This window comes from Serratia sp. AS12 (assembly GCF_000214195.1).
Taxonomy (GTDB): domain Bacteria; phylum Pseudomonadota; class Gammaproteobacteria; order Enterobacterales; family Enterobacteriaceae; genus Serratia; species Serratia plymuthica.
Genome location: NC_015566.1, coordinates 2747996 through 2863338, shown reverse-complemented (window position 1 = coordinate 2863338; position 115343 = coordinate 2747996). Strand labels below are relative to the sequence as shown.

Below are 115343 nucleotides of genomic sequence, written 5' to 3'. Positions count from 1 at the left end.
GCCGTTACGATCTGACGGCCAAATGGCTGAAGCGGCTGTTTGCGCATTTTGCCGAACACGGCGGCGATGCGATGGAAGTGGCCCAGTGCCAGCAAGCACCGCATGAGCGTTCGCTATTGGCGAAGTATGCGCAAGAGTATCAATTACTGGCGTCGCAGGGGTCTGATTTTCATCAACCCTGCGCGTGGATCGAACTGGGCCGTAAACTGTGGTTACCCGGCGGTGTTGAGCCGGTGTGGCGCGACTGGCCGCAACCGCAACAGGCAGCAGTATATTGATTTAACGGGGGCGGATGCGCCCGCGTGCATCATTTTAGGAGCAAGTCATGAGTCAGCTTTTTTATATTCATCCAGATAATCCTCAACCGCGTTTGGTCAACCAGGCGGTGGACGTGCTGCGCAAGGGCGGAGTGATTGTCTACCCGACAGATTCCGGTTATGCGCTGGGCTGCAAGCTGGAAGAAAAATCGGCGATGGAACGTATTTGCCGTATTCGCCAGTTGGACGGTAACCACAACTTTACGCTGATGTGCCGCGATTTGTCCGAACTTTCGACTTACGCCTATGTCGACAATACCGCATTCCGTTTGATCAAAAACAACACGCCGGGCAACTACACCTTCATCCTGAAAGCGACCAAAGAAGTGCCACGCCGCCTGATGAATGACAAACGCAAAACCATCGGCCTGCGTGTACCCTCGAACCCGATTGCATTGGCGCTGTTGGAAGTGCTGAACGAGCCGATGATGTCGACCACGCTGATGTTACCAGGCAACGATTTCGCCGAGTCCGACCCGGAAGAGATCAGCGATCATCTGGGCAAGCAGGTGGATCTGGTGATCCACGGCGGTTTCCTGGGGCAGCAGCCGACCACGGTGATTGATCTGACTGAGTCGGCGCCGGAAGTGGTGCGCGAAGGTGCGGGCGACATAACGCCTTTCCGTTGATTTTATCGCTGCGGCGGTTGCTCATTTTCTGAAAAGTGGCTGAAACGACGTTATTTATCGTGAAAGCCGCTATTCTACACAATCAAAAACTGAAAATAGGCAGGATGCATCGCGATGATTAAACGGGGTTCTCTTTTAGCGGTCTTATTGTTTTCCTCTGTGGCCAATGCCGGTTTTTATTCCGGTAACGCCTTGCTGTCTGAAACGGGCGGCTATGTGAAAAACAAAAATGGGGCCGCTACCGTTGCCGAAGCGCTCGATGGCGGAATGTTCATGGGCTATGTGGCCGGCGTCTTTGACACCTATTCGATGCAGGGCAACCGCAATATTTGCCCGGATGCCGGCATGAGCGTAGGCATGGCTTCCGATGCGGTAATGCATTATTTAAATGAACATCCTGAACAACTGCATTACTCTGCACCTTCGGTGATTATGTTGGCGCTAACCGCTGCTTATCCTTGTGAAAGGCACTAAATCTGTTCGTTTGGTGCGTATATTTTCATTTGGTGCGCTCCCCGTTTTTTAGCACGTTCTTCAATAGATTAAATCGCCAAACGCTGTCAGTTTACTTCCTGTGCACAAGCCCTCTTAACCGCTTTGAGGACATGACGCTTCAGGAGGTAAAATGACAGCGTTTCACTTTGGTACCCACTCCCTCGATTATCATGATTCCGGTTCCGGCCCATTGACGCTGGTCTTGCTGCCCGGCTGGTGTGAGCCAAAAACGGTATTTGAACCCTTCAGCGCGCTGGCGAATGAGCGATACCGGGTGATTAGCCTCGACTGGCGTGGGCACGGCCTGTCTTCCTGTGATGACGCGCTTTCGCTTGGCGCCGAAGACTTGCTGGCGGACATCCCTCATCTGCTGGCTGCTCTGCAGGTGGAAAGCTTTGTGACGCTTTCGGTGGCACACGCCAGTTGGATTGCCGTCGCCTTGGCAGAGCTCATGCCGCAGCAGATCAAAGGCCTGGTATTTCTCGATTGGATCATGACGCAACCCACGCCGGCATTTTTCCAGTCGGTGCAGCAAATGCAACGGCCAGAGCAATGGTTGGCGGCGCGCGATGCCCTGTTTACCTTCTGGCAAGGCGGGGTTGACCATCAGCCGGTGAAGCATCATCTGACCGTTGAAATGGCCCGTGAGGACTTCCGTCTCTGGCAGGCCGCCGGTGTGGCGATAGAACACGCTTATCGGCAATATCAATCGCCGCTTGACCGGTTGAGCGAACTTGGCTCGCCGCTTCCGTGCCGGCATATTTACTCGCTGGATCGCGATGAAAATTACCTGAAGCAACAGCAGGCTTTTACTGCCGACCATCCGTTCTTCTCGGTCTTGCGGCTGGAACATGCCCGAACGCACCTGGGGATCCTTGAGCGGCCTGATGAAGTGTATCGGGCGGTGGTTAACTTTCTTGGTGATTAACCTTTTGCCTTGCTTAACCTGATGCGACCCTGAGCCCGCGGTTAATAGATTTCGATAATTGGTCTGGTAATAAAGTGGGTTCCAACACTATAGAAAGCCTGTATAATGCGCGGTTCGATCCAAGTAAACGTATTGTTACTGCTGTGGTGCCTGTCGCCGCAGTGGTCATCCCCCCGACGCCTGTGAAGGCGACACTAGAGGTTGCTCAATGAGCGAAAAGTTACAAAAAGTTTTAGCGCGCGCCGGCCATGGTTCGCGTCGTGAAATCGAAACCATAATTGAAGCCGGCCGCGTCAGCGTTGACGGTAAAATTGCCAAACTGGGCGACCGCGTTGAAGTGACTGCGGCGATGAAAATTCGCCTGGATGGTCATGTGCTTTCAATTAAAGAATCCGAAGAAACGGTTTGCCGCGTGCTGGCTTATTACAAGCCAGAAGGTGAACTCTGTACCCGTAGCGATCCTGAAGGTCGTCCGACGGTGTTCGATCGCCTGCCTAAGCTGCGTGGTTCTCGCTGGGTAGCTGTGGGGCGTCTGGACGTCAATACCTCAGGCTTGCTGCTGTTCACCACCGACGGTGAGCTGGCAAACCGCCTGATGCACCCTAGCCGTGAAGTCGAGCGCGAATACGCGGTACGTGTATTTGGCCAGATTGACGATGAAAAAGTGAAGCAACTGAGCAAGGGCGTTCAGTTGGAAGATGGCCCAGCCGCCTTCCGCACCATCACTTTCCAGGGTGGCGAAGGCATTAACCAATGGTACAACGTGACCCTGACCGAAGGGCGTAACCGCGAGGTGCGTCGTCTTTGGGAAGCGGTTGGCGTGCAGGTCAGCCGTCTGATCCGCGTGCGTTACGGCGATATCGATCTGCCTAAAGGCCTGCCGCGTGGCGGTTGGACCGAGCTGGAACTGCCGGCGATTAACTACCTGCGCGAATTGGTTGAGCTGAAGCCCGAAACCGTCAGCAAGATGCCGGTGGAGCGTGAGCGTCGTCGCGTGAAAGCGAATCAGATCCGTCGTGCGGTCAAACGCCACACCCAGGTGGCCGGCAGCGGCCGCCGCAGTACGCCAGGCAGCAAGTCCGGCAAACCGAGCAAGCGCAGCTAATCATTACGCCGCAACCCTCTCTGGGCTGCGGCGTTTTCTTTTCGTTACCAGTCAATTCCCTGTTGGGCCATGATACCTGCGTCAAACGCATGTTTTACCGGTCGCATTTCCGTCACAGTATCCGCCAGCTCCAGCAGATCGCGATGGCAGCCACGTCCGGTGATAATGACCGTCTGGTGCGCAGGGCGCAGTCGCAACGCTTCCAGCAGTTCATCCAGCTCAAGATAGCCGTAACTGACCATATAGGTCAGCTCATCCAACAGCACCAGATCCAGGCTGCTGTCGGCGAGCATGCGTTTGCCGTGCTGCCATACCGCCTGACAGGCTGCGGTATCGCCGGCTTTATTCTGGGTTTCCCAGGTGAAGCCGGTTGCCATTACCTGGAATTCTACCCCGTGCTGCTGCAGCAGGTTTTTTTCCCCGTTCGGCCATTCGCCTTTGATGAACTGAATAACGGCGGCTTTCATCCCGTGGCCGACGGCGCGCGTTACTGTGCCGAACGCCGCGGTAGTTTTACCTTTACCGTTACCGGTGAATACCAGCACTAGACCGCGGACTTGCTGGGCGGCGGCGATACGAGCGTCGACCTGTTCTTTCAGGCGCTGCTGACGTTGTTGATGGCGGTCTTCGGCCATGATAAAGCCTCCTTTATTCAGCGGCGCCGGGTTTACGATTGGGTTGAGCATCGAAGCTCATGCCGGTTTTTCGGCGGCTGTCATCGCCCATTAAATAGAGGTAAAGCGGCATAATATCCGCCGGCGTTTTCAGCTTGTTTTTATCTTCGTTCGGGAAGGCCGATGCGCGCATTTGAGTGCGCGTTCCGCCAGGATTGATACAATTTACCCGAAGATGGCGGCTTTTGTATTCTTCGGCCAACACCTGCATCATACCCTCCGTGGCAAATTTGGACACCGCGTAGGCGCCCCAGTTGGCCCGGCCCGTACGACCCACGCTGGAACTGGTAAATACCAGCGATCCCGAGTTGGATTTCAGCAGCAGTGGCAGCAGCGCCTGGGTGAGCATAAAGGTTGCATTGACGTTGACCTGCATGACTTCATGCCACATCTCCATCGACAAGTCAGCCATCGGAGCGATATCCCCCAATAGCCCGGCATTGTGCAGCACGCCGTCGAGGCGTGGGAGCTGGGTTGCCAGATCATCCGCAACCTGTTTGCACTGTTCCTGCGTGGCGTGCAGCAAATCCAGCGTAACGGTGAAACTTGGTGCGCCGCCCAGCCGGGCGATCTCGGTTTGTACCGCCCGTAGCTTGCTTTCGGTACGCCCCAGCAGCACCAGTTGCGCGCCAAATTTGGCATAGGTAAGTGCAGCTTCGCGTCCGATGCCGTCACCGGCGCCGGTCACCAGGATGATTCTTTGTTCCAGCAGGTCATGTTTAGGTTGGTAATGCACAATAATTCCTCGCGCCGTGGTGGCTGTCTCCCGCTTGCATCGGGGAGGGGGGTGGATTAAGAGACCCAGGCGGGAGCAAAGGCTCGACCGCATGCAGGGCCCCGCAGCGAATTTGGCTCATCATATTGATGAATAATCCGTGTTATATGCCTCAAATGGATCGTATTTTCAATGATTAGGCAGCAGAATCGGCATTCTTTTGTAACAAAAATGGAACAGCACCGGCTTGGTTAAGTCAAAATGCGCCCACATAGTAAAGAGGCATCACATGGAATTTTTATTTAGCCGCGACAGCCACCGCGTCGGTTGGCTAGAATGAATGCGATCATACTAACAACCTGTAAATAAAGGCGGAATCTGTGGAGTTTATATCTATTTACGGCCTGTTTCTGGCCAAGGTCGCGACGGTAGTGATTGCCATCGCTGCGCTGGCGTTGCTGGCGGTCAGCATTGGGCAACGTAAAACCCGTCAGAAAGGTGAGCTTCAACTGACTGACCTCGGGGAGCAATATCGCGAGATGCAACGTGACATGCGTCTGGCGCGTATGGGTGAAGCGGAACAAAAAGCCTGGAGTAAACAGTTTAAAAAACAGACCAAAGCCGACGAAAAACTGAAGAAACAACGTGCTAAAGCCGGTGCCGTTGAAGCAACCAAACCTTGCCTGTATGTCCTGGATTTCAAAGGTAGCATGGATGCCCATGAAGTGACTTCGCTGCGCGAAGAAATCTCGGCGGTGTTGGCAGTAGCAACGCCACAGGACGAGGTACTGCTGCGGCTGGAAAGCCCGGGCGGGGTAGTGCATGGCTATGGTCTGGCGTCGTCACAGTTGGCGCGTCTGCGTACCGGCGGCATCCGTCTGACGGTAGCGGTGGACAAGGTGGCGGCCAGCGGCGGTTACATGATGGCCTGCGTGGCGGATCGCATCGTCGCGGCACCCTTCGCCATCATCGGCTCTATCGGCGTCGTGGCGCAAATTCCCAACTTCCATCGCCTGCTGAAAAAGAACGATATTGATGTCGAATTGCATACGGCTGGCCAGTTCAAACGGACGCTGACGCTGTTTGGGGAAAACACCGAGCAGGGGCGTGAGAAGTTCCGCGAAGATCTGAATGAAACCCATGAACTGTTCAAAGAATTTGTACACCAGCAACGGCCTTCGCTGGATATCGACAGCGTGGCGACCGGCGAGCACTGGTTCGGCTCTCAGGCGAAAGATAAAGGGCTGATTGATGCGATTGGCACCAGTGACGATCTTTTGATCGCCGAAATGGAAAATCACGAAGTGGTCGGGGTGCGCTATGCGCGTCGTAAACGTCTGATGGATCGTTTTACCGGCAGCGCGGCGGAAAGCGTCGACCGTTTGCTGCTGCGCTGGTGGCAGCGCGGTGAAAAACCGTTGCTTTAAGCGCTTTGATTAAACGTAACGGGGGCTAAAAACCCCCGTTTTTTTCTTAATCGGCCAAATGATATTTTTCGGAAAACACGTGGGCCAAATGTTTAAACATATTAAATACAGCAGTGGTTTTTACCGTAGGTAATCCATCCTGATCCAAAAAGAATTCGCCACGGAAAACTAAAACGCTGCCTTTTTGTTCAACACCGTTAGCCACCATGCCCTGCAGATAATCTCCATGTTGTCGGATAATATTATTTGCTTCTTGCAACAGGGCCTCACGGCCAATGGGGGTAGTATTAGTGCTCATTATTACACTCCAATCATAAATTCTGCGCGTATTCTAACGCCGGTTCGCATTTATCCGCAAACAGACTAAGGTTTATTTGCCGTCTGGATGGCTAGCAGTATCTGTCGATTGGCGAAATTTCTGTTTCCGTGCTAATTAGGTTGCGTGACGCTTTTTATCAGGTACAGTGTGGGATTTTGCGGCGTCGGGTGGAAGGTTTTGTTTACGCCATGAATGAGTCTCACACGGCCATACTTCTGGGGCATGGGTGAATAGCTGGCGGGATCAACAACTTGCGTTCAGGTTGAGCAGTTAAGCAACCAATAGAAAAAAACATGTTGATCTCTTGCCAGACTGCCGCAATATAAAAAAGAGATATGAATCGCTGCGGCACGGCGAGATAAAAGACTTCTTTTTAGAAGAAACAAATTTAGGTAAAGGTAAATATGGGTAAAGCTCTCGTAATAGTTGAGTCCCCGGCAAAAGCCAAAACTATTAATAAATACTTAGGTAATGACTACGTGGTGAAGTCCAGCGTCGGTCATATCCGTGATTTGCCGACCAGTGGCTCAGCCAGCAAAAAGAGCGCTGACTCAACCGAAGACAAAGCCAAGAAGAAAGTTAAAAAAGATGAGAAAACGGCGCTGGTAAATCGAATGGGCGTCGATCCTTACCATGGCTGGAAAGCGGATTATGAAATTCTGCCAGGTAAAGAAAAAGTTGTCGCAGAGTTAAAATCGTTAGCGGAAAACGCCGACCACATTTATCTCGCAACGGACCTTGACCGCGAAGGGGAAGCCATTGCCTGGCACCTGCGGGAAGTGATCGGCGGCGACGAGAAACGCTTTAGCCGCGTGGTGTTCAACGAAATCACCAAGAACGCGATCCAACAGGCCTTTAAACAGCCGGGTGAGTTGAATATCGATCGTGTTAACGCACAACAGGCGCGTCGCTTTATGGACCGCGTGGTGGGTTACATGGTATCGCCGCTGCTGTGGAAAAAAATTGCCCGCGGCCTGTCCGCTGGGCGCGTGCAATCTGTTGCGGTACGGTTGGTGGTGGAGCGCGAACGCGACATCAAAGCCTTCGTACCGGAAGAGTACTGGGAGCTGCACGCCGATCTGCTGGCGAAGAATGATACTGCGCTGCAGATGGAAGTGACGCATGCCCACGACAAACCGTTCAAACCGGTTAACCGTGAGCAGACCCACGCCGCCCTCAAATTGCTGGAGAAAGCCCGTTATACGGTGCTGGATCGCGAAGACAAACCTACCAGCAGCAAGCCGGGCGCGCCTTTCATTACCTCGACGCTGCAACAGGCGGCCAGCACCCGTCTGAGTTTTGGCGTGAAGAAAACCATGATGATGGCTCAGCGGCTGTATGAAGCCGGTCACATCACCTACATGCGTACTGACTCCACCAACCTGAGCCAGGATGCGCTCAACATGGTGCGTGGCTATATCGGCGACAATTTCGGCGACAAGTACCTGCCGAAAGCGCCAAACCAGTACAGCAGCAAAGAAAACTCGCAGGAAGCGCACGAAGCTATCCGCCCGTCGGACGTGAACGTGCTGGCCGAGCAGTTGAAAGATATGGAAGCGGATGCGCAAAAGCTGTATCAGCTGATCTGGCGCCAGTTCGTGGCCTGTCAGATGACGCCTGCGCAGTACGATTCCACTACGCTGTCTGTGAAGGCCGGTGATTATCAGCTGCGTGCCAAAGGCCGTACGCTGCGTTTCGATGGTTGGACCAAAGTGATGCCTGCCCTGCGCAAGGGTGATGAAGACCGCACCTTGCCGTATGTTGAAGTCGGCAGCGATCTGGAACTGCAAAAGCTGATCCCGAGCCAGCACTTCACCAAGCCGCCTGCGCGTTACAGCGAAGCCTCGTTGGTGAAAGAGCTGGAAAAACGCGGTATTGGCCGTCCATCGACCTATGCGTCGATCATCTCGACCATTCAGGACCGTGGCTATGTGCGGGTCGAAAGCCGCCGTTTCTACGCCGAGAAAATGGGTGAGATCGTTACTGATCGTCTGGAAGAAAACTTCCGTGAGCTGATGAACTATGACTTTACAGCGCGCATGGAAGACGGCCTCGACCAGGTAGCCAATAACCACGCCGAGTGGAAAGCGGTGCTGGATGAGTTTTTTGCCGAGTTCAGTGAACAGTTGGAAACGGCGGAGAAAGATCCTGAAGACGGCGGTATGCGCCCGAATCAGATGGTCATGACCAGCATCGATTGCCCAACCTGCGGCCGTAAAATGGGCATCCGTACCGCCAGTACCGGCGTCTTCCTCGGTTGTTCCGGTTATGCGCTGCCGCCGAAGGAACGCTGCAAAACCACCATTAACCTGGTGCCGGAAACGGAAGTGCTGAACATCCTCGAAGGGGACGATGCAGAAACCAACGCGTTGCGTGCTCGGCATCGTTGCCAGAAATGCGGCACGGCGATGGACAGCTACCTGATCGATAACCAGCGCAAGCTGCACGTCTGCGGTAACAACCCGGCGTGTGACGGCTATGAAATCGAAGAGGGCGAATTCCGCCTGAAAGGGTATGACGGCCCGGTAGTTGAGTGCGACAAATGTGGTTCCGAAATGCACCTGAAAATGGGGCGCTTCGGTAAGTACATGGGTTGCACCAACGAGACGTGCAAAAACACCCGTAAAATCCTGCGTAACGGCGATGTTGCGCCGCCGAAGGAAGATCCGGTTCCGTTACCGGAACTGCCATGCGAAAAGTCAGACGCTTACTTTGTTCTGCGCGACGGTGCTGCCGGCGTGTTCCTGGCGGCCAACACCTTCCCTAAATCGCGCGAAACTCGTGCGCCGCTGGTAGAAGAACTGGCCCGTTTCAAGGATCGTCTGCCGGAAAAACTGCGTTACCTGGCGGATGCGCCGGTAGCGGATGGCGAAGGCAACAAAACGATGGTGCGCTTCAGCCGTAAAACCAAACAGCAGTATGTCTCTTCAGAGAAAGACGGTAAGGCCACAGGTTGGTCCGCTTTCTACGTGGACGGCAAATGGGTTGAAGGCAAAAAGTAAATTTGCAGCCTGAATGCAATAATAAAAACCAGCCCTTGTGGCTGGTTTTTTGTTGTCTGAACGGTAGCGGGTCTATTTTTTGCCGTTTTTCCTGCACTGGTCCGGGGTTTCGCGTTGATAGCAATGCAAAATAATCGTTATCATGGTGTGACGTGGATCTATACTTGAAGCTGCTACGTGATATAGTGGTTATATAAAAAGTTTTTTTATGATTAAAGCTTATTAATAACGGCGTTTTCTTCAGCATCTGGGTGAGACACTGTGTTAAGGCTTGTTAGTTTTTCAGCATACCGGGGCGACACCGATATACCTGGCTGCGGGTAAGCCGCAGTGTTTAACCTAGGATGGTATAAGATATGAAATTGCAGCAGCTTCGTTACATTGTGGAAGTGGTTAACCACAACCTGAATGTCTCATCGACGGCAGAAGGGCTTTACACTTCACAACCCGGTATCAGCAAGCAAGTGCGAATGCTGGAAGATGAGTTGGGTATCCAGATTTTCGCTCGCAGCGGAAAACACCTTACCCAGGTTACCCCCGCAGGCCAGGAAATCATCCGCATCGCGCGTGAAGTTCTGTCCAAAGTGGATGCGATCAAAGCCGTCGCCGGCGAGCACACCTATCCGGATAAAGGTTCGCTGTACGTCGCGACTACTCATACCCAGGCGCGTTACGCGCTGCCTAACGTCATCAAAGGCTTTATCGAGCGTTATCCGCGCGTTTCGTTGCACATGCACCAGGGATCGCCGACCCAAATTGCGGAAGCGGTATCCAAAGGCAATGCAGACTTTGCCATTGCCACCGAAGCGCTGCATCTTTACGACGACTTAATCATGCTGCCTTGTTACCACTGGAACCGCGCGGTGGTAGTGAAGCCCGATCACCCATTGGCCGGCAAAAGCCATATCACCATTGAAGAATTGGCGGCGTACCCGATCGTCACCTATACCTTCGGCTTTACCGGTCGCTCCGAGTTGGACACGGCGTTCAACCGTGCCGGCCTGACGCCACGCATCGTATTTACCGCAACGGATGCCGATGTGATCAAAACCTACGTGCGCCTGGGATTAGGGGTCGGGGTTATTGCCAGCATGGCGGTGGACCCGGTGCAGGATCCGGATCTGGTGACCGTGGATGCGCGTGATATCTTCACCTACAGCACCACCAAAATCGGCTTCCGTCGCAGCACCTTCCTGCGTAGCTACATGTACGATTTTATCCAGCGCTTTGCACCGCACCTGACACGCGACGTGGTCGACAACGCGGTAGCACTGCGATCCAACGAAGAGATCGAAGCGATGTTCAAAGACATCAAGCTGCCGATTAAGTAAGTCGTTAGACTGGGAATGGATCCCAAGATGAGTTTGACGCGGAAGGAGGGGATTACCCCTCCTTTTCCCTATATGAAGAATGGCCTTTTTCCCCGTAGTTGAAAGCATTTCCCCACACTTTATCACCCTTAGGGTTCAGTTGCGGTGACTCACCTTGCGTTGCACGGAGAGCAGAGAGCGTTTTCCGCCGTTGATTACTTCTGCCTATCGTTCTGATCAAAACGTGTTGTTATCAAAACGTTAATTTCTCTATGTGGTATCTTTAAACAAGACCTCAGTGATTACCCTGTTTTAGTCATAATAAGAAATGGAGGAGCTATGTCGTCCGATCTTAGAGAAACAAGTCTGGATAAGCTGGTTGCGCTGAATAGCGAGTATTACTATTACAGTCTGCCGCTGGCGGCGAAACAGTTGGGTGATATCGACCGGCTGCCAAAATCAATGAAAGTGCTGTTGGAAAACCTGCTGCGTCATGTGGATGGCGACACCGTGCAGGTTGATGACCTGAAGGCCATCGTCGATTGGTTGCAAACTGGCCATGCCGATCGTGAAATTGCCTACCGCCCGGCGCGCGTATTGATGCAGGACTTTACCGGCGTGCCTGCGGTGGTGGATCTGGCCGCCATGCGCGAAGCGGTGCAGCGGTTGGGTGGCAATGTTGACCAGGTTAACCCTCTGTCGCCGGTTGATCTGGTGATTGACCACTCGGTCACCGTGGATGAGTTCGGTGACGACGATGCGTTTGAAGAAAACGTGCGTATCGAAATGGAGCGCAATCACGAGCGCTACACTTTCCTGCGTTGGGGGCAGAAAGCCTTCAACCGCTTCCGCGTGGTGCCGCCAGGCACCGGCATCTGTCACCAGGTTAACCTGGAATATCTTGGCCAGACGGTGTGGCACACTGACGAAAGCGGCAGGCACGTCGCCTACCCGGACACCCTGGTCGGCACCGATTCTCATACCACCATGATTAACGGCCTGGGCATTCTCGGTTGGGGCGTTGGCGGCATTGAGGCTGAAGCCGCGATGCTCGGCCAGCCTGTCTCCATGCTGATCCCAGACGTGGTGGGTTTCAAGCTGACGGGCAAACTCAGCGAAGGCATCACCGCCACTGACCTGGTGTTGACGGTGACCCAAATGCTGCGCAAGCACGGTGTGGTCGGCAAATTCGTTGAATTCTACGGTGATGGGCTGGCCAGCTTGCCGTTGGCCGATCGGGCGACCATCGCCAATATGTCGCCGGAGTTTGGCGCCACCTGCGGTTTCTTCCCGGTGGATGACGTCACACTTGGCTACATGAAACTGAGCGGCCGTAGCGATGAACAAATTGCGCTGGTGGAAGCCTACGCCAAAGCGCAGGGCATGTGGCGCCATCCGGGCGACGAACCGGTATTTACCAGCACCTTGGCGTTGGATATGTCGACGGTGGTGGCCAGCCTCGCCGGGCCGAAACGCCCGCAGGATCGGGTGGCTCTGCCGGATGTGCCTAGGGCGTTTAATGCCGCAACCGAGTTGGACATCGGCAGCCAGAAGAGCAAGTCGGAATTCAAATCCTTTACCCTCAGTGGCCGAGAGTACGAACTGCACAATGGTGCGGTCGTGATCGCGGCGATCACCTCATGTACCAACACTTCCAACCCCAGCGTGATGATGGCCGCCGGCCTGTTGGCGAAGAATGCGGTGAACAAAGGGCTGCGGACCAAGCCTTGGGTGAAGACTTCTCTGGCGCCAGGCTCCAAGGTCGTCACCGACTATTTCGACAGCGCCAAACTAACGCCATACCTTGAAGAGCTGGGTTTTAATCTGGTGGGCTATGGGTGTACCACCTGTATCGGCAACTCGGGGCCATTGCCTGAGCCCATCGAGCAGGCGATCAAAGAGGGCGATCTTACCGTGGGGGCTGTGCTGTCGGGTAACCGCAACTTTGAAGGGCGCATCCACCCGCTGGTGAAAACCAACTGGCTGGCCTCGCCGCCGCTGGTGGTGGCCTATGCACTGGCGGGCAGCATGAAGATTGATCTGACCAAAGAGCCGTTAGGTGAGGGGCGTGACGGCAAGCCGGTTTATCTGAAGGATATCTGGCCGAGTAGCCAGGACATTGCTCTGGCGGTGGAGCAGGTTCGTACCGAAATGTTCCACAAGGAATATGGCGCGGTGTTTGACGGTGACGCCAATTGGCAGGCGATTCAGGTAACCGGATCGGCCACTTATCAATGGCAGGCGGATTCCACCTATATTCGCCACCCGCCGTTCTTCAGCACCATGCAGGTGAAACCGGATCCGGTGCAGGATATCAAGAATGCGCGCATTCTTGCCATTTTGGCGGATTCTGTGACCACCGACCACATCTCCCCTGCGGGGAATATCAAGCGTGACAGCCCCGCTGGGCGCTACCTGAGCGATCGCGGCGTCGCTGCTCAGGATTTCAACTCATACGGTTCGCGACGCGGCAACCACGAAGTGATGATGCGCGGCACCTTTGCCAATATCCGCATCCGCAACGAAATGGTGCCGGGGGTTGAAGGGGGATTCACCCGCCATATTCCTTCGCAAAATCAGCTGTCGATCTACGATGCCGCTATGCAGTATCAGCAGGAGCAGGTGCCACTGGCGGTCATTGCCGGGAAAGAGTATGGCTCTGGCTCCAGCCGTGACTGGGCGGCGAAGGGGCCGCGTCTACTGGGCGTGAGGGTGGTGATTGCTGAGTCCTTCGAGCGTATCCATCGTTCGAACCTGATCGGTATGGGCATTCTGCCGCTGGAGTTCCCGGCAGGCGTCAACCGTCAAACGCTGGGACTGAGCGGGGATGAGCAGATCAGCGTGAGCGGCTTGCAAACGCTGAAGCCGGGGCAGACGGTGCCGGTGCATATCACTTACGCGGACGGTCGTCAGGACGTGGTCAATACCCGGTGCCGTATCGATACCGGCAATGAGCTGACCTACTACGAGAACGACGGCATTCTGCACTATGTGATCAGGAAAATGCTGTAAGAGTAGAGTAAGTAAGAAAGGGCGCCTTTGATGGCGCCCTGATTTTTTGCAGGGAAATTACTTCTGATCCAGCAAATGGCCCATTTTGGCGGCTTTGGTCGCCAGGTAGCGTTCATTTTTTGGATTGCGGCCGACGATCAACGGCACGCGCTCGGTGATATTGATCCCCGCCTCTGTCAGGATCTCAACCTTTTTCGGGTTGTTGGTTAACAAACGCACCGCGTCCACGCCCAGCAATTTGAACATGTCTGCACACAGGGTGAAATCACGTTCATCAGCGGCAAAGCCAAGTTGATGGTTGGCCTCTACGGTATCGGCGCCTTTATCCTGCAGGGCATAAGCGCGGATTTTGTTCAGCAAACCGATATTGCGACCTTCCTGACGGTGATAGAGCAGAATGCCACGGCCTTCCTCTGCGATATGCTCCAGCGCCGCTTCCAACTGGAAACCGCAGTCGCAGCGCAGGCTGAATAACGCATCGCCGGTCAGACATTCAGAATGTACGCGTGAGAGTACCGGCGTCGCACCGGCAATATCACCGAAGACCAGAGCCAGATGATCGTGCCCGGTAGCCAATTCTTCGAATCCTACCATCAGGAAATCGCCCCAAGGTGTTGGCAGTTTTGCCTCTGCCACCCGTTTAAGCTGCATGTTGCTCTCCACAAACACATCCGATTCAATCATTGTTGCGCATCCTACGTCCGACGCAGTGACCTGACCAGTATTAAAACGTGCAACGACGATCTCTATTTCGTTAATTATCGGTTATTTTGCCATAACTTCTTGCCCTGAGGTGCTCAGCAAACCAGCATCCGGCGTTTTCAGCCCATTATTATTGCGACAGGTTTGTTATCTGTTTAATTTTTCGAGTGTTATCGATATTGCAAGATTGTTACACTGGCCCTTGGCTTAAACAAAGGATACGTGGAATGTTTGAGATAGCAAAACGCACGGCAGCGGGGGCGATAGTGCTGTTGCTGATGCCGCTGGCCGTGTGGTTATCCGGCTGGCAATGGCAGCCGGGCGGCAACGAACCCTTGCTGAAAGGCCTTTATTGGGTGACCGAAACCGTGACCTCGCCGTGGGGAATCATCACTAGCATTATTCTTTCTGCCTGGTTCCTTTGGTGTTTGCGCTTTCGCCTCAAGGCTGCCATTGGTCTGGTCATTTTGCTCTCTGCCGCGGTATTGATCGGCCAGGGCGTTAAATCGCTGATCAAGGATCGGGTACAGGAACCGCGGCCCTTTGTCGTCTGGTTGGAGCAAAATCACGGCGTGGACGGAAAATACTTTTACTCGTTGCATCGCAAAGAACGCAGCGCGCTGGTGGCGGAACAGTTGCAGGATCAGCCGCTGGTACCCGTCTGGCTGCGTAAGCACTGGCAGTTTGAAACCGGCTTCGCCTTTCCTTCTGGGCATACTCTGTTCGCCGCCACTTGGGCATTGCTGGGAGTGGGGCTGTTGTGGCCGCGTCGTCATTACAAAACCGTCGCATTGCTGATGCTGTGGGCGACCGGCGTGATGGGCAGCCGTTTGCTGCTGGGCATGCACTGGCCGCGCGACCTGGCGATGGCGACATTGATCAGCTGGTTGCTGGTGACGATTGCCTGCTGGCTGGCGCAGCGCTGGTTTGGCCCGCTGACGCTGCCTCCTCAGGAGCAACAGGAAGTGGTGGAAAGAACCTCCGGAAGAAAACTTTAGGTGACATGGTCACTTATCACGGCGCCGGGCAGGCGCCGTATTAATCGCTTACATTCGCCAATCATTGCAATTGCGATGATTGCCCCCATATCTTTATAAATTCATTATTTTGAGAAGCTTTCTCATTAATTTCCCTGGGAGCGCCATTTACTGTCGAATATGCCGGCAGATATCTGGTTTTATCGTGCCGCAGGGTTTCCCTGGCACGATGGGAAATGCTAACTTAATGGGAGGGACGCCACGTATTGGCATATACCTTTCGTCTTTCGAGTCGCCGCCAGGCGGCAACTTGAAATACATCGGGTATAATTCATCCGATTAACTCGGCATCGCGGGAAAGAATGTGAAATATTTGCTGATTTTTTTGTTGGTTCTGGTGGTTTTCGTGATTTCTGTCACGTTGGGCGCGCATAACGATCAGGTTGTGAGTTTTAATTACCTGGTTGCTCAGGGCGATTATCGTATATCGACCCTGTTGGCTGCGTTGTTTGGCGCCGGCTTTGTTCTCGGCTGGGTCATTTGCGGCCTGTTTTATCTGCGTACCCGCATTGCGCTGGGGCGAGCCGAACGCAAAGTCAAGAGGCTGGAACTGCAGCTTGAACAACCTGCTGAGCCGGCAGCTCAGTCCGTTGTCAGCAAGGAATAATCTTCTATGTTAGAGCTGTTGTTTCTGTTGCTGCCCGTGGCTGCCGCGTACGGTTGGTACATGGGGCGCAGAAGTGCTCAACAGGATAAACAACAGGAAGCCAACCGTCTGTCGCGTGAGTACGTGGCTGGGGTTAACTTCCTGCTTTCCAATCAGCAGGATAAAGCGGTCGATCTGTTCCTCGATATGTTGAAAGAGGACAGTACTACCGTTGAGGCCCACCTTACGCTGGGTAACCTGTTCCGCTCGCGCGGCGAGGTCGACCGCGCAATACGCATCCATCAGGCGCTGATGGAAAGCGCTTCCCTCACTTTCGAACAACGCCTGCTGGCGGTGCAACAGCTGGGCCGCGACTATATGGCCGCCGGCATGTACGATCGCGCGGAAGACATGTTCGGCCAGTTGGTCGGCGAAGAGGATTTCCGTATCTCGGCGCTGCAGCAATTACTGGTGATCCACCAGGCAACCAGCGACTGGCTGAAAGCGATCGACGTGGCGGAAAAACTGGTCAAGCTGGGTAAAGACAAACAACGTATCGAGATCGCGCATTTCTACTGTGAGCTGGCGCTCCAGGCAATGGGCAGTGACGATCTCGATAAGGCGATGAGCCTGCTGAAACGTGCGGCCTCGGCGGATAAACAGTGCGCCCGTGTGTCGATTATGGTCGGCCGCATCTACATGGCGCAGGCTGAATACGCCAAAGCGGTCGAGTCTCTGCAGCGGGTGCTGAATCAGGATAAAGAGCTGGTAAGCGAAACGCTGCCTATGCTGCATGAATGTTATCAGCATTTGGAAAACCAGCAGGATTGGGCGGAGTTCCTCAAACGTTGCGTTGAGGAAAATACGGGCGCTACCGCCGAACTGATGCTGGCGGAGATCGTCGAACAGCATGAAGGGCGCGACGTAGTTCAGGTGTATATCAACCGCCAGTTACAGCGTCATCCGACCATGCGCGTGTTTTACCGTCTGATGGATTACCACCTGGCGGACGCCGAAGATGGGCGTGCAAAAGAGAGTCTGCTGCTGCTGCGGGACATGGTGGGTGAGCAAATCCGCACCAAACCGCGCTATCGCTGTCATAAATGCGGTTTTACCGCGCATTCACTTTATTGGCATTGCCCGTCATGTCGGGCCTGGGCATCGGTTAAGCCAATTCGAGGGCTGGATGGGCAATAAAAAACGGGGCAATAATCGCCCCGTTTTTCGTAGTATAGGGAATTACTTTTTCTTGCTTGCTTTCACGCCGCCTTTCAGCAACTGACGCAGCTTTTTCAATTCTTTTTGGTTCAGAGGCTGTTCGATTTCTTCTTCAATCCCCTGATTATCGATTTCGCCGTGGTGCAACTCATCCGATTTTTTAGCGGTTTTTTCCGCTTTAACCGGCGCTTCGAAGCTGCTTTCAAGGCGTTGACACACCTCAGCACTCAGAGAGAGTTGGTTATCAGCGGCAATAGCACGAATTTTCTCTTTGAGTTCCAGAGGGATTTTGATGGTTAGTGTAGATATCTCGCTCATTTTGAAGCCTTTCTGCGGGAAGATACCTTCAAGCTAAGCCAGTAATGAGCAAGAGTCTAGGGTGTAATAAAAATTTAATATTTATGTAACATTGAGCGCGGGAATAATGAACGTAATGGCGGGGAAATAGGCAGAGCCCGGCGTACCGGGCCCTATAGCGAAGAGACTTACTTGTAGATGACGGCAGTACCGCTCAGCAGGTTGTTACCGCCGGCGGAAATAATGCGGTAGCTGCTGGCGCCCTGGGCTTCTGCTTTCGCCGCCAGTTTGGCTTCCAGACCGCTCAGGGTCGTCGCGTGGCCTGCGGAGACTACACCGGCAGGGGCCAGGTCGTTAGCCTGCTGCAAATTAACCGGCTCAGCGGCGAAGGTCGCGAAAGAGGTCAGGGCGATGGCGGCAGCAGTTGCAAAATATTTGATGGTTTTCATGGGTGACTCCAGTCAGTTTTTTTAGGTTGGAAGCAGCTCGCTTCCGATGAGTTGAATAATAAAGCATCCCTGCGGATTTAAAATCTGATAATGCTGAGTATCTTATTCAAAATATCTGATTGATAATTTACGCATCTTTACGGCGCTTTACGCTGTCTGCGCTATTGGTTTTGAAGCTTTATTGACGCTTGATGACGAACGATGGATTAACATTACTTAACGGCAGGGTGCGCTGCGGCTGGGATTTCTGCCGGCCGGCATGTAGAATGCGGCGGTCAGTTTGGTGGGTTGTTACCTGGTTATGTCCATTTTAAAGAAGGTAGAAGAAATGAAGTCTGAAAATAACATCAATAACAATGACTTAAAATCATCTCCAATCATCGTTGCGTTGGATTACGCAGATATTGGCGCCGCATTGGCGTTTGTCGATCGCATTAATCCACAGGACTGCCGGTTAAAAGTGGGCAAAGAAATGTTCACCCTGTTTGGGCCGCAGCTGGTGCGCGATTTGCACGATCGTGGCTTCGACGTATTCCTGGATTTAAAATTCCACGATATCCCCAATACCACGGCCCATGCGGTAGCGGCCGCGGCCGAACTGGGCGTATGGATGGTTAACGTCCACGCCAGCGGCGGTGCACGCATGATGACCGCTGCTAAAGAGGCGTTGCTGCCTTATGGCGCAGAGGCGCCGTTGTTGATCGCCGTTACCGTTCTTACCAGTATGGAGGCGGAGGATCTGCAGGCTATCGGCATCAATATTTCCCCGGCTGAGCAGGCTGAGCGGTTGGCGCGTTTGACCCGTGATTGCGGGCTGGACGGCGTTGTCTGTTCGGCGCATGAAGCTGAACGGCTGAAAACGGCCTGCGGGCGTCAGTTCCAACTGGTCACGCCAGGCATTCGTCCAGAAGGCAGTGCAGCCGGCGATCAGCGCCGCATTATGACGCCGGTGCAGGCACAGGCCGCCGGGGTAGATTATATGGTGATTGGGCGTCCGATCACCCAATCCGCCGATCCTGCCGCTACGCTGAGCGCTATTCGCGCTTCCCTGGCCTGAGGGGCTCGAGATGAATGACGACAATAGCCGGCTGGTTTATTCCACCGACAGCGGACGTATCAAGCAAGAAGAGGCCAAACCGCAGCGAACCAAGGGTGATGGCATCGTGCGCATTCAGCGCCAGACCAGCGGACGCAAGGGGAAAGGCGTTTGCCTGATCACCGGAATTGACTTGGACGATGCGGCGCTGGAAAAGCTGGCGGCAGAGCTGAAGAAGAAATGTGGCTGCGGCGGATCGGTCAAAGACGCGGTGATCGAGATCCAGGGCGATAAGCGCGATCTGCTTAAGCAGTTGCTGGAAGCCAAAGGAATGAAGGTCAAGCTGGCGGGCGGTTAACGGCTGCAGGCGGAGTGCCATGCCGCGGTGTAATAGCTGCGGCATGGCTTAGGTCGTGCTGTCGGACCGGAGCCCGTCGATGGCGAAAACGCCATGGATTGAAGGTAAAACAGACCTGAAATAATCTTTATTATGCTTAATGCGTCAAAGCGAAAACGCTTTTGCCAGCCTGTCGGCAGAGGTAGATGAAGTGGCCGGGCAGGTTATTTGCCTACCTGATGACCAATGATACCCCCAACGGCGGCCCCACCAAGCGTACCCAATGCGCTGCCATCGGTCAGCACTGCACCGCCTACGGCCCCTGCGCCGGCACCAATTGCGGTGTTACGGTCGCGTTTGGACATGTTGGAACACGCGCTGAGTGAAAACGCCAGAGTCAGTGCCAGAGCGGCGGTGGCGAAACGTTTATTGATAATCATCATAATGACTTCTCCTTAGCATTGGCTATATGGAAGTGCCCTTTAAGTATAGGCGTGAACCATAAATTCGGCCTGCTATCGGCTCCCATACAGTATCGATATAAAAAATGGCATTATTTGTTAAAGGCAGAACAATAAAAAGTTGAAAGCGGTCTCTCTGCCCAAATTCACTATAAGCTTCCGTTGGCCAATAAACAGGTAAATAGTCCGAAATTCCAGATGCCTCTCCTTCGTTGATATGAGCAATTCGCCGCTAACCCCACAGAACTCCGCATCCAGCAGAAGCCTACGCGGTCTTTAGCGATTTATGCCATACCGCCCCGTCGCCGGCCTACCGACAATATTCGCAGACAGGCTTAACCGGGAAAGACAAATGCTCAACGATCTCAAACAGCAGGTATTGGACGCTAATCTGGCATTGCCACACCATCATCTGGTGACCTTCACCTGGGGCAACGTCAGTGCCGTCGATCGCCAGGCAGGGCTGATGGTGATCAAACCTTCGGGGGTGGAGTATGCGGTGATGACCCGTGACGACATGGTTGTGGTGGAGCTCGAAAGCGGCAAGGTGGTGGAGGGCAATAAAAAACCCTCTTCAGACAGTGATACCCACCGGGCATTGTATCTTGAGTTCGACGCGCTCGGCGGCATCGTGCACACCCATTCGCGACATGCCACCATCTGGGCGCAGGCCGGCCAGGATATTCCCGCCTGGGGCACGACTCATGCCGATTACTTCTACGGTGACATTCCTTGTACGCGAACAATGCGGGATGAGGAAATCGCCGGGCGTTATGAATGGGAGACCGGCAGGGTGATTGTCGAAACCTTCCGCGAAAGGCGATTGGATCCGGCCAGCATGCCGGCGGTACTGGTACATTCGCACGGTCCATTTACCTGGGGGAAAGACGCGGAGAACGCGGTGTACAATGCCGTCGTGCTGGAGGAAATTGCCTATATGGGGATTTTTTCACGCCAGTTGACGCCTGGGCTGGCGAACATGCAGCAAACGCTGCTGGATAAACACTACTTGCGCAAGCACGGCAAAAACGCCTATTACGGGCAGTGATCATCAGGCGGGCAACCTATGCCCGCCGTTCCATGGGGCGTTTAATCGCTGACCCTGTCCAACCGAACTCCCTGGCGTTTCAACTGATGTTGATACTCCAATTCCAGGCGCGAATCGGTGATCACCCGATCAACCTTTCCATGCAGTGCCAAAGGATTGGGTTGGATCTGACCAAATTTAGACGAGTCTGTCAGCACGATATTTTCCACGCCCTTCGCCAGCACGGCGTTGACCACGTCGGCGCGCATCATATCGCGGCCGGTAAAGCCGGTTTCCGCATGGTAGCCGTCAATGCCGATGAACGCCTTGCTGAAATGCACTTGCTGAATGCACATGCGCGTCAATGGCCCTACCACGGTCTCACTCTTTTTCTGATACATGCCACCCAGCACTATCACCTCGCAATCGCTCTCTTTCAGCAGGTTGGCGATATAGTGGCTGACAGTGATCAGCGTGATGGTTTTGCGCTCGGCAATATAGCGTGCCAACAGGGCATTGGTGCTGCCACTTTCTATAAAGATGGTTTCGCCGTCGTTAACCTGTGCAGCGGCAAATCGCGCCAGCTTCTGCTTGAGAGAAAAATTGGACATCATGCGGGCATCGACGTCGTCGCTTTCCAGCGCCAGCGCAGAACCGTGCACCCGTTTCAGATAGCTGCGCTTCTCCAGCAGGTTCAAATCCTGACGGATAGTGACCTCTGAAACACCGGTGGTGCGCGACAGATCGCTGACGCTGATCCTTTGGCGTTCGTTCACCAACTGCAGAATTGTTTGTTGTCTTGAATTCATATCGACCTGATGTGCGGCTACCAATGTGTGGCCGCTAATATTTATTGTTTAAATAGTATGTTCTGTTCGCGCAATAATACCACCCTACGCGTCAGAAGATGATGCGGTAAAGAAAGCGGAATATCCAGCGATGTGAGCAGACTACGCTGCAAATGCTCGGATCGGCAGGGATTGAATAGCGCTGCCGAGTGAGGAGCGCAAGTCATCAGCCATTCAATTACTGGGTTTTCATATTAAAGGGGTTTTGAATGAAAATTGATTTGATTGTGATCAAAAATCATAAGTTCTTTTGTCCTACTATGATGAGAGTTTGAGTTCGTCCACAGAAGATGCAGGAGTTCGTCATGGAGCTTTATCTCGATACCGCTGATGTGAATGCTGTAAAACGTCTGGCACGCATTCTGCCGCTGCACGGCGTCACTACCAATCCGAGCATTGTCGCCAAAGAGGGGAAACCCATTTGGGAGGTGCTGCCGGCGCTGCGTGATGCACTGGGCGGGACCGGCAAGCTGTTTGCCCAAGTGATGGCCAACGATGCCGAGCGCATGGTGGCGGAGGCGGCGCTGCTTCATCAGCGAGTGCCTGGGTTGGTGGTCAAGATCCCGGCGACCGCAGAAGGGTTGGCGGCGATTAAAAAACTGAAATCGATGTCTATCCCAACGCTGGGCACTGCAGTCTACGGTGCCGGCCAGGGGCTGTTGGCGGCGCTGGCCGGCGCGGAATACGTAGCCCCCTACGTTAACCGGCTGGACGCGCAGGGCGGTGACGGCATCGAAATGGTGCATGAACTGCAGCAATTGCTGACGTTGCATGCACCGGGCACCCGGGTGCTGGCCGCCAGTTTCAAGACCCCGCGGCAGGCACTGGCGTGCCTGCTGGCGGGTTGCCAGTCCATTACCTTGCCTGTCGATGTAGCCGAACAGTTCCTTGCCGCTCCGGCGGTACAGGCGGCGGTCGAAAAGTTCGAGCAGGATTGGCAGGGGGCATTCGGTACCAACCTGCTTAACTAGTTTCTTCACGCAAGACGACTGGCGACTCATTTGCCGTAGGTTGGCTGGCGTTCAGCGCCCGGCGGATCACAAAGAACGCAGAAACCAGCATGGTTACCGCCACCAGCATAAAGAACGCACACAAAGCCGCGTTAATCTGGTTGCTGAAGACAATGGTTTCCATATCTTTCAGCGATTTGGCCGGGGCAATCAGTGTGCCTTGTTCAATGCCGGTGGAGAATTTCTTCGCCTGCGCCAGGAAGCCGATGCTGGGTTTCTCGTGGAAGATTTTTTGCCAGCCGGCGGTCATCGAGGTAATGAACAACCAGACGGTTGGCAGAATGGTCACCCAGGCGTAGCGCTGTTTTTTCATTTTAAACAGCACCACGGTACCGAGGATCAACGCCATTGAGGCCAGCATCTGGTTGCCGATGCCGAACAGCGGCCATAGGGTGTTGATACCGCCGAGCGGATCGACCACACCTTGATAAACAAAGAACCCCCAACCGGCGACGGCCACCGTCGTCCCTGCCAGATTACCGAACCATGAGCGGGTGTTGGCCAGCCGAGGGATCGCCACGCCAACCAGATCCTGCACCATAAAGCGGCAGGCGCGGGTGCCGGCATCGACGGCGGTCAGAATGAAGAGCGCCTCAAACAGAATGGCGAAGTGATACCAGAACGCCATCATCGCACGGCTGTTAAACACTTCGGTGATGATGTGCGCCATCCCCACAGCAAAGGTCGGTGCGCCGCCAGCGCGCGACAGGATCGAATGCTCACCCACGTCTTTGGCAATCATCGTCAGGGTTTCCGGCGTGATGATAAAGCCCCAGCTGTTGATGACCTGAGAAGCATTTTCCACCGTGGTGCCAATCAGCGCCGCCGGAGAGTTCATGGCGAAGTAAACACCGGGGTCGATCACCGAGGCGCAAATCAGTGCCATGATGGCCACGAAGGACTCCATCAGCATGGCACCATAACCGATAAAACGGATGTGGCTTTCACGTTCCACCAGTTTCGGCGTAGTGCCGCTGGATACCAGCGCATGGAAGCCGGAAATCGAGCCACAGGCGATGGTGATAAACAGGAACGGGAACAGTGAACCGGCGAATACCGGGCCGCTGCCGTCGATAAACCGTGATACCGCAGGCATTTTCATTTCTGGCATGGCAAAGACGATGCCTATCGCCAGCCCGATAATGACGCCAATCTTCATAAAGGTGGAAAGATAGTCACGGGGCGCCAACAACAGCCATACCGGCAGCACCGAAGCGACGAAACCGTAAATCACCAGCACCCAGGTCAGCGTGGTGCCATGCAGCGTAAAGAAGGGGCCCCAGTAAGGGTGTTGCGCGACATTGCCGCCGTAAATGATCGCCAGCAGCATCAGCACGAAGCCGACCACCGAGATTTCGGCGATTTTCCCCGGCCGGATAAAACGCATGTACACGCCCATAAACAGCGCGATAGGAATGGTAGCGGCGATGGTGAACAGCCCCCAGGGGCTGTCGGCCAGCGCTTTTACCACCACCAGAGCCAGCGCAGACAGAATGATGATCATCACGCCCAGAGCACCAAGCATGGTGATCACCCCAGCGAAGGCGCCGAGTTCCTGTTTGGCCATTTCACCCAGCGAGCGGCCGTCGCGGCGGGTAGAAATGAACAGGATCAGGAAGTCCTGCACCGCACCGGCCAGCATTACGCCGACAAGGATCCAGATGGTGCCCGGTAAAAAGCCCATCTGCGCGGCCAGAATCGGCCCCACCAGTGGCCCGGCGCCGGCGATGGCGGCAAAGTGGTGACCAAACAGCACCCACTTGTTGGTCGGGACATAGTCCAGGCCATCGTTACGACGTTCCGCCGGCGTCATACGGCGGTCGTCAAGCTCAAACACTTTCTTGGCGATGAACAGGCTATAGAAACGGTAAGCGATGCTGTAACAGGCGACGGCAGCCACCACCAGCCAGAACGCGTTAACATGCTCTCCGCGGCTGAGCGCCAGCATGGCGAAGGCAAATGCACCGACTAACGCCACCACCAGCCAGATGATCCCGGACTTGACGTTTTTCATGATCAACAACTCCTTGGTGTACAGAGATAAAGAAAGAGGTGTTCTTATAGAGAATGAATACAGATTAAAAATAGGAGTTTTATGCGCGAAAAGTAGCAGGTCGGATGAGAAATGTGATGCTGGTTGAGTAATAGCGTAAAAACAATGTGATGTCGCTGTTGCGGGGACCTGTAAGGGACGTAAAACGGCGATACCGACGCCTCACATCATTCGGGCCCTTTCACCGATGTAGCCTTGTCAACCGACGAAAAAAAACACCGGAGGTTTCCCTGCCGGTGTTTACATGACGTTGGGCTACTCTCGCAAGATTATGCCGCCGGTCGGGCGATCACGCTGCGGGTTTCCATACGCACTTCGGCGATATTGACCTGCAGAGTATCGCTCTGGCGATAGACGACTTCGCCTTTCACTTGCACCGTGCCAGTATCCTGGCTGCAGACCATTTCATCACGCACCGAGTGAATAAACGGCGCGGGGATAAAGGCGACAGCACCATTGTCCAGCAGGCGTACGCGCAGGCCGCCGCGGGTCACGTCGATGATTTCCGCATTGAAGCGCTCATCGGTGCCGGCTTTGTCTTTCAGGTAGCGTGCATACAGCCAGTCACCGACGTCACGCTCCGCCATGCGGTTAAGACGACGGCGTTCCGCCAATTGGACCGTCACGTCGTCCTGCGGTTTTTCGGCAGGCTGTACGGCGATGATGGCTTTCAGCAGACGGTGGTTGACCATATCGCCGTATTTACGGATCGGTGAGGTCCAGGTGGCGTAGGCTTCCAGCCCCAGGCCGAAATGCGGGCCTGGCGTGGTACTGATCTCGGCATAGGTCTGGGAACGGCGGATACGGCTGTCGAGGAACTGGGTAGGTTGCGAGTCCAGATGACGGCGCAGTTCGCAGAACCCGTCCAGCGTCAGCAGTTTCTCGGCATCGGCCTCCACACCGTTGGCTTGCAGCACGGTAACCGCCTGTTCAACCAGCGCCGGATCGAAACCGGTATGCACGTTGTAAATTCCGAAGCCCAGGCGATCGCGCAGTACGATGGCGGCGCACACGTTGGAGGCAATCATGCACTCTTCAACGATACGGTTGGCAGTGCGGCGTTGTTCGGTGATGATGTCCAGCACTTCGCCTTTTTCGCCCAGAACAAAGCGGTAATCAGGGCGGTCCTTGAACACCAGAGCATGCTGGTGGCGCCAGGCGTTACGAGCATCACAGACGCGTTTCAACAGGGTGATTTGCTGTGCAATCTCGTTGCTTGGCGGCTGCCAGCCGGCAATGCCTTCCAGCCAGTCGGACACTTCGTCATAAACCAGTTTGGCTTTTGACTCGATCTCGGCGGCGAAGAAACGAATGTCGTCAGCCAACGCGCCATCGGCACCGATGGTGACGCGGCAAGCCAGTACCGGACGGCGTTCGTTCGGGCGCAGCGAGCACAGGTTATCAGACAGATCGCGCGGCAACATCGGAATGTTGAAGCCCGGCAGGTAGTTAGTGAAGGCGCGCTTGCGGGCGATATCATCCAACGGGCTGCCTTGTTCTACGTAAGCGGTAGGATCGGCAATGGCGATAGTCAGTTGCAGTGAGCCGTCGTCGTTGTCCTGAACGAACAACGCATCGTCCATATCCTCGGTGCTGGCGCTGTCAATGGTGACAAAATTCAGCGCGGTCAGATCTTCACGCGGCAGCGCGGCGTCCGGTTCGCTGATGGCCACCATCTCCGGTGCTTCTTTTTCCAGATTATGGCGAGCCAGCGTGACCCACCAAGGAGCCAGATGATCTTCGCCGTCGGTGATGAAGTGGGTCAGATCGGCGTTGAAGCCGCGATCGCCTTTCAACGGGTGGCGGCGCATTTCCGCTACCGCCCAGTCACCGGCCTGGAAGTTGTGGGTCAGTTCACGCACCGGGCGGCACTGAATCGCGTCTTTCAGCAACGGATGGTCGGGCACGATGGACAGGCGGTCATCACGCTTCTGCACGCGGCCGACAAAGCGCGACAGGAATGGCTCGACCAGGGTTTCCGGCTCGGCGATTTCGCGTTCTTTCTCGGTGTGCAGGGTGGCGATCACGCGATCCCCATGCATGACTTTCTTCATGTACGGCGGTGGGATGAAATAGCTCTTTTGACCGTCGACCTCAAGAAAGCCAAAGCCTTTCTCAGTTCCTTTTACTACGCCTTCAACGCGCGGGGTCTGAGAGTGAAGTTGCTGTTTAAGCTGCGCCAGCAGCGGGTTATCTTGAAACATATCGTCCAGTGAATGGGTTGTGAGTGGCAAGATTTGCGGCAGACAGTTTTACGCGAATCACCCGCTGCGGGCAAGCCTAACGTCACGGTTTTCCTGCGTTAGCACGCGATTTTACTGAATATCCGACGATCAAAAGGCGGGAAAGAAAACCGCCGCGCGCAAGGTGGCCGCAGAGCGTCATGCGCCCGGCGTAAACCGGGCGCATCAGGTCAGGCGATACGCCGTGTCGGTTGCGCCGCGCAGCGGCGGATCGTCACCGGAATGGATTTGGAAGTCGGCGTGCCGGTACCGTCGCCAAAGCTGGCCAGGGGCACCAGCGGGTTGGTTTCCGGATAATAGGCCGCCAGGTTGCCGCGCGGAATATCGTAGCTCACCAGTTTGAAACCGCTCACCTTGCGAATGACGCCGTCATTCCACAGGGTTTCGATCTCCACCAACTCACCGTCCTGCATCTCCAACGCCGCCAGATCTTCCGGGTGGATGAACAGCACTTCACGCTGGCCATACACGCCGCGATAGCGGTCGTCCAACCCATAGATGGTGGTGTTGTACTGATCGTGGGAACGCAGGGTTTGCAACGTAAAGGGCGCTTTTTTGCCGCCGAAATCCGGGAGCAGACTCTTTGGCAGCGGGGCTGCGCTGAATTCCGCTTTACCGCTAGGCGTGGCGAAACGCAATTCGGCGGCGGCATTACCCAAATAGAAACCGCCGGGTTGATCGCAGCGACGGTTGAAATCCTCGAAACCGGGAACGGTGGCGGCGATATGGTCGCGGATCAGCGAATAGTCATCCGCCAGCGCCAGCCAGTCCAACGGCTCGTTGCCCAGCACCGCATCGGCGATGCCACAGACAATGGCGGTTTCCGACCGTTGGGTATCCGCCAGCGGTTTACCGACGCCTTCGGAGGCGTGAACCATGCTGAATGAATCTTCTACCGTGATGTACTGCGGGCCACTGGCCTGCAGATCCTGCTCGGTACGCCCCAGCGTTGGCAGAATCAGCGCGTCTTTACCGGTGACCAGATGACTGCGGTTGAGCTTGGTGCTGATATGCACTGTCAGATCGCAGCAGCGCAGGGCACGGGCGGTGCGTTCGGTATCCGGTGCGGCCGCCGCCAGGTTGCCGCCCAGCGCCAGCAGCACCTTCACTTCACCGCGCAGCATCGCTTCGATAGCCTCTACCGTGTTATGGCCCGGCTCGCGTCGTGGGGAGAAGTCGAAATGTTTTTCCAGACTGTCGAGCAGCGCCTTGGGTGATTTCTCGTCAATGCCCATGGTGCGGTTGCCCTGTACGTTGCTGTGGCCGCGAACCGGGCACAGGCCGGAGCCCGGTTTACCCAACTGACCGAACAGCAGTTGCAGATTGGTTATCTCGCGCACCGTCGGCACCGAATGCTTATGCTGTGTGATGCCCATCGCCCAGGTGCAAATCACCCGTTCGGCGCCCTGATAAATTGCCGCCGCCTGCCGCAACTGCGCTTCGCTGAGGCCAGACTGTTGAATGATGTGATCCCAGGAGGTGGCCTCCACCTGCGCCAGGTAGCTTTCCACGCCGACGCTGTGCTGCTCAATGAACGCCAAATCGAACAGGCCTGATTCACCGGCAGCCAAACGCTGGCGATGGTTTTCCAGCAGAGCTTTCACCATGCCGCGTACTGCCGCCATATCCCCGCCGAGGTTGGGCTGAAAATAAGCAGAACTTATCGGCGAAGATGCCGGCGTCAACATCTGAATAGGGTTTTGCGGATCGGCGAAGCGCTCCAGACCGCGTTCGCGCAGGGTATTAAAACTGACGATGCGCGCCCCACGAGCGGCAGCGTTTTTCAGGCTGTGCAGCATGCGTGGATGGTTGGTGCCGGGATTTTGGCCGAACACAAAGATGGCGTCGGCTTTTTCAAAATCATCCATGCGAATAGTGCCTTTGCCTACGCCGATACTTTGTTTCAACCCGACGCCGCTGGCCTCATGACACATGTTCGAGCAGTCGGGGAAATTGCTGGTGCCGAGCATGCGGCCGAACAGCTGATACAGATAAGAGGCTTCGTTGCTGGCGCGGCCGGAGGTATAAAGTTCGATCTGGTTTGGATTATCCATCTGTTGGATGTGCCGGGCGATCAGCGCCAACGCGTCCGGCCAACCGATCGGCTGGTAATGGTCAGTTTCGGCGTTATAGCGCATCGGATGGGTAATGCGCCCCTGATACTCGAGGAAATAGTCGCTTTGCTGTTGCAGGGTACTGACGCTGTGGGTGGCGAAAAACGCCGGTTCAACCGCACTGCGCGTGGCTTCCCAACTGACCGCCTTGGCGCCGTTTTCGCAAAAGCTGAAGGTGCTGTGATTGTCGTCGCCCCAGGCGCAGCCCGGACAGTCGAAGCCGCGCACCTTATTCACGCGCATCAGATTGCGCAGATTTTTCAGCGTCTGTTTGCTGTCGAGCACGTAGCGCGTGGTGGCTTCGAGTGAACCCCAGCCGCCTGCCGCGCCGGTATACGGCTTTATTGACGGTTTGAATTTCATGATTGTCTTCGCATGTGTTGTAGCTAAAAAGTAAACGATTCTTTAATCGTTATAGGTATTTATGTCGCAAGTTTAGGTGGGTAGGGCATGAGCGTCTAATAGAATTAGGTAATCGCGGCATAGAGCGGATTTATCGCGCGTTGTCTTGCTCCTCGGCTGGACATACAAATAGTTTCACTATGTTATCCCCTGAAAAAGACTAATGATTCCGCTGAGCATTCCTTTAGTGCAGTCTATCTCGCGGATTATATTAGAATTTTATTTAAGGATGGGTGAGTGAAGCGTTCAGTATTGTCTGTGATAACCGGAATTTGGCTGCCGTTGGCGGTACAGGCGGCGGATGCGCCACTCAGTTTCCCTCTCAATACACCGCCGGCGATAGACGCGGCTTCTTACGTATTGATGGATTACACCACCGGTCAGGTACTGGCGGAGAACAATGCGGACGAGCGGCGCAATCCGGCCAGCCTGACCAAACTGATGACCGGATTGGTGATTGATCATGCGCTCGATCAGCACAAAATTGGCCTGGATGACGTGGTGACCGTGGGCAAAGACGCCTGGGCGCAGGGCAATCCGGTGTTCAAGGGTTCCTCGCTGATGTTCCTGAAACCCGGTGACAGGGTCACGGTGCGCGATCTCAGTCGCGGCATTATTATTGACTCCGGCAACGATGCCTGCGTGGCGATGGCGGACTACGTGGCGGGCAGCCAGGCCGCGTTCGTCAAACTGATGAATGAAAAAAGCACTCAGCTTGGCCTGCAAAATACCCATTTTGAAACCGTCCACGGGCTGGACGCGCCAGGCCAGTTCACTACGGCCGGCGATCTGGCGGTGATTTCGCGTGCCATCATCATGAGCGAACCGGCGGAATATCATATGTACAGCGAGAAATCGCTGTCCTGGAACGGGATTACCCAACAGAACCGCAATGGGCTGCTGTGGGATAAAAACCTGCGGGTTGATGGCCTGAAAACGGGCCATACCGAATCGGCCGGTTTTAACATTATTGCCTCCGCAACCGAAGGCGACCGGCGTTTGATTGCTGTCGTGATGGGCGGTAAAAGCGCAAAAGGGCGAGAAGATCAGGCCCGTAAACTGCTGACCTGGGGTCTGCGAGATTTTGCCACCGTGCATCTGTTTAGTGCCGGGCAAACGCTGGGGCAGGAAAAAGTGTGGTATGGCGATCGCCACCTTGTGCCGGTGGGCAGTGAGCAGGATCAATACCTCAGCCTGCCAAAGCGCGAGGCGGACAAGTTGAAAGCTCAGTATGTGATAACCCCGTCGCGCCTTGACGCCCCGTTGGCACAGGGGCAGCCGATTGGGGAGATCCGCATCAGCGATAACGGCAAACTGTTGAAAACCCTGCCGCTGGTGGTGCTGCAGCCGGTAAACAACGGCGGTATGTTCTCGCGCCTGATGGACTATGCGAAGCTGAAACTCTGATCCATCGGGCACAGCGCCCAAAAGCCCCCGCAGTGATATACTAAGGGCAGTCATTATTTCCCGAGCCGCCTTATGGATATTAAACAACTGATTTACTTGTGTAATCTGGAACGAGAGCGCCACTTTGGCCGGGCGGCGGAAGCCAGCTTCGTTAGCCAGCCTACGTTATCCATGCGGTTGAAAAACCTGGAAAAAGAATTGGGCGTTTCGTTGATCAACCGCGGTAATAACTTTGGAGGTTTTACTGCGGAAGGCGAGCGTGTGTTGGCGTGGGCGCGCGAGATTGTATCGGTTTATCAGGGGTTGAAACTGGAGGTGGAATCGCTCAAGCACGGCTTTAACGGCACCCTGCGTATCGGTGCTGTGCCGCAGTGCAGCATTTCACTGGCGCAAATGCTGAAAGCGGTCAGCGAGCGTTTCCCACAGTTGGACTATCGGGTCGCGGTGTTGAGCGCCGATCAGTTGCTGGAGGCCTTGACGGCGCATACCGTGGATATCGGCATCGGCTTCTTTGAGTTGGCGACGCTGAACGAGCTGCATTTTCAGTCGCAGCCTTTGGCTGACGCCGGCGTCGAATTGGTTTTCCATCCGCAGCATTTCCCGCATGTGGTGGGGGATAAACCTTTGACCTTGGCGGAGGTCACTGCGCTGCCGCTGTGCCTGGCTGAACCCACACGTTACTTCCGTCGTTACCTCGATCAAAACTTTCGTGAAGCCGGGTTGACGCTGCATGCGCGCATGGAAACCACGTCTATTTTCCAACTGCTGGAAGGCATTTTTGTTGGTCTGGGCTGCGGCCTGTTTCCGCAAGGTAATCTGCTGCCGGCCATGACGCCGGACCTGCAGCGGCGGCCAGTCGCCATTCCCGCCATGTCGCGGCATGCGGCAGTGGTGATTGCTGAGCCGGGACGGGCGTCACCGTTGGCCCAGCATTTTTTTGACGCCGCGAGCCAGTGGCTGCTGCAGTAATTATGCCGGTTGGTTCTCGCCGATCGTCTGCGTGTCGCCGAGGGTCTGACGTAAACGGTTTTCCCAGGCGTAAAGGGCACCGGTGAGGATTACGTCCAGGGCCTGAGCCTGATTCAGCCCGCTGTTAAACAGCGGCTGTACGCTGCGCGGGGTGAACTTTTCCGGTGTGCGGGTCAGATCTGCGGCAACGCGGATCACCGCCTGGGCCACGGGGTTATCGCTGCTTTCCAGCCCGTGGTTGATGTCGGTGAAGATGGCACCTGCCAATGCGGCGTCCTGAATATCCTGGGCTACGGTCGATGTGCAGTAGCGGCTGCCGTTAATGCGCGAAACGGCCAGCGTCGCCAGCGCTTTCAACCGCGCCGACAACCCGTAACCGTCCGCGTTGATGCTGTTAAAGACGCCGTTGCGTTCGCGCAGCGCGGGGGCATCGTGGGCCAGCAGCAGATAATAAGGTTCGCTGCGAGCGTCCGGGTGGCTTTGGTCGAGCACATCGAGCTGTTCAGCGCGAGCGTCTTCCAGGGTTATCGGCGGTAATCGCGATTGCCACGCCAGTTCCTCTTCGGTGAATTCCACCCCTTCGGCATCCTCTATGTTCGGGAAACCGGGCACCACGCCCGTTGGCCGCCCGGCCAGCGCAGCCACGCCGGCGACGACGCGCGCCTGGTAACTGACAAAACCGATAATCTGCGAGAAGGTCACGATATCCGCCGGGCTTAATCCGACATCGCTGAGCTGTTGCAGCGCTTTGCTGCAAATCAGGGTCGGTTGGCTGGCGAGCTGCCGGGCGTATTGCGTGATTTGGGCGAGGCGGATGTTGCTTTCACGTGAGGCGTCAGGGCTGTGCAGCGGGGCGAGGCGAGCAGCGTAATGGCTACAAAGGGATTGAACGCCAGTCACCTGAGCTACGGTCAGCGCGGTACTAAGGCGATCGTAAGGTGACAATGTCACCATTCTTGTCAGTGCCACATGATCCGGGAACAGCACGTGATAGCTGGCGTGCGAGGCATTAAACACCCCGGCGCGCGCGGTCAGTGCGGTGTTCAACGCTTCGTCGGCAAATGCGCCCAGCCCCAGCAAGAATCTGTCGCGGACAGTGGCCGCCTGCGGCTCAAGCGGTTGGTCTCCGCGAACGCTGCTTTGGGTTTCGTGATACCACTGGGCATTATGTTGTCGACGTAGTAGTTCCATAGGGCGGTAATCCTTAATCATGAGCAACGGCCACCGGTGCGACAGGCAGCGGCGGCAAGACAAAAGAGGTGCATACCCTGGGGCGGGCATGGAATGGCAGGATCAGCGGCGGTCATCGCAACACAGTGCGTGACCATAAACAGAGAAACCTGCGGCTAAAGCGAGCAGAAACTGCGCGAGTCGGCGATTGCGGGGGCTGTTCATCAGTGCGATATCCTGTCGTTTAATAAGCTCAACGTAGGGGATATCCTCACCGATTCGATAGGCGAGATAAAATAATGTTAAGTGCTAATCAATAACTGAATGGAATAAAATATAATGATATATAACAAAATTGTAATTTGTATTTGAGGTTATTGGATAAGCGCGGCGGGCTGTTCGTCAATAAAAAACCCGCTCGAAAGCGGGTTTCAGACTGCTGACAAAGCCTGTTATTAGGGAGAGCGTGCCGAAGGGGTCGTAGCGGCTTGCCCGCCGACCAATTTGCCTGGAGCAAATTGGAACGACTCCATGTCGGCCCGTAGGGTGGGACACACGGATGTGTCCCATAATGGCCCCTCGGTGCGCTAGGCCCGGGTATCTCGGGTTTAAAGACAACTTTGTCATCAAACTCAAACCCGCTCGAAAGCGGGTTTTCTGCAAGCGTCAGAATCGGCCGCCGTCGCGCCGCCACGCGTCTGCGGTGAGTGCTTCACCGAAATGGCTGGCGATCAGGCGCTTGGTCAGATCGTGCAATGGCGCGGCCAGCACTTCGGCGGTACTGCCACGCTCAACGATTTCCCCTTCGTGCATCACCATAACCTGATCGCTGATGTGCTTCATCATGCCCAGATGCTGAGTCACATAGATGTACGAGATGCCGTGTTTCTCCTGCAGTTCCAGCATCAGGTTGATGATCTGCGAACGCATCGACATATCCAGCGAAGCCAACGCCTCATCGGCGACGATGACCTTGGGCTGCAGGATCAGTGCACGGGCCAGCGCTACACGTTGTTTCTGGCCGGAGGCCAGCATATGCGGATAGTAATAGGCGTGGTCCGGCAGCATCCCCACCTGGCGCAGCGTCTGATAGATGCGCTGTTCACGTTCTGGGCCTTCCAGATCGGTATTCAACCGCAGCGGGGCGTCAAGCAGTTGGCCGATGCGCTGGCGCGGGTTAAGCGACGTACTCGGATCTTGAAATATCATGCGGATACGCTGGCTGCGATAGCGATAATCGCCGTAGCCGAGCCGGTGATCGTCGATCAGCAGTTCACCGGATGATGGCTCAATCATGCCGGACAGCATTTTGGCCAGCGTCGATTTACCGGAGCCGTTTTCACCGATGATCGCCAGCGTTTGCCGTTCACGCAGGGTAAAGCTGACCGATTTCACCGCCTCAACGTGCTGGCGACGGAACAGCCCGGTGCGGTAACGGTAGGTTTTGGTCAGGTTGCGCACTTCCAACAGCGTTTCCATGTTATTGCTCCTCCATGTTCAACGGGAAGTGGCAGGCGAATAAGTGGTTTTTCACCGGGCGCAGGCGCGGCGTCTCGATGCACTTTTTCTGCGCATAAGGGCAGCGAGGCCCCAGCCGGCAACCGATCGGCAGATGTTCCAGCGATGGAATGGCGCCCGGCAGCGTATTGAGCCGGCTTTTATGCGGCAATGAGCGGCCAAAATCCGGCATTGAGCGGATCAGCGCCTGAGTGTACGGATGGTGAGGGGCAGCCAGCAGATCTTCACACTGCGCGCTTTCCACCGTTTGGCCACAGTACAGCACGTTCACTCGATCGGCCCATTTGCTCATCATCTGCAAATCATGGCTGATCAACAAAATGGTGGTGTTGTTGTTTTGATTAAGCCGGGCCAACAGGCGGAAAATTTGCGCCTGGGTGGTGGGCTCCATGGCATTGGTCGGTTCATCGGCAATCAGCAGACGCGGCTGGTTGGCCAGGGCGATGGCGATCATCACTTTCTGGCATTCGCCTTCGGTCAGTTCGTAGGGGAAGCTGCCCATGATGTCGACATGGTCTTTGATGCCAACGCGGTGCAGCAGCTCAATGGCGCGACGTTTGCGCCAGTTGAAACGCTGCCACCAGCGGCCTTTATAGGTCCAGCCGGGGATCGCCTGCGCCAGTTGGCGGCCGATGCTCTCCGAGGGATCCAGACACGACTGCGGTTCCTGGAAAATCATCGAGACGTTATGTCCGACCAGCTTGCGTCGCTCGCGCGGCGTCAATTGCAGCAGATCGATATCATCAAAGCGGAAACGGTCGGCGGTGACGCGCCAGTTGTCTTTGGTTACGCCGCAAATCGCTTTGGCGATCAGGCTTTTGCCTGAGCCGGATTCACCCACCAGACCCCGGACTTCACCTTCGGTCAGCGTCATGCTGACGCGATCGACCGCCTTGACCGGCCCGTCGGCGGTCATAAATTCAATCGTCAGGTTGCGGATATCAAGTAACGGCATTATTCCACTCCTGCGTTGATTGCGCGGCGCATGCCATCGCCCAACAGGTTAACCAGCAACACGCTGATCAGGATTGCCGCACCGGGCAGCATTACCGTCCAGGGCGCGACGTACACCAGCTCCAGCGAATCGCCGAGCATGGCGCCCCATTCCGGCGAAGGTAATTGCGCGCCGAGGTCGAGGAAACCAAGTGCGGCGATGTCCAGGATCGCCATCGACAGCGCACGGGTAAATTCGGTCACCAGCACCGCCGCAATGTTCGGCATCACCGCATACCACAATATTTGCGGCGTCGAAGCACCGTCGAGGCGCACCGCCACCACATACTCTTTTTCCAGCTCGTCGTGCACTGCGCTGTAAATGGTGCGTACCATGCGTGGCAACAAAGCCAGCCAGACTGCCAGCATCGCGTGCTCGAGTTTCGGTCCAAGGAACGCCACCACCACAATCGCCAGCAGCAGCGAGGGAATGGAGAGCAGGGTGTCGAGAATATGGTTCAATACCGCCGAACGCAGACCGTGGGTAACACCGGCAAACACGCCGAGGATCACCCCGAAAAAGGCGGCGGCAACGGTAACCAACAACGCTGAACCATAAGTGGCGGCGGTACCGGTCAACAGACGGCTCAGGATATCGCGGCCGAGATCGTCAGTGCCGAGAAAGAAGGAGACGTTGCCGTAACGCGACCAGGAGGGCGGCAGCAACTGATAGCCCAGGAACTGTTGATCGAGCGCATAAGGTGCCAGCAGGCTGCCGAATACGCACAGCAACAGCAGCGCGATCACGCCGTAGAAGCCGATCATCGCCAGGGCATCGCCGTAAAAAATCCGCCAGGTGTAAAGCAGCGGGCTGGGCATTTTCTTTTCGCGGTATACGTTATCTAAGGGCATACCATTCCTTATGTTTCAGTGGGTTGGTTGCTGCGCCCAAAATATCGGCCAGGACGTTAATGGCGATCACCAAGGTGCCGACCACCATCACGCCGGCGGAGATCGCCGCATAATCCTGCTGGCGGATGGCGTTAATCATCCAGCGACCGAGGCCCGGCCAATTGAAGACCACTTCGGTGATCATCGCCAGCGTCAGCATGGTGGAGAACTGCAACCCCAGCTTGGGAACGATAGGTGGCAGCGCGTTATGCAGCACATGACGACGGATAATGGTAAAGCGAGACAAACCCCGAGTAGCGGCGGCTTTGATGTAGTTTTGGTTGAGCACGTCGTCGGTGCTGATACGCATCAGGCGCACCACTTCGGTGGTGGGAGCCACCGCCAGCGCGGTAATCGGCAATATCATATGGCGCAACGCGCTACCGATCATCTCGGAACGGTACGGTGAATCCGACAGCCAGGCATCAATCAGCGCAAAACCGGTGACGGGCCTGACCTGATACAGCAGATCGAAACGGCCGGAAACCGGCAGCCAGCCAAGGTGCAGCGAGAAAAACAGCATTAACAGCAGCGCCAACCAGAAAACCGGCATCGAGAATCCGATCAGGGCAAAGGTGCTGATAGCGGTGTCTTGCCATTTTCCGCGCATCACGCCGGCGATAATCCCCAGCGGAATGCCGATAAACAACGCCAGAGTGAAAGCAAGGAGGCACAGTTCCATGGTGGCGGGGAACACTTCGCGCAGTTGCTCGCTGATCGCCTGGCCGTTAATGCTGGAAACGCCAAAGTCCCAGTGCAGCAGGCTGACGAAGTAAAAGTGATAGGCATCCAGCAGGGCGGCGCCGTACAGCGGCGCGCGCGGCGTGAAATAGCTCAGACTAAAGCTGACCAGAGTCAGGAGGAACAGCGTGATCAGCAGCAACAAGATGCGGCGCAAGGTAAAGATAATCACTTTTTCGGCCCCTCCGCGGATTCACGGTACACCCCGGCAAATGACGCGTTGCCGAATGGGCTCAATACCAGTCCTTTGATGTCGTAGCGGTAAGCCTGCAGGCGCAATGAGGAGGCCAGCGGCAACACCGGCAGTTGCTGCTCAAGAATTTTTTGCGCCTTCTGGTAGTTTTCGATGCGCTGCGCCAACTGCTGTGACAGCAGGGCATTTTGCAGCACCTCGTCAAACCCCGGGTCACACCAGTGAGCATAGTTGGTTTGCGAGCGGATTGCCGCGCAACTCAATAGCGGCCGGAAGAAACTGTCCGGGTCGTTACTGTCGGTGGCCCAGCCGGTGAGCGTCAGATCGTGGTTCATCTCCATCAGTCGCGCTTCCTGGAAGCGGCCTTCGACTGGCACGATAGTGACGTTAATGCCAACCTGGCCCAAATCGGCCTGGATCAGTTCGGCGGTCTTCAGCGGGCTGGGGTTATAAGATTGCGAGGCGGTGGGTACCCACAGCTTCAGATTCAACGATTCAATACCCGCTTGCTTGAGCATTTCGCGCGATTTGGCGGGATCAAATTCGGTAACGTGCGCTTCATTGTCATAGGCCCACGATGCGCGCGGCAGAATGGAGGCGGCGGTCTCCGCCGTGCCGTAGTAAATCGACTGCATCAGGCGCTGATTGTTGATTGCCAGCGAAATGGCCTGACGCACTTTTAAATTGTTCAGTGGCGGTTTGCGGGTATTGAAAGCCAGATAGGCGATGTTCATGCCCGGCCGCAGCGTGAGGCGCAGGCGTGGATCGTCGCGCAGAATCGAGAGCTGGCTGGCGGCGGGATAGGCGAGCACGTCGCACTCGCCGGTCAACAACTTCGACAGCCGGCCGGTGCCGCCGGCCCCCAGATCGATCACCACCTGTGGCATGCGCGGTTGGCCTTTCCAGTAAACGTCATTGCGCGCCAGACGAATATATTGTCCCGAACGATATTCATTTAACAGGAAGGGCCCGGTGCCGACCGGCTCGCGATCGATCATTTCCTGATGGCCTTCACGCGTCAGGCCTTGCGCATATTCTGCCGACATCACCGGGGCGTAATGGGTCGCGATATGCCATAAAAACGAGGCGTCCGGCGCCTGCAGGCGGATCTCGACGGTGTAATCGTCGATCTTCTTCACGCTTTGCACAGAGTCGCCAAACTGCAGACTGTCGAAGTACGGATACTCGCCGCCGTTGACGTCATGATACGGATGCTTTTGGTTAAACATGCGCTCAAAGCTGAATACCACGTCATCGGCGTTCAATTTGCGGGTCGGCGTAAACCAGGCGGTGGTCTGGAACGGCACGTCCTTGCGCAGGTTGAAGCGGTAGGTTGCGCCGTTATCCAGCACTTCCCAACTTTGCGCCAGTTCGGGGATCAGCCGGTAGGTATAAGGGTCGACATCCAGCAGGCGATCGTACAGCTGTGCGGCCAGGGTATCGACCGTCAGCCCGCTGCTGGCCATCTGCGGATTAAAGGTGTTCAGTATGCCGCTGACGCAATAGACAAAGCCGCTTTGGCGGATATCCGGCAACGGCGGCGCCGCGGTAGGCGCGGGCGGTGTTGAGGCCAGGGCGGAACTCGCCAGGCAGCTCAATGACAGTATCCAAAGGGGTAAACCACGCATAGAGGCTTCATGGGTTAATAAGCAATAGCGTTAGTGTATCGCACTCTGGCGAACTGCCCAATCCATTGAGCAAAATGGCAGAGTTTTCTGCGACTTGATTGAACAGTTTGCCGCCACAGGCAAAAAATCTTCAAAATGATATGTTATAACATAACAAATTCATGTTGCCGTCCTCAGGCACGATATCAATAACCACAAGGGGACGTATGAACAAGATTGCACTTCCACCCCGCCAGCCGTTGCCGGATGCCCAGGCCTGGCGGGGTGAGATGAGTGAAGTCGGGCTCGATTGGGTCGGGATGCAAGAGATAGCGCTGCCGCTGGAGCTTGCGGGAAAACCGCTGATGGCGAAGGTTAATGCCGGGATCAATCTGCGTGCCGGTCGGCAGGGCGTGCGGGGAATACACATGTCGCGGCTGTATCTTGCGCTGGATGAATTGGCGCAGGGCGAACTGACGCCGCAGCGCATCGGGCGAACGCTGGATGCCTTTTTGGCTTCGCAGCCTGAACACAGCGACCATGCCAACCTGAGCATCCGCGGCGAGTTGCTGGTGTCACGTCCGGCGCTACTCTCGCCGCACCGCGGCTGGAAAGCCTATCCGCTGTGCATTGATGCCACGTTGACCCAGACTCTGACGCTATCGCTGACGGTCGGCGTGCCCTATTCCTCCACCTGTCCCAGCTCGGCGGCGCTCAGCCGTCAACTGGCGCAACAGCAGTTTCAGTTTGATTTTGAACAGGAGTCGGACAGGGTCGATCGGCAGCAGGTGATCGATTGGCTGGGTGAGCAGGGAATGCCCGCGACCCCACACAGCCAACGGAGTTGGGCCTGGGTGACGCTGACGCTCAGTGGCAGTGAATCGGCGTTACCGGTGATCAGTTTAATCGATCGCATTGAGCATGCGCTGGGCACGCCGTCGCAAACGTTGGTAAAACGCCGGGACGAACAGGCATTTGCCCTGGCTAACGGTCAGAACCTGATGTTTTGCGAAGACGCCGCGCGTCGTCTGTACCGGATGCTGCGCAGTCAATGCGGCCTGAGGGGATTCTCGTTGCGGGTGGAGCATCAGGAAAGCCTGCATGCCCACAATGCAGTGGCCGAACTGAGCTGGCGGGAGGAAAGCGATGCTGCGTAAAAACCCCAGTGGTCACCTGCCGCAGGTATCGCCAAAGGCCTATATCGATCCTACCGCCATTATCTGTGGCCGAGTGGTTATCGAAGATTTTGTCTACGTCGGCCCCTACGCGGTGATCCGCGCCGATGAACTGAATGCGGTCGGCGACATGGAACCGATCGTTATCGGTTCTCACTCGAATATTCAAGACGGCGTGGTGATCCACTCGAAAAGCGGCGCGGCAGTCACCATCGGCAGTTACAGCTCCATCGCTCATCGTGCGATTGTTCACGGCCCGTGCCGCATCGAGGATCGGGTGTTTATCGGTTTCAACAGCGTGCTGTTCAACTGCCATATCCGTTCCGGCTGTGTGGTGCGGTACAACGCGGTGGTGGATGGCGTCACGCTGCCGGAGAACCTGTATATCCCATCGACCGAGCGCGTCGGCGCCGACAGCGATCTGTCATCGTATCGTCAGGTCGATCGCCGCGCACTGCAATTTTCTGAAGAGGTGGCCGCCACTAACGTTGAACTGGTTCGCGGTTACCAGGCATTACGCAATGAGTTTTAAGTGAGGAACCTGATGAATCCGTTACCCGTTACCGTACTTTCCGGTTTTCTCGGCGCCGGTAAAACCACGGTGCTGAACCATATTCTGAATAACCGCCAGGGCATGCGCGTGGCGATTATTGTCAACGACATGAGCGAAGTGAACATTGATGCCGCGCTGATCGAAAACCAGGTCCAGCTCGATCGCCGGCAGGAAAAACTGGTGGAAATGAGCAACGGCTGCATCTGCTGCACGCTGCGTGAAGATCTGTTGATTTCGGTACGTGAACTGGCGCAGGCCGGTCGCTTCGATTATCTGCTGATTGAATCCAGTGGGATCTCAGAGCCGCTGCCGGTGGCGGAAACTTTCACCTTTGAAGACGAACAGGGTGAAAGCCTGTCGCAGTTCGCCCGGTTGGATACGCTGGTCACGGTGGTGGATGGCGTGAATTTTATGCAGCAATACCAGCAGGCTCAGACCTTGCAGGAGGCTGGGCAAAGCCTGGGCGAGGACGATCTGCGCAGCGTGGCGGACCTGCTTATCGAGCAAATCGAATTTTGCGATGTGATGCTGGTGAGTAAAACCGACTTGCTGACGCCAGAACAGCAGGGGGAAGTGATGGCGCTGCTCGCGAGCCTTAACCCGGATGCCAATATTATCCCCATCTCCCCCGGTAAATTGCCGTTGGAGGCGGTATTGAACACCGGCAGTTTCAGCTTCGAAAAGGCCCAACAGGCACCGGGCTGGCTGAAGGAGTTGCGGGGCGAGCATGTTTCGGAGACGGAAAACTATGGCATCAGCAGCTTTGTTTATCAGGCGCGGCGGCCGTTTGCGCCGGATAAGTTTTATCGGATGATCAACGGCGACTGGGGAGGCGGCAAGCTGTTGCGTTCAAAGGGGTTCTTCTGGCTGGCTACGCGCCCGAGACAAGCGGGGCAGTGGAGTCAGGCCGGTGGCATCGCTCATTATGGGCTGGCGGGCACCTTCTGGCGCGCGCTGGCGCAGGAGAACTGGCCACAAGATGAAGAAACCCGGGCGCAGATCCAGGCGAAATGGGTGGAGCCGTTTGGCGATATGCGTCAGGAGCTGGTGTTTATCGGCCAGAATTTGCGACAGGCGGAAATCACCCGTTTGCTGGATGCCTGCCTGTTGAGCGATGACCAAATGGCGGCGGGGGTGGACTATTGGCTGGATATGGCCGATCCCTTCCCTGAATGGTAAGTGCACAATATTTGTGTGGTAATGAGAGGAATTCTCAACAAATTGCTTTACATATGATACTGATAACCATTATCATCTTTTGGCGGTTCACGGAAGGCCACTTTTAGTGGTTTTGCCGTGAAAGGCACGACATTGCTCACATTGCTTCCAGTGTTTTTTAAGCCAGCTTGGGTGCTGGCTTTTTTTTGCCCATTAATCTTCTTCCGCATCCCCATTTTGCAGGAGTGCATGTTTTTTCAGCATCCCCCGCAACTGATGATAGGTCAGCCCCAGCAGGCCTGCGGCCTTGCGTTGGTTAAATTTCCCTTGTTGCAGCGCCGCTTCGATCAACGACTTTTCCTGTTCCAACTGCCAGGTTTTTAAATCCAGCGGTAGCGTCGGTCGGTTATTGCGCGTTTCGCGCTCCGGCAGTGGGAGGGGGTTTTCCCGTTGGGCAAAGGGATTGATAACGATTTCATCGAGCGCGTTGGCACTGGTGCCGTGCCGGTATACGGAACGTTCCACCACGTTTTTCAATTCCCGCACGTTGCCCGGCCAGCTATAGGCGATCAGCGTATCCCTGGCGCGTTCGGTGAAGCCGGGGAACAACTGCAGCGACAGCTCGCGGCACATCTGAATCGCAAAGTGTTCTGCCAGCAACATGATGTCTTGCTGCCGCTGGCGCAGCGGCGGCAGTTGAACGACGTCGAACGCCAGCCGGTCCAACAGGTCGGCGCGGAATTTCCCCGCTGCCGCCAGCGCAGGCAAGTCATCGTTGGTGGCGCACACCAACCGCACATCAACCTGCAGCGGTTGGCTGCCGCCTACGCGCTCCAGGTGGCCGTATTCAATCACCCGCAGCAGTTTTTCCTGCACCAGCATGGGGGCGGTGGCCAGTTCGTCGAGAAACAGCGTGCCGCCGTCGGCGCGCTCAAAGCGACCCAGGTGGCGTTTCTGCGCGCCGGTAAAAGCACCCGCTTCATGGCCGAACAGCTCGGAATCCAGTAAGTTTTCATTCAAAGCCGCGCAGTTAAGCGAGATAAAGGGCCCTTGCCATCGGTTGGAGAGGTAGTGCAGACGGTGGGCGATAAGCTCCTTACCGGTGCCGCGTTCACCGATCACCAGCACCGGCTTGTTCAACTTTGCCAGTTGTGAGACTTGCTCCAATACTTCGACAAAGGCGTTCGCTTCGCCCAACAGGTTTTCTAACTGTTCGCTCATGATGAAATTCGCCAATGTTTGGTGAAAATAATCACTCTACAGCATGCTGGCGGAGAGTCAAAAATAAATAATCGTTATTATTCAAAGGAATAAAAGTTGGCACGAGTTTTGATTAAGTCTTTGGGCAAGCTGTATTATTTAACGCGGCGCTTCAGACGCCATCAGAATCAAGAGGAAGTGAATTATGGGTATTTTTTCTCGTTTTGCCGACATCGTGAACGCCAACATCAATACGTTGCTGGATAAGGCGGAAGATCCGCAAAAACTGGTGCGCCTGATGATCCAGGAGATGGAAGATACACTGGTTGAAGTGCGTTCCACCTCGGCGCGTGCGCTGGCGGAGAAAAAGCAACTGCTGCGCCGCATTGAGCAGGGTGAAAATCAGCTCAACGATTGGCAGGACAAGGCAGAACTTGCGCTGCGCAAAGATAAAGAAGACCTGGCCCGTGCGGCGCTGATCGAAAAACAGAAGGTGGCTGACCTGATCTCTACGCTGACCCACGAAGTGTCTACCGTGGAAGAGACATTGGCCCGGATGAAAAGTGAAATCGGCGAGCTGGAAAACAAGCTGACCGAAACCCGTGCGCGCCAGCAGGCGCTAACGCTGCGCCATCAGGCAGCATCCTCTTCCCGTGACGTGCGCCGCCAGCTCGACAGCGGCAAACTGGATGAAGCGATGGCGCGTTTCGAACAGTTCGAGCGCCGTATCGATCATATGGAAGCCGAAGCGGAAAGCGTCATCATCGGTAAAAAGAAGTCTCTGGACCAGGAATTTGCCGAACTGAAAGCCGACGATGCCATCAGCGAACAACTGGCGGCGCTGAAGGCCAAAATGAACCGCACTGAGTAAGGCGACAGCGGCCACGGCGAGGTGGCCGCCTATTAAAGACGCAATAAGAAGGAAAAGAAATGAGTGCTCTACTACTTGCCATTCCGTTGACAATCTTTGTGTTGTTTGTCGCACCGATTTGGCTTTGGCTGCATTACAGCAATCGGCAACAAAACGGCATTCAACTGAGCCATCAGGAAATGCAGCGTCTGGCGCAGTTGGCCGACGATGCCAAGCGCATGCGTGAACGCATTCAGGCGCTGGAAGAAATCCTTGATGCAGAACACCCGAACTGGAGACAGTCTTGATGAGCAATACTCTGGGCAGTAAAAAGCTTTATCGCGTACCTGAGGAAGGCATGGTGAAGGGCGTCTGCGCCGGGCTGGCCCATTATTTCGATGTGCCGGTGCGCCTGATCCGCGTAATAGTGGTGCTGTCGATGATTTTCGGCCTGTTCTTCTTCACGCTGGTGGCCTATTTCGCGCTGGTTTTCGTGCTGGATGAAGCGCCGGCCAGCCGTTTCGAAGGAGAGAACTACAAGACGCCGCGCCAGTTGCTCGATCAACTGGAGTATGAGTTGGGTAGCGGCGAACAGCAACTGCGTCAGGTTGAGCGTTATGTCACGTCGGATACCTTCGGCGTACAGAGCCGTTTCCGCAAGCTGTAACCCTGCCTCGCGTGCAATGGCCTGCGCGTGGCGCAGGTCAGGCATTGCGCCTGCCATCATCCTGTTTCAAGCAACCGTGCCGGAGGGCATTGATAAATGAATAAAACCTATGCCGCAAACGCCGTTAAATCCGCTGGAATCAAACAAGGAGCAGGTACAGTGTTGAAGACATTGTCTAAAGTGATCATCATGGCGTTACTGAATTACGGCCCTGCCGGCGCGGCTGGCTGGCTGCTGCGGACCGTTGGCCGCAAACCGATTCGCTTTGTGCTGGCGCTGGTGCTGGAACCCCTGTTTCGCAAAGGCTTGAACAAGGTATTTGGTCGTTACGTAGCGGGTGCAAAAATGCCACCCAGATAGGGTGGCATAAACTTTAATTGATGGCGGTCACTTTCGTCCCCGGTGTTGCCAGATAGATCCAGTCTGCGCCGTCACTGATAATGGCCTGAGCCGAGGGAGAGGCTGCAGTATTGGTACAGAAAATAACGGTGCCTTTGCAGGAGATCGCAACAGGAAGCTGAGAAAACGTCATTGACGATAAATTGGTACCAAAGCGACTGATGCGACTATTGGGCCGCCAGCCGGCAGCGGTTTTCACCCAACTGTAAATCGCGCCTTCCTGGTCCCCGGTTACCGCTGTATTGAACCATTCGGAGCCGATAGGGCGTGGGTTGTTCCCATATTCCTGTGGGGAAATATTGGTTCTAGCCACGGTGTATTTTGTTTTTCCTGGTTGAAAGGAGCAGCCATAGAGAAGATCCACATTTGCGGTTCCTTCAATATCCATATCAATTACCGATCCTAAGCCATTTTTTGACGTATACGTAAAGTTTCCGCTGCAACGGCCACCGAAGAAACGAAGGTTACTTGTATTGCAATTCACAGTTGTATATTGACAATCCACGAAATCGATTCGTGTATTAGAGCCATCATTGTTTACGGCCACGACTCCAGAAAATTGAGTGGCAGATATTGTACTAGGGTAAGAAGGATAACTCCACCGGAGACTTGCAAATCTGCAGTTAGTTATCATGGCTTTGACACTGGTTGAAAAATTAATGTCTTGCAACCAGCAACTGTTCAGGAATACGTTAAAAAACTTTCCTGAAGTGTTGTGGGTTATGTCTCCTGCACGGTTTACATTAGTAACGTAAACCACACCATACCCTGTGGCATAAACAAGGCTTTTTACTTCCGATGCTTGGATTTCGTTAAGGAATACCTCACCTGAGTTGTTCATATATAAGAAAATACTAGCATTGGGATTATTGCCAAGGAGCATCGCTAGCGGGCCGTCTCTATGCTCCATGTGAAGGTTTTTCACCCAAATCCCAAGGCCACCTCGAACATATAACGTTGGACTGATGAGATTTGCTTCCCATTGACAGTTTTCGAAGCGAAGCATATTACATTCGTCATCTGCCATGGTTGAGATGATATGTACAGGTGCAAGCATCATTTTAGATGTATTCGTAATGTCTTGATATGAGTTATAGCTTCCGTTGCTTCGCCCGCAGCCTTGAATTTCTAAAAAATTAAAATAGCTATCCTGTACCTTATCTAGATACAACCCGGCACCTTTGCAGTAAAGTATACTAATGTTTTTTAACTGTATGTAACCGGCGTATTTTATGCTCAGTCCGCTGATTATTTTACCGTTCCCTATTATTTGTAGGTTGCTCAGGTTAAAACCACCACTGCTCATGTTACTACTACCAATGCCAATATTAATAACGGCGGTAGGATCTAATGGGTTAGATATGTCATTGCCTACATAATTAAAAACGGCCTGCGAAGTGTAAGAGTTTTCACCATATAAACTTATTGCTGAATTTGCCGGAAACATGATTGGCTTACCAATATTCCAATATCCGGCTGGTATCTGTACGGCTTTATTCCCTCGTATTAGTGCGATATTTTGTATTCTGTCAGAATTATCTTGTAGATCTGGATCGCATCCACCATCATACAAACTTAAGTTTGTAATGTTTTTTCTTAGCCAAATTGCAGTGGAATTATTTATCGAGACTGTGGTATAGCCCCCATCATCAATGGCTGAAATGGGTGTTAGATGTCCGGTAAAAAAACCACCTCCTTGCTCGCGGTTTTGATAATACTCTTTAAGATAAACTTCTTGGCCTTCAATCACGGGTATTGTATTTTTTAGGTCAGCCATTGATTTAATGTAAACAATGTCTGATATGTAATTTGTAGGCATGACTACCTCCGCTAACATTAAATTATATGTATGAAAAAATGATTGTTTCATTGAGTGGGTGGTAAGTCGAGATGTGTTGCTAACATTAATGATAGCGCATGTGAGGTATTTCACAGACTTAAATCGTTATGCCATTCATCACAGTGGGTATCTGGTTTTTATAAGAAACGCGTAATGAGTAAAAATTAATTTGTTGCTAATTTTATTATGAATTAATTTACATATTTAACCTAGTATTGATAGAGTAGAAAGACGCATCGTGGCTAGGTTGCTGGTATGTAATGCGAAATCGGAGGAATACCTCCGAGGAGCCAAGGAGAACAATGAAACGACTGCAAAATGAGTTAACCTCGCTGGTCAACCGCGGGATGGATCGCCATTTGCGTCTGGCGGTGACCGGCCTTAGCCGCAGCGGCAAAACCGCCTTTATCACTGCCTTTGTCAACCAACTGCTGCACGTTCACAGCGGTGCGCGCATGCCGTTGTTTTCGCCAGTGCGCGAAGAGCGACTGTTGGGCGTGAAACGCATTCCGCAGCGCGATCTTGGCATTCAACGTTTTACCTATGATGAAGGGCTGGCGCAGCTTTATGGCACCCCGCCAAGTTGGCCGACCCCGACGCGCGGCGTCAGCGAAATTCGCCTGGCGCTGCGCTACCGTTCCAACGACTCGTTGCTGCGGCATTTTAAAGATACCTCGACGCTGTATCTGGAAATCGTCGATTATCCCGGTGAATGGTTGCTGGACTTGCCCATGTTGGAACAGGACTATCTGGCCTGGTCGCGCCAGATGGCCGCTCTGTTGCAGGGCGATCGCGCCGAGTGGGCCAAACCTTGGCTAGAACTGTGCAAAGGTTGCGATCCGCTCGCGCCGGCTGACGAGAACAAGTTGGCGGCCATTGCGCAGGCCTACACCGACTATCTGTTGCGTTGCAAAAGCGAAGGCTTGCACTTTATCCAGCCGGGCCGCTTCGTGCTACCGGGGGATTTGGCCGGCGCGCCGGCGCTGCAGTTCTTTCCGTGGCCCAATGTCGACAGCCTCGGCGAATCGAAGCTGGCGCAGGCTGACAAGCACACCAACATCGGCATGCTGCGAGCGCGTTTCAATTACTACTGCCAATCCATCGTCAAAAACTTCTATAAAGAACATTTCGTCCGTTTCGATCGGCAGATTGTGCTGGTTGACTGTCTGCAACCGCTCAACAGCGGTCCACAGGCGTTCAACGACATGCGTCTGGCGCTGACCCAACTGATGCAAAGTTTCCACTACGGCAAGCGCACGCTGTTCCGTCGCTTGTTCTCGCCGACCATCGACAAGCTGATGTTTGCCGCCACCAAGGCGGATCACATTACCGCCGACCAGCACGCCAATCTGGTGTCGTTGTTGCAGCAGTTGGTGCAGGAAGCGTGGCAGAACGCGGCGTTTGAGGGCATCAGCATGGATTGCGTGGGATTGGCCTCCGTACAGGCGACCGAAAGCGGCATCGTCGACCATCAGGGGCAGCGGATCCCGGCCTTGAAGGGCAACCGCCTCGCCGATGGCGCTCCACTGACGGTGTTCCCCGGCGAAGTGCCGGCGCGTTTGCCTGGGCCGGCTTTCTGGCAAAACCAGGGTTTCCACTTTGATGAGTTTCGTCCGCGGGCCATGAGCGTGGACAGCCCGTTGCCGCACATCCGTCTGGACGCGGTGATGGAGTTTTTACTGGGAGATAAATTGCGATGAGCGAACCGATAAAGCCGCGTATCGATTTTGAAGAGCCGTTGCAGCCGCCGCAAGAACCGATATTGCGCGCCAACGTCGCCTTTGATGAACAGCAGGCGGAGCGTTTTTTCCCGGCCGCGCCTGAGTTGGAACAAGAAGAGGAGGAAGGGCGCGCCGAAGGCATTATCAATGCCGCCTTGAAACCCAAACGCAGCCTGTGGCGCAAAATGGTTACTGCCGGGTTGGCGTTGTTCGGCGTCAGCGTGGTGGCGCAGGGCGTGCAGTGGGTGCATACCGCTTGGGTGCAGCAGGATTGGATTGCCATGGGCGGCGGCGTGGCTGGCGGCTTGATCGTGTTTGCCGGGGTAGGGTCGGTCGTGACCGAATGGCGCCGGTTGTATCGTCTGCGCCAGCGTGCGCAAGAGCGCGACGTCGCGCGGGAACTGTTGCACAGCCACGGGTTGGGCAAGGGGCGCGAATTCTGCGAGAAGTTGGCACGACAGGCCGGCCTCGATCAGGGGCACCCGGCGTTACAGCGCTGGCAGGCTTCGCTGCATGAAACTCAAAATGACCGCGAAGTGGTGGCGCTCTACGCCAAGCTGGTACAGCCCGTTCTGGATAATCAAGCGCGTCGTGAAATCAGCCGTTCGGCGGCAGAATCCACATTAATGATCGCCGTCAGCCCGCTGGCGCTGGTGGATATGGCATTTATCGCCTGGCGTAACATTCGGTTGATCAACCGCATTGCGGCGTTGTACGGCATTGAATTGGGTTATTTCAGCCGTCTGCGGCTGTTCCGTTTGGTGCTGCTGAATATCGCCTTTGCCGGTGCGTCCGAACTGGTACGTGAAGTGGGAATGGATTGGATGTCACAGGATTTGGCTGCACGGCTGTCCGCTCGCGCAGCCCAAGGCATTGGCGCCGGTTTGCTGACCGCCAGGCTGGGCATCAAGGCGATGGAGCTGTGCCGCCCGCTTCCGTGGCTGGAAGGTGAGAAGCCCAAGCTCGGGGATTTCCGCAGCCAGTTGCTCGGTCAACTGAAAGACGCCATGAAAAAAAACGACAATAAAGCCAAGTAACTCACCAACTGCGCCCGCCCTGGGCGCAGTTGTTTGTTTCTGCATCAATAGCCACCGCACAGCTCAATACGTAACCCCTGGTTGACGAAAGACGATCGCCCTGTGATCACATTATATTTATCTAAAAAATTATTGCCGGTTATGATAACTCTCTGCAAATGAACTAAAATGACGCCGATGGTGTTATTTACTTGCGTTTAAAATCATCAACAACGGCGATAAATCAGAGTTCTGTCAACTTTTGCTGACAGATTGCTTCTACCGCCCGGGGTGAGAGAGTATCATCATCGACAGTCATCCCCGCACCTGCAGAGATAAGGCCAATACTGATGCGTTTGGAAGTATTTTGCGAAGACCGACTCGGTCTGACTCGAGAATTACTCGATCTTTTGGTATCGCGCAGCATCGATTTACGGGGTATCGAAATCGATCCCATCGGCCGCATTTACCTCAATTTTTCCCAGCTGGATTTTGACACCTTCCGCGCGCTGATGGCGGAAATCCGTCGCATTGCAGGCGTGACTGACGTGCGCACCGTTAACTTCATGCCGTCCGAGCGCGAACACCGTGCGTTGCGGGCGCTGCTGGAGTCGATGCCGGAGCCGGTATTTTCGATTGATATGCGGGGCAAGGTCGAGTTGGCCAACCCGGCGGCACAGGTGTTGTTCAGCTTCAGCGAAGATAAAATCCGCAATCAAACGGCTACGGCTCTGATTGGTGGCTATAACTTCAGCCGTTGGCTGGAGAGCGAACAAACGGCGCCGCACTCAGAACGGGTCGTGATCCGCAGCCAGGATTTCCTGATGGATATCACGCCTATCTACCTGGAAGACGAAAACCAGCAGAACGCCACCGTTGGCGCGGTGGTCATGCTCAAGTCGACTGCACGCATGGGGCGCCAGCTACAGAACCTGTCGGTGAACGACGATACCGAATTCGATCATATCGTGGCCGTCAGCCCGAAAATGCGCCAGGTGCTGGAGCAGGCACGTAAACTGGCGATGCTGGATGCGCCGTTGCTGCTGGTCGGCGACACCGGCACCGGCAAAGACATTCTGGCTCGCGCCTGCCACCTGCGCAGCCCGCGCGGCAAACAGCCGTTCCTGGCGCTGAATTGCGCCGCACTGCCGGATGACGTGGTGGAAAGTGAGCTGTTCGGCCATGCGCCTGGCGCTTACCCCAATGCGCTGGAAGGCAAGAAAGGCTTCTTCGAACAGGCGCACGGCGGCTCGGTACTGCTGGATGAGATCGGGGAAATGTCGCCGCGCATGCAAACCAAACTGCTGCGTTTCATTAACGACGGCACTTTCCGTCGCGTAGGGGAAGAACACGAAGTACACGTGGATGTTCGGGTCATCTGCGCCACCCAGAAAAACTTGACGGAGCTGGTGCAACGCGGTGAATTCCGCGAGGATCTCTATTATCGGCTTAACGTGCTGACCATTACTATTCCGCCGCTGCGCGAACGTCCGCAGGACATCATGCCGTTGACCGAGCTGTTTGTGGCGCGCTTTGCCGACGAACAGGGTGTGGCGCGGCCGAAGTTGGCGAACGATCTGGGGAGTTTCCTCAGCAAGTACGGCTGGCCGGGCAATGTGCGGCAACTGAAAAATGCCATCTACCGCGCGCTGACGCAAACGGAAGGCTTTGAGCTGCGTCCGCAGGATATCGTACTGCCGGAATTTGAGGTCGAGATGTCTCTGGGTGACGAAGTGCTGGACGGCTCGCTGGACGATATCAGCAAGCGCTTCGAGCGTTCGGTGTTGACGCGGTTATACCGCACTTACCCGAGCACGCGAAAACTGGCGAAACGCCTGGGGGTTTCGCATACCGCGATTGCCAACAAGCTGCGCGAGTATGGCCTCAGCAGCCGCAAGGCGGCGGGGGAAAGCGAAGAATAAAAAACGGGCGCCGCGGCGCCCGTTTCGTTTATCAGAGCCCGCGAAAGCCGGCTCGGGTGACATCACTTCAGTGCAGCCAGCGCAGCATCGTAATCCGGCTCGTTGGTGATCTCATTCACCAACTCGCTGTACAGCACATTGTCCTGGCCATCCAGCACCACGACTGCACGCGCAGTCAGACCCGCCAACGGGCCTTCAGCGATTTCGACGCCGTAAGCCTGTTTGAATTCAGCGCCACGCAGGGTGGACAGCGTCACTACGTTGCTCAGGCCTTCCGCGCCGCAGAAGCGTGACTGGGCGAACGGCAGATCGGAGGAGATGCACAGCACCACGGTATTATCCAGACCGCTGGCCAGTTGGTTGAATTTACGTACCGAGGCAGCGCAAACGCCGGTATCAATACTTGGGAAAATGTTCAGGACTTTGCGTTTACCCGCGAAGCTGCTTAGCGCTACGTCTGACAGGTCTTTGGCAACCAACGAGAACGCTTTGGCTTGTTCGCCTGACTGTGGCAGATGGCCTGCAACGCTGACCGGGTTGCCTTGGAAATGTACTGTCTGAGTCATTGGCTTGGTTCCTTTTACAGGTGTTTATACAAAGGGGATGAACCTAATAAAATAGCCGCAATGGCTGGGTTTACCATTAGGTTCACGCCCTGGCGTCAGTTTAAGTCAACAATTGTGGGTTGGATATATAAAGTTTGCTAAATAGTTGTATATATTAGGTTGTGTCCAAAAAACATCCGCCCGTTAGCCCGTTTTTATACGTTATTTTCGCTCAGGAGCCGTTATGAGAAGCATGCGTTTTTACCCAGAAGCCTGGCCGTTGCATACCGCCTTTGTCATTGCCCGCGGCAGCCGCACCGAAGCGAAAGTGGTGGTGGTCGAGATTGAACTGCAGGGTGTGCGCGGCATCGGCGAATGCACGCCGTATGCGCGCTATGACGAAAGCGAAGCCTCGGTGCTGGCGCAATTGGCGGAGGTGGCACCGGCTATCGAACGGGGAGTGACGCGTGAGCAGTTGCAGCAGTTGATGCCCGCAGGCGCGGCGCGTAATGCGGTGGATTCGGCGCTATGGGATCTGGAGTGCCGCCTCAGCGGCCAGAGCCGCTGGCAGCGCAGCGGTGTCACGGAGCCGGAACGCATCCTGATGGCGCAAACCGTCAGCATCGGCTCGCCGGAGGCAATGGCGTTCGCCGCGCGTGAACTCGACCAGCAGGGCGCACGGCTGTTGAAAATCAAGCTGGATAATCACCTGATCAGCGAACGGCTGGTGGCCATCCGCGCAGCGGTGCCGGATGCGACGCTGATCGTCGATGCCAACGAATCCTGGCAGGCGGAAGGCCTGGCTGCGCGTTGCCAACTGTTGGCGGATCTGGGTGTGGCCATGTTGGAGCAGCCGCTGCCGGCCGCCGATGACGGCGCGCTGGAGAACTTTATCCACCCGTTGCCGATTTGTGCCGATGAGAGTTGCCACACCAGCCGCGATTTGCCAGCGCTTATCGGCCGCTATCAGATGGTCAATATCAAGTTGGATAAAACAGGCGGCCTGACGGAGGCGCTGGTTTTGGCTAAGCAGGCGCGGGAGCAGGGGTTCGCCATTATGCTCGGCTGCATGTTGTGTACTTCACGGGCGATCAACGCGGCGTTACCACTGGCTCCAGGGGCGCGCTTTGTGGATCTGGATGGCCCGACCTGGCTGGCGAAGGACGTCGACGCGGGGCTGGATTTTGACTATGGGGCGATCAATCTCGCCCCAAGGCAGAATTAATCCTGGTAGGTCAACAGCTCTACCATTGCATCAAGATAGCTCTCGCTGGCGGCATCGGCGGAGATCGGCGGGAATTCGGCGGTAATGCAGGGCAACGACAAATCGGCGCACCAACTGCCGAACGAACCTGGCGTCTCGTAGCCCACGCTGGTGACCAGCGGCAAAGCAAACTTATGTGAAAGCCAGACACCGAGTTGGGAACTGGCGGGATCTTCAATGCAGGCCAAGGGTTCATGAAACGACACCACCCAGTGCGGTTTCAACCGGTGAATCAGGTGGCACAGCGCCTGGGTTTCCGGTTCTGAACCGGGGCGGCCGCCAGTTGACAGCTTCACATCCCGTGCCTCCGCTGCACTGTTCCAACGATAAACCGTATCGCCGGAGCGCCAGTTGGCGGCGGGGAAATTACGGTTCAGGTCAACGCCGTTGGCATTGGCGCGTAGCCCCAGTTGGCACCCATCGGGATTGACCGCCAGTATCACGTGATGGCGCAGCCGGTTTGGCGCAATGCTGCGTAGCGCACAAGAAAGGGTGACGATAGCGGCCCCCTCGTCACCGTGGGTACCGGCGATGATCAGCCCGGTTTCCGGCCCGCTGATGGCTGCGGGAAAATAGAGCAGCGGCGCTCCTAACAGCGAACTGCCGTAATTCTCTCCTGCAACGGCCAATTGGCCACGTTCACTGCGCGGTCGATGCTGGATCATGGTGTTGTCCCTGGGTTAAATGTCGAGAGTCATTATCATTTTATTCAGTGTATTACGCTTTGGCTTATCTTTCCCAGAGCAATTGTTTCACCTTTGCCTGATATGTGAGCTGTGCGTTGGCACAGGCAACAATAAAACCGCGCCGGTCATTTCGCTGTTGTTATACTATCGGCAAAGCTAACCCAATAACCAAGCAGGGGATTTAACATGCCAGTAGCCAGAATAGTTGCCAGCTATAGCGAAAATGAAAAGGATACCATCACGCTGCTGTGCGGCGTGGATGAGGAAAACCAGATCCGTCAGGGGGAATGGTTCGGCGTGGTGAAGAATGATGACGGGCGTGGCGATGAGTCCAATTATCCCTTTACTCTGCACGTCGACTACCAGAAAAACACCTTCTATCTCGACTATGGTTATGACGATGCCGAGTCGCGCCAGATGCAGAAGACCGATATATATTCTAAACCGCTCGCCGAACAAAGCTTCTTCACCATTTTCGACGAGGAAGAAGGTGAAGAGTTCAGCTACCGCATCAACAGCATTCACCTTTACGACTAACTCTCCCTGAAACAAAAATGCCCGTGTCGACGTTGTCGCACGGGCATTTTTTATTGTCTGGCCCTCAGTTTTTGCATCTTGTCCGCCCAGGGCTATAGGTGAGACGGATCTTGTGCTATATGATAAAAAATTCAGATGGTTAACGGGGATGAATCAGAATGACGAGAAGAAAAATTCAGCAAGGTTTTCGTTTGGCGTTGTGTGCAGTGGCTATCGGCGCAGGATTGAGCAGCGCGATGGCGGCGCAGGTTCCCCCAGGCACCACTCTGGCGGAAAAGCAGGAAATTGTTCGCCATATTAAAGATGAGCCGGCCTCACTGGATCCGATCAAGGCCGTGGGCTTGCCGGAGGCGCAACTGGCACGTGACCTGTTCGAAGGGCTGGTGAATCAGGATGCCAACGGCAAGGTGATCCCCGGCGTAGCCACCCGTTGGCAGACGACTGATAATCAAACCTATATCTTCACGCTGCGCAAAGATGCGCGCTGGTCAAACGGTGACACTGTAACGGCGAAGGATTTCGTTTATAGCTGGCAACGCCTGGTTGAGCCAAAGAACCTGTCACCCTTTGCCTGGTTCGCCCAACTGGCCGGAATTCAGAACGCCGACGAGATCATCACCGGTAAGCTGCCTGCCGATAAGCTGGGCGTAACGGCGTTGGATGACTACACCTTTAAAGTGCAGCTGAACAAACCGGTACCGTACTTTGTCAGCCTGACCGCCAACTTCAGCCTGTTCCCGGTGAACCGGTCGGTGGTGGAGAAATTCGGCAATGACTGGACCAAAGTCGGCAACCTGGTGGGTAACGGTGCGTTTAAACTGCAGGAGCGGGTGGTCAATGAGAAACTGGTGCTGACGCCAAATGAACACTATTGGGATCATGCGCATACCGTGCTGACCAAAGTGACCTTTGTGCCGATCAACCAGGAGTCTAATGCCACCAAACGTTATCTGGCCGGCGATATAGATATCACTGAATCCTTCCCGAAAAATATGTACCAGAAGTTGCTGAAAGATATCCCGGATCAGGTTTATACCCCGGATCAGCTCGGCACCTATTATTACGCTTTCAATACCCAACGTGCGCCGACCAATGATGTGCGAGTGCGTAAAGCGTTGTCTTATGCGATCGACCGTAAAATTATCGCCGAAAAAGTGCTGGGCACCGGTGAGAAGCCGGCTTATCACTTCACGCCGGACGTCACCGCCGGGTTCAAACCGGAAGTGAGCCTGATGCAGCAGCAATCGCAGGCGGAACTGAATGTGCAGGCCAAGGCGTTGATGCAGGCCGCCGGCTACGGCCCAAATAATCCACTGAAGCTGACGCTGCTGTACAACACTTCGGAAAGCCATCAGAAAATCGCGATTGCCGTGGCGTCGATGTGGAAGAAAACGCTCGGGATTGACGTTAAGTTGCAAAACCAGGAATGGAAAACCTATATCGACAGCCGCAACACCGGTAACTTCGACGTCGTGCGTGCTTCCTGGGTGGGCGATTACAACGAGGCATCGACCTTCCTGTCGCTGCTGAGTTCTTCCCACAGCGGCAACATCGCCAAGTTCAAGAGCGCCAAGTATGACAATCTGCTGGCGCAGGCTAGCCGGGAAACCAACGCAAAGGCCCTGACGGCGGATTACAATAAAGCGGAACAGATCATTGCGGAACAGGCGCCGATCGCGCCAATTTACCAGTACACCAACGGTCGCCTGATCAAGCCTTGGGTCAAAGGGTACCCGATCACCAACCCGGAGGACGTGGCCTACAGCCAGACAATGTATATTTTGCAGCATTGATCTGCCGCGTTATTTGCTATGCATTTTTATCAGACCCCGCTAAATGGCGGGGTTTTATTTTTGTGGCAGAACCATAGCGGTTATGGCGCCACAAACAACACCCTACGCGCAACAGAGGAAGGAAATACGCAAGACACGTCGTGCGCGCAGCCGGGGACGATCAGCAGCTGACGTTTGGCGACAGGGGCGATAAAATTCCGATCGTAAGCCGCATAGGCGATACCGCGTTGCAGACGATAGGGGCCCTGAGCCTGCGCAGCACAGGATTTATCGAGTATTTTGTAGAAGGTGCCGGGCGCGTTGCCGGTATCTTTTTCGCCCTCAATGTAGGTGATGTCCGCTGCGGCATAGCGTTGGCGCACCGTTTTGCTGGTTTGACCATGAAAAGCGGGGAGCTTTTCAATACCGTATTTCCAGTGGTTTAGGTTCGGGCACGCGTCGTCGGTAATTTCCGTCCAGGTAAAGTCGCAGCCTTTTTCCTGACTGCAACTGCGCCAGTCGACAACCGGCTGTGGGCGGCGGCGATCAAAGTAAAGCCAACTGCCGGGGTCGGAAATGACATAACGCACGCTCATGCCGCCAGGTGCCTCAGCAAATCCGGCGTAGTGCTGCACGAACTGCGCGCCGGCGGAAAACCCAGCGACAGTGACCCACCGTAACTGCGGCCATTTGATTTTCAGTTCGGCGATCAATTGGTCAAGCGCGGCAAACGAGCTCACTGTTGACTGTAAATCCAACCCACCCTCGATCCAGGAGCTGCAACTCCACAAAGCATCACCCGGCTGCGCCGCAGGAACGCCGGGCGAATGGCAGCGCCTGGCCTGCGCGGTGGGAACCGGATAGAGCGGCGCAACCAATAAAGTATCGTCGATTTTACCTGCCAGTTGCGCCGCCTTCAGGGCAGCAGCCAGCGTTTTCCCTGCGTCTCTGGGGTGGCCGTGCAGCACGATTAACGCGGAATACGGTGTTCGCCCGTGGGTTTTTGCGACGTAGTAAGGCAAATTACCCGCCGAGTCGCCGAGCTTGAGCTGATAGGCATCAGCGATACTCTCGAGCGAATCTTCTGCGGCAAACAGCGGATAGAATGGCGCAGGAGCAAGCGTCAAAATAGAAGCCAACAGTAACGTCGATGTGTATTTCATGGGGGCCTGGCTGAGCGTTGGTCGTTATTCACCCATGTTAGCGCATAAGGTGCTAGTCAGGGGCAAGCATCAAGCGGCTTTATCTTTGAGTCGCAAAACATTAACGCTAGACTCTGGTGTAACTGAAAAGCGAAGGGGATAAGGAATGGATGTCATTGAGGGGCGCGAGTTACAGGTTCCTGATGCGGTGTATGCCTACCAGTTAGACGGCAAAGGTGGCGTAACATCGATTGACTACGATGATAAAATCACCTGCGATGAGCCTTGCTGGCTGCATCTGGATTATGCGCATCCGGCCAGCGCTGAATGGCTGAACACTACGCCGCTGTTGCCGGATGCGGTAAGAGAAGCGTTATCAGGGGAAAGCTCACGCCCGCGGGTCAGCCGCCTGGGGGATGGCACCATGATCACGTTACGCAGCATTAATTTCAACGCCAACTCACGGCCGGATCAGTTGGTGACCATCCGCGTTTACTTGACCGATAAACTGATCGTTTCCACCCGGCACCGTAAGGTGTACTCCATCGATCAGGTGGTGAACGATCTGCAAAGCGGCGCCGGGCCGACCAACAGCGGCAACTGGCTGGTGGAGGTTTCCGATGCGCTGAACGATCACACCAGCGATTTTATCGAGGATCTGCACGATAAGATCATCGATCTGGAAGATGCGCTTTTGGAGCAGCAAATCCCGGAACGTGGGCAGTTGGCGCTGATCCGCAAACAACTGATTGTGTTGCGCCGTTACATGGCGCCGCAGCGCGACGTATTTTCCCGGCTGGCGAGCGAGCGGTTGCCCTGGATGAATGATGACGATCGACGCCGTATGCAAGATGTTGCCGACCGGCTGGGGCGCGGTCTGGACGATCTGGATGGCAGCATTGCGCGTACCGCGATCCTTTCCGATGAAATTACCACCGTGATGGCCGATGCCATGAATCGCCGAACTTACACCATGTCGCTACTGGCAATGGTATTTTTGCCCACCACGTTTTTGACCGGATTATTCGGCGTTAACCTGGGCGGCATTCCCGGCGGTGGCAATCCCTTTGGTTTTGCCACGTTTTGCTTGATGCTGACGGGGTTGGTGCTCGGCGTGGCCTGGTGGTTGAAACGCAGCCGCTGGCTGTAGCCAAAAAAGCGCGAAAACCCGGTTAACATTGAGCGATATCAACTTTTGCCGGGCGGAAATGGGGCATGATCTCTCTCGCAGGTGAATGCAACGTCAAGCGATGGGCGTTGCGCTCCATAATTGTCTTACTTTCTTATTATTTAGAATTACTGCATAGCACATTGATTCATACGATGCCGGTCTAACCACCGGCATTTTTTTGTCTGCAGTTTACCGCCTTCAGGCCGCGCTTTCGTCCCAGAAACTGGCCTCGATTTTATGCCCATCCAGATCGCGAACAAAGCACCCGTAATACGCTTCGCCATAGTGTGGTCGTGATCCTGGTGCTCCTTCATCTTTCGCGCCGGCCTGCAGCGCCAGTCGGTAAAACTCATCGACCTGCTGTTTGCTGGTGGCGAAAAAGCCTACATGCACGCCGTTACCGGCAGATGCGGGTTGGTTATCGATCGGTACCTGCAACCAGAACTCCGGGTAATCACGGCCATAGCCAATAGCGCCAGGGTGCTCCAGCACTCGCCGACAGCCCAATGCGGAGAGCGTACTATCGTAAAACTCGGCGGCGGCATCGAAATGATTGGTACCCAGGGAAACATGGGATAAGCAGGGGGTAATGTTCATCGGTAATCTCCTTATGACTGTATGAATACACAGTATAGAGGAAAGGTGGTGCTGTCCGATAAATTATGCTGAAATTGTGAGCAGGATCGAAAACTGTCGGGAGGAAAAAACGCCGCCCGCAGATAACGGGCGGCGCCAGGGTTTACTTGATTTCGAGAACGTTTAAACGCTCCAGTGGCGGAGCAGTTTCATCTGCATCCTCCGGCTGCCAACCGACCGGTTGCATCGGAATATCTTCGCGATCAAAGGCCAGATCGCCACCGTCTACCACTTCGCTGCCGTGGTGAATCTCTTTGAAATCAAACAGATTGTAATCGCTCAGGTGTGAAGGCACCACGTTTTGCATTGCGCTGAACATGGTTTCCAGACGGCCCGGATAGCGTTTATCCCAGTCGCGCAGCATGTCGCCAATCACCTGACGCTGCAGGTTGGGCTGTGAACCGCACAGGTTACACGGAATAATGGGGAATTCTTTGGCCACCGAGAAACGCTCGATATCCTTTTCGCGGCAATAGGCCAGTGGGCGGATCACCACATGCTTGCCATCGTCGCTCATCAGTTTGGGTGGCATGCCTTTCAGTTTGCCGCCGTAGAACATATTGAGGAACAGCGTTTGCAGAATGTCGTCACGGTGGTGGCCAAGGGCAATCTTGGTCGCGCCCAGTTCGGTGGCGGTTCGGTAAAGAATACCGCGGCGCAGGCGTGAACACAGTGAGCAGGTAGTTTTGCCTTCAGGGATCTTGTCCTTGACGATGCTGTAGGTGTTTTCTTCGACAATCTTGTATTCCACCCCCAGACCTTCCAGATAAGCCGGCAGGATATGCTCGGGGAAGCCCGGCTGTTTCTGGTCGAGGTTGACCGCCACCAGCGAGAAGTTCACCGGCGCGCTTTGCTGCAGGTTACGCAGGATTTCCAGCATGGTGTAGCTGTCTTTGCCACCGGACAGGCAGACCATGATGCGGTCGCCTTCTTCAATCATGTTGAAATCGGCGATCGCCTGGCCCACGTTGCGACGCAGGCGCTTTTGCAATTTGTTGAGGTTGTACTGCTCTTTTTGACTAACGGTTTGTTTTTCTGACATTTAAATCGTGCTCGTTTTCAATTGGGGGCACTATGGGGGCATGACATGTAGACCGCGAGTTTAGCATTTAACAGGCGGTTTGGGTCATTATTCATTTCTTCCCTGTTTGCCCCCGAGGCCTTGAAGACCCTGTGCGCATATCATGCCCCATCTGGTTTGCGATAAAAATGGGTTCGCGCCTGCTGACAACAACCAGCAGGCAAAAGTATGTCGCGTATGGTACGGATTACTACGACGAATACCAGCGCGTTTTATGCATGAGCCCAGACATGGCCCAATGAGGAGCGAAAGCCGTCTTTTTTACTTTGTTTGATGCTCTTCAGCCAGATCGAAACCAATCAGTGTCTGTTCGGTTTTTACGCCTGGCATCATCTGATGCAGTCCCTTTATCAGTTCCTCGCCGGCATCATACAACGCCTGTAACGGCATGGCCGGCAGGCTTTCCAGAATAAACCACATCTTGCCGGCATCTGCGCTCAACCGGGTTCTTACCCCTTGGCGCCAGTTCCAGCGACGGCAAGTTACCCCCAGATCGTCGCGCCAGACGACTTCACCTTGTTCCGGCGATTCATGCGCCATTTCACCGTCTTTTATCGTATCAAACAGTTCGCTTCCATCGGCAACCACCAACCTGGGTTGCCCGACATAGGCTTCAATATTTTCCCCGCCAACGGGAATGGCATAGCGAATGCTGATGGCATTATAAAGATCAACTACGGGGTCGATACTGGGTAGCGAGCCGTCTCGCAGAACCCGTTTGCGCAAAGCTTCCGCTGAACAAGGGGTGCGTTTGGGTTTGGCGCCGAATCGGGTAAATGCCTCTCCCCAGGCGGCAAGATGAGCCTCAGCCCAGGGCGCGTCACCCGCAGAAAGAGAATGACAAGCCTGTTCCAAAGCCTGGTCGGCAATCTTCGGGTTGATAATAGGTGCGGCTTCAACCGCAATGCTTAAGGCTCTGAAGCCGGGCGCCACGGAGGAAACCTTGGGATCGATTGACGGAAGAACTGAAAACATCTGATAATCCTATAATGACTAATTTATTTCATGGTAATGACTAATGACCAATAAAGTCAATATATCGACCGAACACGGAGCGGACATTCAAACTGTCAATGAAGCGGTTTCAAGCACCATCAAACAGCACCGCAAAGATAAGAAATTGACGCTTGATGAGCTATCACGTAGAGCGGGCGTCAGCAAAGGGATGCTGGTGGAAATCGAGAAAGGAACCGCTAATCCGAGCATTGCCATATTGTGCAAAATAGCGGCGGCCCTGGGCCTGTCTGTCGCCGATGTCGTTAATGTCACCGATGCGCCCTCCGCCTACCTTATCGATAAAAAAGATATACCTACATTATGGACGGGGGACTCGGGCGGAACAGCCCGTTTGCTGGCGGGGACGCGTGGGCCGAATATGATTGAGCTGTGGCGCTGGGAGATGTTTCCTGATGAGCTGTTTGCCTCTGCGGGCCATCCTCAAGGCACTTTCGAGCTGCTGAATGTTGAGCAGGGCGTTCTCAACCTGAAGGTGGGGAGTACCGAGATGATTATTCCTGAGGGCTCCTCTGCTGTCGCCAACACTGATGTGCCGCATCATTATTCAAATCGGGGTGAGGGGAAATTGATCTTCACCATGACCGTGGCCGAACTTCACTCCTGACATAAAGTAGGTTTGCCGGGAGTTATCCCAAGGGCGAGTCTGTATAAGAGGTCATATGGCAGGGAGGATTATGCGTAAATTCTTGCAGGCCGGGTTATTGCTTTATTTTACGTCGTTTGCGACCCACGCCACAGAGTGCTGCATTTTCTTGCAGCAACCTTCGCTGTCGCAGGTAAAAGCCCATCTCAGCGGTGACGCTAACTATAAGCGGCTGCTGCAGGACGCCGACAGCGCGATGCACAAACCCTTGCTCAGCGTGACCGAGAAAGGCCTGCTCCCAGCCAGCGGCGACAAGCACGATTACCTGAGTCTCGGTGCCTACTGGTGGCCGGATGCCGGCAAAGCGAACGGGTTGCCCTGGGTGCGCCGAGATGGGCTTGTGAATCCGGCCAGTAAAAACGAGCAGAGTGATGGCGTGCGGCTGGCGGAGTTCACTCAGCGGGTACAGATTCTGACGTTGGCGGGCTATTTCTCCGGGCAACAACGCTATAGCGACAGGGCGATCGCGTTGATCCGCGCCTGGTTTATCAACCCGCAAACGCGGATGAACCCGAACCTCAACTACGCACAGGGTATTCCAGGGCGAGACAGCGGCCGTGGTAACGGCATTCTGGACGGGCGTTATTTCGCCACCCGCATTGTCGACAGCCTGCTGCTGTTGCGCCAGACGCCAGGCTGGACGGTGGCCGATGAAAGCCGGACGCGGCAATGGTTTAGCAGCTACCTCGATTGGCTGTTGCACAGCCCCGCCGGCAAGCAGGAAGCCGCCGCGAAGAATAACCACGGCAGTTGGTACGCCGTTCAGGTGGCGGGTATTGCCGCCTGGCTCGGGCGTGATGAAGTGGTGCGGGAGATGGCGACGTTGACGCAGCATAAGCTTGATTTACAACTTGCCGTTAACGGCTCGCAGCCGCAAGAATTGTTACGCACCCGTTCGTTCCATTACAGCTATTTCAATCTGCAGGCGTTGGTGCTGATGGCCGGGGTGGCGCAGCGGCAGGACATTGACTTGTGGCATTACCGCACGGCCCAGGGCAGTTCGTTGTTGGCGGCGTTGGACTTTATGGCACCTTACGTTGATGCAGGGCGGAAATGGCCCTATCCAAGCCTTGATCGGGTTGGGGTGCGCATCGTGCCGCTGTTGATTCAGGCAGATAGCCTAATGAAAACAGATCGTTACCAGCCAGTGATTGAGAAGGTGCAGTTCGACGCTGCGCAAGGGCAGGGAAAAGAAAACTATGTGCGCGGTGCGGTAAAAGAAGCGCAGCGGCAAAGCTGGTTGGAAACAGGGCGCGAACCGGTCGCGCCCTGAAGGATTACTCGGCGGACGATTGTTCCGTCTTGCCGGCCAACATACTGAGGAAGTCGTACTTCTCTTTCAGCTCTTTCTCGGCGGCCTGGTACAACGCGCTGGCGACCTCAGGCTGCTGCGAGTTCAGGCGGCGGAAGCGCTGTTCTTTCAGCAAGGTTTCGGTCAGCTCGCTGTTTGGCGGTCGAGAGTCCAGCGCCAGCGCGGGTTTGCCTTGGTCGGCGCGGCGCGGATCGAAACGGTACAACGGCCAGAAACCGGTGGCGGTCAACTGTTTCATCTGATCGTGGCTAAGCGCCAGATCGTAACCGTGCTCCTCGCAGGGGCTGTAGGCGATAATCAGTGACGGGCCCGGATAGGCCTCCGCTTCCTGAATGGCCTTCACCGTCTGGTTGAGCTGCGCGCCCAGGGATATCTGCGCCACATACACATGGCCATACATCATCATGCTGACACCCAGATCCTTGCGTGCCTTGCGCTTGCCGTGCTCGCCGAACTTGGTGACCGCCCCGAGCGGCGTGGCTTTCGACTGTTGGCCGCCGGTGTTGGAGTAACACTGGGTATCCAGCACCAGCACGTTGACGTTCTCGGTCAGGCTAAGGACGTGGTCCAATCCGCCAAAACCGATATCGTAGGCCCAGCCGTCGCCGCCAATCAGCCAAATGGATTTATCCACCAGATAATCGGCGTCGGTCGCTAACTGGCGGGCGTCGTTACCTTCGATTTGCGTCAGCAAGCCGCGCAATTCAGCGATCTGTTGGCGGCGCGGTTCCGGCGCGATATCGTTCATCTGCAACGCGTTGACCAACGGCTCAGGCAGTTGCGGCGCCAGCGTATTCAGCAACCGCAGCACGCGGCTACGGTGCTGATCGACCGTCAACCTGAAGCCCAGACCAAATTCGGCGTTATCTTCGAACAGCGAGTTTGCCCATGCCGGGCCGCGGCCTTCGGCGTTGGTGGTGTAAGGCGTGGTCGGCAGATTGCCGCCGTAAATGGATGAACAGCCGGTGGCGTTGGCAATCAGCAACCGGTCGCCATAGAGCTGGGTCAGCAGCTTGATGTACGGTGTTTCGCCACAGCCGGAACAGGCGCCGGAGTATTCGAACAGCGGCGAGATCAACTGCGAAGTGCGGATGTCGATGCGTTCTATCTGCGCTGGGTCAATCTCCGGCAACTGCAGGAAGAAATCGTAATGCCGTTTTTCCACCTCAAGATTATCGAGGCGCGAAGCCATGTTGATCGCCTTGATGTCCGGGTTCTGGCGGTCTTTCGCCGGGCACACCTCTACGCACAGGTTACAGCCGGTACAATCTTCCGGCGCGACTTGCAGCACATACTTCTGACCGCGCATATCACGCGCTTTGACATCCAGCGACTGCAAGGTGGTGGGGGCGTGCTCCATTGCCTGCGGTTGCACCACTTTGGCGCGGATGGCCGAGTGTGGGCAAGCGGCAACGCAGTGGTTGCACTGGGTGCAGAGATCCGGCTGCCAGAGCGGGATCGTCTCGGCGATATTGCGTTTTTCCCATTGGGTGGTACCAACCGGCCAGGTGCCGTCCGGCGGGAAGGCCGAGACCGGCAGCGCATCGCCCAGCCCGGCCAGCATCGTGGCGGTAACGGTTTTGACAAAATCGGGGGCGGCATCCGAGACTATCGGCGGGCGCAGCGGGCTGCTGCCGTCGATCGGTTGCAGCGGGATCTCAATCAGCGCATCAAGCGTGGCATCCAGCGCCTGCCAGTTGCGTTCGACGATCTCCTGGCCTTTGTTGCTGTAGCTGCGGGCGATAGCATCCCGCAGTTGCTGTAGCGCCACGTCGCCCGGCAGAATTTGCGTCAGTTGGAAAAATGCCATCTGCATAACGGTATTGATGCGCGCTCCGAGCTGGCACTCGCGCGCCAGTTTTGCCGCGTTGATGATATAGAAACGCGCTTGGCGCTGTTGCAGCACCGCCTGAACCTCCTGCGGCAGCCGTGACCACGCCTCATCGGCCCGGTACGGCGTATTGAGCAAGAAGATGCCGCCGGGTTTCAGCCGTTCCGCCATCTGGTAGGTATCGATAAACTGCAGTTGATGGCAACCGACGAAGTCGGCGCGGCTGACCAGATAGGCCGAATTGATGGGCTGTTCGCTGACGCGCAGGTGAGAAACCGTCAGGCCGCCAGCCTTCTTCGAGTCGTAGACAAAATAGCCTTGCGCGTACATCGGCGTGCTGTTGCCGATGATTTTGATGTTGTTCTTGGTGGCGGATACGGAGCCGTCGCTGCCCAAGCCGTAGAACAACGCCTCCAGCGAAGCGCGCGGTGGCAGGGTTTCTTCGCTGAGCGGCAGGGAAAGGCCGGTCACATCGTCGAAAATACCGACGGTAAAGCGCGGGCGCGGCCTGGCAAGTTGCAGTTCGTTGAATACCGCCAACGCACAGTCCGGCCCGAACTCCTTCGAGGACAAGCCGTAACGGCCACCGATCACCATCGGCATGTCCGCGCGTTCGCCACGGCTGAAGGCCTCGGCCAGTGCGGTCATCACATCCAGATACAGCGGTTCCGCCAGCGCACCCGGCTCTTTGGTGCGGTCCAGTACGGCGATTTTCCGGGCACTTTCCGGCAGCACGCTGAGCAGGTGCCGAGCGGAGAAGGGTCTGAACAGCCGTACTTTTAGCACACCGACCTTTTCACCGCGCGTTAACAGGGCGTCAATCGCTTCTTCGCAGGTGCCGATAGCGGAACCCATCAGGATCACTACGCGTTCGGCCTGCGAGTGGCCGTAATATTCAAAGGGTTGATATGCCCGCCCGGTGACTTGCGCGAATTTATCCATCGCATCAATCACATGTTGGCAGGCGCTGTCGTACCAGGGATTGGTGGCTTCACGCGACTGGAAATAGGTATCCGGGTTAGCGGAAGTACCGCGCACCACCGGGTGGTCCGGTGACAAAGCGCGGCTGCGGTGGGCGTCAATCGCCTCCTGCGGCAGCATCTGACGCAGGGTATCGTCGCTCAACGGCACGATTTTGTTGATTTCGTGTGAGGTACGAAAACCATCGAAAAAATGAATAAACGGCAGGCGGCTGTTGAGGGATGCCGTTTGGGAAATCAACGCAAAGTCTTGCGCTTCCTGGACGCTACTGGCGCACAGCATGGCGCAGCCGGTCTGGCGTATGGCCATTACGTCGGAATGGTCGCCGAAGATCGACAGCGCATGGGTCGCCACGGTACGCGCGGCGACGTGCAGCACAAACGGCGTCAGTTCACCGGCCAGTTTGTACAGCGTAGGGATCATCAGCAGCAGGCCCTGCGATGAGGTGAATGAGGTCGACAGAGCGCCGGTTTGCAGCGCACCGTGCACGGTGGCGATGGCTCCGCCTTCGGACTGCATTTCCATCACGCACGGCACGTCTCCCCAGATGTTTGGGCGGCCGTCGCTGGACCAGGCAGCCGCCTGTTCCGCCATGGTTGAACTGGGGGTGATCGGGTAGATGGCAATCACTTCGCTGGTGCGATAGGCGACGGAAGCGACTGCATTATTACCATCTGTAGTAATCATCGACTTTACCTTTCATTGCTCAAAAAGCTGCAAAAGTTGCCTCTCGCAGTAATTAGCAAAGTCTAGCAGAGGGATATATTGGCCCTTTATCGCGTTTGTGTGGCGGGTGAAAAATCAACAAGGCGCGCGCTCGAGGTAATATTTTCGGTAAAAATTGTTTTCAAACGGAGAATTAGCCGGGTGGTTTAACGACAATTTATTCGCGACGCGCCATACTGGTGAACGTGTTCACTTACAGAAGAAAAAACGATGAGCGGATTTATCTATTTGACCATGGCGATTGTTGCGGAAGTGATCGCCACCACCATGTTGAAAGCCTCTGAAGGCTTTACCCGACTCTGGCCATCGCTGGTGGTTGTCGTGGGCTACGCCGTGGCGTTCTGGGGGCTGTCAATGGTGGTAAAAACCATGCCGCTGGGGATAGTCTATGCTATCTGGTCGGGCATGGGCATTGTTCTGGTGTCGATAGCGGCCGTATTTGTCTATCAGCAAAAGCTGGATCTGCCTGCGGTGATCGGCATGGTGTTAATTATTGCCGGCGTACTGGTGATTAATTTACTGTCGAAAACGGCGGCGCATTGATTGTTATTTTAATGTGAAAATAGCCAGCGTGGCATTCAGTGACGCTGGCTGAATCATCCAGGAGTAAATAACGGGAAATAAAGAGTTGTTGTGCCCAGCCAATTTAAAATTAAGGCCAATAAGGCGACAGCCTGAATGTCGCGGATGTATTAACCTGCAACAGGGTGGCCCGCAATATCTCCCGCTCCGGTAGCTAAACATGCGCAGCAACCCAAGAGCCTCCGCCTCGCTCGCCAGCAAGTTTTCAAACTTGGGTTGTCGCTGCCCCCTCGCCATGGCGACGCCTTTGCCTGCAAACCCGCAGTACGTCACCGACCTTAGGTGCCGGGATGGCATCTGAGAGAAAGAAATCCCGTAACGATAATAATGGCGATTTTGTTCAAATAAACGCCAAATAATTGCAGGAATATATTTCCATAATTAATTTATCAGGCTAGATTAAACGGGTTTGCATCAAAGATAACTGAACGTGTCCGCATTTAAAGTGACGCGGGTTATCAGCAATGGCGATTTTACACAGCGCAGTTCCGGGTTCAGGAGTGAAATAATGCAAAAATCAACGTGGCTGCTTGCCGGCGCCGTACTGCTTTTGGCCGCATGTAGCAGCAAGAGTGAAGAACCAGTTCAGCAGGGCAACAGCGCAAGAATCAATACGTTACAGACCAGCGCCAACTGCGCCAACGTTGGCGGCGTCACTACCGTGGCTCATAATTTAAACGGTGAGGCGGTAAGAATGTGTCAGATGCCGAACGGTAAGCAGTGTGAGGAATGGGCCCTGGGTAAAGGAGCTTGCTCGACCGCCGGTTAAGATAAGAAAGAACACCAGGCCGATCACACAGCCTGGTGAACAGGGATCACTGCACCCAGTCTCGCAGGGTATATACCAGGACATGGTCGCCGCCGCTCAGCGTTAACTGCTGAGCGTTGAGGCTGATTTTTGCCCCTTTTTCCAGCACTGCGTTGAGGGTCTGATCCCACTGATTGTGTTGCGCATCGGTGCACAGCATCCGCGTTGAGGCCAGGTTTTTCACCGTCAGCACGCCGTTTTGCAACTGACCGCTGCCGAAGAAGCGGTTACACATCGCGCCGGAAACATGCATTTTTTCACCGAACTCAATGCTTGGGGCATTACCGGGCTGCGGCTTCACCGCAACGCCGTCCACGCTTTGCAGCACGAAATTGTGATGTAACAGGTCGTCTTCCGTGATCGCTTTACCGCTCTGGCTCATTCCACACCCCGTTAATAACAGCGCTGCTAACGCCATCGGCAGGCACTTTTTCATGCGTTTCCCTCACTCAAAAATCAGGCGTTAAGCTGATTCGGGCAATTTTCACCGCGATCCAACTGATTGACGTTTTTCAGCGTGGTTTCCGAGATGCTGGTCAGCGCCTCTTCAGTCAGGAAAGCCTGGTGACCGGTGAACAACACATTGTGGCAGGCTGACAGGCGACGGAATACGTCATCCTGAATCACGTCATTGGATTTGTCTTCGAAGAACAAGTCGCGTTCATTTTCATATACGTCCATCCCCAGCGCGCCGATTTTCTGTTGCTTCAGCGCGTCAATTGCCGCTGAGGAGTCAATCAGGCCGCCACGGCTGGTGTTGATGATCATGACACCGCTCTTCATCATCGCAAAAGCGTCGGTATTCAGCAGGTGATGGTTTTCCGGCGTCAGCGGGCAGTGCAGGGTGATCACGTCTGATTGCGCGTACAGCGTTTTCAGATCGACATATTCTGCGCCCAACTCCAGCGCTTGCTCGCTTGGATAGGGATCGTAAGCCAAGAGTTTCATGCCGAACCCTTTCAGGATACGCATGGCTGCCACGCCAATTTTACCGGTGCCGATCACCCCAGCGGTACGATTATGCATATTGAAGCCGATCAGCCCCTCGAGCGAGAAGTTGGCGTCGCGGGTACGTTGGTAGGCGCGGTGGATGCGGCGGTTAAGACACATCATCATCCCTACGGCGTGCTCTGCCACCGCCTCCGGAGAATAAGCCGGTACGCGGACCACTTTGATGCCTAATTCTTTGGCGGCGTCCAGGTCCACATTGTTGAAACCGGCGCAGCGCAGGGCCAGGATTTCAACCCCCAGTGCCGCCAGTTCTTCAAGCACTTCACGGCTACCGTCGTCATTGACGAAAATGCACACCGCTTTGCAACCGGCGGCAGTTTTGGCGGTTTTCTTGCTGAGCAGGAAGTCGAAGAACTCCAGTTCATAGCCAAACTGTTGATTCACCAGTTCGAGATATTTACGGTCATACTGTTTGGTGCTGTATATCGCCAATTTCATCGTGGTTTCTCCCGCGTGATTTTGTGACGAATTTAACAGATTTTAGTAAATTCTACAATTGGTTAGCTTATCTTCGGTATGGGTAAAACGCTTTGTTGAGGGCAGAATTAAGAGTAGCGGAAGGACGTGGGGGGAGGAAAAAAAATCCCCACGGGGGGTGGGGAATGGCTTCTCTAGTACAGTAAGCTCGCGGCTGACTTTTGTTAGAATGCTTGCAAGACTATTAATGAACAACCGTAACTACAATAACAAAAATCTGAAACATATCTTATTCACATGATGAATATGTAACTAAAGTCTACAAGGGTAGCATCGATGACTGGAAAACCGCCTGAGCAGGTGTTACCGGTGCTATCGACTTCACCCTATGTTAAATTCGTGCCATCATTATTGCCAATTCAGGCATAGACTTACCCTTAAATGGCGTTCGATTTGGGGGGACAATGCCTAACTCAGGAATGAAGCAATCATTTAATGACTAAGCGATTGAAAGTATTCATAGGGATTGTGACAGGTATTGTGATCCTGCTGCTGGCGCTGTGGCAAACCCTGCCGCGCTGGCTGCCGCGCGTGCTTGCTCATTGGCTGCCGCAGGGCAGTCAGTTGGTTTTGCAGGGTAAACCGCGGTGGCAGCAGGGTGCCTTGCAACTGGATGGCGCCCGGTTTACCGCGCAGGATTGTTTGCTGGCCGCCGTCGGGCCGACCCGGTTGACTTATCGGCAGGGGCGCTGGCAACTGATCGGCGACAAACTCAGCATTGATAGCGCCTGTTTATCAAAATTACCCGCCGGCGACGCCAACAGCGCTCCTCTGGCACTTGATAAGTTGCAAAAACAGCTGCCTTTGCTGGATGTCACCATCAATGATTTCACGGTAATCCCGTGGCAACACTACGCCGGAAAGCTGCAATTACAAGCTTCTGCTGGCGGCCAGCACCTGCGCTATCAGGGGAAAAACCTCAGCGTCGAAGCCGTGCTGGATACACATCAGCAACTGACGCTGAACAGCATGACGCTTACCCCGCCCAACAGCCCGAAACCCCTGCATTTGACCGGCAAGATTGCCATTCCGCTGGATTTGGACAGCCTGCCTGCACAGGGCGCGTTGCAGGGCGAGATGCAAACCGGTTATCTCGAGAAACCGTTGCTGCTCGATATGCGCTGGCAGCAGCAGCAAGGCGTGTTGACGCTGACGGAAAAGGGCGACGATAAGCCGCTGGTGACGTTACCCTGGGAAATCACCCCGCAGCAGGTCAGCATCAATCAAGGCGAGTGGCGTTGGCCCTATAGCCAGCAGCCGCTTAACGGCGGGCTGAACGTGGCGCTGCACGACTGGAGCAAGGGGCTTGATGAAACCCAAATTAGCGCTCGTTTGAATGTGATTACCGCCGGCCACAATGGTAAAGGCAATGCGGTGTTGACGCTGGGGCCGGGCAAGGTCGGATTGATCGACAGCGATCTGCGCTTCCAACTGACCGGCCAGGCTAATCTGGCCGATTTTTCCATGACCGCCTCTATTCCCGGCATTCTCAGTGGCACTATCCTTAATCCGACGCTGGTCTTGCAGCCCGGATCGTTGCTGCGTTTATGGGGCAACGCCACGCCGGAAATGAAGCTGGAAGAGGCTCGCCTGCCGCTGGCCGGCGTCAAGGTTACCGCCGGCGGCATTACCGGCCGCCTGCAAGCCATCATCAGCGCCAGCGACAGCTACTGGGGCCGCTTTAAACTGCATCTGGACGGTAAAGCGCAGGAATTTTGGCCGGACCACGGCAACTGGCAATGGCGCTATTGGGGGAAGGGACAGTTACCGCCGTTGCAGGCGGCCTGGGACGTTGCCGGCAGCGGCAGTTGGCAGGACACGACGATTGTTCTCGACCGTCTTTCCACAGGCTTTGACAAGCTGAAGTATGGCCTGGTGACGGTGGATGCGCCGCGTCTCAGCCTGGGGCAGCCACTGCGCTGGCAGCGTGGCGAGCAGAACCCGGCGTTCAATGCCGATATACAACTGGTGGCCGGCAAGGTCAGTTTCACGGACGGTGGTCACTTACCCGCACCGGTGCTGGCGTTGCAGCTTAAAGGTACGACGCCGGACAGCTTCCAGTGGCAGGGAAAATTGCAGGCGGAACAGATTGGGCCCATCGCCTTGCATGGCCGTTGGGACGGCGAGCGGCTGCGCGGCGAAGGCTGGTGGCCGAAACAATCGCTGAAAGTATTCCAGCCGTTGATCTCGCCGGATCTCAATATCAAACTGCGCGACGGCGAGTTTTATGCTCAGTCGGCCTTTTCCGCCGCCCGCGTACAGGGATTTGAAGCCGGTGGCCACTGGGTCGTGAACAATGGCGGCATGTGGCTGAAAGACGGTGAGATGAGCGGTCTGGATTTTGTCATGTCCTACCGATTGAAAAATCATTTGTGGCAATTGGGCGCCAAACGGCCGGTGACGCTACGCATCAAGTCATTCAGCAACCTGTTCGAAATGCAGAATATCACGGCCGATCTTCAGGGTTTTTATCCCTACAACGAGCCGGCGCCGTTAACGTTAAGCAATGTCGGCCTGGATGTGCTGAACGGGCATATCAGCCTGTCGGCGTTGCGTATGCCGCAACATGATGCTGCGGTGCTGAAACTGGATAAAGTGGATCTCAGCGCGCTGTTTACCGCCTTGAAGCCAAAACAGTTTGCCATGTCCGGCAAGGTCGACGGTGAGCTGCCTCTGTACCTCAATCACCCCAAATGGCTGGTGCGCAATGGGTGGATCGCCAATGCCGGCATGCTGACGCTGCGGCTGGACAAAGACATGGCTGATGCTATCGGCAGCAATAATCTGGCGACCGGTGCGGCGATAGACTGGCTGCGCTACATGGAGATCAACCGTTCGCGGGCCAGTGTCGATCTCGACAATCTGGGCGAACTGACGCTAAAAGCGCACATTGACGGGGTTAACCCGCAAAAAAGTGCCAAACGTGAGATTATCCTGAACTATACCCATCAGGAAAACGTGTTTCAGCTATGGCGCAGTCTGCGCTTTGGCGACAATTTACAGGAGTGGCTTGAGCAGGCCCTCTCAAAATCTGGGGAACAACCATGAAAATCATCAGCGGGCCCTTGCTGGTCGCCGTTCTGGGCACTTCTTTGCTGAGCGGCTGCGTGCCGCGTATTGAGGTCGCGACGCCCAAAGACCCGATTACCATCAATATGAACGTGAAGATCGAACATGAAATACACATCAAGGTGGATAAGGACGTCGATAATCTGCTGAAAACCCAAAGCGGCCTGTTCTAGGAGCCAAAAATGAAAAAACGTTATTTAGGCTTGGTGGGTGTCGCTTGGTTATTCAGCAGTATGGCGATGGCGCTGACGCTTGATGAAGCCAAACAGCAGGGCCGGGTGGGCGAGACGCTCAGCGGCTATATTGCCCCGGTCAAGCAGGACGCCGAAACCCTGGCGCTGGTGAAAAGTATTAACGCCGGGCGTACCGAAAAATATCAGGAAGTGGTGGACGGCAACCATATTGCCATCGATGAAGTGGCGCGCATGGCCGGGCAGAAGCTGGTGACGCGTGCCCCCACGGGAGAGTACGTGCGTGGCATTAACGGTCAGTGGTTGAAGAAATAAAAAAGCGCGCCGTTTGGCGCGCAGCAGTAATACAAATCTGGAATTTTTATGAGGGTAGTGCAGGTCTGACAGGTATTAACGCAGATCGGTAGGATTCGGCAGGGGCATATTGCCCCTGCGAGAAGCATCAGGCGGCGACAACTTGCGCCAGCACGGCTTTGGCATCGGCCTGCGCTTTGGTTGCAACGTCCGGGCCATAGGCGATGCCTTCGGCGAAGACGAACTCAACGTCGGTGATGCCGATGAAGCCCAGGAACAGACGCAGGTAAGGTTCAACCAGATCGGTTGGCGTGCCTTTATGAATACCGCCGCGGCTGGTAAGGATGATGGCGCGTTTGCCCTTCACCAGACCTTCCGGGCCGTTTTCGGTGTAGCGGAAGGTCACGCCGGCACGGGCAATCAGGTCGAAATAGTTTTTCAACTGGGTCGGGATGTTGAAGTTATACATCGGTGCCGCCATAACGATGGTGTCATTGGCTTGCAGCTCGGCAATCAGTTCGTCAGACAGCGCCAGCGCTTCTTGCTGACGTGGGGTCAGTGGCGTATCGGAAGGACGCAGTGCGCCAACCAGCTCGCCGTCGAGCACCGGGATTGGCTGTGCGGCCAGATCGCGGACGGTAATGGTGTCGTTGCCGTGGGTGTTGGCCCACTGTTCCACGAAGAAATCGGCCAGTTGGTTAGACTGAGAATAACCCGCCAGGATGCTTGATTTGAGAACCAATACTTTGCTCATCGGTAATTCCTTACGTTATGACAGTGACATCAGGACAACGCGTCCCTTGCATGCAGTACACTCTATTCACATTCTTCCAACAGTGATAGCGCAATATTTCGAGATCTTTGTTCGATTTTATTGAATGACCCAATGCCGCTTAAGCAGATGGATTATGGGGAAAAAGCGGCTTGTGATATTCTGAGCGGCTAAAGCTGAAAACGTGCTTATACATTATTAAACCGTTGCTAAACCTTGATGCGGCAGCGATGAGACAAGGAATACCGAACGTGAAATCTCCGCTCGCGGCATCCTCTGCCCAACTGGGCGAACTGATGCTCCGTGATCAACAACGCCTGCAACGTCGGCTGCAGGGCGCACGAAAAATCAAAAATCCCGATGCTCAGCAGGCGGCCGTCGCTGAAATAGAAAGTGACATTACGGCGGCGTTGCAGAAAGTGCAGGCGCGCGCCGTCTCTTGCCCGAAAATCACCTATCCGGAAAACCTGCCGGTCAGTCAGAAAAAGCAGGATATCCTGAACGCGATCCGTGACCATCAGGTGGTGATAGTCGCCGGGGAAACCGGTTCGGGGAAAACCACCCAGTTGCCGAAGATCTGCCTGGAGTTGGGGCGTGGGGTGAAGGGGCTGATCGGCCATACCCAGCCACGGCGCCTGGCTGCGCGTACTGTAGCAAACCGCATTGCCGATGAGCTGGAAACGCCGCTCGGCGGCAGCGTCGGTTATAAGGTGCGCTTTAACGATCAGGTCGGTGAAAATACGCTGGTCAAGCTGATGACCGACGGTATTCTGCTGGCGGAAATCCAGCAGGACCGGCTGCTGATGCAGTACGACACCCTGATTATCGATGAAGCGCACGAACGCAGCCTGAACATCGACTTTATCCTCGGTTATCTGCGTGAACTGCTGCCGAAACGCCCGGATCTGAAAGTCATCATTACCTCGGCAACCATCGATCCACAGCGGTTTTCGCGCCATTTCAATCACGCGCCGATTATCGAAGTTTCCGGCCGCACTTATCCGGTCGAGGTGCGTTATCGCCCGGTGGTGGATGACGCCGACGATACCGATCGCGATCAACTGCAGGCGATTTTCGACGCGGTGGATGAACTTGGCCGCGAAGGGCCCGGGGATATCCTGATCTTTATGAGCGGCGAGCGTGAAATTCGCGATACCGCCGACGCGTTGAACCGTCTTGATTTACCGCATACCGAAGTATTGCCGCTGTATGCGCGGCTATCGAACAGCGAACAAAACCGGGTGTTCCAGTCGCATCACGGCCGCCGCATCGTGCTGGCGACCAACGTGGCGGAAACCTCTCTGACGGTGCCGGGTATCAAGTACGTCATCGATCCGGGCACCGCACGCATCAGCCGCTACAGTTTCCGCACCAAGGTCCAGCGCCTGCCGATCGAGCCGGTGTCGCAGGCTTCCGCCAACCAGCGTAAAGGCCGCTGCGGCCGCGTGTCGGATGGTATCTGTATTCGCCTGTACTCAGAACAGGATTTCTTGTCGCGACCGGAGTTTACCGATCCGGAGATCCTGCGCACCAACCTGGCGTCGGTTATCTTGCAGATGACGTCGCTCGGGCTGGGGGATATCGCCGCATTCCCGTTTGTCGAAGCGCCGGACAAACGCAATATTCTGGACGGCGTGCGTCTTTTGGAGGAGTTGGGAGCGATTAAAACGGCTGAAAACGGCCATTATCAGCTCACCCCGCAGGGCCGCCAACTGGCGCAGTTGCCTATCGACCCGCGCCTGGCGCGCATGGTGCTGGAAGCGCAAAAAAGCGGCAGCGTGCGTGAGGTGATGATCATCACTGCCGCGCTGTCGATCCAAGACCCGCGAGAGCGGCCGATGGACAAGCAGCAGGCGTCTGACGAGAAACACCGCCGCTTCGCCGACAAAGACTCGGACTTCCTGGCCTACGTTAACCTGTGGGACTACCTGAAAGAGCAGCAAAAAGAGCACTCCTCCGGCCAGTTCCGTCGGCTGTGCCGCAATGATTTCCTTAACTACCTGCGGGTGCGCGAATGGCAGGATATCTACACCCAGCTGCGCCAGGTGGTGAAAGAGCTGGGGCTGCCGGTTAACAGCGAGCCTTCCGATTACCGCAGCGTGCATACCGCATTGCTCACCGGGTTGCTGTCGCACATTGGCCAGAAGGATGCCGACAAGCAAGAGTTCACCGGTGCCCGCAATGCCCGGTTCTCGATCTTCCCCGGCTCAGGTTTATTCAAGAAGCCGCCGAAGTGGACGATGGTGGCCGAACTGGTGGAAACCAGCCGCCTGTGGGGCCGCATCGCTGCGCGTATCGAGCCTGAGTGGATTGAACCGCTGGCCCAGCACCTGGTGAAGCACAGCTACAGCGAACCGCACTGGTCGAAATCCCAGGGCGCGGTGATGGCCAGCGAAAAAGTGACGCTGTTTGGGCTGCCGATTGTCGCCGCGCGACCCGTCAATTACAGCACTATTGATCCCTTACTGTGCCGTGAGCTGTTTATCCGCCATGCGTTGGTGGAAGGCGACTGGCAGACGCGACATGTCTTCTTCAGCGCCAACCTGAAGCTGCGCGCCGAGGTGGAAGAGCTGGAACATAAATCGCGCCGCCGTGACATTCTGGTGGATGACGAGACGTTGTTCAGTTTTTACGATCAGCGCATTCCGAGCGATGTGGTGTCCGGGCGTCATTTTGACAACTGGTGGAAAACCGCCGGTAAACAAAAGCCGGATTTGCTCAGTTTTGAAAAAGAGATGCTGATCAAGGACGGCGCCAACAAGGTCAGCGCGCTGGACTACCCGAACGCCTGGCACCAGGGCAATCTCAAGCTGCGCCTGACTTACCAGTTTGAACCTGGCACCGATGCCGATGGCGTCACGGTTCACATTCCTCTGCCTATTCTCAACCAGATTGAAGATCAGGGCTTTGAATGGCAGATCCCGGGGATTCGCCGTGAGTTGGTGATTGCGCTGATCAAGTCGCTACCGAAACCGGTTCGCCGTAACTTTGTGCCGGCGCCGAACTACGCCGAGGCTTTCCTCGGGCGGGTGACCGCGCTGGAGCTGCCGCTGCTGGATGCGCTGGAGCGTGAATTGCGGCGTATGACTGGCGTGACGGTGTCACGAGACGACTGGCACTGGGATCAGGTACCCGATCATCTTAAAATGACGTTCCGGGTGGTGGGTGAAAATCACAAAACCTTGCTCGAAGGCAAAGATCTGACGGCGCTGAAACTGCAATTGAAGGACAAAGTGCAGGAGACGCTGTCGGCGGTGGCGGATGATGGGCTGGAACAAAGCAATTTGCATATCTGGAGCTTCGGCAAACTGCCCGAGTTTTATGAGCAGAAACGCGGCGGCTACTCGATGAAAGCCTACCCGGCGCTGGTGGATGAAAAAGACAGCGTGGCGATCCGCCTGTTCGACAGCGAGCAAGAGCAGCAACAGGCGATGTGGCAGGGTACGCGGCGCCTGCTGTTGCTGAATATCCCATCGCCAATCAAGTATCTACATGAAAAGCTGCCCAACAAAGCCAAGCTGGGGCTGTATTTTAACCCTTATGGCAAGGTGTTGGATCTGATCGACGATTGTATCTCGTGCGGTATCGACAAGCTGATTGCCGAACATGGCGGGCCGGTATGGCAGGAAGAGAACTTCGCGCGTCTGCAGGAGTTGGTGCGCGGCGAGTTGAATGAAACGGTGGTGGGGGTGGCCAGGCAGGTCGAGCAGATCCTGACCACGGTATTCAACATCAACAAGCGGCTGAAGGGCCGGGTGGACATGTCGTTGGCGCTGGCGCTGTCGGATATCAAAACCCAGCTTGGTGGCCTGATTTATCGCGGGTTCGTCACCAACAACGGCTGGAAGCGCCTGCCGGATACGCTGCGTTATTTGCAGGCGATTGAACGCCGGCTGGAGAAGCTGGCGATTGATCCGCACCGCGATCGTGCGCAGATGCTGCGGGTGGATCAGGTGCAGCAGGCGTGGCAGCAGTGGCTGAACAAGCTGCCGCCGAAACGTCGGCAGGATGACGAGGTGAAAGAAGTGCGCTGGATGATCGAAGAGCTGCGCGTCAGCCTGTTCGCCCAGCAGCTCGGCACGCCTTATCCGATTTCGGACAAACGTATCTTGCAGACTATCGAGCAGCTTTCGGCCTGACTAAGCGGGGGGTTCAGCATGCTGAACCCCCCGTTGTTATTTTCCCGCAGCCAGTGCGTCCAGCGCATCGCGTATGCCGGTCACTGCCAACGCGCGGTTATCGGCGCGGTAACGGTCTTTGGCTGCCGGCGCGGAGCTTTGAATGGCGATCAACGACCAACCGTCGTTGGTTTTCAGCAGCAGGGGCGAACCGCTGTCGCCAGGCAGGGTATCGCACTGGTGCGAAAGTACCCCCTGTTGCGCCCAACCCGTCACTTTACAGTTCTGGTGGCTGTAGAGATCGTCCAGATGATCTCCCGGGTAACCCGCTTGGGTAATCAGCCGTTTGGACTGTTTCATCGCCAGAGTTAGCGCTTTGCTGTCGCCTTGCCACAGAGGCAGAGGTTTAATCGGCAGCGGTTTTTTATCCTTCAGGCGGATCAGCGCAAAGTCATAGGCTGCGGCAGCCGGCGGCACAATCCACCCCTCGCCATCAGGCTTGAGTTTTTTCCCTAACTTGCGGTCGACCAGCGTTTCGATATTGTCGGTCTGGTATTTCCAACTCTTATTGCCGGCAACAAAGCGCAGGGCGATGGCCTTATCCAATTGGCCTGGCGGCGCAAGTACGCAATGGCCGGCGGTAAGCGCCAGATGGGGGGAAATCAGTGTGGCGGTGCACAAGTTGCCGCTGGCGGTTTCCACCTGGCCAATTGCCTGCCAGGGCCACCCCTCGGTTTCTGTGACTTTTATCCGGTCATCCTTACCAAAAAATAAGCGGGTTTGCTCAGCCGTCGACGCGTCGGATGGGCTGTCGGCCCGGGCTGAGAGGGAGAAAGCGAGCGGGAATGAGCACAGCAACAGCAAAACGGTTATGCGCATAGATCTCTTGCCTGGCAAATACGAATCATCCATAAACACACGGAATGCTAACTATAGACTGATTTAGCTGTTGTGTAGATGGGCAGTGATTGATTTTTCGATAATTTATAACCGGAGAAAGTCTGCGGCTACAAATAAAAGAAGGTGGCGATCAACCCGCACAGGATCAGGGCGACCAGAATGATTTCAAATAAATAGCGGCGCAGCATTGATGAGAACCCCCGATGAAAAAACACCCGGCGAACCGGGTGTTGGACAAATCAATTCTGTACTGGTGAGGGGAGCCTCACATCAGATTGCTGTTACGCAGCTTTTTTATGGCTGGTTTTTTTGTGGTGTTTTTTTGCTGCCTGAGCTTTCTGAGCCGGGGCTTTTTTAGCGGTGGCTTTGTGATGCTTTTTAGCCGACTGCGCTTTTTGAACTGCCGCTTTCTTCGCGTGATGTTTTTTCACATGAGTGGTTTTAGCCGGTGCAGCAGTAGTAGTGGTAGCCGTCGCCGCAGGTGCGGTAGTGGTGGTGGCAGCGTCAGCAGCGAAGGCAACAGAAGACAGACCCATTGCAGCGGCAACAACCAGAGCTAATACTTTTTTCATCAAAGAATCCTCAAATTACTCGTCATGTATCAAGCCCACTGCGGGGCCGGTGTTAAGATAGTAGGTAAATGGCAGAATGCTTTCCGTGAGTGATTGGTTTCGGCGTGTAACCTAATGTACAAGCCGCGGGAGGTGGCCTGCCGCGGCGCGCCATAACGCAAAAAGGAACGGTAAATGAACGATATCGCGATCCGTCGCGGGCTCACCGAGCAGGGCGAAGTACCGATAGCCTACGAGGACTGGGGCAATATCGCTCACCCACCGTTGCTGTTGATTATGGGCATTGGCGCGCAGATGCTGCTGTGGCCGGACGATTTCTGCCGCGCGTTGGTGGGCAAAGGCTTTCGGGTGATTCGCTTCGATAACCGCGATGTCGGCCTGTCCGGCAAGACGCAGGGTAAGAGGTTGCAGCCCTTGTGGCTGTTGATATTGCGCGCTCAACTGGGCTGGCAAACCCAGGTGCCGTATTCGCTAGAAGACATGGCGAAAGACGCGGTGCATTTGCTGGATCACCTGCAAATAACGCAGGCTCACGTGCTGGGTGCCTCAATGGGCGGCATGATTGCTCAGGTGCTGGCGGCGGAATACCCGCTGCGGGTAAAGTCGCTGACCATTTTGTTTTCCAGCACCAACCAACCGTTATTGCCGCCGCCGGCACCGTCATTGCTGAAACTGTTGCTGCGGCGCCCGCCGGCAAATGCGACGCCGCAACAACAATGTCAGTCTTTGAAAGAGGGGTTGCGCGCACTGGGAAGCCCGGCCTATCCGGTCGAGGAGGCGGAGCTTGATATACTGGTTAGGCGCTTATTAAAGCGGGGGATGGATGCCGAAGGCCTGCAACGGCAGTTGTCGGCGCTGCTCGGCAGTGGCGACTTGCGTCGTTACAGCCGCCGGATCACGGCACCGACGCTGGTGATCCACGGCAATGCCGATCGCCTGGTGCGTAAAGCCGGTGGCGTTGCCGTCGCCAGAGCGATCGCCCATTCGCAACTGCAGGTCATCCCGAAGATGGGTCACGATCTGCCGCCTCAGTTGCGTTCGCAGTTGATAGAGATGATTAGCGCACACGCCGCGCGATAGCCTGGCCGGCAGAAATGCGCTGGCCTGCATGGTTACTTTAGTTACAACATACATATCTGGAGCCACCAACCGAGACTCTGCGGCTAAGGTGTCGTAAGCAAAGACAGTGCTCTATGGAAGGGCGTAGGCAAAGCAGGAGGGAAAAGGCACGGTTTTACCCGTGCCTGGGGGCATTACAGATAGCGGTTTTCCAGGTGTTGACGGAAATAACGTGGGTTGAGTGTTTCGCCGGTAGCCTTGGTGATCAACTCATCAGTAGAGAAACGGCTGCCGTGACACCAGATATTCTGTTTCAGCCAGTGGAATAACGGCGTCAGGTTACCTTCGGCGATGTCGCTGCTCAGCGAAGGCAGCGCTTCACGGACACTGTGGAACAGTTGCGCAGCGTACATCGCGCCCAACGTATAAGTCGGGAAGTAGCCGAAAGCGCCGTCGGTCCAATGAATATCCTGCATGCAGCCATTGCGGTAGTTACCGACCGTATCCAGGCCAAGGTAATCACGCATTTTTTCGTTCCACAGCGCCGGGATGTCTTCCACTTCAATAGCGCCTTCGACCAGGGCTTTCTCGATTTCATAGCGCAGGATCACATGCGCCGGGTAACTCACTTCGTCCGCATCCACGCGGATCAGGCCAGGTTTAACGCGTTGATTCAGGCGGATGAAGTTGCTTTCTTCCAGCGCCGGCTGCTCACCGAACTGCTTGATAATCAACGGGCGCAGAATTTTCAGGAAATCGCTGCCGCGCGCCAACTGCATTTCAAACAGCAGGCTTTGCGATTCGTGGATCGCGGTAGAACGCGCCTGCGCAACCGGTTGGCCCAGCCAATCACGCGGCAGGTTCTGCTCGTAACGCGCATGGCCGGTTTCGTGGATAATGCCGAGCAATGCGGTATGAAATTCTTTCTCATTGTAGCGGGTGGTGATACGAACATCTTCCGGCACACCGCCGCAGAAGGGGTGAGCGCTGACGTCCACGCGGCCCCCGTCGAAGTTGAAACCGAGCAGTTTCATCACGCTCAGACCCAATTGACGCTGGGTATCGACCTTGAACGGCCCCTCGGGAATGAGGCAAGGCTCTTGGGTCTGCCTGGTCACCACTTTTTGCAGGAGGTCGGGCAGCCAGGTTTTGAGATCGCCAAAAATACGGTCAATATCGCTGCTGCGCATGCCCGGCTCATACAGGTTGAGTAGGGCGTCATAGCGGCTTGAGCCTGCCGCTTCAGCACGGATCTGCGCTTCCTGACGGGTCAGTTTGACCACTTCACGCAGGTTCTCCGAAAACCCTTCCCAGTCGTTGGCGGGGCGTTGGGAGCGCCAGGCGTGTTCACAACGCGCACCGGCCAGCGATTTAGCCTCAACCAGCGACTCCGGCACCAGTACGGCGTTGTCATATTGGCGGCGCATTTCCAGCAAATTGGCTTGATCAAAGCCATCCAGCGTTTCCTGCTGCGCGCGTTCAAAAAGCTGTCCGGTATTTTTCGCCGTCAAAATCTGGTGTTGCAGTACGCTCAGTTCGGCCAGTGCTTCCGAGCGCGCTTTGTTTCCGCCCGGCGGCATCATGGTCTGCATATCCCAGCCGGCAATGGCGGACAGGTGGCCGAATCGCGATAGTCGGGTGAAAATGGCGCGCAGTTCGCGGTAGGCGGATGAAGGCGAATGTGCAGATGTCATTGTTTGGCTCCCTATTATTGTGAGCCGGATAACCTGATCGTTCAGACTGTTGTGCTGAAGGGGGTTACACCGGGTCTGCTTTTAAATTGAAAGTGGGCTTCACTGGCCAGCAGAAGCGGAAGCTGGCGCCGCCGAGTGAGCTGGCGTCTACGTAAACCTGGCCCTGATAGGCGACGGCGATAGAGTGAACAATCGCGAGGCCCAGCCCGCAACCGCCGGTGGCGCGATCGCGGCTGGGATCGAGGCGCACGAAGGGTTCGAACACGCGTTCGCGTTCTTCAGGTGGAATGCCTGGCCCGTCGTCTTCTACCTGCAGGCAGGCTCCGTCGCCGTCAAACCACAGGCCGATGCGCAGGCGCTGTTCGCTGTAGCGCAAGGCATTGTTCACCAGATTATCCAGCACCCGCTCCATCAGCCGTAAATCGACGCCGCCAAAATCGCCGGCATGCGGAATATCCAGCTGGATTTCGCGCTCCGGGTGAATCAGGCGCATATCCTCTACTTTGTCTTCCAGCCAGTTGGGCAGGTCGAGCGGTTCTATATTCAGCGCCACCTGTGGACGATCCAGCCGCGCGTAGGTCAATAGCTCGTCTATCAGCGATTCCAACTGACCGATATCGCGGTTTAGCGCCTGTTGTTCGCTATCGGAAAGGTTATCGCTCATCGCTAACCGGTAGCGCAGCCGTACCAGAGGGGTACGTAATTCATGGGCGATACCGTCAATCAACTGTTTTTTACTGGCAATCAGCGTATTGACGTTGTCCGCCATCTGGTTGAATGCCACCCCGAGTCGGTTCAGGCTCGAGGTCGGGTCAAAATGGGTGCGCTCATCCAGATGGCCTGCGCCGAGTCGTTGGGCGGCGTTCTCCAGTTTGAGCAAATCTTGCCAGTGCGGGCGCATCCACAAAAATACCGGTAACGCCAGCGACATGCCGATGAACACCAGCAGCGCCAGATCCAGCAGCCGCATCTGATGCAGGTAGAACAGGTACGGAATGGGGCCGACCACCAACACGTAATGGCTGCGCGGGATGCGTTGCATAAAGGTGTATTGATCGTCGAGAGCGATAATTTCGCCGAGGCGGAGCCGTTTTTTCAGATCTTCACTCAGATCCTGTTTGCCGAGCGGTTCGATATGCAGTTTAAACGACAGATTCAAGTCCAGCGTCGCGATGGTCTTATTCCAGTCTTTCAATGGAATTTCCCGCAGTTCGCTGCGCATCAGGTACAGCGAGCTTTTCATCAGATCGTCCATTGACTGGCGACCGGCGCGTTCGGCTGTGACCTTGTACACCAGGCCCACCAACATCGCCATCACCAGAAAGCAGACGAACAGCAGCAGGAAGAACTGCACGAAAAGCTTTCTCATTGCTGTACGAACTCCCAGGCATTGGGTGCGAACAGATAACCTTTATTGCGCACGGTTTTGACGCGGAAGGGCTCCAGCGCATTGTCGTACAGCTTGCGGCGCAGGCGGGAAATCGCCACGTCGATGCTGCGATCAAGGCCGTCGTAGCTCACGCCGCGCAAGTTTTGCAGCAGCGCCTCGCGGTCCATGATCTGCCCGGCGTGGGTGGCTAATTCCCACAGCAGATCGAAATCCGAGGTGGAAAGGGTGATCACTTCTTCACCCAGCGTCACCTGGCGGTTAACCGGATCGATGCACAACAACCCGAAGTGCAGCGCATTGTGCTGGGTGATCGGTTGCGTTGACTCTTCCTTGGGGTGATTGCCATGCTGGCGCAGGTGTAAACGTAGCCGTGCCAGCAAAACCGCCGGCGGCGTGGTTTTCAGAATGTAATCGTTGGCACCCATTTCCAATGAAAGGATATGGTTCATATCGCTGTCGAGTGAAGTGAGCAGCACGATCGGCCCGGGGAAGGTCGGGCGCAAATCGCGGCACAGCGTCATGCCGTCTTTCCCGGGCAGCATAATGTCGAGCAGCACCAGGTCCGGCAGTTCTTGCTCTATGCGTGCTTGAGCACTGTCGCCACGCGGCTCAATCAACACTTCTATATCGTGTTTGCCCAAATAGGCGGCAATCAATTTGCCGACTTCAGGATCGTCTTCCACAAAAACAATTTTATGCATAGTCAGCGGTTTTATAAGAATAACGGAGTTCAGCATAACGCGAGGGTCAGCGATACGCCATGCACATCTTTGCCTAGCGCAGTGGACGTCCTCCGTCCACACCATGGGTGCGGCCGGTGACATAACGACTGTCCAGCAAATAATTGACCAGATTGACCACTTCGCTTTCACCCGGGGCGATTTTCATCAGCGACTTTGCCAGCGCCTGCTGACGATAAGGCTCATCATCGCCCGGATTGAAAATAATCAACGCTGGTGCGATGGCGTTGACCTTGACCTCCGGTGCCAGTTTACGGGCGAAAGAGCGAGTCATGTTGTCCAGCGCGGCTTTACTGGCAGCATAAGCGATATGCTTGTCGCTGCCTTTTTCCACCACATAATCGGTCAGGTGGATAATATCTGCGCCTGCCTGCCCTTGGCCAAGCAGGCAGGGCTCCAGCAACTGATTGAGCAGATAAGGGGTGTAAACGTGGATTTGCAGCATCGCGGCCATAATCTGCTCCGGCGGCACCTCCGCAGATTCTGCCAGCCAAGCGCTGGCGTTGTGGATCACTGCGCGCAATTTCGGTGCGGCCTGGCGCACCCGATCGGCAAAGCGGTAAATACCGTCGTGAGTCGAGAAATCGCCCTGAATGCACGTTGCTCCCAGTCTTTTCAGCTCGTTCAGTGCCGGGTAATCGCTACGATAGGCAATGATCACGGGGATGTCACGCTGCAAGAATGACCTGGCCAATGCCAGCCCAATCCGGCGTGCGCCGCCCGTGATCAGCACCGGTGCGGAGTTGTGATGTTCCATTGATTAAAGCTCCTGGACAGACTGGCAAACAATAGGGGAATTATGCCATTATACGTCGGAAATTCGTTAAAGCTTCGCATCGATTATCCATTTCAGGATGTAATACACTGGCAATGAGAGGGAGGAAGGGATGAACAGCAGTCACCTTGCATCCGTCGCGCACAGTGAGAAAATCTGTTTTGATTACATGGATTTTCTGTCCGCATCGTGCAAGAAGCACTGGCGCTTTGTTGATGCAATCTATGGTGTGATGCCATTTTTTGGCATGGTATTGAAATCTCAGGTTTGCGCCTCGCAAACGCGAAAAGAGCAGTTGAAGGAACTGGCGCTGCAGGTGGTATCCACCCAGGTCAGCGACGAAACCAATATTGTGCGCCTGATCGATCTGGCGCAGCAGCAGGGGTTGGCAGTGTTCGACATTAAACTGCCGTATGCGTTGGACCAACAGCAGTTGGCGGCCATTCAGCAAGAGTGCGTTGAGGGGGTTATCATCTCTCAGGTAGGGGAACGCATGACCATTACCCTGCGCGCATCCTAAGGTATTGACCGGGTGATTCCACCCGGCCGTCCTTCACTACTGCAGCATAAACCAACCCGCCGGCACCGTGGCCATCAGCAACAGCAAGATGCTGCCTTTCTCCAACTGATTCAGCAATTTGACATTCTCGTGTCCGCGTCGAGCATAGATAAACACCAGCAACCCCGGAGCATACAGCAACACCGACATCAACAGATGCATCAACCCTGATGCGTACAGCAGCCAAATACCGTACAGGCAGGCACCGGTGGCGGCGAACATCAGCCGTTTGTCCTGGCGACGCAACGCGACCTTGAACAGGAAGGCGCCGACCAGGAAGTAAGGCACCAGAATCATTTCCGAGGCGATAGTCAGCAACGAGTTATAGTTGCTACCAGTCAGCCAGATCACCACCAGTGCGAATTGCACCGCAATATTGGTCAGCCACAACGAAGCCGAAGGCGCGTGATTCTTGTTCTGCTTGCGGAATATTTTAGGAAAAGCACCGTGCTGTGCGGCCAGCAGCGGCACTTCAGCGGCCATAATCGTCCAGCTCAAATAAGCGCCGCATACTGACACGATCAGGCCGGCGGCGATAATCACATCTCCCCAGGGGCCAATCAGATCAACCATCAGCACCGCCATCGAGGGATTACGCATCCCGGCCAGTTCACTGCGCGGCACTACCCCCAACGACAACAGCGTCACCAGCAGGTAAACCGCCAGCGCGGAGAGCACCGCCAACATGGTTGCACGGCCCACATCTTTTTTATTGCGAGCCCGCGCGGAAACCACCACCGCGCCCTCGACACCGATAAACACCCACAGGGTAATCAGCATGGTGTTTTTTACCTGTTCCCACACCGGTTTGCCGAGCGCGACGCCATGGAAATCCAGGGTAAATACGTCCATTTTGAACGCGATAGCCGCCAATACGGCAAACAGGCCAAGCGGCAAAAGCTTGGCCAAGGTTGCCGCCAGGTTGATACTGGCCGCGGTTTGCACCCCACGCAGCACCAGTGCATGCACGATCCACAGCAGCAATGATTCCGCCAACAGCGCCTGCCAGGTATTGCCGTCACCCAAAATGACATCGCCGCCGCGATCGGTAAACAAGCTCAGTGCGGCAAACACGATCACCAGATAAGAGACGTTGGCGATCACCGCACATAGCCAATATCCCCAGGCGGAGCAGAAACCCACCAGCTCACCAAAGCCTTCTTTCGCATAGGTGAAAATCCCGCCGTCCAGATCGGGCCGCAGGCGGGTAAGCAGCAGCATGGCAAAAGCCAGAAACAGGATGCCGACGCCGGTGATAGCCCAACCCAGCAGCAGTGCGGCCGGGCTGGCGACTTGCGCCATGTTTTGCGGCAGGCTGAAAACCCCGGCGCCCAGCATGGAACTGAGCACCAATGCGGTTAACGCGGTAAGACCTAGTTTTTTTTCCAATGACGGACCCTGAGCGCAGAATAAACAACTGTTAGGTAGCTAGTTGGCAGTAACAACGCAATGACAATTACTGAACAAATAGATAATAGCCCTAAAAACAGGCGCAAATTCTACGGATGGATCGTTGCCGATGCAATGATTGAATATGCGGAATTTACAAAAAATTATTCAACCGGCGGAGGCTTATCGGCAAAAAAAACGGGCAACCCAATGGCTGCCCGAGAATAAACCGCGAAGTGAAACTTATTTGAACAGATCGGCGCTCACGGTCAGGTTGCCGCCACTCTTGTTCTGCCACTGACGAGTCACGTGATAGAACTTGGCACCTTTCGCAGCGGCACGCTTCGCCACTTCGGTGGAAATGTCCGTCATGCTGTTGAAGTGACCGGTGAAGGTCACGGAATCAAACGGCACCATCTGTGCGGCGGTAACGTTGCTCACTTCCTGGATTTTGGTGCCATTCGGCAGCGTGACGGTATAGCGTTGGCCGGTAGAAGACTGGGTTTCGAAGAAACGGCCTACGTCACGGCTTGGCGAACCTGAAGAAGCCACGCCTGGGATTTCAACCTGGGCGGCGGCGGCGCCACCGGCGGCCAATGCGGCCTTGCCGGCTTCAGAGTCGGCAGGAATGGCATCCGGGCTCTGAACCACGCGCTTAGGCGCATCGGCTTTATAAATGTAAGCGGTGATGAACTGGTTACCGCCCTGGTTGGCATCAACCTGACGCACGATAAAGAACGAGGCTGCGCCTTTCTTTTTCGCTTCTTTGGTGATGGCGTCGTTGATGTCCGGCTGGCTGCGGTAGAAACCGCTGACGCTGACCGTATCATAGGGCTCAAGCAGGAAGGCCTGTTCTTTCGGCAATTCGGTCACGCCGTTAATGACGCGGTACTTCGGCTCTTTGCTCACTTCTGCCGCGTCTTTATGATAAAGATCTGCGGTGACGCGCCAGTTGCCGCCGTTGTTGCTGTTATTGCTGTCCTGGATGTAGAAGGAGTCTGCGCCCAGTTTGTCTGCACGGCGGGATACGGCATCAACGGCTTCATTGATGGCATTAAAGCGGCCGGTAATAGTGATGCGATCAAACGGCTTCAGCGCCGCTGCTTTTTCAGGAGTTAACTCAAGTGCCGCATGAGCAGACAGCGCAGTGAGTGATAACAAGGCTGATGCGATGATCGTGTTCTTCAGCTTCATAAAAAATCCTTTCGCCAAGCGCATTAACGTTTATAACGTGCTGAACTGTTTATGGGTAATTCAGCCGCCGATTATTACATGTAATCTCGACAAGTGTCTCAGCATTTTATGTCATCGCATGAGACAAATCCCATGAAGGATTGTTTACGCCATTTGCTGCGTAATCGTCATAAGTTTCAATAATAAAGCCTTTGATGACATAAGTGTTAATTATTCACAAATTTATAACTTTCATTCATTCTGGCCGCGTGGGGCGGATATCTTCAGACCTGCGTTCGTCACAAATCTGCAAGCAAAAACGGCGTTGCGCACGGCTTTTTAACTTAAAATTGCGATTTGTCATGTCGTTATCTGAATTTTTATGTAAAAACAGACGTGAATGCGTAAGCAATTATGGATCATCGATCATATTTTCAGTAGGTTATAGATGGTGCCTTAATTCGATGCCGACAAGTCACCCTGTGGCTTTCAAATTGCAGCCAACAATGCACAGTCTTGAAAGACGACGGGTCGAGATGTCAGCCGGCGCTATTGCTATGGGTAGGAAGATAATAAACATCATCAAAGACAGGTGAGAAGGGAACATTATGCGTATTGGTGTACCAAGAGAACGGTTGGCCAATGAAGCCCGGGTTGCAGCAACGCCGAAAACGGTGGAACAACTGCTGAAGCTGGGCTTTACCGTCGCTGTCGAAAGCGACGCGGGTAAACTGGCAAGCTTTGACAATGCGGCTTATGAAACCGCAGGGGCGACGATTACCGATACTGCCGACGTGTGGCAATCGGAGTTGATTTTGAAAGTTAACGCGCCACAAGAGGATGAGATCGCGTTAATGCGTGAGGGCAGCACGTTGGTCAGTTTTATCTGGCCGGCGCAAAACCCGGAGCTTATCGAAAAACTGGCTGCGCGCAACGTAACCGCGATGGCGATGGATTCGGTACCGCGTATCTCCCGCGCGCAGTCGATGGATGCGCTCAGCTCGATGGCCAATATCGCCGGTTACCGCGCGATTGTTGAAGCGGCACACGAGTTTGGCCGTTTCTTCACCGGCCAGATCACCGCCGCCGGCAAGGTTCCACCGGCGAAAGTGATGATCATCGGTGCAGGCGTCGCGGGTTTGGCGGCGATTGGCGCGGCAGGTAGCTTGGGGGCGATCGTGCGTGCCTTCGATACCCGCCCGGAAGTAAAAGAGCAAGTGCAAAGCATGGGCGCAGAATTCCTCGAGTTGGACTTTGAGGAAGAAGCGGGCAGCGGCGACGGTTATGCCAAAGTGATGTCGGAAGCCTTTATCAAGGCTGAGATGGCGTTGTTTGCCGCCCAGGCGGCAGAGGTCGACATTATTGTCACCACCGCGCTGATCCCGGGTAAACCTGCGCCAAAACTTATCACTAAAGAGATGGTGGCTTCGATGAAGCCGGGCAGCGTGATCGTCGATCTGGCGGCGCAAAACGGCGGCAACTGCGAGTTGACCGTGGCCGACCGCGTGACCGTCACTGACAATGGCGTAAAAATCATTGGCTATACCGATCTGCCAAGCCGCTTGCCGACCCAGTCTTCACAGCTTTACGGCACTAACCTGGTTAATCTGCTGAAATTGCTGACGAAAGAGAAAAACGGCGAAATCGATATCGATTTCGAGGACACCGTGATCCGCGGCGTCACCGTGGTGCGCAGCGGCGAGGTGACCTGGCCTGCTCCGCCAATCCAGGTTTCCGCGCAGCCGAAACAGGCGCAAGCGGCGGCTCCAATCGCTAAACCGGCGGCAAAACCGGTTTCACCTTGGCTGAAATACGGGCTGATCGCGCTGGCGATTATTCTGTTCGGCTGGCTGGCTAACGCAGCGCCAAAAGAGTTCCTGTCTCACTTTACCGTGTTTGCGCTGGCCTGCGTGGTGGGTTACTACGTGGTTTGGAACGTCAGCCATGCATTGCATACCCCGTTGATGTCGGTCACCAATGCGATCTCAGGGATTATCGTGGTCGGTGCGTTATTGCAAATTGGTCACGGCGGCTGGGTGAGTTTCCTCTCCTTCATTGCCGTGCTGATTGCCAGCATCAATATTTTTGGTGGATTCACCGTCACTCAGCGCATGCTGAAGATGTTCCGCAAGAACTAAGGGGTAGCACATGTCTGGAGGATTAGTTACAGCTGCATACATTGTTGCCGCTATTTTGTTTATTTGCAGCCTGGCCGGTCTGTCGCGCCATGAAACGTCGAAGCAGGGCAACCTGTTTGGCATCGCCGGGATGGCAATTGCGCTGATTGCTACCATCCTCGGGCCGGATTCCGGCAACGTAGGTTGGATCATCATTGCGATGATTATCGGTGGCTCCATCGGCGTCTATCTGGCGAAAAAAGTCGAAATGACCGAAATGCCGGAGTTGGTGGCGGTGTTGCACAGTTTCGTTGGCCTGGCGGCGGTGTTGGTGGGCTTGAACAGCTACCTGGATCACGGCGCGCCGATGGAGCCGGTGATGGAGAATATCCATCTGACCGAAGTGTTCCTCGGCATCTTTATCGGTGCGGTCACCTTCACCGGTTCGATTGTCGCTTTCGGTAAATTGCGTGGCATCATCTCATCCAAACCGCTGGCATTGCCGAATCGCCACAAGATGAACCTGGCGGCGCTGGTGGTCTCCTTCCTGCTGCTGGTAGTGTTCGTTCGTGCCGACAGCGTGGGCTGGCAGGCAGTGGCGTTGGTGCTGATGACCGCGATCGCGCTGGCTTTCGGTTGGCATCTGGTGGCCTCTATCGGCGGTGCCGACATGCCGGTAGTCGTGTCGATGCTCAACTCTTATTCGGGCTGGGCGGCTGCCGCTGCGGGCTTTATGTTGAGCAACGATCTGCTGATCGTTACCGGCGCGTTGGTGGGTTCCTCGGGCGCCATCCTGTCTTACATTATGTGTAAGGCGATGAACCGTTCGTTTATCAGCGTGATCGCCGGCGGTTTTGGTACCGATGGTTCCTCGACCGGCAATGCGGAAGAAATGGGCGAGTATCGTGAAACCACGGCGGAAGAGGTGGCCGAGCAACTGAAGAATTCCACTTCGGTGATCATCACCCCAGGCTATGGCATGGCGGTCGCGCAAGCGCAGTATCCGGTAGCGGAAATTACCGAAAAACTGCGTGCGCGCGGCATCAAAGTGCGTTTCGGCATTCACCCGGTTGCCGGGCGTTTACCAGGCCACATGAACGTGCTGCTGGCGGAAGCCAGGGTGCCGTACGACGTGGTGTTGGAGATGGACGAAATCAACGAAGATTTCCCGGATACCGATACCGTGCTGGTGATCGGCGCCAACGACACGGTGAACCCGGCCGCGCTGGAGGATCCGCGCAGTCCGATCGCCGGCATGCCGGTGCTGGAAGTGTGGAAAGCGCAAAACGTGATTGCCTTTAAACGTTCGATGAACACCGGTTACGCCGGCGTGCAGAACCCGCTGTTCTTCAAAGAGAACACCCAGATGCTGTTTGGCGATGCCAAAGAGAGCGTGGAAGCGATACTGAGAGCGTTGCAGAATTAACCGCAGCCAATAAAAACACGGGCCGTAATTGGCCCGTGTTTTTTTATGCCTGAAAATCAGTCCTCGTCGTCGTGTTCATCGTCTTCATCGACTTCGATCGGGCAGTTGAAGTTATCCGGCTTAATCACCAGCAGGTCACATTTCAGATGGTCGATCACATGCTCTGCCGTGTTGCCGATAAACGCTGCGGAGATACCGGTGCGGCCTAACGTGCCCAACACCACCACGCCCGCCTGCAAGTGTTCGGCCAAATCCGGGATCACCTCTTCCGGCAGACCTTTTTCAACGTGGGTGAACTCTTCGTTAATGCAGAACTTCTGCCTTAATGCCTTCATGGCGATCAGATGCTGTCCGCGAATGGCGTCGTTATAGACGCTGGGATCAAAATCAGGCAGTTCAATGGCGATATTGATAGGGGTAACAGGGTAGGCTCCGACCAGATGCACTTCCGTCTGGTTGACGTTTTGCGCCAGTTCGACGGTTTCCTGCACCAGCTTGATGTTCAGCGGATCGTGATAGGGTTCTTCGCTGGCCAGATTGACGGCAACCACCGCTTTGCCGCCTTCCGGCCAGGGTTGATCTTTGACCATCCACACTGGGCACGGACATTTGCGTAACAGGTGCCAGTCGGTCGGCGTGAAAATGACCGATTCCAGCCGGTCGTGCTGATGTGCCATTTTCAGCAGTAAATCATGCTTGGCGGTGATCACTTCCTGAATAATTGCCTCGAAAGGGCGGTTATGCCAGACCACTTTGATTTCAATAGGAACGCCTTCGTCAAGGTAAAAACGGCATTGCTCGTTAATCCACGCGGCGCGTTGGCTGATAACGCCTTGCCGCATCGCCGTCCGTTCATCGGGGGAGAGCAGGGTCGTCATCTCGTAAGAGAAGTCATAGATCGGAAGGAAGGCTTTGATACGCCCGCCGTTCCGTTTTATCAGGTAAACCGCCCGACGCAGCGCCGGCTGATCGTCCTGATTGGGGTCAATAGCCACCAGAAGATTCTGATACTTCGCCATAGGGCCTCCTTACAGCTGAAAATCAACAGTCTGTTAATTTACAGAGTAACCCAACATTGAAAATCAGAACAGCGGTGGAGATGTGCCGGGTCAATAATTCTGCGGAATTATTGACCCGGCATGGGATCAGGCGTTTACGGTCACGTTGATACGAGGCGTGCCGGCCAACACCGACAGGGCGTCGACGTTTTCGATGGTGATGTATTTGCCTTTGACGCTGAGGATTTCGCTTTTCTGGAAGCGGCCCAGCAGGCGGCTGATGGTCTCAACGGTCAGACCGAGATAGTTGCCGATGTCGCCACGGGTCATGGTCAGGCGGAACTCACGCGGTGAGAAGCCCCGTTCCGCAAAGCGGCGCGACAGGTTGTAGACGAACGCCGCCAGGCGCTCTTCGGCATTTTTCTTCGACAGCAGCAGAATCATGTCCTGGTCGCCCTTAATCTCGCCGCTCATCAAACGCATGATTTGCTGGCGCAGGTTAGGCATTTTACCGGAAAGGTCGTCCAGGGTTTCAAACGGGATTTCGCAGACCATTGCGGTTTCCAGCGCCTGAGCGAAGCTTGGGTGCTTCAGGCCGCCAATGGCGTCAAAACCGACCAGATCGCCTGCCAGATGGAAACCGGTGATTTGTTCGTCACCCTGTTCGGTAATGGTGTAGCTCTTGATGGTCCCGGAGCGGATAGCGTACAGCGATTTCAGTTCATCGCCAGCCTTAAACAGGGTCTGCCCCTTCTGAATAGGCTTTTTCCTTTCGATAATGTTGTCGAGCTGGTCCAGCTCATGAGCATTTAGAGTAAAAGGAATGCACAGCTGGCTGATGCTGCAGTCCTGACAATGGATCGCACAACCACCAGACTGTATACGACGAATCACGCGTTTTTCCGGGATCATAGATTACGCTCATTCAATAATTGATATGCGTCAATTTTAACATCTTTTGCCGCAGGTGATAAGGGTAGCGTTAACATGAACAGGGGTGTTGTGTGCGAATTTTGTTCGCTTATGCCGATGATTATCCTGTAGCTGACTGAAATTTTTTGATTTGTTTATAACTTACGTGAATGGTTTGCTTGTGCAGTTGTCGTTTATGTCCCGTCAGAGACCGTAAATTACGCAGGGTTTTTTGGGATAAGGAATCTTTTACTATTGACATTCCCAGCCGTTGGATTACGCAGTAGCAGCCGGAACTTGCAATATTGCCTGCTTCGTTCCGGCCGATCTACTTTCCCCAACCACGCCAGAGCGCGCTGGCGAATTAAAGCAAATCTTTCTGCAAATAGCCTTCGTGCTTCAGCAGCCACTGTTTGCGCTGCACGCCGCCGGCATAACCGGTCAATGCACCCTGGGAACCAATCACCCGGTGGCAAGGCACCACGATGCTGATAGGATTGGATCCATTGGCCATACCGACCGCGCGGGAGGCGGTCGGACGCCCGATGCGTTTCGCCAGTTCGCCATAGGTAATGATCTCGCCACAGGGGATCTGGCGCAGTTGCTGCCAGACGGTGCGCTGGAACTCAGTGCCTGCGGTCATCACCGGCAGGTTGTCTATCACCGTCAGCTCACCGGCAAAATACCGCTGCATACTGTCGGTCAGGCCACCGGGATTACGCTTTTCCTGCAGTTGGAAACGGTCGGCGCGGTAATGGGTATTCATCAGCTTCATCAGGCGCACTTCGTGCTCGGTCCAGTCGATAGCGCGCAAACGGTCCTGTTCGTCGGCAATCAGCACCAGTTCGCCAACCGGCGTCGCCATACGATCAATAAAAAAGGTCTGCATTTTGATCACTCCTCACGTTTGATGGGGAGATTATTACACGAAATGCGGCGGCGCGATGGCGGATTTCGGACATGAAGATGGATGGGCGGTGCAGCTTTGCCCATCGCAGGGAGAAGAGAATCGAACAGGTTAAAAAACCTAAATGAAAGTTCGAATTTATAAAGCTAATTTACAGTTTCCAAGGTTTTTTAATGATATCCCCTGGAGCGGTTATTGATGAATTTCCAGAGTTAGTTATAACTCAGGGTTACCCGTTGCATGACAGGGTTATTATTTACTTTCTCTATAGTGGCGTCGGAAATTAATTCCGATGACATTGCGCTTAGCGGCATGGCGATATAACCGAAGCCACTGCCAGCGGTTTCCCGGTAACAAGATGAAATGAACTGGCCGTTATCCCGTCTAATTTCACAAGTGGGTGTGGCTATTTTACCTGCAAAGCTGAGCGTGCCGGATATGCTGATTCCACTGGCTTTCTGCGCTGCATGCAGGGTGGCGGGCAGTAAGGCGAGTAACGCCAACGCTATGAGTAAATGGGACATCGTTAATTCCTCTTTTAAAATAAAAACAAACACTGCCAATTAACAAAAAAGTTAAAGAAAATAGAGAGGGTTCAAACAGAGGAGGAATGCTGAGTGTCACCATGTTTAAAATGATTTGGGTAGTATTCCTATCCTCTGCGTTGATTAATTTGATAATAGTGAGAAGGGTAAGGTAATACCATGATGTAGATCATAGTGAAGTGGGGTTAATGATTTGAGGGTGAGCAGGTCGGGAATAATGTGAAATATGTCGCATAATAACCCCTCCTGGCTGTCGGAATGTTGGCGCATGGAATAGCTTTTCACCCTGTGGTTCTGTGCTGCCGGTTCCCCCCACTTTTTGCCGAGGGCGTCGCTCCAGTGGCCGGTGTTTGGCGCATCAGGGCGTGAGTTTCAGGAGCATAAAATGCTACGCCGGCAGTGATGGAAAAACCGTCGCCACCCTCTCTTCAATAATTTGCTATACCTGATAGGCGAGGGATTTCATTTTTCTGTCATGTAACTGACATGTTAGGGTCATAGCGCTGGCTTAAGTTTGCAGCGACTAAGCCAGGAGATAACGCGATGTTCAGCTTGGATTCTCTGTTGCAAGATGCATTTCCACACCGCAATACCCCTGCCTGGCAGCGTAGCCTGCTCAGAACTTTACTCTTCGAAAAAGAATTCAAACAGTTTGCCGCTGATTATCCGCACCTTAAGGGTCTGGATTTGATCGAGCAAGTGGTCGATTACTTCAACCTCAGCTGCGAGCTGGTAGACGGTGACCTGGAAAATATTCCAAGCCAGGGGCCGGTGGTGCTGGTAGCGAACCATCCCATCGGCTCGCTGGACGGCCTGGTGTTGCTGCGTGCAGTCGCGGCGGTGCGGCCGGATGTGAAGGTGGTCGCCAGCCAACTGCTGACCTATATTGAACCGCTGCGCAGTCTGTTCGTGCCAGTGGACAACGTGGGCTATAAAACCAGCCGCAAGCAAATTGAAGGCATGCAGGCGCAACTGGACAAACAGGGGGCGCTGATCTTGTTCCCCGCCGGCGAAGTGTCGCGCATGAGCCCGAAAGGCATTCGCGACGGCCACTGGCATACCGGCTTCTTGCGCCTGGCGGCCAAGGCGCGGGCGCCAATTGTGCCGATCCACATCAGTGCGCGTAACAGCAATCTGTTTTACTTCACCTCGCTGGTCTACCGCCCGTTATCCACCTTGTTGCTGGTGCGTGAAATGTTCCAGCAGCAGGGCGGCCGCATCAAAATTCGCGTTGGCGGCCGCATTCCGTTTGCCAACTGGCACGATGGCCACACCAGCGCCAAAGATTTGGCCGAACGTTTCCGTCGTCACATCTATCGTTTGGGCCAGGGTAAGGAAGGGCTGTTCGCCAGCGAATCGGCCATCGCCCTGCCTGAAGATCGGCTGGAGCTGAAGAAGGCGCTGGCAAATTGCGAACAACTTGGCGTAACGCCGGACGGCAAAATCATTTTCCTGTATCGCCGCCAGGATGAGGCTCGTACGCCTATCCTGCGTGAATTAGGTCGCCTGCGTGAGATCGCTTTCCGCGCGGTGGGCGAAGGCTCCGGCCGCCGGCGCGATCTGGACAGCTATGACGACGACTATTATCACCTGGTGCTATGGGATGCGGACGAACTGGAAATTGTCGGCGCCTATCGTTTTATTCCCACCGCCGAACAGTTGGAGCGCAAGGGTCTGGAAAGCATTTACAGCAACAGCCTGTTCCATTATGACCGCGATATGGCACCGATCCTGGCGCAGGGCATCGAACTGGGCCGCAGCTTTATCCAACCGGCCTACTGGGGCAAACGAGGGCTGGATTACCTGTGGCTGGGCATTGGCGCCTATTTGGCAAAATACCCGCAGTATCGCTATCTGTTTGGGCCGGTTTCCATCTCCGGCGGTATGCCGGTGGCGGCGCGTGACCTGTTGATCGCCTTCTACCGGTTGTATTTCTCGCCGGGAAGCGCGTTGGCGCAGTCTCGGCAGCCTTATCCGGCTTCGTTGCCGCAGGTCTTGGCGCAATTTGCCGGCGATAATTATCAAGAAGATCTGGTGCGGCTGAAAAGCCTGCTGAGCAACATCGGCTGCTCGATCCCCACCTTGTATAAACAATATACCGAGCTGTGTGAACCGGGCGGGGTGCAGTTTATTGATTTTGGCACCGATCCGGCGTTCAACAACTGTATCGACGGATTGGTGTTGGTTGATCTTACCCGGCTAAAACCGTCGCGCTTCCAGCGTTATATTGCGGTTCATCAGCCGCAAGAAGCCTGCATAGAGTGATCGGCCACGCAATCATGCGTTTTTGATCTAAGCCCCGGCTTGGGGCCAGCGGTGGGATAGCGCTAGGATGAGGGTTTATCCCACCTCGGAGTCTTGCATGCCACAGTCCTTTGTTCCGCAATTGTTATCCGCCGATGAGCCTCCCGCCGTTGCGGTTGAAACGCCCAAGGGCACAGCGCCCTTTTTATTGCTGTGCGATCACGCCGGCCAGGCGATACCGCAACGCTTGGGCGATCTGGGGCTGCCGCCCGGTGAAATCGACCGTCATATCGGTTGGGATATTGGCGCGTTGGAGGTTTCACTTCACCTCAGCCGCCATCTGGATGCCACGCTGATTCATCAGCGTTACTCACGTTTAGTGATCGACTGTAACCGGGCTCCGGGCATCGCCAGCTCGATCCCGCATCTGTCGGAGCTGACGCCTATCCCCGGCAATATCGGCATTGATGTCGAGCATGCGCTGGCCCGCGAGCGGGAAATTTTCCTGCCGTATCACCACAGTATTGACAACATGCTGGGCGAGCGGCAGATGCGCGAAAAACCCACCGCCATTATCGCGATGCACAGTTTTACGCCGGTGTTCAAAGGCCATTCCCGCCCCTGGCAGGTTGGGCTGCTGTTTAATCGCCAACCGGCGTTTGCCCACCTGCTGGCAGAGCTGCTGCGGGAGGAAGGGGATTTGCAAGTGGGGGTCAACGAACCTTATGCGATGACCGATGCGACGGATTACACTCTGCCGGTGCATGCGGAACGGCGCGGGTTACCTTACGTTGGCATCGAGATCCGCCAGGATCTGATCGCCGACGAACGGGGCCAGCGGGCCTGGGCAAAACGCTTCGCAAGACTGCTCCCACAGGCCTGGCATCGCTGGCAAATTTGACTTTAGGAATATTCCCAGTGATGATAACTGTAAGGAATATGTAATCGCCATTGGGAAGAGTCAGGAGAGACGTGTGGAGCACAATGATAACGGATTGTTTATCAAACGGGAGCGTTTTGAGGTTCTGGCGATATTGCGTGACATTTGTAAACAACGCACCCCGCTGCGGGTCGTTAACCAGCAGCAGCAATTTCAGAGCTTATTATTGAGCGTTGGGCCGGACAATATCGTTTTCAGCGGCGACGATGCGGATACGCGGGCGGATGGCGAATTTACCATCGTGATTGAAAGCAATGATGCGAAGATCGAATTTGCCGTTGGCCAACCAGAATTTACCGACCATCTGGGCGTTCAAGCCTGTTCAACCCGCCTGCCAAAGGAGTTGGTTTACATCCAGCGCCGCCGTCAGTTCCGCGTCACCACGCCCCACTGGCGTCAGTTTCTCTGCAGCGGTGAATATGCTGACGGTACCGCCTACCAATTAAGGATCCACGATCTCTCCGCCGGCGGTGTGGGTTTGCGCTTCGACGGCCCGTTGCCGGACAAACTTCAGCCGGGCCTCCAGTTCAAAAAGGCGCTGTTGGATCTTGGCAGCTACGGCAGTTTCAAAGTCAATATGGAACTGATGGTGATCAACGAAGATCAGGAGTTGGATGACAATGACAAGCCGGTGCATTTCTCGCGTTTGTCATGCCGCTTCATCAATCTCGGCCTGGCAATGGAAAGAAAAATCCAGAGCGCGGTATTTGCGTTTGAATTAGATTTCAATAAAAAGAAGAAACGCTGAATCAGGCGAACAGGGGCAGCGAGCTGCCCCTCGATGACGCTGTCCTATCTCAAGGCGCGCAGGCTGCCAATCTCCTCCCACCCGAAATGCTCCGCTTCCGCCAACACGTCACACACCTCGCCACCGGCGGTAACTATGGCGTCGTTGAGGCTTCTGCCGTGCAGCAAATGGCTGACCAGCAGCGCGGTAAACATGTCACCGGTGCCTTTCACCTTCGATTTGATTTTAGGATGGGTGTAGCTTTGCACCTGATTGTTGCTGACCAGCAATAACCCTAACTCATCGTCGTTTTCCGCTATACCCGGTGCGCTGGTCACCAACACCCACTCGGTCGTGTCATTTAACAGCGCCTGTGCAGCGTGTAGCGTCTGTTCCCGCGTAGCCAGGCTGTGCCCGCAAAGCTGCTCCAGTTCAAACCCATTGGGTGTCAGGCCGTTGGCAAGGCTCAGGAACGGCGAGCGATAACAACTGACGATACGCGGGTCCACGTACACGCCTTCACCGTAATCGCCCATCACCGGATCGATATAGATTTTTATCTGCGGATTGATAGCGCGAACACGTTGCAGCCAAGCGTCCAGAATATGACATTGGGCGACATCACCCAGATAGCCGATGATCACCGCCCGCGTGCGTTTCATCACACCGCGAGCGATCAAATCCTCCAGAAAACCGCTAAACCATTCGGCGGAAATCACGCCGCCGCTGGGGGCGCCGTAATAGGGCGGGCAGCCGAACAGCACGCTGGGCACCTGCAGCGCTTCCAGCCCCTTTTTCAGCAGGGTGCGATAGGCGATGCCGTTGCCGACGCTGCCATACACTACCTGCGATTGAATGCTGATCACATCAATCTGCGGCGGTTGCAATTGCGAAGTCTGTTGCATCTAACACGTCCTTTGTTCGTTTTTATCCAGCCACCGCGCAAACACCTGGCGGGCGCGTCGTTCCAATTCTGCGCCGTAGCGTGAGGCCTGGTCGCGCAATTGCTGCGGGGCGATGCCGGCCAACTCCAGCTCACAGGCGTGGCCAACCAGCCAGCGTTCAATATCGTGATGATCGGCTTCCAGGTGGAACTGCAACCCAAGCGCGAAATCCTGATATTCGAACGCCTGATAACGGCAAGCCTCGGTGCTGGCCACACAGGTTGCCCCCTCCGGGACGGTAAACATATCCCCGTGCCAGTGCAGCACCGGCGTTGCTGCCAACGGCGCCAGTACGGAGTCTTCATTTTCCGCCAGCGTCAGCGGCGCGTAACCAATCTCTTTCACGCCCAGCGACACTACACCGGCACCCAAAGCCTGAGCCATCATCTGTGCGCCCAGGCAAATGCCGATCGTGGGCTGACGTTGCTGTAACCGTTGGGTGACCAGCGCCAGCTCGTCGTTAAGAAACGGATAGTGCTGCTGCCCGGCAAAATGCTGTGCCGCGCTGATCGGCCCGCCGAGCACTACCAGCAAATCGGTCTCTTCATTGTTGATGGCGCGGATATCGTCACGGCCGGCATCGTAATAATCAATCTGATAGCCACGCAGTGAAAGCAATGATCCCAGAATACCGAGGTTTTCAAAATTTACATGCCTGATAGCGACAACTTTTTTCATTGCGCGACCTCCCTCGCAGGGTGATAAGGCGCCAGTTCCAGCGCATCGCCGAGCACGGTAATACCGCTTGCACCGCTCTGATAAAGGATTCGCCGCTCTTTGACCTGACTGATGTGCAGTTGGTAGCCCTGCTCGGCGGGAAACAGGGCCAGGGCCTGTTGCAGTTGGTCGGCAGCCCAGGGCGTGAACATCTGCATGCGGGCGAAGGCTTTGCCGGCGTGCTGAATGTCGAGTATGTAATGTTTTTCCATGTTGACCCCTTAACTTTTGCGTTTTAAACGGGTAAGCTTGTTTGAACTAATACAAAAAGGTTTTATGTATGGGTTCATTGTATGCAAAAGGCGGCAGCGCTGTCCAGATTGCTGAACAGATCGGCGCGCAGATAAAACGGGGCGATTTGCAACCGGGTGACCTGTTGCCGCCGGTGCGCCAGTTGGCCGGGGAGCTGGGGGTGAACCCCAATACGGTCGCCAGTGCGTACGGCAAGTTGCGGGATGCCGGTTTGGTGGCCACACGCGGCCGCGCCGGTACCCAGGTGCTTGACCAGCCGTTAAGGGCGGTGCGCAGCGTACGCCAGGTGCCTGAAGGCATGCGCGATTTAGCCAGTGGCAATCTGGATGCTGCGCTGTTACCGGCGCTGTCGCTGGGCAAGGATGATGTCTTCCCGCAGCAGAATGGCTATGACGTCAGCGGTGATTTGCCGGCATTGTGCACGCTGGGCAGCAAGTGGCTCACCGAACAAGGAGCAGCGTTGGGCGACCCGGCGGTGTTTTCCGGCGCGCTGGACGCCATTGAAAAGGCGCTGCGCTGCCATGCGGCACCGGGGGCTGCGGTCTGGGTGGAAGATCCTTGTTGGCCGCCGCTGCTGACGTTGTTACGGCATCTTCGCCTAAAACCGTTGCCGCTCGCGGTCGATGATCAAGGGTGCCAATTGCCGGAGAAGGGCGCTGCAACGCTGGGGTGCGCGGTGATCCTCACGCCGCGGGCGCAGAACCCGACTGGTATGTCGCTCAGCGCTGCCCGTGCCAAGTGCTGGCGCGAGTTCCTGGCGCAACAGCCCGGCTGCCTGGCGATCGTCGATGATTTCTGGGGGCCGCTGTCGCAACAGCCGCTGCATTTACCCTGCAGTGCCGACAACGGCCTGTATGTGCTGTCGCTGAGCAAGTTCCTCAGCCCGGACCTGCGCATTGCGTTGGCCTGCGGCAAATCGTCGCTATTGCAGGCGATGCGTGCCGATCAATACATTCGTGAGCGTTGGGTCAGCCATATCTTGCAGCAGATTGCCGTCAAATTATGGACGCAGGTGCAAGGCGATGGCTTGTTATTACGGGCGCAGGATGCCTATCAGGCGCGGCGCGATGCGCTGGCAGCGCGAATGGGCGCACTGGCCGGCACGCCATTGCCGCCGGGGGAAGGGGTGCATATCTGGTTGCCGGTGCGCTCAGAAGCCGCCGCCAGCCAAATCATGGCGCAGTGCGGCTGGCTGGTGCAAAGCGGTGAGCCGTTCCGACTGAAAAGTGGCCCGGCTGTTCGTATCAGCCTGGCCAACCTGCTTGAGGAAGAACGAGAGAGGCTGGCGCAGGATTTGGCGGTGGCGATGGTCGCCGGCACCTCGGTTAACTGAATGTGAGGCGTCAAATCGGTATGGCCAGTGGTCAATGCCGATTTAACGCTTATGGCCCCGTTCCCCGATCAAGCCAACGCCAGACTCTCCTGCGCCAGCAGTTGCAAAGAGGCCAGGCGGGCGGCGGGTTGGCTAATCGGTGTATCAATAACAAACTCTTCGACGCCATATTGCTGGTGCAGTTGGTCCAACTGCCGGCGTACCTGCTGCGCAGTGCCGAGCAGAATATGGCTTTCGCGCGGCTCGATGCGGTAATCGGTCGCGCCGGCCTGCTGAACAAAACTCTCCGCTTGTTCCAGGCTGCCAACGGTCACGCTCTGCCCGCCGGCCACGTGCACGCGGTATTGCTGGATCCCGGCCGCCAACTCTTTGGCCTGCGCGGCCGTGTCCGCGACGATCGCCGCTACCGCCAGCAGCGCTTTGCGGCCACCGCTTTGCGCGGAATAGTGCGCCAGTGCCCGCTGAATATCGTCTGGGTTGCCATTGAGCTGTGCGGCATAAACAAACGCCCAGCCGTGTTCGGCGGCCAGTTGGGCACTTTCGCTACTGGCACCCAGCAGAAAGCGTTGAGCGGAGTGCTCAGGTTGGGGGGTGGCGCTCAGACCAGGTTGTGCATCGTCATTCAGATAAGCATTGAGCTGGGCCAACTGCTGCGGAAAATCCGGCTTATTCTGCTGGTCGTGCGCAGCCTGCAACGCCTGGGTAGAGAGCGGTAGCCCACCGGGGGCTTTCCCCACACCCAGATCTACCCGGCCCGGGGCAAGCGTCGCCAGCAGATTGAAGTTTTCCGCAACCTTATAAGCGCTGTAGTGTTGCAGCATTACGCCGCCGGAACCGATACGAATGCGTGAGGTTTGCCCGAGTAAATAGGCGATCAACACCTCGGGTGAAGGGCAGGCGAGCTGCGGAGTATTGTGATGCTCCGCCAACCAGAAACGGCGATAGCCCCAGATTTCCGCCTGCTGCGCCAGATGCAGCGTGCGCGTCAGCGCCTGGGCGGCGCTTTCTCCTTCGGCAATCGGACTTTTATCCAACACGCTCAAGGCATAAGCCATTTTCCTGCTCCTTTATCATCAGTTATTTATGACAAATACCATGCAGGCCGCCAAGGGCGTAATACTGATTGGGGATAGGATATTCCATTGATAAAAAACGGATTTGGTTATGCGCAGGGCGGTTAAAGACGCCCTGCGCGAGGGATCAGGACTCCAGCCAGGCTTTCAGGCGCAGCGCATCGTCATAATGGCCGTAGCGCTGTTGGGAACCCAGCAGGATGATCACTACCGGCTGCCCTTTGATGACGGTTCTCATCACCACGCAGTGACCGGCCTCGTTGGTATAACCGGTTTTTTGCAGTTGAATGTTCCAGTTGCGGTTATTGATCAGGCCATTGGAACTGCGGTACACCAGTTGGCCACGGCCGGGGTAAACAACGTGCTGTTTATCGGTGCTGAAACGGCGAATGGTTTGATAGCGATAAGCGTGATTGACCATTTTAAGCAGATCGTTGGCGCTGGCGACGTTGCGCGGCGTCAGCCCGGTGGGGTCATAAAAACGGGCGTGTTTCATGCCGATGCTGCGCGCCTTCTGATTCATTTTCGCCACAAACGCCTTGCGGCCGCCGGGGTAATGACGGCTTAGGGCGGCTGCCGCGCGGTTCTCGGATGACATCAACGCAATGTGCAACATATCGCGGCGGCTGAGTGACGAACCCAGGGTCAGACGCGAGTGGGTTTTCTTCAATAAATCGCGATCGGCGGCAGTTACCCTCATTTTATTGCCCAGCGGACGGCGGCTATCCAGCGCCACCATAGCGGTCATCAGCTTGGTCAGCGAAGCAATGGGTAACGCGCGATTGGCCTGTTTCTGGAACAGCGTTTTGCCGGTATGCTGATTGACGACCAACACGGCTTTTGAATGCAATACCAGCGGCGCGGCGGCCTGTGCAGGGACGATGATAAAAAGCAGGCTGAGCGCGATAACGGCGCGAAAACGCCGAAGGGAGAAAGGGATAACACGATTCAAGAATGACATGACAAGCGAGGCTCTTACTCTAAGTGACTAAAAAATATCAGCAAGAGTCTGCACAGCAAATGTGGAGAAAATAGGGTGAAGGCGGAATATGCCGGCAAAAGGCCAGCGTATTCATCATGATGTCAGGCAGGGGATGGCAAGCCATCCCCCATTGAAAATCAATACACTTCAGGGACTACCATATCGTCAGGCACCGGATGGCGGTTATAGTCCGGGCTGCGCTTGCGCGGCGGCAGAGTGATCACGTTGCCTTCAGTTTCTTCGTAAGGCAGTTGCTGGAGCAGGTGGCTGATGCAGTTCAGTCGCGCCTTTTTCTTGTCGACGCCCTGAACTACCCACCACGGCGCTTCCGGGATATTCGTCCGCGCCAACATGATTTCCTTGGCCTCGGTATAGTCTTCCCAGCGGCGGCGGCTCTCCAAATCCATCGGGCTGAGCTTCCATTGTTTCAAGGGATCGTGGATGCGGCTGAGGAAGCGCAGCTCCTGCTCGTCATCGGTGATCGAGAACCAGTATTTGACGATCTGAATACCGCTGCGCGTCAGCATTTTCTCAAATTCCGGCACGCTGCGGAAAAACTCTTCGTATTCCTCGTCGTTGCAAAAACCCATCACTTTTTCCACCCCCGCGCGGTTATACCAGCTACGGTCGAACAGCACGATTTCACCCGCCGCCGGCAGGTGGGCGATGTAGCGCTGGAAATACCACTGGGTGCGCTCGCGGTCGTTCGGGGCAGGCAACGCGGCCACGCGGCAGGTGCGCGGGTTCAGGCGCTGTGTGATGCGCTTGATCACCCCGCCTTTGCCGGCGGCGTCGCGGCCTTCAAACAGGATCACCACGCGGTGGCCGGTGCGCATTACCCAATCTTGCAGCTTCACCAGTTCGCCTTGCAGGCGCAGCAACTCGCGGAAATACTGTTTGCGCCAGGCTTTTTTCTGATCGCTGTCCACTTCGGTGTCGTCAAACCGCAGATCATCCAGCTCCATTTCCAGCTCCTCGTCATAGCTGTCATAAAACTCCTGCAGCAGGCGCTGGTTGAAAGTGTCGTCGCGGTTAAATTCATGCATAACCATAATTGATTCTCCGTGTTAACCCGGTTTTAGAAATGAGTGAAAACCCAGTACAGCCCGGCGGAAAGCAGTACCGAGGCCGGCAGCGTCAGAACCCAGGCCATCAACAGGTTGCGCAGGGTCGACATTTGCAGGCCGGAGCGGTTAGCCGCCATGGTGCCGGCGATGCCGGAGGACAGCACGTGGGTGGTCGAAACCGGCAGGCCAAAGGCATCCGCCGCACCTATGGTAGTCATCGCCACCAGTTCGGCGCTGGCGCCTTGGGCATAGGTCAGGTGGCTTTTACCGATTTTTTCCCCAACGGTAACCACGATACGCCGCCAGCCGACCATGGTGCCAAGGCCGAGGGCAATCGCTACCACCACCTTGACCCAGAACGGGATAAAGCGGGTGGCGCTGTCCAGATCGCCTTTCAACGCATCCAGATTGCGCTGTGAGTCGGCGGAAAACTGAAGCTGCTTTTCCGCTTTCAGGTGCTTGATGGTTTCCGATGCCAGATACATATCGTTACGGGTGTTGGACACCGCCTGCGCCGGGATCTTGTCGACAGAACCGTACTGGCGGACTTGATCGCCGATGGCGCCGGTCAGTTGCGCCAGCGCGGGCACTACGTCCAGCGTCAATTCGTTGGAACGCACATAGCCGGTGAGCACCTCGCGCGGCGGTACCTGGCTGACCGCCGGGAATTGGCGCAACAGATCGTTTTTGGTGACCTCCGCCAGCGCCGCCACGCGCGGGATTTGCTCCGGCGACATTGAGCGGTTCAGTGCATAGGCGATCGGCATGGTGCCGACCAGGATCAGCATAATCAGGCCCATGCCTTTTTGCCCGTCGTTGGAGCCGTGGGCGAAGGAGACGCCGGTACAGGTGAGGATCAGCAAGCCCCGGATCCACAGCGGCGGCGGCGCATCATTTTTGGGGGCGGTGTACAGCTGGCGGTTTTTAACGAACACCTTCAACGCCAGCAGCAGCAGGGCGGCAAACACAAAACCGATCACCGGTGAAAGCAGCAACGCATAACCCACTTTAATCGCCTGCCCCCAGTCCACGCCGCTGGTGCCGGTACGACCGTGGATCAGGGCGTTAGCCACGCCCACGCCGATGATGGAACCAATCAGCGTATGCGACGAGGAGGCCGGTAGCCCGAGCCACCAGGTGCCCAGGTTCCAGATAATCGCCGAGAACAGCAGGGCGTAAACCATGGCAAAACCGTTACCGGTGCCGGCTTGCAGAATCAATTCAACCGGCAGCAGCGAAATGATGCCGAATGCCACCACGCCGCTGGAGAGCAAAACGCCGAGGAAGTTGAAAAACCCTGACCAGACCACCGCCACCATCGGCGACAGGGAGTGGGTGTAAATAACGGTGGCTACCGCATTGGCGGTATCGTGAAAACCATTAACGAATTCAAAGCCCAGCGCAATAAGCAGCGCTAACCCCAATAAAAGAAAAGGGAGATAGCTGGTATATACTGCCCCGGCATCGGTCACGTCGTTAAATAGATTTACCCCGGCAAAAGCGATCCCCAGTACTAATAAAAAAACAAAAAAAAGAACAGTGAGTCGACTGTTCTTTTGGTAGATCTTTGGCAGGCTGGATGCAGAGGGCGCACCCGCTTGAACGGCGCTGTTATCGCTCATAAAGGACCTTCCCGATAAACTTCATTAGAATACTGACGGTGTTGAACGGTGTTGCCATGAAAGTATTGGGAAATAATGTGACTTTTTTATGACGGTAATATTAATCATCTGGAAACGTGAAAATAATTAACGTTGGTATTTAAAGATTGATATAAAGGCTGAGTCTGGTTTATTGATTAATGCGGTTATTCGGGATAAAGATTTATGGTTCAGACGGTTGCGGATAAAATGCACAAGCTCGATTTTGATGATGAAGTTACCGGGCTGATTTACGGCCATGTGTTCCGCACGGGAGAACCGCCGCTGCGCGTTTCTTCACAGCAGGCCTGCCAGGCTTACCTGGCTCTGTCGCCGGGCGAAGGGTTTATTTGGTTGCACCTCAATCTGAACCATGCGGCGGCAGAGAAATGGCTGAAAAATCACTTTGCGATTTCCGACTTTTTCTTCGATGAGATCCGTCACGGCTCCCATACCACGCGCATCGAACGGCAGGGGGATGATCTGTTTGCGGTGCTCAACGACGTGATTTTCCACCCCAAAGAAAATAATCCGGAGATCGCCACGCTGTGGTTGTATTGTCGCAGCGGGCTGGTGGTTACCGTGCGGCACAAGCCGCTGCGGTTGATCGAACGGCTGCTGGGGCGTCTGGGGCCGTTGCAACTGGCGTCGTCCACCGAGCTGTTGGCGCACTTGCTGGAAGAACAGGAAGAGGTGCTGGAGCAGGTGGTGCGACAGGCCAACCAGTATGTCGACACCATTGAAGATCGCCTGCTGAGTAACCATGTGAAACGCAACCGCACCGAACTGGGGCGCATGCGCCGCATGTTATTGCGCTTTCAGCGCCTGCTGGCGCCGGAGCCTGCCGCACTGTTTCGCCTGCTGAACCGGCCACCGGCCTGGCTTAGCCGGGACGTGGTGCAGGATCTGAGGCAGTTCACCGAAGAGTTCACCGTGGTGCTGAACGATCTGGCCAGCCTGACCGAGCGCATTCGCCTGCTGCAAGAGGAGATTGGCGCCAAACAGATGGAGCAGAACAACCGCACGCTGTACACCCTGACGGTAATCACCGTGTTGGCGCTGCCGATTAACATCGTCGCAGGTTTCTTCGGCATGAACGTGGGAGGGATCCCGCTGGCCAGCAATCACCACGGCTTTATTCTGCTGGTGTTGCTGGTCGGCGGTTTTACGTTGATCACCGGTTACCTGGCGTTCAGACGCCGGGATGAAAGCTGATTACAGTCTCGCCCGGTACTCTTCTTCCAGCTTGGCATGGGTGGTCCAGAACGAGTGTGGCTGACGATCGTGCAGGCGATCGAGCAGGATATCCAGATGGGTATGCCAACCGGCGGCCACGCCGAGCATGTCGTCACGGTTGGCCAGGCGTCGGTGGGTGACCGTCAGCAGCACCGCGTTGTCCTGTTCGGTCAGTTCAAAGGTCACTTCGGAAGGGCGGTTCTGATCCTTTTCCTCCCAGGTAAAGCTCAGTAGCCGCGGCGGGAAAAGGCAGGTGATATGGCCGAGGTGTTTGCCGTTGCAGTCGCTTTGTTTGTATTTCGCGGGAGTCTGCTCGTGTTCGCCCGTCAGATCCGAATTGCGAAATACCAACTCCACCGCCGCGCCTTTTTCCAGCGTCATCACGCCGGAGGCCAGCCAGGTGGCGCGTTTGTCGGATTCCGTCAGATAGGCCCAGACCCGTTCGATCGGGCCGGGCAGCAGCCGCTGAATGCGCAGCGTGCCGGTTTCAATAATCATACCGTAGTCGTTCATGGTTCACTCCTTGGGAGGATACTGTTCGGGCTGCCGCAGCGCTATTTCCAGCGCGTCCAGCCGTTCTGTCCAGAAATGCTCGTAGGTTTGCAGCCATTGCATGGCCTGCGCCATTGGCCCGGGTTCAAGCCGGCAGATATGGTTTCTTCCCTGCACGGTTCGCTGCACCAGGCCTGCAAGCTCCAGTGCTTTGATATGCTTGGAGGCGCCGGCAAACGACATTTGCAACGGCGCGGCCAGTTCACCAATGCTGTGCTCGCCGTCAGCCAGCGCACGCAAAATAGCGCGGCGCGTTGGGTCGGAAAGCGCGTGGAAAATGGCGTCCAGCTGTGAGGAAGATAATTTAACCATATGGTTGAATATAGAACAGGGCGATGAATATTCAACCAGTTTGTTGAATATTTTTTGCTATTGCCCCGGCAAGCTCACCGGGGCGAGGGGATCAGGCGCCCGTTTGCGCCAGCAGCGCGTTGAGCAGCACATTGGCACCGGCGGTGGCCCAGGCGGGTGAAATATTTTCCAGCTCGTTGTGGCTGATGCCGTCCACGCAGGGAATAAAAATCATCGCGGTGGGGGCTACCCGGCTAAGATAACAGGCATCGTGACCCGCGCCGGAAACCATATCCCGGTGCGAATACCCCAGCGCCTGTGCGGCCTGGCGTACGCTGTCGATACACTCTTGATCAAAGCGTATCGGCTGATATTGGAAAATGCGTTCGGCACGAGCGCTCAACGTGCCGGCATCCACTTCCGCGACCGCCGCCAGCAACCGCTGTTCCATCTGTTCCAGTACCGCCTCCTGCGGATGACGGAACTCGACGCTGAAAAAAACCTTGCCCGGCACCACATTGCGCGAGTTGGGGGTGATTTGCGCCATGCCTACCGTGGCGCGTGCGTCCGGCATGAAATCCAGGCCGATCTGATTGACCGCCGTGACCATAGCGGCAAAGCCGAGCAGGGCGTCGCGGCGCCGTTCCATCGGCGTGGTGCCCGCATGGGCGCTGAAACCGAGGATATCCAATTCGTACCAGCGCTGGCCCTGCGCGCTGGTCACCACGCCAATCTCGACGTTTTCCGCCTCGAGGATCGGGCCTTGTTCGATATGCAGCTCAAAGGCGGCGTGGATTGGCCTGCCGCCGACAGGATCTTCGCCATCATAACCGATTTGCTTCAGCGCTTCACCGATGCTGACGCCCTGCGCATCGCGGCGCGACAGGCCGTATTCTTCATCGAACACGCCGGCAAACACGCCGGAGGCGATCATCGCCGGGGCGAAGCGGGCACCTTCCTCGTTAGTCCAGTTAACCACCTCCAGTGCGCGCTCGGTAGCAATCTGACGATCGTTCAGGGTGCGGATCACTTCCAACCCGGCCAGCACGCCATAAATGCCGTCAAAGCGCCCGCCGTTGGGCTGGGAGTCGACGTGGGAGCCGGTGACGACAGGTGCCAGTTCCGGGCGGGTTCCTTCGCGGCGCAAAAACATGTTGCCCATGCGATCGATCCGCACACTGCATCCCGCCTCCAGAGCCCAGGCACGCAGTTGGTCGCGCGCCTGACGATCTTCCTCGCTCAGCGCCAGCCGGGTGACGCCGTCTTTCGGGATGGTGCCGAACTGCGCCATATCACGCAGGCTTTGCCACAGGCGTTCGCCATTAACCTGTTGGGTCATTTTTTCTCTCCCGACGCTTTTGCGGCATAGCGGAAATCGCAGCAGGGCGCGCCGGACATAATGGTTTGGGTGCGTTGCAGCTCGACGTCCGGCGCATAACCGACGATAAACTGGCTGTCGCGGGCGCAAGACAGCAGATGGCCAATCTCGCCCAGCCCCATCTCGTGATACATCTCGGCATAGCGGCAGCGGGTGACGTTATAGTCGAACTGCTGCTCGTCTTGATGGATCACCTTCACCTGCAGCGCATCGTCTTTTTCCCACAGATACTGCAAGGCGGCGAAACTCTGCAAATCGGCGCCATTCGGCTCCTGCGCGGCAAACTGCTTGCCCGCATCGATGGCGGCGTTTTCAATGGCCTCGCCAATCACTGCCTGCGCGCGCTCCTTGCCGATCTCACGCACCAGAATCTGGTAGATCGGCTTGATGATCTCGGCCTCTATACGCCGACGGGCCAGAATGCCCAATTCGTTTTTTGCACAGCTCATCACCTTGCTCCCCTTGCTTTATTGTTGTGTTTTAGCGCCGCCCAACACGCTCTGCGGCTGCCATTTGCCGTCGACCACCTTGTAGAGGGTGAAGCTTGGCTGTTGCAGGTTGCCCTGCGGATCGAATGCGATGTTGCCGGTGACGCCCTGATAATGAATGGCGCGCAGTTTCGGCAGATAATCGGCCGGATTGGCGGATCCTGCCTGCTCAATGGCGGCAATCAATACCCGGGTGGCGTCATAGGCGAATGGCGCATGCAGTTCGATGTGGGTCTTGTAACGGTCGCGGTAAGCCTGCTCAAAGGCTTTGCCGCCTGGCATCTGTTCCAGCGGCAGGCCCGGTTCCAGCGCCACCACGCCTTCACCTTCTTTCTGCGCCAGCGTCAGGAAGGTTTGGCTGACGAAGCCGCCGGCGCCCATCAGTTGAGTGTTCATGCCCAGCTGTTTGATGCGGCGGGCCAAGGGTGCCGCCTGTGAATCCACACCGCCGAAGAAAATCAGATCGGCATTCTTGCTGCGAACGGTGGTCAGTACCGCGCTGAAATCGACGGTTTTGTCATCGACGTATTCACGCGCTACCGGCTGCATGCCCTGCGCCGCCAACGACTTGATAAACTCGTCCGCCAGCCCTTGGCCGAATGCAGTGCGATCGTCGATGACCGCAATGCGTTTGGCTTTCAGCACCTTGACGGCATATTCACCGGCGTAATTACCGCCGTCGTCATCATGGCCCATCACGCGAAAGCTGGTATCAAACCCCTGTTGAGTATAGGCATGACCGGTGGCGACCGGCGCAACCTGGGCAATGCCGGCGTCGTGATAAATGCGAGCCGCCGGGATGCTGGTGCCGGTATTCCAGTGGCCGACCACGCCGGCGACGCCTTCGTCCACCAGGCGCTGCGCCACTGCAACGGCGGTGCGCGGGTCGGACTGGTCGTCTTCGGAAAGCAGTTTAAAGGTGACAGGCTTGCCGTTCAGCGTCGGTTTCTGGGCGTTGGCATCGGCGATTGCCAACTGAGCGCCGTTTTCCAGATCCTTGCCGATACGGGCGGAAGGACCGGTCAGCGGGCCGGCCAGACCGATCAGAATGGTGTCGGCGGCCTGCGAAGGCACGGCTGCGCCAAGGGTAGCCAGAACGGCGGTGGCCAGGGCCAGCGGCTTAAAGCGAGTTATCTTGTTCATGTAACACTCCCGGTGCGGTTAAAAGTAAAAACGGTTATTCGCCCAGATAGGCTTGTTTGATTTTTTCATCGTCGAGCATGCCGGCAGACCGGCCGCTGTGGCTCAGGCTGCCGCTGTCCAGCACGTAGGCGCGCTCGGTCGATTCCAGCGCCAACCGGGCATTTTGTTCCACCAGCAATAGCGTGACACCGTCACTGGCAAGGGTTTTGATCACGTCAAAAATGGCTTCGACCACGATCGGCGCCAGGCCCATTGAGGGTTCATCCAGCACCAGCAGACGTGGCCGGCTGAGCAGCGCACGGCCCATAGCGACCATCTGTTGTTCGCCGCCGGAGAGCAGCCCGGCTTGTTGCCGTAACCGTTCGCGCAGGCGTGGGAAAAGAGTGCAAACCCGTTCCAGATCCTGCTGGATCACCGGTTTATCGCGGCGGGAGTAAGCGCCAAGCTGTAAATTTTCCAGCACCGTCATGCGGGCGAAAATGCCGCGGCCTTCCGGCACCATCACCAGCCCCTGCTGCAGCAACCGATGCGGAGGAACACCGCGAATGGACTGGCCGTCGAACAGGATGTCTCCTTCGAAGGGTTGCAGGCCGGTCAACGCGCGCAGGCTGGAGGTTTTGCCTGCGCCGTTGGCGCCGATCAATGTCACCTGCTCGCCGCGGTTAACCGTAAAATCGATGCCTTTCACCGCATGAATGCCGCCGTAAGACACTTTCAGTTGCTTGACTGACAGTAAGGGTTCAGACATGCGCAGATCCTCCCAGATAAGCCCGGATCACCGCCGGTTCGCGCCGTACCTGAGCAGGTTCGCCTTCGGCGATGACTTTGCCGTAGTCGAGCACCGTCAGGCGGTCGCACAGTCCCATCACCAGCTTGACGTCGTGCTCGATCAGCAGCAGGGTTTTACCGCTTTCGCGAATGCGTTGCAGCAGCTCGCGCAGCGCCACTTTCTCTGCGGCGTTCATGCCGGCGGCCGGTTCATCCAGCGCCAATAACTGCGGGTCGGTCGCCAGCGCCCGGGCAATTTCCAGCCGCCGCTGGTGGCCGTAGGAAAGATCGCCGGCGCGGTAGTGGGCAAACTGACTGATGCCGACGTACTCCAGCAGCGCGTGGGACTTCACCCGCGTTGCCTGTTCTTCCTCGCGGGCGCGGCGGTGGCGTGAAATAGCCGCCCACAGGCCGTTGCGGGTGCGCACATGGCAGCCCACCATCACGTTTTCCAGCACGCTCATCTCATTGAACAGCCGCAGGTTCTGGAAAGTGCGGGCGATGCCGGCCTGCACGACTTTGTCGATCGCCTGCGGTTTGTAGCGGCGATCCAGCAGGCGGAACTCGCCGCCATCGGCGCGGTACAGGCCGGTAATCAGATTGAAGCAGGTGGTTTTACCGGCGCCGTTCGGCCCGATCAGCCCATAGATTTCCCCCTGGCGGATACTCATGCTGACGTCATCCACGGCGGTCAGCCCGCCAAAGCGTTTACTGACATGTTTTAGGGTGAGCAATGGCGTCATGATGCGGCTCCCGATTGATGACGCGCCGGCCATAGGCCCGCCGGGCGATACAGCATCACCAGAATCAGCGCCAGGCCGTAGAACAGTTGACGGATAATTTCCGGGTCAATCCACACCTGGCCGAACAGGGTCTGTTGCAGCGGCCCCATGGTGCTGCGCAACAGCTCCGGCAGCGCCGCCAGCAGCAACGCGCCGAGGATCACGCCGGGAATGTGGCCCATACCGCCCAGCACCACCATCGCCAGCACGGCTATCGACTCTTGCAGGGTAAAGGATTCCGGTGAGACAAATCCCTGGAACGCCGCGAACAGCGCGCCGGCGATGCCGCCGAAAGTGGCGCCGATGGCGAACGCCAGCAGCTTGAAGTTACGGGTGTTGATGCCCATCGCCCGCGCTGCGTCCTCATCTTCGCGGATGGCGGTCCAGGCGCGGCCGACCCGTGAATGTTGCAGGCGCAGGCAGATAAACAGGATCGCCAGCAGCAGGGCGGCGAACAGGTAGTAATACAAATACAGCGAGGAAAAACGGATGCCGAACCACTCATGCATGCCGGAAAACTTCAGGCCGAACAGGCTGACCGGATCGATGCCGGAAATGCCCTTTGGGCCGTTGGTGATATTGACCGGGCGATCGAGGTTGCGCATCAGAATACGCACGATTTCGCCAAAACCCAGCGTGACGATCGCCAGATAATCGCCGCGCAACCGCAGCGTCGGCGCGCCGAGCAGAATGCCGCACAGGGCCGCCAGCACCGCAGACAAAGGTATCAGCAGCAGGATGGACAGATGCAAGCCCTCCGGGAACCAGTGCAGAAGCAGCGGAAACTGTTCGGTCAGGTGCGGCGATGACAGCAGCGCGCTCAGATAGGCGCCCACCGCGTAAAAGGCGATAAATCCCATGTCCAGCAGGCCGGTCAGGCCGACGACGATATTCAGCCCCAGAGCCAGCATCAGGTACAGCAGCGCGAAGTCGATCACCCGCACCCAGTAGTTGCCGCCGGCGGCCCCGGCCAGCCAGGGGGCCAGCAGCAGGCCGAGCATAAACAGCACGACGCCGAGCCTGGCGCGGCCTGGGGTAGCGGTTTGCAGGGAGGTGGTCAGAACGGTCATTTTATCTCCTCAGGCGCGGGTAGCGATGCGCTCGCCCAGCAGCCCGGATGGGCGTAATACCAGCACCGCAATCAGAATCAGGAAGGCGAAAACGTCCTGATAATTGCTGCCGAAGGTGCCGCCGGTCAGTTCACCGAGATAACCGGTTCCC

The 115343-nt window shown here is 55.7% G+C and carries 107 protein-coding genes (2 of these 107 running past the window's edge); 50 read left to right on the top strand and 57 right to left on the bottom strand.

The features are described from left to right. From SERAS12_RS13305 to rluB, 5 genes are all read left to right on the top strand, one after another. Positions 1–278: the final stretch of a PHP domain-containing protein gene (locus SERAS12_RS13305; RefSeq protein ID WP_013813143.1), read on the top strand. It extends 610 nt beyond the left edge of the window; 278 of the gene's 888 nt are visible here — the last part of the coding sequence; the start codon falls outside the window, past its left edge; the stop codon is at positions 276–278. Positions 279–325: 47 nt separating this feature from the next. Continuing rightward, positions 326–946, top strand: a complete 621-nt coding sequence (locus SERAS12_RS13300) for an L-threonylcarbamoyladenylate synthase (protein WP_013813142.1) — start codon at positions 326–328, stop codon at positions 944–946. Between the two features lie 114 nt (positions 947–1060). Beyond that, positions 1061–1420 (top strand): Rap1a/Tai family immunity protein, encoded by a 360-nt coding sequence (locus tag SERAS12_RS13295; RefSeq protein WP_004945227.1) that lies wholly within the window; start codon positions 1061–1063, stop codon positions 1418–1420. Positions 1421–1571: 151 nt separating this feature from the next. Continuing rightward, positions 1572–2369 (top strand): alpha/beta fold hydrolase, encoded by a 798-nt coding sequence (locus SERAS12_RS13290; protein WP_013813141.1) that lies wholly within the window; start codon positions 1572–1574, stop codon positions 2367–2369. A gap of 208 nt (positions 2370–2577) precedes the next feature. Continuing rightward, positions 2578–3474, top strand: a complete 897-nt coding sequence (gene rluB, locus SERAS12_RS13285; RefSeq protein WP_013813140.1) for a 23S rRNA pseudouridine(2605) synthase RluB — start codon at positions 2578–2580, stop codon at positions 3472–3474. A gap of 44 nt (positions 3475–3518) precedes the next feature. Here rluB and cobO read toward each other — a convergent pair whose 3' ends face one another. Continuing rightward, on the bottom strand, positions 3519–4109 hold the full coding sequence (gene cobO / locus SERAS12_RS13280; RefSeq protein WP_013813139.1) for a cob(I)yrinic acid a,c-diamide adenosyltransferase: 591 nt from the start codon (positions 4107–4109) through the stop codon (positions 3519–3521). Between the two features lie 13 nt (positions 4110–4122). Beyond that, on the bottom strand, positions 4123–4884 hold the full coding sequence (locus SERAS12_RS13275) for a YciK family oxidoreductase (RefSeq protein ID WP_013813138.1): 762 nt from the start codon (positions 4882–4884) through the stop codon (positions 4123–4125). Between the two features lie 359 nt (positions 4885–5243). Between SERAS12_RS13275 and sohB the strand changes: the two genes are divergently transcribed. Then, positions 5244–6290, top strand: a complete 1047-nt coding sequence (sohB, locus tag SERAS12_RS13270) for a protease SohB (protein WP_013813137.1) — start codon at positions 5244–5246, stop codon at positions 6288–6290. A gap of 46 nt (positions 6291–6336) precedes the next feature. Here the strand turns inward: sohB and SERAS12_RS13265 are convergent, their stop codons facing one another. Next, complete coding sequence (locus tag SERAS12_RS13265; RefSeq protein WP_013813136.1) at positions 6337–6588, bottom strand: YciN family protein; 252 nt, start codon at positions 6586–6588, stop codon at positions 6337–6339. A 425-nt stretch (positions 6589–7013) separates the two neighbouring features. Here SERAS12_RS13265 and topA point away from each other — a divergent pair, with 425 nt between their 5' ends. The 3 genes from topA to acnA all read left to right on the top strand — a co-directional run bounded on the left by topA (position 7014) and on the right by acnA (position 13933). Beyond that, a complete protein-coding gene (gene topA / locus SERAS12_RS13260) occupies positions 7014–9611 on the top strand; it encodes a type I DNA topoisomerase (RefSeq protein WP_013813135.1) in 2598 nt (865 codons plus the stop codon). A gap of 356 nt (positions 9612–9967) precedes the next feature. Then, entirely contained in the window at positions 9968–10942 is a 975-nt protein-coding gene (cysB, locus tag SERAS12_RS13255) for an HTH-type transcriptional regulator CysB (RefSeq protein WP_004945202.1), read from the top strand. A gap of 318 nt (positions 10943–11260) precedes the next feature. Beyond that, complete coding sequence (gene acnA, locus SERAS12_RS13250; protein WP_013813134.1) at positions 11261–13933, top strand: aconitate hydratase AcnA; 2673 nt, start codon at positions 11261–11263, stop codon at positions 13931–13933. A 57-nt stretch (positions 13934–13990) separates the two neighbouring features. On the opposite strand, the gene ribA is transcribed toward acnA, so the two are convergent. Next, entirely contained in the window at positions 13991–14584 is a 594-nt protein-coding gene (gene ribA, locus SERAS12_RS13245) for a GTP cyclohydrolase II (protein WP_006321116.1), read from the bottom strand. Between the two features lie 278 nt (positions 14585–14862). Here ribA and pgpB point away from each other — a divergent pair, with 278 nt between their 5' ends. The 3 genes from pgpB to lapB all read left to right on the top strand — a co-directional run bounded on the left by pgpB (position 14863) and on the right by lapB (position 17455). Next, positions 14863–15633, top strand: a complete 771-nt coding sequence (gene pgpB / locus SERAS12_RS13240; RefSeq protein WP_013813132.1) for a phosphatidylglycerophosphatase B — start codon at positions 14863–14865, stop codon at positions 15631–15633. Positions 15634–15976: 343 nt separating this feature from the next. After that, positions 15977–16279: a LapA family protein gene (locus SERAS12_RS13235; protein WP_006325701.1), complete on the top strand. Its 303-nt coding sequence runs from the start codon at positions 15977–15979 to the stop codon at positions 16277–16279. 6 nt (positions 16280–16285) lie between these two features. Then, a complete protein-coding gene (lapB, locus tag SERAS12_RS13230; protein ID WP_013813131.1) occupies positions 16286–17455 on the top strand; it encodes a lipopolysaccharide assembly protein LapB in 1170 nt (389 codons plus the stop codon). A gap of 42 nt (positions 17456–17497) precedes the next feature. Here the strand turns inward: lapB and SERAS12_RS13225 are convergent, their stop codons facing one another. Further along, on the bottom strand, positions 17498–17794 hold the full coding sequence (locus tag SERAS12_RS13225; protein WP_013813130.1) for an Arc family DNA-binding protein: 297 nt from the start codon (positions 17792–17794) through the stop codon (positions 17498–17500). 167 nt (positions 17795–17961) lie between these two features. Continuing rightward, a complete protein-coding gene (locus SERAS12_RS13220) occupies positions 17962–18222 on the bottom strand; it encodes a YdgH/BhsA/McbA-like domain containing protein (RefSeq protein WP_013813129.1) in 261 nt (86 codons plus the stop codon). Between the two features lie 328 nt (positions 18223–18550). On the opposite strand from SERAS12_RS13220, the gene pyrF reads away from it, so the two are divergent. After that, on the top strand, positions 18551–19279 hold the full coding sequence (gene pyrF / locus SERAS12_RS13215) for an orotidine-5'-phosphate decarboxylase (protein ID WP_013813128.1): 729 nt from the start codon (positions 18551–18553) through the stop codon (positions 19277–19279). 10 nt (positions 19280–19289) lie between these two features. Next, the gene (gene yciH, locus SERAS12_RS13210) at positions 19290–19616 is read left to right on the top strand and encodes a stress response translation initiation inhibitor YciH (RefSeq protein ID WP_004945179.1); all 327 of its coding nucleotides are present in this window, start codon (positions 19290–19292) and stop codon (positions 19614–19616) included. Positions 19617–19819: 203 nt separating this feature from the next. On the opposite strand, the gene osmB is transcribed toward yciH, so the two are convergent. After that, positions 19820–20038: an osmotically-inducible lipoprotein OsmB gene (osmB, locus tag SERAS12_RS13205; RefSeq protein ID WP_004945176.1), complete on the bottom strand. Its 219-nt coding sequence runs from the start codon at positions 20036–20038 to the stop codon at positions 19820–19822. 370 nt (positions 20039–20408) lie between these two features. On the opposite strand from osmB, the gene araD reads away from it, so the two are divergent. Further along, a complete protein-coding gene (gene araD / locus SERAS12_RS13200) occupies positions 20409–21104 on the top strand; it encodes an L-ribulose-5-phosphate 4-epimerase (RefSeq protein WP_013813127.1) in 696 nt (231 codons plus the stop codon). A 41-nt stretch (positions 21105–21145) separates the two neighbouring features. Here the strand turns inward: araD and SERAS12_RS13195 are convergent, their stop codons facing one another. After that, positions 21146–21892 (bottom strand): DNA-binding transcriptional regulator YciT, encoded by a 747-nt coding sequence (locus SERAS12_RS13195; RefSeq protein WP_013813126.1) that lies wholly within the window; start codon positions 21890–21892, stop codon positions 21146–21148. Between the two features lie 344 nt (positions 21893–22236). Here SERAS12_RS13195 and fsa point away from each other — a divergent pair, with 344 nt between their 5' ends. Then, positions 22237–22902: a fructose-6-phosphate aldolase gene (gene fsa, locus SERAS12_RS13190; protein ID WP_013813125.1), complete on the top strand. Its 666-nt coding sequence runs from the start codon at positions 22237–22239 to the stop codon at positions 22900–22902. On the opposite strand, the gene SERAS12_RS13185 is transcribed toward fsa, so the two are convergent. The 3 genes from SERAS12_RS13185 to SERAS12_RS13175 all read right to left on the bottom strand — a co-directional run bounded on the left by SERAS12_RS13185 (position 22895) and on the right by SERAS12_RS13175 (position 29714). Next, positions 22895–24955, bottom strand: coding sequence for a carbon starvation CstA family protein (locus SERAS12_RS13185; protein ID WP_013813124.1), 2061 nt, complete (start codon positions 24953–24955; stop codon positions 22895–22897). The genes fsa and SERAS12_RS13185 overlap by 8 nt on opposite strands. Before the next feature lie 308 nt (positions 24956–25263). Next, positions 25264–27198, bottom strand: coding sequence for an exoribonuclease II (locus tag SERAS12_RS13180; protein WP_013813123.1), 1935 nt, complete (start codon positions 27196–27198; stop codon positions 25264–25266). 209 nt (positions 27199–27407) lie between these two features. Then, the gene (locus SERAS12_RS13175) at positions 27408–29714 is read right to left on the bottom strand and encodes an FdhF/YdeP family oxidoreductase (RefSeq protein ID WP_013813122.1); all 2307 of its coding nucleotides are present in this window, start codon (positions 29712–29714) and stop codon (positions 27408–27410) included. Between the two features lie 276 nt (positions 29715–29990). Between SERAS12_RS13175 and dacD the strand changes: the two genes are divergently transcribed. After that, on the top strand, positions 29991–31160 hold the full coding sequence (gene dacD, locus SERAS12_RS13170; RefSeq protein WP_013813121.1) for a serine-type D-Ala-D-Ala carboxypeptidase DacD: 1170 nt from the start codon (positions 29991–29993) through the stop codon (positions 31158–31160). 72 nt (positions 31161–31232) lie between these two features. Beyond that, positions 31233–32129 (top strand): LysR family transcriptional regulator, encoded by an 897-nt coding sequence (locus tag SERAS12_RS13165; RefSeq protein ID WP_013813120.1) that lies wholly within the window; start codon positions 31233–31235, stop codon positions 32127–32129. Here the strand turns inward: SERAS12_RS13165 and SERAS12_RS13160 are convergent, their stop codons facing one another. The 6 genes from SERAS12_RS13160 to sapA all read right to left on the bottom strand — a co-directional run bounded on the left by SERAS12_RS13160 (position 32130) and on the right by sapA (position 39263). Then, positions 32130–33320, bottom strand: coding sequence for a peroxidase-related enzyme (locus SERAS12_RS13160; RefSeq protein ID WP_013813119.1), 1191 nt, complete (start codon positions 33318–33320; stop codon positions 32130–32132). A 645-nt stretch (positions 33321–33965) separates the two neighbouring features. Continuing rightward, positions 33966–34778, bottom strand: coding sequence for a putrescine export ABC transporter ATP-binding protein SapF (sapF, locus tag SERAS12_RS13155; protein WP_013813118.1), 813 nt, complete (start codon positions 34776–34778; stop codon positions 33966–33968). A gap of 1 nt (position 34779) precedes the next feature. Then, a complete protein-coding gene (gene sapD / locus SERAS12_RS13150; RefSeq protein WP_004945143.1) occupies positions 34780–35772 on the bottom strand; it encodes a putrescine export ABC transporter ATP-binding protein SapD in 993 nt (330 codons plus the stop codon). After that, positions 35772–36662 carry a putrescine export ABC transporter permease SapC gene (gene sapC / locus SERAS12_RS13145; RefSeq protein WP_006325668.1) on the bottom strand — a complete coding sequence of 297 codons (891 nt, stop codon included), beginning with the start codon at positions 36660–36662 and terminating at the stop codon, positions 35772–35774. Before sapC ends, sapD begins: the two co-directional genes overlap by 1 nt. Continuing rightward, a complete protein-coding gene (sapB, locus tag SERAS12_RS13140; RefSeq protein WP_013813117.1) occupies positions 36649–37614 on the bottom strand; it encodes a putrescine export ABC transporter permease SapB in 966 nt (321 codons plus the stop codon). Before sapB ends, sapC begins: the two co-directional genes overlap by 14 nt. Then, entirely contained in the window at positions 37611–39263 is a 1653-nt protein-coding gene (gene sapA, locus SERAS12_RS13135; protein WP_013813116.1) for an ABC transporter substrate-binding protein SapA, read from the bottom strand. Before sapA ends, sapB begins: the two co-directional genes overlap by 4 nt. Before the next feature lie 206 nt (positions 39264–39469). On the opposite strand from sapA, the gene folE2 reads away from it, so the two are divergent. From folE2 to zigA, 3 genes are read left to right on the top strand one after another with little or no spacing between them, the layout of a single operon-like run. Next, complete coding sequence (folE2, locus tag SERAS12_RS13130; protein ID WP_013813115.1) at positions 39470–40399, top strand: GTP cyclohydrolase FolE2; 930 nt, start codon at positions 39470–39472, stop codon at positions 40397–40399. Beyond that, entirely contained in the window at positions 40389–40949 is a 561-nt protein-coding gene (locus SERAS12_RS13125; RefSeq protein ID WP_013813114.1) for a carbonate dehydratase, read from the top strand. The genes folE2 and SERAS12_RS13125 overlap by 11 nt, the downstream gene beginning before the upstream one ends. 12 nt (positions 40950–40961) lie before the next feature. Next, positions 40962–42149 (top strand): zinc metallochaperone GTPase ZigA, encoded by a 1188-nt coding sequence (gene zigA, locus SERAS12_RS13120; RefSeq protein ID WP_013813113.1) that lies wholly within the window; start codon positions 40962–40964, stop codon positions 42147–42149. A 192-nt stretch (positions 42150–42341) separates the two neighbouring features. Here the strand turns inward: zigA and pspF are convergent, their stop codons facing one another. Further along, entirely contained in the window at positions 42342–43349 is a 1008-nt protein-coding gene (gene pspF / locus SERAS12_RS13115) for a phage shock protein operon transcriptional activator (protein WP_013813112.1), read from the bottom strand. Between the two features lie 184 nt (positions 43350–43533). Between pspF and pspA the strand changes: the two genes are divergently transcribed. From pspA to pspD, 4 genes are all read left to right on the top strand, one after another. Then, a complete protein-coding gene (gene pspA, locus SERAS12_RS13110; RefSeq protein ID WP_004945117.1) occupies positions 43534–44199 on the top strand; it encodes a phage shock protein PspA in 666 nt (221 codons plus the stop codon). A 59-nt stretch (positions 44200–44258) separates the two neighbouring features. Next, positions 44259–44486 (top strand): envelope stress response membrane protein PspB, encoded by a 228-nt coding sequence (gene pspB / locus SERAS12_RS13105; RefSeq protein WP_006319541.1) that lies wholly within the window; start codon positions 44259–44261, stop codon positions 44484–44486. Beyond that, positions 44486–44845 carry an envelope stress response membrane protein PspC gene (gene pspC, locus SERAS12_RS13100; protein ID WP_004945110.1) on the top strand — a complete coding sequence of 120 codons (360 nt, stop codon included), beginning with the start codon at positions 44486–44488 and terminating at the stop codon, positions 44843–44845. Before pspB ends, pspC begins: the two co-directional genes overlap by 1 nt. 96 nt (positions 44846–44941) lie before the next feature. Next, positions 44942–45205: a phage shock protein PspD gene (pspD, locus tag SERAS12_RS13095; protein ID WP_013813111.1), complete on the top strand. Its 264-nt coding sequence runs from the start codon at positions 44942–44944 to the stop codon at positions 45203–45205. A gap of 13 nt (positions 45206–45218) precedes the next feature. Here pspD and SERAS12_RS13090 read toward each other — a convergent pair whose 3' ends face one another. Next, positions 45219–47063 (bottom strand): hypothetical protein, encoded by a 1845-nt coding sequence (locus tag SERAS12_RS13090; RefSeq protein ID WP_013813110.1) that lies wholly within the window; start codon positions 47061–47063, stop codon positions 45219–45221. Positions 47064–47386: 323 nt separating this feature from the next. Between SERAS12_RS13090 and SERAS12_RS13085 the strand changes: the two genes are divergently transcribed. The 3 genes from SERAS12_RS13085 (at position 47387) to tyrR (ending at position 51743) form a co-directional block, all read left to right on the top strand. After that, entirely contained in the window at positions 47387–48784 is a 1398-nt protein-coding gene (locus tag SERAS12_RS13085; protein ID WP_013813109.1) for a YcjX family protein, read from the top strand. Continuing rightward, positions 48781–49842 carry a YcjF family protein gene (locus tag SERAS12_RS13080; RefSeq protein WP_013813108.1) on the top strand — a complete coding sequence of 354 codons (1062 nt, stop codon included), beginning with the start codon at positions 48781–48783 and terminating at the stop codon, positions 49840–49842. Before SERAS12_RS13085 ends, SERAS12_RS13080 begins: the two co-directional genes overlap by 4 nt. 329 nt (positions 49843–50171) lie before the next feature. Then, the gene (tyrR, locus tag SERAS12_RS13075) at positions 50172–51743 is read left to right on the top strand and encodes a transcriptional regulator TyrR (protein WP_004945094.1); all 1572 of its coding nucleotides are present in this window, start codon (positions 50172–50174) and stop codon (positions 51741–51743) included. Between the two features lie 62 nt (positions 51744–51805). On the opposite strand, the gene tpx is transcribed toward tyrR, so the two are convergent. Next, positions 51806–52309 (bottom strand): thiol peroxidase, encoded by a 504-nt coding sequence (gene tpx / locus SERAS12_RS13070; protein WP_006319550.1) that lies wholly within the window; start codon positions 52307–52309, stop codon positions 51806–51808. A gap of 223 nt (positions 52310–52532) precedes the next feature. Between tpx and ycjG the strand changes: the two genes are divergently transcribed. Continuing rightward, complete coding sequence (gene ycjG / locus SERAS12_RS13065) at positions 52533–53513, top strand: L-Ala-D/L-Glu epimerase (protein WP_013813107.1); 981 nt, start codon at positions 52533–52535, stop codon at positions 53511–53513. On the opposite strand, the gene mpaA is transcribed toward ycjG, so the two are convergent. Next, positions 53510–54217: a murein tripeptide amidase MpaA gene (gene mpaA, locus SERAS12_RS13060; protein ID WP_013813106.1), complete on the bottom strand. Its 708-nt coding sequence runs from the start codon at positions 54215–54217 to the stop codon at positions 53510–53512. The two genes, ycjG and mpaA, sit on opposite strands and share 4 nt — an antisense overlap. Positions 54218–54424: 207 nt before the next feature. Here mpaA and SERAS12_RS13055 point away from each other — a divergent pair, with 207 nt between their 5' ends. Together SERAS12_RS13055 and SERAS12_RS13050 are read left to right on the top strand one after the other, a co-directional pair. Further along, entirely contained in the window at positions 54425–54775 is a 351-nt protein-coding gene (locus SERAS12_RS13055) for a hypothetical protein (RefSeq protein WP_004945080.1), read from the top strand. Positions 54776–54933: 158 nt separating this feature from the next. Continuing rightward, positions 54934–56568, top strand: coding sequence for an ABC transporter substrate-binding protein (locus SERAS12_RS13050; protein ID WP_013813105.1), 1635 nt, complete (start codon positions 54934–54936; stop codon positions 56566–56568). Positions 56569–56648: 80 nt separating this feature from the next. Here SERAS12_RS13050 and SERAS12_RS13045 read toward each other — a convergent pair whose 3' ends face one another. Further along, a complete protein-coding gene (locus SERAS12_RS13045; protein WP_013813104.1) occupies positions 56649–57710 on the bottom strand; it encodes a hypothetical protein in 1062 nt (353 codons plus the stop codon). 145 nt (positions 57711–57855) lie between these two features. Here SERAS12_RS13045 and zntB point away from each other — a divergent pair, with 145 nt between their 5' ends. Next, on the top strand, positions 57856–58839 hold the full coding sequence (gene zntB, locus SERAS12_RS13040; protein ID WP_004945070.1) for a zinc transporter ZntB: 984 nt from the start codon (positions 57856–57858) through the stop codon (positions 58837–58839). Positions 58840–59058: 219 nt separating this feature from the next. On the opposite strand, the gene SERAS12_RS13035 is transcribed toward zntB, so the two are convergent. The 3 genes from SERAS12_RS13035 to SERAS12_RS13025 all read right to left on the bottom strand — a co-directional run bounded on the left by SERAS12_RS13035 (position 59059) and on the right by SERAS12_RS13025 (position 61552). Beyond that, positions 59059–59457 carry a VOC family protein gene (locus SERAS12_RS13035; protein WP_013813103.1) on the bottom strand — a complete coding sequence of 133 codons (399 nt, stop codon included), beginning with the start codon at positions 59455–59457 and terminating at the stop codon, positions 59059–59061. A gap of 142 nt (positions 59458–59599) precedes the next feature. Further along, positions 59600–60538 carry a tRNA 2-thiocytidine(32) synthetase TtcA gene (gene ttcA, locus SERAS12_RS13030; protein ID WP_013813102.1) on the bottom strand — a complete coding sequence of 313 codons (939 nt, stop codon included), beginning with the start codon at positions 60536–60538 and terminating at the stop codon, positions 59600–59602. Between the two features lie 300 nt (positions 60539–60838). Continuing rightward, complete coding sequence (locus SERAS12_RS13025; RefSeq protein ID WP_013813101.1) at positions 60839–61552, bottom strand: B3/4 domain-containing protein; 714 nt, start codon at positions 61550–61552, stop codon at positions 60839–60841. A 43-nt stretch (positions 61553–61595) separates the two neighbouring features. On the opposite strand from SERAS12_RS13025, the gene SERAS12_RS13020 reads away from it, so the two are divergent. Beyond that, on the top strand, positions 61596–62198 hold the full coding sequence (locus SERAS12_RS13020; RefSeq protein ID WP_013813100.1) for a helix-turn-helix domain-containing protein: 603 nt from the start codon (positions 61596–61598) through the stop codon (positions 62196–62198). A gap of 70 nt (positions 62199–62268) precedes the next feature. After that, a complete protein-coding gene (locus SERAS12_RS13015; RefSeq protein ID WP_013813099.1) occupies positions 62269–63510 on the top strand; it encodes an alginate lyase family protein in 1242 nt (413 codons plus the stop codon). A 4-nt stretch (positions 63511–63514) separates the two neighbouring features. Here the strand turns inward: SERAS12_RS13015 and nifJ are convergent, their stop codons facing one another. Beyond that, positions 63515–67048, bottom strand: a complete 3534-nt coding sequence (gene nifJ, locus SERAS12_RS13010) for a pyruvate:ferredoxin (flavodoxin) oxidoreductase (protein WP_013813098.1) — start codon at positions 67046–67048, stop codon at positions 63515–63517. Positions 67049–67297: 249 nt separating this feature from the next. On the opposite strand from nifJ, the gene SERAS12_RS13005 reads away from it, so the two are divergent. Beyond that, positions 67298–67630: an SMR family transporter gene (locus SERAS12_RS13005; protein ID WP_004945049.1), complete on the top strand. Its 333-nt coding sequence runs from the start codon at positions 67298–67300 to the stop codon at positions 67628–67630. A 547-nt stretch (positions 67631–68177) separates the two neighbouring features. Then, positions 68178–68438, top strand: a complete 261-nt coding sequence (locus SERAS12_RS13000) for a DUF333 domain-containing protein (RefSeq protein WP_013813097.1) — start codon at positions 68178–68180, stop codon at positions 68436–68438. A gap of 46 nt (positions 68439–68484) precedes the next feature. Here SERAS12_RS13000 and hslJ read toward each other — a convergent pair whose 3' ends face one another. Then, positions 68485–68913: a heat shock protein HslJ gene (gene hslJ, locus SERAS12_RS12995; protein WP_013813096.1), complete on the bottom strand. Its 429-nt coding sequence runs from the start codon at positions 68911–68913 to the stop codon at positions 68485–68487. Between the two features lie 20 nt (positions 68914–68933). Continuing rightward, the gene (locus SERAS12_RS12990; RefSeq protein ID WP_013813095.1) at positions 68934–69926 is read right to left on the bottom strand and encodes a 2-hydroxyacid dehydrogenase; all 993 of its coding nucleotides are present in this window, start codon (positions 69924–69926) and stop codon (positions 68934–68936) included. Between the two features lie 474 nt (positions 69927–70400). Between SERAS12_RS12990 and SERAS12_RS12985 the strand changes: the two genes are divergently transcribed. From SERAS12_RS12985 to SERAS12_RS12975, 3 genes are read left to right on the top strand one after another with little or no spacing between them, the layout of a single operon-like run. Beyond that, positions 70401–73013 carry a YdbH family protein gene (locus SERAS12_RS12985; protein ID WP_013813094.1) on the top strand — a complete coding sequence of 871 codons (2613 nt, stop codon included), beginning with the start codon at positions 70401–70403 and terminating at the stop codon, positions 73011–73013. Continuing rightward, complete coding sequence (locus SERAS12_RS12980) at positions 73010–73207, top strand: YnbE family lipoprotein (RefSeq protein WP_004945033.1); 198 nt, start codon at positions 73010–73012, stop codon at positions 73205–73207. Before SERAS12_RS12985 ends, SERAS12_RS12980 begins: the two co-directional genes overlap by 4 nt. A gap of 9 nt (positions 73208–73216) precedes the next feature. After that, positions 73217–73540, top strand: coding sequence for a YdbL family protein (locus SERAS12_RS12975; RefSeq protein ID WP_013813093.1), 324 nt, complete (start codon positions 73217–73219; stop codon positions 73538–73540). 127 nt (positions 73541–73667) lie between these two features. Here SERAS12_RS12975 and azoR read toward each other — a convergent pair whose 3' ends face one another. After that, positions 73668–74273 carry an FMN-dependent NADH-azoreductase gene (azoR, locus tag SERAS12_RS12970; RefSeq protein WP_004945026.1) on the bottom strand — a complete coding sequence of 202 codons (606 nt, stop codon included), beginning with the start codon at positions 74271–74273 and terminating at the stop codon, positions 73668–73670. A gap of 269 nt (positions 74274–74542) precedes the next feature. On the opposite strand from azoR, the gene hrpA reads away from it, so the two are divergent. Beyond that, positions 74543–78430: an ATP-dependent RNA helicase HrpA gene (gene hrpA / locus SERAS12_RS12965; RefSeq protein WP_013813092.1), complete on the top strand. Its 3888-nt coding sequence runs from the start codon at positions 74543–74545 to the stop codon at positions 78428–78430. Between the two features lie 36 nt (positions 78431–78466). Here hrpA and SERAS12_RS12960 read toward each other — a convergent pair whose 3' ends face one another. Both SERAS12_RS12960 and asr read right to left on the bottom strand, forming a co-directional pair. Then, the gene (locus tag SERAS12_RS12960; RefSeq protein ID WP_013813091.1) at positions 78467–79288 is read right to left on the bottom strand and encodes a serine protease; all 822 of its coding nucleotides are present in this window, start codon (positions 79286–79288) and stop codon (positions 78467–78469) included. A gap of 302 nt (positions 79289–79590) precedes the next feature. Then, positions 79591–79881, bottom strand: a complete 291-nt coding sequence (asr, locus tag SERAS12_RS12955; RefSeq protein ID WP_013813090.1) for an acid resistance repetitive basic protein Asr — start codon at positions 79879–79881, stop codon at positions 79591–79593. A 174-nt stretch (positions 79882–80055) separates the two neighbouring features. On the opposite strand from asr, the gene SERAS12_RS12950 reads away from it, so the two are divergent. Next, entirely contained in the window at positions 80056–80961 is a 906-nt protein-coding gene (locus tag SERAS12_RS12950) for an alpha/beta fold hydrolase (RefSeq protein WP_013813089.1), read from the top strand. 173 nt (positions 80962–81134) lie between these two features. Here SERAS12_RS12950 and SERAS12_RS12945 read toward each other — a convergent pair whose 3' ends face one another. From SERAS12_RS12945 to folM, 4 genes are all read right to left on the bottom strand, one after another. Continuing rightward, positions 81135–82634 carry a carboxypeptidase M32 gene (locus SERAS12_RS12945; RefSeq protein WP_013813088.1) on the bottom strand — a complete coding sequence of 500 codons (1500 nt, stop codon included), beginning with the start codon at positions 82632–82634 and terminating at the stop codon, positions 81135–81137. A 64-nt stretch (positions 82635–82698) separates the two neighbouring features. After that, positions 82699–84003: a two-component system sensor histidine kinase RstB gene (gene rstB / locus SERAS12_RS12940; RefSeq protein WP_013813087.1), complete on the bottom strand. Its 1305-nt coding sequence runs from the start codon at positions 84001–84003 to the stop codon at positions 82699–82701. Further along, positions 84000–84725, bottom strand: coding sequence for a two-component system response regulator RstA (gene rstA, locus SERAS12_RS12935; protein ID WP_004945009.1), 726 nt, complete (start codon positions 84723–84725; stop codon positions 84000–84002). Before rstA ends, rstB begins: the two co-directional genes overlap by 4 nt. A gap of 73 nt (positions 84726–84798) precedes the next feature. Beyond that, positions 84799–85521: a dihydromonapterin reductase gene (gene folM / locus SERAS12_RS12930; protein WP_013813085.1), complete on the bottom strand. Its 723-nt coding sequence runs from the start codon at positions 85519–85521 to the stop codon at positions 84799–84801. 130 nt (positions 85522–85651) lie between these two features. Here folM and SERAS12_RS12925 point away from each other — a divergent pair, with 130 nt between their 5' ends. Then, positions 85652–86059, top strand: a complete 408-nt coding sequence (locus SERAS12_RS12925; RefSeq protein WP_013813084.1) for a hypothetical protein — start codon at positions 85652–85654, stop codon at positions 86057–86059. A gap of 36 nt (positions 86060–86095) precedes the next feature. Here the strand turns inward: SERAS12_RS12925 and SERAS12_RS12920 are convergent, their stop codons facing one another. Next, the gene (locus SERAS12_RS12920) at positions 86096–87487 is read right to left on the bottom strand and encodes an amino acid permease (protein ID WP_013813083.1); all 1392 of its coding nucleotides are present in this window, start codon (positions 87485–87487) and stop codon (positions 86096–86098) included. A 60-nt stretch (positions 87488–87547) separates the two neighbouring features. Here SERAS12_RS12920 and SERAS12_RS26455 point away from each other — a divergent pair, with 60 nt between their 5' ends. Next, positions 87548–87715: a hypothetical protein gene (locus tag SERAS12_RS26455; RefSeq protein ID WP_158307045.1), complete on the top strand. Its 168-nt coding sequence runs from the start codon at positions 87548–87550 to the stop codon at positions 87713–87715. Positions 87716–87730: 15 nt separating this feature from the next. On the opposite strand, the gene ydgH is transcribed toward SERAS12_RS26455, so the two are convergent. Continuing rightward, positions 87731–88681, bottom strand: a complete 951-nt coding sequence (ydgH, locus tag SERAS12_RS12915; RefSeq protein ID WP_013813082.1) for a DUF1471 family protein YdgH — start codon at positions 88679–88681, stop codon at positions 87731–87733. Positions 88682–89268: 587 nt separating this feature from the next. On the opposite strand from ydgH, the gene pntA reads away from it, so the two are divergent. Beyond that, a complete protein-coding gene (gene pntA, locus SERAS12_RS12910; RefSeq protein ID WP_013813081.1) occupies positions 89269–90798 on the top strand; it encodes a Re/Si-specific NAD(P)(+) transhydrogenase subunit alpha in 1530 nt (509 codons plus the stop codon). Between the two features lie 10 nt (positions 90799–90808). Then, on the top strand, positions 90809–92203 hold the full coding sequence (gene pntB / locus SERAS12_RS12905) for a Re/Si-specific NAD(P)(+) transhydrogenase subunit beta (protein WP_013813080.1): 1395 nt from the start codon (positions 90809–90811) through the stop codon (positions 92201–92203). Between the two features lie 56 nt (positions 92204–92259). On the opposite strand, the gene uspE is transcribed toward pntB, so the two are convergent. The 4 genes from uspE to SERAS12_RS12885 form a co-directional block, all read right to left on the bottom strand. After that, a complete protein-coding gene (gene uspE / locus SERAS12_RS12900; RefSeq protein ID WP_013813079.1) occupies positions 92260–93222 on the bottom strand; it encodes a universal stress protein UspE in 963 nt (320 codons plus the stop codon). Between the two features lie 126 nt (positions 93223–93348). Next, complete coding sequence (locus tag SERAS12_RS12895; protein ID WP_004944979.1) at positions 93349–94113, bottom strand: FNR family transcription factor; 765 nt, start codon at positions 94111–94113, stop codon at positions 93349–93351. Between the two features lie 364 nt (positions 94114–94477). Further along, positions 94478–95002, bottom strand: coding sequence for a methylated-DNA--[protein]-cysteine S-methyltransferase (ogt, locus tag SERAS12_RS12890; RefSeq protein WP_013813078.1), 525 nt, complete (start codon positions 95000–95002; stop codon positions 94478–94480). Positions 95003–95232: 230 nt separating this feature from the next. Next, positions 95233–95544, bottom strand: a complete 312-nt coding sequence (locus SERAS12_RS12885; RefSeq protein WP_013813077.1) for a hypothetical protein — start codon at positions 95542–95544, stop codon at positions 95233–95235. 564 nt (positions 95545–96108) lie between these two features. On the opposite strand from SERAS12_RS12885, the gene olsF reads away from it, so the two are divergent. From olsF to SERAS12_RS12870, 3 genes are all read left to right on the top strand, one after another. Next, complete coding sequence (gene olsF, locus SERAS12_RS12880) at positions 96109–97830, top strand: ornithine lipid synthase OlsF (RefSeq protein ID WP_013813076.1); 1722 nt, start codon at positions 96109–96111, stop codon at positions 97828–97830. 97 nt (positions 97831–97927) lie between these two features. Beyond that, positions 97928–98710 carry an N-formylglutamate amidohydrolase gene (locus SERAS12_RS12875; RefSeq protein WP_013813075.1) on the top strand — a complete coding sequence of 261 codons (783 nt, stop codon included), beginning with the start codon at positions 97928–97930 and terminating at the stop codon, positions 98708–98710. A 73-nt stretch (positions 98711–98783) separates the two neighbouring features. Next, on the top strand, positions 98784–99497 hold the full coding sequence (locus SERAS12_RS12870; RefSeq protein WP_013813074.1) for a flagellar brake protein: 714 nt from the start codon (positions 98784–98786) through the stop codon (positions 99495–99497). Positions 99498–99541: 44 nt separating this feature from the next. On the opposite strand, the gene pdxY is transcribed toward SERAS12_RS12870, so the two are convergent. Genes pdxY through SERAS12_RS12855 form a run of 3 tightly spaced genes read right to left on the bottom strand, consistent with a single transcriptional unit; the run spans position 99542 to position 101349 of the window. After that, positions 99542–100381 (bottom strand): pyridoxal kinase, encoded by an 840-nt coding sequence (pdxY, locus tag SERAS12_RS12865; RefSeq protein ID WP_013813073.1) that lies wholly within the window; start codon positions 100379–100381, stop codon positions 99542–99544. After that, positions 100382–101098: a glutamine amidotransferase gene (locus tag SERAS12_RS12860; RefSeq protein WP_013813072.1), complete on the bottom strand. Its 717-nt coding sequence runs from the start codon at positions 101096–101098 to the stop codon at positions 100382–100384. Next, positions 101095–101349, bottom strand: a complete 255-nt coding sequence (locus SERAS12_RS12855; RefSeq protein ID WP_013813071.1) for a hypothetical protein — start codon at positions 101347–101349, stop codon at positions 101095–101097. Before SERAS12_RS12855 ends, SERAS12_RS12860 begins: the two co-directional genes overlap by 4 nt. A gap of 68 nt (positions 101350–101417) precedes the next feature. On the opposite strand from SERAS12_RS12855, the gene SERAS12_RS12850 reads away from it, so the two are divergent. After that, complete coding sequence (locus SERAS12_RS12850; protein WP_013813070.1) at positions 101418–102722, top strand: aminotransferase class I/II-fold pyridoxal phosphate-dependent enzyme; 1305 nt, start codon at positions 101418–101420, stop codon at positions 102720–102722. A 68-nt stretch (positions 102723–102790) separates the two neighbouring features. Here SERAS12_RS12850 and SERAS12_RS12845 read toward each other — a convergent pair whose 3' ends face one another. The 4 genes from SERAS12_RS12845 to SERAS12_RS12830 all read right to left on the bottom strand — a co-directional run bounded on the left by SERAS12_RS12845 (position 102791) and on the right by SERAS12_RS12830 (position 107466). Then, positions 102791–103777: an LLM class flavin-dependent oxidoreductase gene (locus tag SERAS12_RS12845; RefSeq protein WP_013813069.1), complete on the bottom strand. Its 987-nt coding sequence runs from the start codon at positions 103775–103777 to the stop codon at positions 102791–102793. A 145-nt stretch (positions 103778–103922) separates the two neighbouring features. Continuing rightward, positions 103923–104756, bottom strand: coding sequence for a D-alanyl-D-alanine endopeptidase (pbpG, locus tag SERAS12_RS12840; protein ID WP_013813068.1), 834 nt, complete (start codon positions 104754–104756; stop codon positions 103923–103925). Between the two features lie 158 nt (positions 104757–104914). Beyond that, on the bottom strand, positions 104915–105829 hold the full coding sequence (ppk2, locus tag SERAS12_RS12835) for a polyphosphate kinase 2 (RefSeq protein ID WP_013813067.1): 915 nt from the start codon (positions 105827–105829) through the stop codon (positions 104915–104917). 26 nt (positions 105830–105855) lie between these two features. Next, positions 105856–107466 (bottom strand): inorganic phosphate transporter, encoded by a 1611-nt coding sequence (locus tag SERAS12_RS12830; RefSeq protein ID WP_013813066.1) that lies wholly within the window; start codon positions 107464–107466, stop codon positions 105856–105858. A 204-nt stretch (positions 107467–107670) separates the two neighbouring features. Here SERAS12_RS12830 and SERAS12_RS12825 point away from each other — a divergent pair, with 204 nt between their 5' ends. Further along, complete coding sequence (locus SERAS12_RS12825; protein ID WP_013813065.1) at positions 107671–108699, top strand: transporter; 1029 nt, start codon at positions 107671–107673, stop codon at positions 108697–108699. Here SERAS12_RS12825 and SERAS12_RS12820 read toward each other — a convergent pair whose 3' ends face one another. The 9 genes from SERAS12_RS12820 to SERAS12_RS12780 form a co-directional block, all read right to left on the bottom strand. Further along, the gene (locus tag SERAS12_RS12820; RefSeq protein WP_013813064.1) at positions 108700–109233 is read right to left on the bottom strand and encodes an SRPBCC family protein; all 534 of its coding nucleotides are present in this window, start codon (positions 109231–109233) and stop codon (positions 108700–108702) included. 3 nt (positions 109234–109236) lie between these two features. Continuing rightward, positions 109237–109584: a helix-turn-helix transcriptional regulator gene (locus tag SERAS12_RS12815; RefSeq protein ID WP_004944937.1), complete on the bottom strand. Its 348-nt coding sequence runs from the start codon at positions 109582–109584 to the stop codon at positions 109237–109239. A 91-nt stretch (positions 109585–109675) separates the two neighbouring features. Next, on the bottom strand, positions 109676–110902 hold the full coding sequence (locus SERAS12_RS12810; protein ID WP_013813063.1) for a Zn-dependent hydrolase: 1227 nt from the start codon (positions 110900–110902) through the stop codon (positions 109676–109678). After that, complete coding sequence (locus tag SERAS12_RS12805; RefSeq protein WP_013813062.1) at positions 110899–111390, bottom strand: L-2-amino-thiazoline-4-carboxylic acid hydrolase; 492 nt, start codon at positions 111388–111390, stop codon at positions 110899–110901. The genes SERAS12_RS12810 and SERAS12_RS12805 overlap by 4 nt, the downstream gene beginning before the upstream one ends. An 18-nt stretch (positions 111391–111408) precedes the next feature. Continuing rightward, positions 111409–112572, bottom strand: a complete 1164-nt coding sequence (locus tag SERAS12_RS12800; RefSeq protein WP_013813061.1) for a branched-chain amino acid ABC transporter substrate-binding protein — start codon at positions 112570–112572, stop codon at positions 111409–111411. A 34-nt stretch (positions 112573–112606) separates the two neighbouring features. Further along, the gene (locus SERAS12_RS12795; RefSeq protein WP_013813060.1) at positions 112607–113320 is read right to left on the bottom strand and encodes an ABC transporter ATP-binding protein; all 714 of its coding nucleotides are present in this window, start codon (positions 113318–113320) and stop codon (positions 112607–112609) included. Further along, the gene (locus tag SERAS12_RS12790; protein ID WP_013813059.1) at positions 113313–114083 is read right to left on the bottom strand and encodes an ABC transporter ATP-binding protein; all 771 of its coding nucleotides are present in this window, start codon (positions 114081–114083) and stop codon (positions 113313–113315) included. Before SERAS12_RS12790 ends, SERAS12_RS12795 begins: the two co-directional genes overlap by 8 nt. Beyond that, entirely contained in the window at positions 114080–115192 is a 1113-nt protein-coding gene (locus SERAS12_RS12785; RefSeq protein ID WP_013813058.1) for an ABC transporter ATP-binding protein, read from the bottom strand. Before SERAS12_RS12785 ends, SERAS12_RS12790 begins: the two co-directional genes overlap by 4 nt. Before the next feature lie 9 nt (positions 115193–115201). Beyond that, positions 115202–115343: the 3' portion of a branched-chain amino acid ABC transporter permease gene (locus tag SERAS12_RS12780; RefSeq protein ID WP_013813057.1), read on the bottom strand. It continues 818 nt past the right edge of the window; the window shows 142 of its 960 coding nt (coding positions 819–960); the start codon falls outside the window, past its right edge — the gene reads right to left on this strand; its stop codon occupies positions 115202–115204.

Bases quoted from the DNA above. Each gene is read 5' to 3' on its own strand.
- SERAS12_RS13290 (WP_013813141.1), top strand. From the start codon at position 1,572: ATGACAGCGTTTCACTTTGGTACCCACTCCCTCGATTATCATGATTCC.
- SERAS12_RS13090 (WP_013813110.1), bottom strand. From the start codon at position 47,063: ATGCCTACAAATTACATATCAGACATTGTTTACATTAAATCAATGGCT.
- SERAS12_RS12985 (WP_013813094.1), top strand. From the start codon at position 70,401: ATGACTAAGCGATTGAAAGTATTCATAGGGATTGTGACAGGTATTGTG.
- tpx (WP_006319550.1), bottom strand. From the start codon at position 52,309: ATGACTCAGACAGTACATTTCCAAGGCAACCCGGTCAGCGTTGCAGGC.
- topA (WP_013813135.1), top strand. From the start codon at position 7,014: ATGGGTAAAGCTCTCGTAATAGTTGAGTCCCCGGCAAAAGCCAAAACT.
- pspB (WP_006319541.1), top strand. From the start codon at position 44,259: ATGAGTGCTCTACTACTTGCCATTCCGTTGACAATCTTTGTGTTGTTT.
- rluB (WP_013813140.1), top strand. From the start codon at position 2,578: ATGAGCGAAAAGTTACAAAAAGTTTTAGCGCGCGCCGGCCATGGTTCG.
- SERAS12_RS12810 (WP_013813063.1), bottom strand. From the start codon at position 110,902: ATGACCCAACAGGTTAATGGCGAACGCCTGTGGCAAAGCCTGCGTGAT.
- SERAS12_RS12800 (WP_013813061.1), bottom strand. From the start codon at position 112,572: ATGAACAAGATAACTCGCTTTAAGCCGCTGGCCCTGGCCACCGCCGTT.
- pyrF (WP_013813128.1), top strand. From the start codon at position 18,551: ATGAAGTCTGAAAATAACATCAATAACAATGACTTAAAATCATCTCCA.
- SERAS12_RS12975 (WP_013813093.1), top strand. From the start codon at position 73,217: ATGAAAAAACGTTATTTAGGCTTGGTGGGTGTCGCTTGGTTATTCAGC.
- SERAS12_RS13225 (WP_013813130.1), bottom strand. From the start codon at position 17,794: ATGAGCGAGATATCTACACTAACCATCAAAATCCCTCTGGAACTCAAA.
- pspD (WP_013813111.1), top strand. From the start codon at position 44,942: ATGAATAAAACCTATGCCGCAAACGCCGTTAAATCCGCTGGAATCAAA.
- pntB (WP_013813080.1), top strand. From the start codon at position 90,809: ATGTCTGGAGGATTAGTTACAGCTGCATACATTGTTGCCGCTATTTTG.
- SERAS12_RS13265 (WP_013813136.1), bottom strand. From the start codon at position 6,588: ATGAGCACTAATACTACCCCCATTGGCCGTGAGGCCCTGTTGCAAGAA.
- sapF (WP_013813118.1), bottom strand. From the start codon at position 34,778: ATGGAAACGCTGTTGGAAGTGCGCAACCTGACCAAAACCTACCGTTAC.
- SERAS12_RS13015 (WP_013813099.1), top strand. From the start codon at position 62,269: ATGCGTAAATTCTTGCAGGCCGGGTTATTGCTTTATTTTACGTCGTTT.
- rstA (WP_004945009.1), bottom strand. From the start codon at position 84,725: ATGCATAAAATTGTTTTTGTGGAAGACGATCCTGAAGTCGGCAAATTG.
- SERAS12_RS26455 (WP_158307045.1), top strand. From the start codon at position 87,548: ATGACAATTACTGAACAAATAGATAATAGCCCTAAAAACAGGCGCAAA.
- asr (WP_013813090.1), bottom strand. From the start codon at position 79,881: ATGAAAAAAGTATTAGCTCTGGTTGTTGCCGCTGCAATGGGTCTGTCT.
- SERAS12_RS13020 (WP_013813100.1), top strand. From the start codon at position 61,596: ATGACCAATAAAGTCAATATATCGACCGAACACGGAGCGGACATTCAA.
- SERAS12_RS12895 (WP_004944979.1), bottom strand. From the start codon at position 94,113: ATGATCCCGGAAAAACGCGTGATTCGTCGTATACAGTCTGGTGGTTGT.
- folM (WP_013813085.1), bottom strand. From the start codon at position 85,521: ATGGAACATCACAACTCCGCACCGGTGCTGATCACGGGCGGCGCACGC.
- olsF (WP_013813076.1), top strand. From the start codon at position 96,109: ATGTTCAGCTTGGATTCTCTGTTGCAAGATGCATTTCCACACCGCAAT.
- ycjG (WP_013813107.1), top strand. From the start codon at position 52,533: ATGAGAAGCATGCGTTTTTACCCAGAAGCCTGGCCGTTGCATACCGCC.
- pntA (WP_013813081.1), top strand. From the start codon at position 89,269: ATGCGTATTGGTGTACCAAGAGAACGGTTGGCCAATGAAGCCCGGGTT.
- SERAS12_RS12945 (WP_013813088.1), bottom strand. From the start codon at position 82,634: ATGACATCTGCACATTCGCCTTCATCCGCCTACCGCGAACTGCGCGCC.
- sapC (WP_006325668.1), bottom strand. From the start codon at position 36,662: ATGCCCTTAGATAACGTATACCGCGAAAAGAAAATGCCCAGCCCGCTG.
- SERAS12_RS13045 (WP_013813104.1), bottom strand. From the start codon at position 57,710: ATGAAATACACATCGACGTTACTGTTGGCTTCTATTTTGACGCTTGCT.
- SERAS12_RS12960 (WP_013813091.1), bottom strand. From the start codon at position 79,288: ATGCGCATAACCGTTTTGCTGTTGCTGTGCTCATTCCCGCTCGCTTTC.
- cysB (WP_004945202.1), top strand. From the start codon at position 9,968: ATGAAATTGCAGCAGCTTCGTTACATTGTGGAAGTGGTTAACCACAAC.
- pgpB (WP_013813132.1), top strand. From the start codon at position 14,863: ATGTTTGAGATAGCAAAACGCACGGCAGCGGGGGCGATAGTGCTGTTG.
- SERAS12_RS13185 (WP_013813124.1), bottom strand. From the start codon at position 24,955: ATGAAAAACGTCAAGTCCGGGATCATCTGGCTGGTGGTGGCGTTAGTC.
- SERAS12_RS13035 (WP_013813103.1), bottom strand. From the start codon at position 59,457: ATGAACATTACCCCCTGCTTATCCCATGTTTCCCTGGGTACCAATCAT.
- SERAS12_RS12790 (WP_013813059.1), bottom strand. From the start codon at position 114,083: ATGACGCCATTGCTCACCCTAAAACATGTCAGTAAACGCTTTGGCGGG.
- lapB (WP_013813131.1), top strand. From the start codon at position 16,286: ATGTTAGAGCTGTTGTTTCTGTTGCTGCCCGTGGCTGCCGCGTACGGT.
- SERAS12_RS13025 (WP_013813101.1), bottom strand. From the start codon at position 61,552: ATGTTTTCAGTTCTTCCGTCAATCGATCCCAAGGTTTCCTCCGTGGCG.
- SERAS12_RS13300 (WP_013813142.1), top strand. From the start codon at position 326: ATGAGTCAGCTTTTTTATATTCATCCAGATAATCCTCAACCGCGTTTG.
- SERAS12_RS13175 (WP_013813122.1), bottom strand. From the start codon at position 29,714: ATGAAATTCAAACCGTCAATAAAGCCGTATACCGGCGCGGCAGGCGGC.
- rstB (WP_013813087.1), bottom strand. From the start codon at position 84,003: ATGAGAAAGCTTTTCGTGCAGTTCTTCCTGCTGCTGTTCGTCTGCTTT.
- tyrR (WP_004945094.1), top strand. From the start codon at position 50,172: ATGCGTTTGGAAGTATTTTGCGAAGACCGACTCGGTCTGACTCGAGAA.
- SERAS12_RS13165 (WP_013813120.1), top strand. From the start codon at position 31,233: ATGGATATTAAACAACTGATTTACTTGTGTAATCTGGAACGAGAGCGC.
- ribA (WP_006321116.1), bottom strand. From the start codon at position 14,584: ATGCAGCTTAAACGGGTGGCAGAGGCAAAACTGCCAACACCTTGGGGC.
- SERAS12_RS13085 (WP_013813109.1), top strand. From the start codon at position 47,387: ATGAAACGACTGCAAAATGAGTTAACCTCGCTGGTCAACCGCGGGATG.
- SERAS12_RS13295 (WP_004945227.1), top strand. From the start codon at position 1,061: ATGATTAAACGGGGTTCTCTTTTAGCGGTCTTATTGTTTTCCTCTGTG.
- SERAS12_RS12825 (WP_013813065.1), top strand. From the start codon at position 107,671: ATGGTTCAGACGGTTGCGGATAAAATGCACAAGCTCGATTTTGATGAT.
- SERAS12_RS12990 (WP_013813095.1), bottom strand. From the start codon at position 69,926: ATGAAATTGGCGATATACAGCACCAAACAGTATGACCGTAAATATCTC.
- SERAS12_RS12860 (WP_013813072.1), bottom strand. From the start codon at position 101,098: ATGAAAAAAGTTGTCGCTATCAGGCATGTAAATTTTGAAAACCTCGGT.
- zntB (WP_004945070.1), top strand. From the start codon at position 57,856: ATGGATGTCATTGAGGGGCGCGAGTTACAGGTTCCTGATGCGGTGTAT.
- SERAS12_RS12815 (WP_004944937.1), bottom strand. From the start codon at position 109,584: ATGGTTAAATTATCTTCCTCACAGCTGGACGCCATTTTCCACGCGCTT.
- yciH (WP_004945179.1), top strand. From the start codon at position 19,290: ATGAATGACGACAATAGCCGGCTGGTTTATTCCACCGACAGCGGACGT.
- sapA (WP_013813116.1), bottom strand. From the start codon at position 39,263: ATGCGTGGTTTACCCCTTTGGATACTGTCATTGAGCTGCCTGGCGAGT.
- ydgH (WP_013813082.1), bottom strand. From the start codon at position 88,681: ATGAAGCTGAAGAACACGATCATCGCATCAGCCTTGTTATCACTCACT.
- SERAS12_RS12950 (WP_013813089.1), top strand. From the start codon at position 80,056: ATGAACGATATCGCGATCCGTCGCGGGCTCACCGAGCAGGGCGAAGTA.
- ppk2 (WP_013813067.1), bottom strand. From the start codon at position 105,829: ATGGTTATGCATGAATTTAACCGCGACGACACTTTCAACCAGCGCCTG.
- mpaA (WP_013813106.1), bottom strand. From the start codon at position 54,217: ATGATCCAGCATCGACCGCGCAGTGAACGTGGCCAATTGGCCGTTGCA.
- sapD (WP_004945143.1), bottom strand. From the start codon at position 35,772: ATGCCGTTACTTGATATCCGCAACCTGACGATTGAATTTATGACCGCC.
- zigA (WP_013813113.1), top strand. From the start codon at position 40,962: ATGAATCCGTTACCCGTTACCGTACTTTCCGGTTTTCTCGGCGCCGGT.
- folE2 (WP_013813115.1), top strand. From the start codon at position 39,470: ATGAACAAGATTGCACTTCCACCCCGCCAGCCGTTGCCGGATGCCCAG.
- SERAS12_RS12820 (WP_013813064.1), bottom strand. From the start codon at position 109,233: ATGAACGACTACGGTATGATTATTGAAACCGGCACGCTGCGCATTCAG.
- SERAS12_RS13080 (WP_013813108.1), top strand. From the start codon at position 48,781: ATGAGCGAACCGATAAAGCCGCGTATCGATTTTGAAGAGCCGTTGCAG.
- SERAS12_RS13125 (WP_013813114.1), top strand. From the start codon at position 40,389: ATGCTGCGTAAAAACCCCAGTGGTCACCTGCCGCAGGTATCGCCAAAG.
- SERAS12_RS12850 (WP_013813070.1), top strand. From the start codon at position 101,418: ATGGGTTCATTGTATGCAAAAGGCGGCAGCGCTGTCCAGATTGCTGAA.
- SERAS12_RS13160 (WP_013813119.1), bottom strand. From the start codon at position 33,320: ATGGAACTACTACGTCGACAACATAATGCCCAGTGGTATCACGAAACC.
- SERAS12_RS13050 (WP_013813105.1), top strand. From the start codon at position 54,934: ATGACGAGAAGAAAAATTCAGCAAGGTTTTCGTTTGGCGTTGTGTGCA.
- pdxY (WP_013813073.1), bottom strand. From the start codon at position 100,381: ATGCAACAGACTTCGCAATTGCAACCGCCGCAGATTGATGTGATCAGC.
- acnA (WP_013813134.1), top strand. From the start codon at position 11,261: ATGTCGTCCGATCTTAGAGAAACAAGTCTGGATAAGCTGGTTGCGCTG.
- pbpG (WP_013813068.1), bottom strand. From the start codon at position 104,756: ATGTCATTCTTGAATCGTGTTATCCCTTTCTCCCTTCGGCGTTTTCGC.
- pspA (WP_004945117.1), top strand. From the start codon at position 43,534: ATGGGTATTTTTTCTCGTTTTGCCGACATCGTGAACGCCAACATCAAT.
- ogt (WP_013813078.1), bottom strand. From the start codon at position 95,002: ATGCAGACCTTTTTTATTGATCGTATGGCGACGCCGGTTGGCGAACTG.
- cobO (WP_013813139.1), bottom strand. From the start codon at position 4,109: ATGGCCGAAGACCGCCATCAACAACGTCAGCAGCGCCTGAAAGAACAG.
- SERAS12_RS12845 (WP_013813069.1), bottom strand. From the start codon at position 103,777: ATGGCTTATGCCTTGAGCGTGTTGGATAAAAGTCCGATTGCCGAAGGA.
- hslJ (WP_013813096.1), bottom strand. From the start codon at position 68,913: ATGAAAAAGTGCCTGCCGATGGCGTTAGCAGCGCTGTTATTAACGGGG.
- SERAS12_RS12795 (WP_013813060.1), bottom strand. From the start codon at position 113,320: ATGTCTGAACCCTTACTGTCAGTCAAGCAACTGAAAGTGTCTTACGGC.
- pspF (WP_013813112.1), bottom strand. From the start codon at position 43,349: ATGAGCGAACAGTTAGAAAACCTGTTGGGCGAAGCGAACGCCTTTGTC.
- pspC (WP_004945110.1), top strand. From the start codon at position 44,486: ATGAGCAATACTCTGGGCAGTAAAAAGCTTTATCGCGTACCTGAGGAA.
- ttcA (WP_013813102.1), bottom strand. From the start codon at position 60,538: ATGTCAGAAAAACAAACCGTTAGTCAAAAAGAGCAGTACAACCTCAAC.
- SERAS12_RS13180 (WP_013813123.1), bottom strand. From the start codon at position 27,198: ATGTTTCAAGATAACCCGCTGCTGGCGCAGCTTAAACAGCAACTTCAC.
- SERAS12_RS12785 (WP_013813058.1), bottom strand. From the start codon at position 115,192: ATGACCGTTCTGACCACCTCCCTGCAAACCGCTACCCCAGGCCGCGCC.
- SERAS12_RS13000 (WP_013813097.1), top strand. From the start codon at position 68,178: ATGCAAAAATCAACGTGGCTGCTTGCCGGCGCCGTACTGCTTTTGGCC.
- SERAS12_RS12855 (WP_013813071.1), bottom strand. From the start codon at position 101,349: ATGGAAAAACATTACATACTCGACATTCAGCACGCCGGCAAAGCCTTC.
- SERAS12_RS13005 (WP_004945049.1), top strand. From the start codon at position 67,298: ATGAGCGGATTTATCTATTTGACCATGGCGATTGTTGCGGAAGTGATC.
- SERAS12_RS12925 (WP_013813084.1), top strand. From the start codon at position 85,652: ATGAACAGCAGTCACCTTGCATCCGTCGCGCACAGTGAGAAAATCTGT.
- SERAS12_RS12830 (WP_013813066.1), bottom strand. From the start codon at position 107,466: ATGAGCGATAACAGCGCCGTTCAAGCGGGTGCGCCCTCTGCATCCAGC.
- nifJ (WP_013813098.1), bottom strand. From the start codon at position 67,048: ATGATTACTACAGATGGTAATAATGCAGTCGCTTCCGTCGCCTATCGC.
- SERAS12_RS13055 (WP_004945080.1), top strand. From the start codon at position 54,425: ATGCCAGTAGCCAGAATAGTTGCCAGCTATAGCGAAAATGAAAAGGAT.
- azoR (WP_004945026.1), bottom strand. From the start codon at position 74,273: ATGAGCAAAGTATTGGTTCTCAAATCAAGCATCCTGGCGGGTTATTCT.
- SERAS12_RS12885 (WP_013813077.1), bottom strand. From the start codon at position 95,544: ATGTCCCATTTACTCATAGCGTTGGCGTTACTCGCCTTACTGCCCGCC.
- SERAS12_RS12805 (WP_013813062.1), bottom strand. From the start codon at position 111,390: ATGAGCTGTGCAAAAAACGAATTGGGCATTCTGGCCCGTCGGCGTATA.
- SERAS12_RS12875 (WP_013813075.1), top strand. From the start codon at position 97,928: ATGCCACAGTCCTTTGTTCCGCAATTGTTATCCGCCGATGAGCCTCCC.
- SERAS12_RS13220 (WP_013813129.1), bottom strand. From the start codon at position 18,222: ATGAAAACCATCAAATATTTTGCAACTGCTGCCGCCATCGCCCTGACC.
- fsa (WP_013813125.1), top strand. From the start codon at position 22,237: ATGGAGCTTTATCTCGATACCGCTGATGTGAATGCTGTAAAACGTCTG.
- uspE (WP_013813079.1), bottom strand. From the start codon at position 93,222: ATGGCGAAGTATCAGAATCTTCTGGTGGCTATTGACCCCAATCAGGAC.
- SERAS12_RS13195 (WP_013813126.1), bottom strand. From the start codon at position 21,892: ATGAATTCAAGACAACAAACAATTCTGCAGTTGGTGAACGAACGCCAA.
- araD (WP_013813127.1), top strand. From the start codon at position 20,409: ATGCTCAACGATCTCAAACAGCAGGTATTGGACGCTAATCTGGCATTG.
- osmB (WP_004945176.1), bottom strand. From the start codon at position 20,038: ATGATGATTATCAATAAACGTTTCGCCACCGCCGCTCTGGCACTGACT.
- SERAS12_RS12980 (WP_004945033.1), top strand. From the start codon at position 73,010: ATGAAAATCATCAGCGGGCCCTTGCTGGTCGCCGTTCTGGGCACTTCT.